General features: G+C 68.7%; 110 protein-coding genes, 1 tRNA gene and 1 pseudogene. 78 read left to right on the top strand and 34 right to left on the bottom strand.

Annotated elements, in window-relative coordinates; translation table 11 throughout:
- The 4 genes from MKK63_RS03195 to rpsL form a co-directional block, all read right to left on the bottom strand.
- Positions 1-141: GTP-binding protein (locus MKK63_RS03195; RefSeq protein WP_243958598.1), on the bottom strand; the 141-nt coding region annotated here is incomplete at its 3' end.
- Between the two features lie 58 nt (positions 142-199).
- Positions 200-2,275, bottom strand: coding sequence for an elongation factor G (gene fusA, locus MKK63_RS03190; protein WP_243998632.1), 2,076 nt, complete (start codon positions 2,273-2,275; stop codon positions 200-202).
- Between the two features lie 30 nt (positions 2,276-2,305).
- Positions 2,306-2,776: a 30S ribosomal protein S7 gene (gene rpsG, locus MKK63_RS03185; RefSeq protein ID WP_007557567.1), complete on the bottom strand. Its 471-nt coding sequence runs from the start codon at positions 2,774-2,776 to the stop codon at positions 2,306-2,308.
- A gap of 128 nt (positions 2,777-2,904) precedes the next feature.
- Positions 2,905-3,276 carry a 30S ribosomal protein S12 gene (rpsL, locus tag MKK63_RS03180; RefSeq protein ID WP_007557568.1) on the bottom strand — a complete coding sequence of 124 codons (372 nt, stop codon included), beginning with the start codon at positions 3,274-3,276 and terminating at the stop codon, positions 2,905-2,907.
- Positions 3,277-4,095: 819 nt separating this feature from the next.
- Between rpsL and MKK63_RS31625 the strand changes: the two genes are divergently transcribed.
- The 19 genes from MKK63_RS31625 (at position 4,096) to MKK63_RS03090 (ending at position 14,186) form a co-directional block, all read left to right on the top strand.
- Complete coding sequence (locus MKK63_RS31625) at positions 4,096-4,470, top strand: transporter substrate-binding domain-containing protein (protein WP_279574479.1); 375 nt, start codon at positions 4,096-4,098, stop codon at positions 4,468-4,470.
- On the top strand, positions 4,460-4,924 hold the full coding sequence (locus MKK63_RS31620) for a transporter substrate-binding domain-containing protein (protein WP_313901743.1): 465 nt from the start codon (positions 4,460-4,462) through the stop codon (positions 4,922-4,924). Before MKK63_RS31625 ends, MKK63_RS31620 begins: the two co-directional genes overlap by 11 nt.
- Before the next feature lie 39 nt (positions 4,925-4,963).
- Positions 4,964-5,533, top strand: a complete 570-nt coding sequence (locus MKK63_RS03170) for an ABC transporter permease subunit (protein ID WP_243998630.1) — start codon at positions 4,964-4,966, stop codon at positions 5,531-5,533.
- Positions 5,530-5,769, top strand: coding sequence for a hypothetical protein (locus MKK63_RS03165; protein WP_243998628.1), 240 nt, complete (start codon positions 5,530-5,532; stop codon positions 5,767-5,769). Before MKK63_RS03170 ends, MKK63_RS03165 begins: the two co-directional genes overlap by 4 nt.
- Before the next feature lie 30 nt (positions 5,770-5,799).
- Positions 5,800-6,039, top strand: a complete 240-nt coding sequence (locus MKK63_RS03160; protein ID WP_243998626.1) for an ABC transporter permease subunit — start codon at positions 5,800-5,802, stop codon at positions 6,037-6,039.
- Positions 6,040-6,358: 319 nt separating this feature from the next.
- Positions 6,359-6,736, top strand: coding sequence for a hypothetical protein (locus tag MKK63_RS03155; protein WP_243998624.1), 378 nt, complete (start codon positions 6,359-6,361; stop codon positions 6,734-6,736).
- Between the two features lie 468 nt (positions 6,737-7,204).
- On the top strand, positions 7,205-7,573 hold the full coding sequence (rplN, locus tag MKK63_RS03150) for a 50S ribosomal protein L14 (RefSeq protein WP_007557579.1): 369 nt from the start codon (positions 7,205-7,207) through the stop codon (positions 7,571-7,573).
- Complete coding sequence (gene rplX / locus MKK63_RS03145; protein ID WP_243920250.1) at positions 7,573-7,887, top strand: 50S ribosomal protein L24; 315 nt, start codon at positions 7,573-7,575, stop codon at positions 7,885-7,887. Before rplN ends, rplX begins: the two co-directional genes overlap by 1 nt.
- On the top strand, positions 7,880-8,446 hold the full coding sequence (gene rplE, locus MKK63_RS03140) for a 50S ribosomal protein L5 (protein WP_243920249.1): 567 nt from the start codon (positions 7,880-7,882) through the stop codon (positions 8,444-8,446). Before rplX ends, rplE begins: the two co-directional genes overlap by 8 nt.
- Positions 8,447-8,486: 40 nt before the next feature.
- Positions 8,487-8,792: a 30S ribosomal protein S14 gene (rpsN, locus tag MKK63_RS03135; protein WP_210034104.1), complete on the top strand. Its 306-nt coding sequence runs from the start codon at positions 8,487-8,489 to the stop codon at positions 8,790-8,792.
- 10 nt (positions 8,793-8,802) lie between these two features.
- Positions 8,803-9,198, top strand: coding sequence for a 30S ribosomal protein S8 (gene rpsH, locus MKK63_RS03130; RefSeq protein WP_007557585.1), 396 nt, complete (start codon positions 8,803-8,805; stop codon positions 9,196-9,198).
- A gap of 23 nt (positions 9,199-9,221) precedes the next feature.
- Positions 9,222-9,755: a 50S ribosomal protein L6 gene (gene rplF / locus MKK63_RS03125; protein WP_243920245.1), complete on the top strand. Its 534-nt coding sequence runs from the start codon at positions 9,222-9,224 to the stop codon at positions 9,753-9,755.
- Positions 9,756-9,765: 10 nt separating this feature from the next.
- On the top strand, positions 9,766-10,128 hold the full coding sequence (gene rplR / locus MKK63_RS03120; protein WP_010686176.1) for a 50S ribosomal protein L18: 363 nt from the start codon (positions 9,766-9,768) through the stop codon (positions 10,126-10,128).
- Between the two features lie 156 nt (positions 10,129-10,284).
- Positions 10,285-10,872: a 30S ribosomal protein S5 gene (rpsE, locus tag MKK63_RS03115; RefSeq protein ID WP_043355033.1), complete on the top strand. Its 588-nt coding sequence runs from the start codon at positions 10,285-10,287 to the stop codon at positions 10,870-10,872.
- A gap of 11 nt (positions 10,873-10,883) precedes the next feature.
- Positions 10,884-11,075 carry a 50S ribosomal protein L30 gene (rpmD, locus tag MKK63_RS03110; RefSeq protein WP_020096280.1) on the top strand — a complete coding sequence of 64 codons (192 nt, stop codon included), beginning with the start codon at positions 10,884-10,886 and terminating at the stop codon, positions 11,073-11,075.
- A gap of 10 nt (positions 11,076-11,085) precedes the next feature.
- On the top strand, positions 11,086-11,589 hold the full coding sequence (gene rplO, locus MKK63_RS03105; protein ID WP_243998621.1) for a 50S ribosomal protein L15: 504 nt from the start codon (positions 11,086-11,088) through the stop codon (positions 11,587-11,589).
- A gap of 154 nt (positions 11,590-11,743) precedes the next feature.
- Entirely contained in the window at positions 11,744-13,090 is a 1,347-nt protein-coding gene (gene secY, locus MKK63_RS03100) for a preprotein translocase subunit SecY (protein ID WP_243998619.1), read from the top strand.
- Between the two features lie 169 nt (positions 13,091-13,259).
- Positions 13,260-13,862 carry an adenylate kinase gene (locus tag MKK63_RS03095; protein WP_243998617.1) on the top strand — a complete coding sequence of 201 codons (603 nt, stop codon included), beginning with the start codon at positions 13,260-13,262 and terminating at the stop codon, positions 13,860-13,862.
- Between the two features lie 93 nt (positions 13,863-13,955).
- Positions 13,956-14,186, top strand: coding sequence for a hypothetical protein (locus tag MKK63_RS03090; protein ID WP_243998615.1), 231 nt, complete (start codon positions 13,956-13,958; stop codon positions 14,184-14,186).
- Positions 14,187-14,201: 15 nt separating this feature from the next.
- On the opposite strand, the gene MKK63_RS03085 is transcribed toward MKK63_RS03090, so the two are convergent.
- Positions 14,202-14,558 (bottom strand): hypothetical protein, encoded by a 357-nt coding sequence (locus tag MKK63_RS03085; RefSeq protein ID WP_243998613.1) that lies wholly within the window; start codon positions 14,556-14,558, stop codon positions 14,202-14,204.
- A gap of 253 nt (positions 14,559-14,811) precedes the next feature.
- Between MKK63_RS03085 and rpsM the strand changes: the two genes are divergently transcribed.
- From rpsM to rplQ, 5 genes are all read left to right on the top strand, one after another.
- A complete protein-coding gene (gene rpsM, locus MKK63_RS03080) occupies positions 14,812-15,180 on the top strand; it encodes a 30S ribosomal protein S13 (protein ID WP_012319166.1) in 369 nt (122 codons plus the stop codon).
- A 172-nt stretch (positions 15,181-15,352) separates the two neighbouring features.
- Positions 15,353-15,742 carry a 30S ribosomal protein S11 gene (gene rpsK, locus MKK63_RS03075; protein WP_007557606.1) on the top strand — a complete coding sequence of 130 codons (390 nt, stop codon included), beginning with the start codon at positions 15,353-15,355 and terminating at the stop codon, positions 15,740-15,742.
- Between the two features lie 25 nt (positions 15,743-15,767).
- Complete coding sequence (locus MKK63_RS03070) at positions 15,768-16,640, top strand: MBL fold metallo-hydrolase (protein ID WP_243998611.1); 873 nt, start codon at positions 15,768-15,770, stop codon at positions 16,638-16,640.
- A gap of 109 nt (positions 16,641-16,749) precedes the next feature.
- A complete protein-coding gene (locus MKK63_RS03065) occupies positions 16,750-17,769 on the top strand; it encodes a DNA-directed RNA polymerase subunit alpha (RefSeq protein ID WP_243920233.1) in 1,020 nt (339 codons plus the stop codon).
- A gap of 200 nt (positions 17,770-17,969) precedes the next feature.
- Positions 17,970-18,380, top strand: coding sequence for a 50S ribosomal protein L17 (gene rplQ / locus MKK63_RS03060; protein ID WP_243998645.1), 411 nt, complete (start codon positions 17,970-17,972; stop codon positions 18,378-18,380).
- 477 nt (positions 18,381-18,857) lie between these two features.
- Here rplQ and MKK63_RS03055 read toward each other — a convergent pair whose 3' ends face one another.
- The 8 genes from MKK63_RS03055 to MKK63_RS03020 all read right to left on the bottom strand — a co-directional run bounded on the left by MKK63_RS03055 (position 18,858) and on the right by MKK63_RS03020 (position 30,471).
- Positions 18,858-20,744, bottom strand: coding sequence for a response regulator (locus tag MKK63_RS03055; protein WP_243998609.1), 1,887 nt, complete (start codon positions 20,742-20,744; stop codon positions 18,858-18,860).
- Positions 20,741-22,462, bottom strand: a complete 1,722-nt coding sequence (locus MKK63_RS03050; protein WP_243998607.1) for a response regulator — start codon at positions 22,460-22,462, stop codon at positions 20,741-20,743. Before MKK63_RS03050 ends, MKK63_RS03055 begins: the two co-directional genes overlap by 4 nt.
- Positions 22,459-23,508 (bottom strand): chemotaxis-specific protein-glutamate methyltransferase CheB, encoded by a 1,050-nt coding sequence (cheB, locus tag MKK63_RS03045; RefSeq protein ID WP_243998643.1) that lies wholly within the window; start codon positions 23,506-23,508, stop codon positions 22,459-22,461. Before cheB ends, MKK63_RS03050 begins: the two co-directional genes overlap by 4 nt.
- A gap of 14 nt (positions 23,509-23,522) precedes the next feature.
- Positions 23,523-25,736 (bottom strand): response regulator, encoded by a 2,214-nt coding sequence (locus MKK63_RS03040; RefSeq protein WP_243998605.1) that lies wholly within the window; start codon positions 25,734-25,736, stop codon positions 23,523-23,525.
- A gap of 13 nt (positions 25,737-25,749) precedes the next feature.
- Positions 25,750-27,423 carry a methyl-accepting chemotaxis protein gene (locus MKK63_RS03035; protein WP_243998603.1) on the bottom strand — a complete coding sequence of 558 codons (1,674 nt, stop codon included), beginning with the start codon at positions 27,421-27,423 and terminating at the stop codon, positions 25,750-25,752.
- An 89-nt stretch (positions 27,424-27,512) separates the two neighbouring features.
- A complete protein-coding gene (locus MKK63_RS03030; RefSeq protein WP_243998601.1) occupies positions 27,513-28,067 on the bottom strand; it encodes a chemotaxis protein CheW in 555 nt (184 codons plus the stop codon).
- Between the two features lie 382 nt (positions 28,068-28,449).
- The gene (locus MKK63_RS03025; protein WP_243998600.1) at positions 28,450-29,970 is read right to left on the bottom strand and encodes a CheR family methyltransferase; all 1,521 of its coding nucleotides are present in this window, start codon (positions 29,968-29,970) and stop codon (positions 28,450-28,452) included.
- Positions 29,971-29,976: 6 nt separating this feature from the next.
- Positions 29,977-30,471 (bottom strand): chemotaxis protein CheW, encoded by a 495-nt coding sequence (locus MKK63_RS03020; protein ID WP_243998598.1) that lies wholly within the window; start codon positions 30,469-30,471, stop codon positions 29,977-29,979.
- Between the two features lie 211 nt (positions 30,472-30,682).
- Here MKK63_RS03020 and MKK63_RS03015 point away from each other — a divergent pair, with 211 nt between their 5' ends.
- From MKK63_RS03015 to MKK63_RS02980, 8 genes are all read left to right on the top strand, one after another.
- Positions 30,683-30,925 (top strand): hypothetical protein, encoded by a 243-nt coding sequence (locus tag MKK63_RS03015; RefSeq protein WP_243998596.1) that lies wholly within the window; start codon positions 30,683-30,685, stop codon positions 30,923-30,925.
- A 299-nt stretch (positions 30,926-31,224) separates the two neighbouring features.
- Positions 31,225-32,046 (top strand): DeoR/GlpR family DNA-binding transcription regulator, encoded by an 822-nt coding sequence (locus tag MKK63_RS03010; RefSeq protein WP_243998594.1) that lies wholly within the window; start codon positions 31,225-31,227, stop codon positions 32,044-32,046.
- Positions 32,047-32,130: 84 nt separating this feature from the next.
- Positions 32,131-33,663: a glycerol-3-phosphate dehydrogenase gene (gene glpD, locus MKK63_RS03005; protein ID WP_243998592.1), complete on the top strand. Its 1,533-nt coding sequence runs from the start codon at positions 32,131-32,133 to the stop codon at positions 33,661-33,663.
- 53 nt (positions 33,664-33,716) lie between these two features.
- Positions 33,717-35,222, top strand: a complete 1,506-nt coding sequence (gene glpK / locus MKK63_RS03000; protein WP_243998590.1) for a glycerol kinase GlpK — start codon at positions 33,717-33,719, stop codon at positions 35,220-35,222.
- A gap of 294 nt (positions 35,223-35,516) precedes the next feature.
- Positions 35,517-36,248, top strand: a complete 732-nt coding sequence (locus MKK63_RS02995; protein ID WP_243998588.1) for an MIP/aquaporin family protein — start codon at positions 35,517-35,519, stop codon at positions 36,246-36,248.
- A gap of 137 nt (positions 36,249-36,385) precedes the next feature.
- Positions 36,386-37,363, top strand: a complete 978-nt coding sequence (gene lipA / locus MKK63_RS02990; protein WP_243998586.1) for a lipoyl synthase — start codon at positions 36,386-36,388, stop codon at positions 37,361-37,363.
- Between the two features lie 15 nt (positions 37,364-37,378).
- Entirely contained in the window at positions 37,379-37,834 is a 456-nt protein-coding gene (locus MKK63_RS02985; protein WP_243998584.1) for a type II toxin-antitoxin system RatA family toxin, read from the top strand.
- 335 nt (positions 37,835-38,169) lie between these two features.
- A complete protein-coding gene (locus MKK63_RS02980) occupies positions 38,170-38,667 on the top strand; it encodes a hypothetical protein (protein WP_243998582.1) in 498 nt (165 codons plus the stop codon).
- A gap of 61 nt (positions 38,668-38,728) precedes the next feature.
- Here the strand turns inward: MKK63_RS02980 and MKK63_RS02975 are convergent, their stop codons facing one another.
- A complete protein-coding gene (locus MKK63_RS02975; protein WP_243998580.1) occupies positions 38,729-39,949 on the bottom strand; it encodes an FAD-dependent oxidoreductase in 1,221 nt (406 codons plus the stop codon).
- A 14-nt stretch (positions 39,950-39,963) separates the two neighbouring features.
- Complete coding sequence (locus MKK63_RS02970) at positions 39,964-40,461, bottom strand: CinA family protein (RefSeq protein WP_243998578.1); 498 nt, start codon at positions 40,459-40,461, stop codon at positions 39,964-39,966.
- A gap of 102 nt (positions 40,462-40,563) precedes the next feature.
- Here MKK63_RS02970 and MKK63_RS02965 point away from each other — a divergent pair, with 102 nt between their 5' ends.
- Positions 40,564-40,962: an MAPEG family protein gene (locus tag MKK63_RS02965; protein WP_243998641.1), complete on the top strand. Its 399-nt coding sequence runs from the start codon at positions 40,564-40,566 to the stop codon at positions 40,960-40,962.
- 3 nt (positions 40,963-40,965) lie between these two features.
- Here MKK63_RS02965 and MKK63_RS02960 read toward each other — a convergent pair whose 3' ends face one another.
- Positions 40,966-42,297 carry a bifunctional 2-C-methyl-D-erythritol 4-phosphate cytidylyltransferase/2-C-methyl-D-erythritol 2,4-cyclodiphosphate synthase gene (locus MKK63_RS02960; RefSeq protein WP_243998576.1) on the bottom strand — a complete coding sequence of 444 codons (1,332 nt, stop codon included), beginning with the start codon at positions 42,295-42,297 and terminating at the stop codon, positions 40,966-40,968.
- Between the two features lie 168 nt (positions 42,298-42,465).
- Here MKK63_RS02960 and dusB point away from each other — a divergent pair, with 168 nt between their 5' ends.
- The 3 genes from dusB to ntrC are packed head-to-tail and all read left to right on the top strand — an operon-like array spanning position 42,466 to position 46,144.
- Entirely contained in the window at positions 42,466-43,491 is a 1,026-nt protein-coding gene (gene dusB / locus MKK63_RS02955; RefSeq protein ID WP_243998574.1) for a tRNA dihydrouridine synthase DusB, read from the top strand.
- Positions 43,488-44,630, top strand: a complete 1,143-nt coding sequence (locus MKK63_RS02950; RefSeq protein ID WP_243998572.1) for a two-component system sensor histidine kinase NtrB — start codon at positions 43,488-43,490, stop codon at positions 44,628-44,630. The genes dusB and MKK63_RS02950 overlap by 4 nt, the downstream gene beginning before the upstream one ends.
- Positions 44,631-44,677: 47 nt before the next feature.
- Positions 44,678-46,144 (top strand): nitrogen regulation protein NR(I), encoded by a 1,467-nt coding sequence (ntrC, locus tag MKK63_RS02945; RefSeq protein WP_243998569.1) that lies wholly within the window; start codon positions 44,678-44,680, stop codon positions 46,142-46,144.
- Between the two features lie 237 nt (positions 46,145-46,381).
- Here ntrC and MKK63_RS02940 read toward each other — a convergent pair whose 3' ends face one another.
- The gene (locus tag MKK63_RS02940) at positions 46,382-46,651 is read right to left on the bottom strand and encodes a hypothetical protein (RefSeq protein ID WP_243998568.1); all 270 of its coding nucleotides are present in this window, start codon (positions 46,649-46,651) and stop codon (positions 46,382-46,384) included.
- Positions 46,652-46,753: 102 nt separating this feature from the next.
- Here MKK63_RS02940 and MKK63_RS02935 point away from each other — a divergent pair, with 102 nt between their 5' ends.
- From MKK63_RS02935 to MKK63_RS02880, 12 genes and pseudogenes are all read left to right on the top strand, one after another.
- On the top strand, positions 46,754-46,927 hold the full coding sequence (locus MKK63_RS02935; protein WP_243998565.1) for an Rmf/CrpP family protein: 174 nt from the start codon (positions 46,754-46,756) through the stop codon (positions 46,925-46,927).
- A gap of 107 nt (positions 46,928-47,034) precedes the next feature.
- Positions 47,035-48,219, top strand: coding sequence for a cystathionine beta-lyase (gene metC, locus MKK63_RS02930; RefSeq protein WP_243998564.1), 1,185 nt, complete (start codon positions 47,035-47,037; stop codon positions 48,217-48,219).
- Positions 48,216-49,649 (top strand): MmgE/PrpD family protein, encoded by a 1,434-nt coding sequence (locus MKK63_RS02925; RefSeq protein ID WP_243998562.1) that lies wholly within the window; start codon positions 48,216-48,218, stop codon positions 49,647-49,649. The genes metC and MKK63_RS02925 overlap by 4 nt, the downstream gene beginning before the upstream one ends.
- A gap of 100 nt (positions 49,650-49,749) precedes the next feature.
- The gene (locus tag MKK63_RS02920; protein ID WP_243998560.1) at positions 49,750-51,483 is read left to right on the top strand and encodes an ArnT family glycosyltransferase; all 1,734 of its coding nucleotides are present in this window, start codon (positions 49,750-49,752) and stop codon (positions 51,481-51,483) included.
- Positions 51,480-52,247, top strand: a complete 768-nt coding sequence (locus tag MKK63_RS02915) for a glycosyltransferase (RefSeq protein WP_243998558.1) — start codon at positions 51,480-51,482, stop codon at positions 52,245-52,247. The genes MKK63_RS02920 and MKK63_RS02915 overlap by 4 nt, the downstream gene beginning before the upstream one ends.
- Positions 52,241-52,573 (top strand): lipid-A-disaccharide synthase N-terminal domain-containing protein, encoded by a 333-nt coding sequence (locus tag MKK63_RS02910; protein WP_243998556.1) that lies wholly within the window; start codon positions 52,241-52,243, stop codon positions 52,571-52,573. The genes MKK63_RS02915 and MKK63_RS02910 overlap by 7 nt, the downstream gene beginning before the upstream one ends.
- Complete coding sequence (locus tag MKK63_RS02905) at positions 52,570-53,172, top strand: pyridoxamine 5'-phosphate oxidase family protein (protein WP_243998554.1); 603 nt, start codon at positions 52,570-52,572, stop codon at positions 53,170-53,172. The genes MKK63_RS02910 and MKK63_RS02905 overlap by 4 nt, the downstream gene beginning before the upstream one ends.
- A gap of 448 nt (positions 53,173-53,620) precedes the next feature.
- Positions 53,621-55,213: pseudogene (locus MKK63_RS02900) on the top strand (methyl-accepting chemotaxis protein).
- Positions 55,214-55,321: 108 nt separating this feature from the next.
- Entirely contained in the window at positions 55,322-56,218 is an 897-nt protein-coding gene (rarD, locus tag MKK63_RS02895; RefSeq protein ID WP_243998552.1) for an EamA family transporter RarD, read from the top strand.
- 50 nt (positions 56,219-56,268) lie between these two features.
- Complete coding sequence (locus MKK63_RS02890; protein WP_243998550.1) at positions 56,269-58,656, top strand: response regulator; 2,388 nt, start codon at positions 56,269-56,271, stop codon at positions 58,654-58,656.
- Positions 58,653-58,934, top strand: a complete 282-nt coding sequence (locus MKK63_RS02885) for a hypothetical protein (RefSeq protein WP_243998548.1) — start codon at positions 58,653-58,655, stop codon at positions 58,932-58,934. Before MKK63_RS02890 ends, MKK63_RS02885 begins: the two co-directional genes overlap by 4 nt.
- Before the next feature lie 272 nt (positions 58,935-59,206).
- Positions 59,207-59,545: a hypothetical protein gene (locus MKK63_RS02880; protein ID WP_243998546.1), complete on the top strand. Its 339-nt coding sequence runs from the start codon at positions 59,207-59,209 to the stop codon at positions 59,543-59,545.
- 25 nt (positions 59,546-59,570) lie between these two features.
- Here the strand turns inward: MKK63_RS02880 and MKK63_RS02875 are convergent, their stop codons facing one another.
- Complete coding sequence (locus MKK63_RS02875; RefSeq protein ID WP_243998544.1) at positions 59,571-60,596, bottom strand: P1 family peptidase; 1,026 nt, start codon at positions 60,594-60,596, stop codon at positions 59,571-59,573.
- Between the two features lie 109 nt (positions 60,597-60,705).
- On the opposite strand from MKK63_RS02875, the gene MKK63_RS02870 reads away from it, so the two are divergent.
- Positions 60,706-61,572, top strand: a complete 867-nt coding sequence (locus tag MKK63_RS02870) for an NAD(P)-dependent oxidoreductase (protein ID WP_243998541.1) — start codon at positions 60,706-60,708, stop codon at positions 61,570-61,572.
- A gap of 22 nt (positions 61,573-61,594) precedes the next feature.
- Here MKK63_RS02870 and MKK63_RS02865 read toward each other — a convergent pair whose 3' ends face one another.
- Positions 61,595-62,452 carry a S49 family peptidase gene (locus MKK63_RS02865; protein ID WP_243998539.1) on the bottom strand — a complete coding sequence of 286 codons (858 nt, stop codon included), beginning with the start codon at positions 62,450-62,452 and terminating at the stop codon, positions 61,595-61,597.
- Between the two features lie 215 nt (positions 62,453-62,667).
- Here MKK63_RS02865 and MKK63_RS02860 point away from each other — a divergent pair, with 215 nt between their 5' ends.
- From MKK63_RS02860 to MKK63_RS02835, 6 genes are all read left to right on the top strand, one after another.
- Complete coding sequence (locus MKK63_RS02860) at positions 62,668-62,988, top strand: hypothetical protein (RefSeq protein ID WP_243998537.1); 321 nt, start codon at positions 62,668-62,670, stop codon at positions 62,986-62,988.
- 563 nt (positions 62,989-63,551) lie between these two features.
- On the top strand, positions 63,552-66,284 hold the full coding sequence (gyrA, locus tag MKK63_RS02855; protein ID WP_243998535.1) for a DNA gyrase subunit A: 2,733 nt from the start codon (positions 63,552-63,554) through the stop codon (positions 66,282-66,284).
- 49 nt (positions 66,285-66,333) lie between these two features.
- The gene (coaD, locus tag MKK63_RS02850; RefSeq protein WP_243998533.1) at positions 66,334-66,837 is read left to right on the top strand and encodes a pantetheine-phosphate adenylyltransferase; all 504 of its coding nucleotides are present in this window, start codon (positions 66,334-66,336) and stop codon (positions 66,835-66,837) included.
- Positions 66,838-66,869: 32 nt separating this feature from the next.
- Entirely contained in the window at positions 66,870-67,418 is a 549-nt protein-coding gene (locus MKK63_RS02845; RefSeq protein ID WP_243918564.1) for a peptidylprolyl isomerase, read from the top strand.
- Positions 67,419-67,425: 7 nt separating this feature from the next.
- Positions 67,426-67,923, top strand: a complete 498-nt coding sequence (locus MKK63_RS02840) for a hypothetical protein (RefSeq protein ID WP_243998530.1) — start codon at positions 67,426-67,428, stop codon at positions 67,921-67,923.
- A gap of 77 nt (positions 67,924-68,000) precedes the next feature.
- Positions 68,001-68,462: a peptidylprolyl isomerase gene (locus MKK63_RS02835; protein ID WP_243998528.1), complete on the top strand. Its 462-nt coding sequence runs from the start codon at positions 68,001-68,003 to the stop codon at positions 68,460-68,462.
- Positions 68,463-68,627: 165 nt separating this feature from the next.
- Here MKK63_RS02835 and mobA read toward each other — a convergent pair whose 3' ends face one another.
- The 3 genes from mobA to MKK63_RS02820 form a co-directional block, all read right to left on the bottom strand.
- On the bottom strand, positions 68,628-69,221 hold the full coding sequence (mobA, locus tag MKK63_RS02830) for a molybdenum cofactor guanylyltransferase MobA (RefSeq protein WP_313901740.1): 594 nt from the start codon (positions 69,219-69,221) through the stop codon (positions 68,628-68,630).
- A 4-nt stretch (positions 69,222-69,225) separates the two neighbouring features.
- A complete protein-coding gene (gene apbC, locus MKK63_RS02825; RefSeq protein ID WP_243998526.1) occupies positions 69,226-70,374 on the bottom strand; it encodes an iron-sulfur cluster carrier protein ApbC in 1,149 nt (382 codons plus the stop codon).
- Between the two features lie 176 nt (positions 70,375-70,550).
- The gene (locus tag MKK63_RS02820) at positions 70,551-70,838 is read right to left on the bottom strand and encodes a hypothetical protein (RefSeq protein WP_243998525.1); all 288 of its coding nucleotides are present in this window, start codon (positions 70,836-70,838) and stop codon (positions 70,551-70,553) included.
- A gap of 144 nt (positions 70,839-70,982) precedes the next feature.
- Here MKK63_RS02820 and MKK63_RS02815 point away from each other — a divergent pair, with 144 nt between their 5' ends.
- The 8 genes from MKK63_RS02815 (at position 70,983) to MKK63_RS02780 (ending at position 81,447) form a co-directional block, all read left to right on the top strand.
- Complete coding sequence (locus MKK63_RS02815) at positions 70,983-71,486, top strand: pyridoxamine 5'-phosphate oxidase family protein (RefSeq protein WP_243918555.1); 504 nt, start codon at positions 70,983-70,985, stop codon at positions 71,484-71,486.
- Positions 71,487-71,608: 122 nt separating this feature from the next.
- Entirely contained in the window at positions 71,609-72,901 is a 1,293-nt protein-coding gene (gene pncB / locus MKK63_RS02810; protein WP_243998522.1) for a nicotinate phosphoribosyltransferase, read from the top strand.
- Positions 72,902-73,013: 112 nt separating this feature from the next.
- Entirely contained in the window at positions 73,014-74,468 is a 1,455-nt protein-coding gene (locus MKK63_RS02805) for an MmgE/PrpD family protein (RefSeq protein ID WP_243998520.1), read from the top strand.
- 112 nt (positions 74,469-74,580) lie between these two features.
- Positions 74,581-76,632 (top strand): AI-2E family transporter, encoded by a 2,052-nt coding sequence (locus MKK63_RS02800; protein ID WP_243998518.1) that lies wholly within the window; start codon positions 74,581-74,583, stop codon positions 76,630-76,632.
- A 105-nt stretch (positions 76,633-76,737) separates the two neighbouring features.
- Entirely contained in the window at positions 76,738-77,526 is a 789-nt protein-coding gene (gene hisN, locus MKK63_RS02795; RefSeq protein WP_243998516.1) for a histidinol-phosphatase, read from the top strand.
- A 205-nt stretch (positions 77,527-77,731) separates the two neighbouring features.
- Positions 77,732-78,859 (top strand): hypothetical protein, encoded by a 1,128-nt coding sequence (locus tag MKK63_RS02790; RefSeq protein ID WP_243998514.1) that lies wholly within the window; start codon positions 77,732-77,734, stop codon positions 78,857-78,859.
- A gap of 85 nt (positions 78,860-78,944) precedes the next feature.
- Entirely contained in the window at positions 78,945-80,390 is a 1,446-nt protein-coding gene (locus tag MKK63_RS02785) for a YcjX family protein (RefSeq protein WP_243998512.1), read from the top strand.
- Positions 80,391-80,421: 31 nt separating this feature from the next.
- On the top strand, positions 80,422-81,447 hold the full coding sequence (locus MKK63_RS02780; protein WP_243998510.1) for a YcjF family protein: 1,026 nt from the start codon (positions 80,422-80,424) through the stop codon (positions 81,445-81,447).
- A 14-nt stretch (positions 81,448-81,461) separates the two neighbouring features.
- On the opposite strand, the gene MKK63_RS02775 is transcribed toward MKK63_RS02780, so the two are convergent.
- The 5 genes from MKK63_RS02775 to MKK63_RS02755 form a co-directional block, all read right to left on the bottom strand.
- Positions 81,462-81,686 (bottom strand): hypothetical protein, encoded by a 225-nt coding sequence (locus tag MKK63_RS02775; RefSeq protein ID WP_243918539.1) that lies wholly within the window; start codon positions 81,684-81,686, stop codon positions 81,462-81,464.
- Positions 81,687-81,762: 76 nt separating this feature from the next.
- Complete coding sequence (locus tag MKK63_RS02770; RefSeq protein WP_243998637.1) at positions 81,763-82,020, bottom strand: type II toxin-antitoxin system RelE/ParE family toxin; 258 nt, start codon at positions 82,018-82,020, stop codon at positions 81,763-81,765.
- Positions 81,939-82,325, bottom strand: coding sequence for a hypothetical protein (locus MKK63_RS02765; protein ID WP_243998647.1), 387 nt, complete (start codon positions 82,323-82,325; stop codon positions 81,939-81,941). The genes MKK63_RS02770 and MKK63_RS02765 overlap by 82 nt, the downstream gene beginning before the upstream one ends.
- Before the next feature lie 32 nt (positions 82,326-82,357).
- A complete protein-coding gene (locus MKK63_RS02760) occupies positions 82,358-82,909 on the bottom strand; it encodes an RBBP9/YdeN family alpha/beta hydrolase (RefSeq protein WP_243998508.1) in 552 nt (183 codons plus the stop codon).
- 45 nt (positions 82,910-82,954) lie between these two features.
- On the bottom strand, positions 82,955-84,028 hold the full coding sequence (locus MKK63_RS02755; RefSeq protein WP_243998506.1) for a UV damage endonuclease UvsE: 1,074 nt from the start codon (positions 84,026-84,028) through the stop codon (positions 82,955-82,957).
- Between the two features lie 128 nt (positions 84,029-84,156).
- On the opposite strand from MKK63_RS02755, the gene MKK63_RS02750 reads away from it, so the two are divergent.
- The 3 genes from MKK63_RS02750 (at position 84,157) to MKK63_RS02740 (ending at position 87,156) form a co-directional block, all read left to right on the top strand.
- Positions 84,157-85,350: a YihY/virulence factor BrkB family protein gene (locus MKK63_RS02750; protein WP_243998504.1), complete on the top strand. Its 1,194-nt coding sequence runs from the start codon at positions 84,157-84,159 to the stop codon at positions 85,348-85,350.
- 68 nt (positions 85,351-85,418) lie between these two features.
- Positions 85,419-85,829, top strand: a complete 411-nt coding sequence (gene msrB, locus MKK63_RS02745; protein ID WP_243998502.1) for a peptide-methionine (R)-S-oxide reductase MsrB — start codon at positions 85,419-85,421, stop codon at positions 85,827-85,829.
- Positions 85,830-86,148: 319 nt separating this feature from the next.
- Entirely contained in the window at positions 86,149-87,156 is a 1,008-nt protein-coding gene (locus MKK63_RS02740; protein ID WP_243998500.1) for a hypothetical protein, read from the top strand.
- A gap of 100 nt (positions 87,157-87,256) precedes the next feature.
- Here MKK63_RS02740 and MKK63_RS02735 read toward each other — a convergent pair whose 3' ends face one another.
- Positions 87,257-87,685 carry a L,D-transpeptidase gene (locus tag MKK63_RS02735; protein ID WP_243998498.1) on the bottom strand — a complete coding sequence of 143 codons (429 nt, stop codon included), beginning with the start codon at positions 87,683-87,685 and terminating at the stop codon, positions 87,257-87,259.
- A gap of 247 nt (positions 87,686-87,932) precedes the next feature.
- Here MKK63_RS02735 and MKK63_RS02730 point away from each other — a divergent pair, with 247 nt between their 5' ends.
- From MKK63_RS02730 to metH, 8 genes are all read left to right on the top strand, one after another.
- Positions 87,933-89,306 (top strand): dicarboxylate/amino acid:cation symporter, encoded by a 1,374-nt coding sequence (locus MKK63_RS02730; protein WP_243998496.1) that lies wholly within the window; start codon positions 87,933-87,935, stop codon positions 89,304-89,306.
- Positions 89,306-90,232 (top strand): ROK family protein, encoded by a 927-nt coding sequence (locus tag MKK63_RS02725; protein WP_243998494.1) that lies wholly within the window; start codon positions 89,306-89,308, stop codon positions 90,230-90,232. Before MKK63_RS02730 ends, MKK63_RS02725 begins: the two co-directional genes overlap by 1 nt.
- Positions 90,233-90,559: 327 nt before the next feature.
- Positions 90,560-92,281, top strand: a complete 1,722-nt coding sequence (locus tag MKK63_RS02720; protein ID WP_243998492.1) for an enoyl-CoA hydratase-related protein — start codon at positions 90,560-90,562, stop codon at positions 92,279-92,281.
- A 130-nt stretch (positions 92,282-92,411) separates the two neighbouring features.
- Complete coding sequence (locus MKK63_RS02715; RefSeq protein ID WP_243998490.1) at positions 92,412-93,308, top strand: bestrophin family protein; 897 nt, start codon at positions 92,412-92,414, stop codon at positions 93,306-93,308.
- Positions 93,309-93,505: 197 nt separating this feature from the next.
- The gene (locus tag MKK63_RS02710; RefSeq protein ID WP_243998488.1) at positions 93,506-94,516 is read left to right on the top strand and encodes an ArsR/SmtB family transcription factor; all 1,011 of its coding nucleotides are present in this window, start codon (positions 93,506-93,508) and stop codon (positions 94,514-94,516) included.
- A gap of 47 nt (positions 94,517-94,563) precedes the next feature.
- Entirely contained in the window at positions 94,564-95,484 is a 921-nt protein-coding gene (metF, locus tag MKK63_RS02705; protein WP_243998486.1) for a methylenetetrahydrofolate reductase [NAD(P)H], read from the top strand.
- Positions 95,485-95,547: 63 nt separating this feature from the next.
- Positions 95,548-95,781 carry a hypothetical protein gene (locus tag MKK63_RS02700; RefSeq protein WP_243998484.1) on the top strand — a complete coding sequence of 78 codons (234 nt, stop codon included), beginning with the start codon at positions 95,548-95,550 and terminating at the stop codon, positions 95,779-95,781.
- A 169-nt stretch (positions 95,782-95,950) separates the two neighbouring features.
- A complete protein-coding gene (gene metH / locus MKK63_RS02695) occupies positions 95,951-99,703 on the top strand; it encodes a methionine synthase (RefSeq protein WP_243998635.1) in 3,753 nt (1,250 codons plus the stop codon).
- Between the two features lie 77 nt (positions 99,704-99,780).
- Here the strand turns inward: metH and MKK63_RS02690 are convergent, their stop codons facing one another.
- From MKK63_RS02690 to MKK63_RS02675, 4 genes are all read right to left on the bottom strand, one after another.
- Positions 99,781-100,785, bottom strand: a complete 1,005-nt coding sequence (locus MKK63_RS02690; RefSeq protein ID WP_243998482.1) for an SMP-30/gluconolactonase/LRE family protein — start codon at positions 100,783-100,785, stop codon at positions 99,781-99,783.
- A gap of 218 nt (positions 100,786-101,003) precedes the next feature.
- The gene (araD, locus tag MKK63_RS02685; protein WP_243998480.1) at positions 101,004-102,734 is read right to left on the bottom strand and encodes an L-arabinonate dehydratase; all 1,731 of its coding nucleotides are present in this window, start codon (positions 102,732-102,734) and stop codon (positions 101,004-101,006) included.
- A gap of 16 nt (positions 102,735-102,750) precedes the next feature.
- Complete coding sequence (locus tag MKK63_RS02680) at positions 102,751-104,094, bottom strand: MFS transporter (protein ID WP_243998478.1); 1,344 nt, start codon at positions 104,092-104,094, stop codon at positions 102,751-102,753.
- 54 nt (positions 104,095-104,148) lie between these two features.
- Entirely contained in the window at positions 104,149-104,868 is a 720-nt protein-coding gene (locus MKK63_RS02675) for a ribonuclease activity regulator RraA (RefSeq protein ID WP_243998477.1), read from the bottom strand.
- 179 nt (positions 104,869-105,047) lie between these two features.
- Here MKK63_RS02675 and MKK63_RS02670 point away from each other — a divergent pair, with 179 nt between their 5' ends.
- The 4 genes from MKK63_RS02670 to MKK63_RS02655 all read left to right on the top strand — a co-directional run bounded on the left by MKK63_RS02670 (position 105,048) and on the right by MKK63_RS02655 (position 109,286).
- On the top strand, positions 105,048-105,737 hold the full coding sequence (locus tag MKK63_RS02670) for a GntR family transcriptional regulator (RefSeq protein ID WP_243998475.1): 690 nt from the start codon (positions 105,048-105,050) through the stop codon (positions 105,735-105,737).
- Positions 105,738-105,854: 117 nt separating this feature from the next.
- Positions 105,855-107,525: a thiamine pyrophosphate-binding protein gene (locus MKK63_RS02665; protein WP_243998473.1), complete on the top strand. Its 1,671-nt coding sequence runs from the start codon at positions 105,855-105,857 to the stop codon at positions 107,523-107,525.
- A gap of 48 nt (positions 107,526-107,573) precedes the next feature.
- Complete coding sequence (locus tag MKK63_RS02660; protein WP_243998634.1) at positions 107,574-109,151, top strand: aldehyde dehydrogenase (NADP(+)); 1,578 nt, start codon at positions 107,574-107,576, stop codon at positions 109,149-109,151.
- Between the two features lie 60 nt (positions 109,152-109,211).
- Positions 109,212-109,286: transfer RNA gene (locus tag MKK63_RS02655), tRNA-Gln, on the top strand.
- Positions 109,287-109,689: 403 nt separating this feature from the next.
- On the opposite strand, the gene MKK63_RS02650 is transcribed toward MKK63_RS02655, so the two are convergent.
- Complete coding sequence (locus MKK63_RS02650) at positions 109,690-111,027, bottom strand: oligosaccharide flippase family protein (protein ID WP_243998471.1); 1,338 nt, start codon at positions 111,025-111,027, stop codon at positions 109,690-109,692.
- A 277-nt stretch (positions 111,028-111,304) separates the two neighbouring features.
- Positions 111,305-112,165, bottom strand: a complete 861-nt coding sequence (locus tag MKK63_RS02645; RefSeq protein WP_243998469.1) for a glycosyltransferase family 2 protein — start codon at positions 112,163-112,165, stop codon at positions 111,305-111,307.
- Positions 112,166-112,485 lie beyond the last annotated feature (320 nt).

Raw genomic sequence — 112,485 nt, 5'->3', positions numbered from 1 at the left:
GTAGGCCGTGAACGTCGCGCCGCCCGTCTCAGCCAGCACCTTCGTGATCGCCGCCGTCAACGACGTCTTGCCGTGATCCACGTGACCGATCGTGCCGATGTTGCAGTGCGGCTTGGTGCGGGAGAACTTTTCCTTGCCCATCAGAGCCTCCTAAATTCGAAATCGTGTTGCGGAAGAAGAGGTGGTTGAGGCGTGAGCCTTAGGCGTACTTGGCGATGACCTTGTCGGCCTCGCCGCGCGGCACCTCTTCGTAGTGATCGAACTGCATCGTGAAGTTGGCGCGGCCCTGCGAGAAGGAGCGCAGCTGGTTCACGTAGCCAAACATGTTGGCCAGCGGCACCATCGCGTTGATGACGTTGGCGTTGCCTCGCATGTCCTGGCCCTGGATCTGGCCGCGACGGGCGTTCAGATCGCCGATGACCGAACCGGTATACTCTTCCGGCGAGACGACCTCGACCTTCATCACCGGCTCGAGCAGAACCGATCCGCCCTTCTGAAGAGCCTCGCGAAGCGCCGCCCGAGAAGCGATCTCGAAGGCCAGCGCCGACGAGTCGACATCGTGGTAGGCGCCGTCGATCAGCTCGACCTTCACGTCGACCACCGGGAAGCCGGCCAGCACGCCCGCGCCCAGTACCGAGTTCAAGCCCTTCTCGACGCCCGGGATGTACTCCTTGGGCACCGAACCACCGACGACCTTCGACTCGAACGAGAAACCGGCGCCCGGCTCGTTCGGCTCGACGATGAACTTCACGCGGGCAAACTGGCCGGTACCGCCGGTCTGCTTCTTGTGCGTGTAGTCGATTTCCTGCCGACGGGTCAGCTTCTCACGGTAGGCGACCTGCGGCTGGCCGATATTCGCGTCGACCTTGTAGGTGCGGCGCAGGATGTCGACCTTGATGTCCAGGTGTAGCTCGCCCATCCCGCGCAGGATGGTCTGGCCGGATTCCTGGTCGGTGGAAACCCGGAAGGACGGATCCTCCGCGGCGAGCTTGGCCAGTGCGATGCCGAGCTTTTCCTGGTCGGCCTTCGACTTCGGCTCGACGGCGATCTCGATCACCGGCTCCGGGAATTCCATCTTCTCGAGGATGACGACCTTCTGCGGATCGCTGAGGGTGTCGCCCGTGCGGGTATCCTTGAGGCCGGCGAGCGCCACGATGTCGCCCGCGAAGGCCTCCTTGATGTCCTCACGGTTGTTGGCGTGCATCAGCAGCATGCGGCCAACGCGCTCTTTCTTGTCGCGCGAGGAGTTGAGCACGTTGGCGCCCGACTCGACCTTGCCCGAATACACGCGGCAGAAGGTGATCGTGCCGACGTGGGGATCGTCCATGATCTTGAAGGCGAGCATGGAGAAGGGATCCGAATCCGTCGGGTGACGGACGATCTCTTCCTCGGTCTTGAAGTCGATGCCCTTGATCTCGCCGCGGTCGGCCGGGGAGGGCAGGTAATCCACGACGGCGTCGAGGAGTGGTTGCACGCCCTTGTTCTTGAACGCTGAGCCGCAGAGCACCGGGTGGAAGGCGCGCAGCTGCACGGCCTTGCGCACCAGAGCGCGCATCGCCTCCTGGCTCGGCTCGGTGCCGTCGAGATAGGCGGCCATGGCTTCGTCGTCGAGCTCGACACAGGCCTCGACCAGCTTGGTGCGATACTCGACCGCCTGATCCAGCAAGTCGGCCGGGATCTCGGTCTCATCGAAGTTGGCGCCGAGCGCCTCACCCGACCAGACGATCGCCTTCATCTTTATGAGGTCGATGACGCCCTGGAAGTTGGACTCGGCACCGATCGGCAGCTGCAGGCACACCGGCTTTCCGGCAACGCGGCCGATGATATCGGCCACGCACTTGAAGAAGTCGGCGCCAATCTTGTCCATCTTGTTGACGAACACGACGCGCGGCACGTCGTACTTGTCGGCCTGACGCCACACGGTCTCGGTCTGCGGCTCGACGCCCTGGTTGCCGTCGAGCACGCACACTGCGCCGTCGAGCACGCGGAGCGAACGCTCCACCTCGATGGTGAAGTCCACGTGGCCGGGGGTGTCGATGATGTTCAGGCGCTTGTCGCGCCAGAAGCACGTCGTAGCGGCGGACGTGATCGTGATGCCGCGCTCCTGCTCCTGCTCCATCCAGTCCATCGTGGCGGCGCCCTCATGGACTTCGCCGATCTTATGAGACTTTCCGGTGTAGTAGAGGATCCGCTCCGTGGTCGTGGTCTTGCCGGCATCGATGTGGGCCATGATGCCGAAGTTGCGGTAGTCCTCGATCGCGTGCGTGCGGGGCATCGGATTGCTCCTGAGAGACGGCGGAACCGCTTACCAGCGGTAGTGCGAGAAGGCGCGGTTGGCTTCCGCCATCCGGTGCGTGTCTTCCCGCTTCTTGACGGCGTTGCCGCGGTTGTTGGCGGCGTCGAGCAGCTCCGCGGAGAGGCGCTCGATCATGGTCCGGTCGTTGCGCGAACGGGCGGCCTGGATCAGCCAGCGTATCGCCAGAGCCTGACGACGCTCAGTGCGCACCTCGACCGGGACCTGATAGGTCGCACCGCCGACGCGGCGGGAGCGGACCTCGATCATCGGGGCGACGTTGTCGAGCGCGGCGCGGAACACTTCGATCGGGTTCGCGCGGGCACGGTTCTCGACGATGTCGAAGGCACCGTAGACGATCCGCTCAGCGGTCGACTTCTTGCCCTCGTACATGATGGAGTTCATGAACTTCGTCAGAACCACATCCCCGTACTTCGGGTCCGGGATGATCTCGCGCTTCTCTGCTGAGTGACGACGGGACATTGGCTTCAGCTCTCGAACAATATGGTCTTAAGCGCCCCGCGCAGGCCACCTGAGCCCGAGGGCCGGCGGCATCCTTACGAAGCCGTGGAAATCGTGGCCCGAAGCGAAATTTGCTTCGGACTCGAACCTCACTTCGGCCGCTTGGCGCCGTACTTCGACCGGCGCTGCTTCCGGTTCTTCACGCCCTGCGTGTCGAGCACGCCGCGCAGAATGTGGTAGCGCACGCCCGGAAGATCCTTCACGCGACCACCGCGGATCATCACCACGGAGTGCTCCTGAAGGTTGTGGCCTTCACCCGGGATATAGCCGATCACCTCAAAGCCGTTGGTGAGACGCACCTTGGCGACCTTACGAAGCGCCGAGTTCGGCTTCTTCGGGGTCGTCGTGTAAACGCGGGTGCAGACGCCGCGCTTCTGCGGGCAAGCGTCAAGCGCCGGAACCTTATTGCGGCTCCGCTGGATCTTCCGCGGCTGGGCGATCAGCTGGTTGATCGTCGGCATCCTGTGCCCTCTTCCTCGGTCACCTAGGTCCGGACCGCGAAGAGCAGTCCGCAATACGAATATGCGCCGGAGGGCTGGTCAGAGCCCCTCGGCGCGGTGTGGGCAGAGGAGCACGCCCGAAAACGAACGCGCTCGTACCTACGGATCTGACTTAGAGCGTCAGGCGATTTGATTCCTCGGAGCGCGGAGCGATGACGGCGGCATCCGGAAGCAAATCCGAAGAGCCGGCGGCAGCCGATGGCCATCCGAAGTGGCGCGCTTCTAGCCGCGGTTGCGCGACAGGTCAATGCATCGGCGGGAGAAATCTGCGTCTCGCAGGAGGTTAAAGTTCGGTCAAGGCGTGGCCCCGCCCCGGCGAACGGATCGTCAGCTCGTATCGATCGTCGAGCGCGTCGCCGCGGGCAATCCCAACGGTTGGATCGGCCTGGTGTTTCGGTCAGGTACTGCGAAGCGTGTGTTTCAGCGGCGAAAAACATCAGCAGCATCGGTGGCTCACCACGTGACAATTCATTCTCTCCTGCCTCTGAAGAACGCAAAGCTCGTCCCTTGATTCCGGTGTGCGTCTTCGAGAATCATGCCGCCGTTCGCTTGGACGAGGTGTGGAGTTCTTCGATGGATCTTCGCGCGATCGTTTTCACGCGATCGAGGGTCACCGTTCCTCCCGTTCGAGGGAGGTGCAGCACCCCAAAATGTTCGGCATGGATCCGGCCCGAGGCCGAATCGGTTTGGGCGTTTTGTATGCGCCGCCTCTCCGTTCTCGCCCTAGCAACCCGGCTGTCGGTGGGCGCGGCCTAGGCCGATCGGCTTGATGACATCAACATGGCCGGTGTCCTGCGGGTCGCATCCTTCGACAGCAATCCGCCTTTCGGCTTCTTCGGCCCCGCCACCAAGGAGATCGTTGGGCTCGACGACGATTTCGCCCAGGCCGTCGCCGACAAGATCGGCGTGAAGCTCGACGTGCGCCCCACCAACCCGGCGAATCGGATCACACCGCTGACCTCCGGCAAGAGCGATCTCGTCCTGGCGAACTTCACCATCACCGACCAGCGGGCCAAGCAGCTTGATCTCAGTATCCCGTGCTTTGCCTCCGGCCAGCAGTTCCCAGCCAAGAAAGGCACGCTGTCGGCGCCCGATCAGCGCAACGGCCTGCGCATCGGCGCCGAGGGATTTCCCGTAGGCCACGGTGGTCACTGACGACGACACGCCCTTCGCGTTCACGGCCCTGCGCAATGGCGACGTCCATGCGATCACCCAGGACGGGCCGAAGCTTGTCGGGCTGCTGGCGAAGGTGCCGGATCGGCAGAATTACGAAATCCCGCCCTTTAGCATCTCGAACGACGATATCGGCGTTGGGAATCCGAAGGGAGAGACCCGGTTACGGGACCTCGTGAACGAGATCCTGCGGGATCTTGAGAAGAGTGGAGAGGCGGCGGCGATCTACGACCGCTGGTTCGGCCCGGACAGCGAGCAGCCGCTGCCGTGCCTGTTCCGAATCGGTGAGCACGACAGAGCGGATCGGCGCCGTGATCCTGTTCGGCCTTCTCTGGCGCCGCGCTACCTCGGCTGGCTGCTGCAGGGCTTCGAGGTCACCCTGACCGTGCCGGCGGCCGTGTGCGGTAGCGGCACGGTGCTGGGATTCGGGGCCTGAGGCCCGCAGTAGATAGGCGGCTCTGGATCGCGACGCGCGGTGGCGGGCTTCGTCGGCCTCGTGCGCAACACGCCGCTGCTGGTCCAGCTGTTCGTCTGGTGCTTCGCGGTCGCGGCCCTGCTGCCGGGCGGGATGACGGCGTGGCTCAACACCCCCCGCATTCTCGACATCGGGCCTGCCGCCCTCAGCTGGCCCGCCTACGAGACGCTTGCGGGCTTCGTCGGCCCGACCGTCTATGCGGGCGCCTATATCGCCGAGGAGGGACGCGCCGGAATCAACGGCGTGCGGTCAACTCAACGGGAGGCGGCCCTGGCCCTCGACCTCACGCCGGTCCAGGCCTTCCGCCACATCGTCCTGCCGCAGGCGCTACGGATCGCGTGGCTGCCGATCGTTGGCCAGAACCTCAATACGATCAAGAACACGTCGCTGACCATGACGACCGGCCTCGCCGAACTGTCCTACGCCTCTCATCAGGTGGAGACCGAGGCCTTCCAGGCCTTCCAGGCCTTCGGCATCGCGACGCTCCTCTATATCGGCGCCGTCGCGCTGGTGGAGGCGGCCGGGCAGGCCCGGGTCCGCCGCGCGCCGAGGCCGGACTCGCGCGCATGAACCTCGCGGTCATCACAGACAATCTCGGCTACCTGCTGGTCGGGGCTTGGCTCGACGGGCCGATCGGCGGTCTTGCGCTGACGTTGATTCTCTCCGGGCTGTCCGGTGTCGCCTCGGCAGCGCTCGGACTCTTGCTTGGCGTTGGGCTCGCGATGAGCGCGGGCGCAGGGCGGCGGGCACTGATCCTCGGTCTCGGCTTCTTCCGGGCCATTCCGATCCTGATGCTTGCCGACTGAAGCTACTTTCTGCTGCCGATCCAGTTCGACGTGTCGGTTCCGGAGATCGGCACCGTGGCGGCGGCGCTTTCGCTCGTCGGCGGTGCCTACCTCGCTTGCGGAGTCGCGGCCGGGATCGAGAGCATCGGCCAGTGGGCAGCCGGTCTCGCGCTCGGCTTCGGCCGCGGGCAAGTGCTGCGCGTCATCGTCCTGCCGCAGGCCCTGCGCGCCATGGCGCCGTCCTTCGTCAATCAATGGACCTCGCTGATCGAGGATACGTCGCTCGCCTGAGTGACCGGCGTGCCAGAACTGTCCTTCGTGGCCGCGCAGGTGAACACCCGCGCCATGGTCTACCCGACCGAGATCTTTCTGTTCGTCGGGGCCGTCTAAGGTGCGCTCTGCCTGGCCCTCGATCGGCTGGCGGCGGCGCTGCCCCAGGGGGCCCGGCGGCCCTCGTGGCTAAGCTGCGGCACGCCTGCATGACGTCCCGGCGTGCCGGATCGGGGCAGGGGCGCCGCGCGATGGTCTACGGAAGTTTAAAGCAAACCGTCGAAGTGTCGCGATCAACGGGTGGCCGGGCCGCCCCCAGTTCGCGTCGAGGGTCTTGCGTATGGGTTGCGTCGCGGTCAGCAACGTCGTTCCGTTCCGGCGGCCCCTTCCTGCCCAGGCACCGGGCGAGCGGGAGGCGCGCGATCGGCGCCGCAGCGAGCAGCGTTCCCTGTTGGACGCCGTCTACGCCACCGGCAGCATGGTTTTGGCCGCTGAGGATCGGGCGACCAAGCTCACGGCGTCCCGCCTTCAGGTCTACGGCTTCCTGGGGATCGAGGAGATGCGGGAGGACGGCACCATGCGCCGCCTGCGTCCCTCCGAGGCGATCCGCGCACGGGGCGAGCGGCCGTGGCGCCTGTCGAAGCCCGCCAGCGGGGCAGCGGTCACGATTCCCAGCCTGGACGGCTTCCTGTTCGAATCGGCCGGCCAGCCCGCCTGATCGGACTGCCTTTGTGAGATGTGGGCCGGTGCGCAGTTCTGCGCACCGGCCCTTCCTGTTGTGTCGCCGTGCTTCGGCGACCGAGCCCGGAGCTCAGACCTGACGCAGACTCGCTTGTCGCGTCGCCGGTCGGGCATAGAGTTCGTTGCAGAATTAACCGCAGCACCCTGTCCCGGGCGCATGGGCCGCCAGCGGAATGCGACTGGGGGAGGGGCGCGTTCTGACCCGTCACGCCGAAATTCTTGCCGCTCGGCTTGCCTTCCCGGGCCGCCCGTAGTATCCGCCCGGCCTTCGCGACAATTTCGATGGGTGCTCGCACCCTGTGAACGCGGTGACCGCGCCGGTGTCGTCAGACACCGCCAGCGCGGTCGAACACATGAGCCGGGGACATCAGATCCCCATCAGGCGTCGTCCGCCGGGCAATACCGTCCGCGTGCGGAAACCCGCCTGAAACAAGGAGTCACGCACGTGATCCAGATGCAGACGAATCTGGACGTTGCCGACAACTCGGGTGCACGCCGTGTGATGTGCATCAAGGTCCTCGGCGGGTCGAAGCGTAAATATGCCGGCGTGGGCGACGTCATCGTCGTCTCGGTCAAGGAGGCGATCCCGCGCGGTCGCGTCAAGAAGGGCGACGTCATGAAGGCGGTCGTCGTTCGGACGGCCAAGGCCGTGAAGCGCGTCGACGGATCGGTGATCCGCTTCGACAAGAATGCTGCGGTCCTGATCAACAATCAGAAGGAGCCGATCGGCACCCGTATCTTCGGACCGGTTCCGCGCGAGCTGCGCGCCCGCAACCACATGAAGATCATCTCCCTGGCTCCGGAGGTGCTGTAATGGCTGCCAAGATCAAGAAGGGCGACAAGGTCGTCGTGCTCACCGGCCGCGACTCGGGTCGCTCGGGCGAGGTGATCCAGGTTCTGCCGAAGGAAGGCCGGGCCTTCGTGCGCGGCATCAACCTGATCAAGAAGCACCAGAAGCAGACCCAGAACCAGGAAGGCGGCATCATCTCCAAGGAGGCCGCCATCCAGCTCTCGAACATCGCGGTCGCGGATGCCAACGGCAAGCCGACCCGCGTGGGTTTCCGCATCCTCGAAGACGGGCGCAAGGTCCGGTTCGCCAAGACCACGGGGGATCAGATCGATGGCTGAGGCCGACAAGAACGCCTACACTCCGCGTATGCGCAAGCACTACGACGAGGTGGTGCGCCAGAAGCTGATCGAGCAGTTCGGCTACAAGAACCCGATGGAAGTGCCGCAGATCACGAAAATCGTGATCAACATGGGCGTCGGCGAGTCCACCGCGGATTCCAAGAAGGCGTCCGTGGCTGCGGGCGACCTCGCCCTGATCGCCGGCCAGAAGCCGGTCATCACCAAGGCTCGCAAGGCCATCGCGACCTTCAAGGTTCGCGAGGGCATGCCGATCGGCTGCAAGGTGACCCTGCGCAAGCAGCGCATGTACGAGTTCATGGACCGGCTGATCACCATCGCGCTGCCGCGCGTGCGTGACTTCCGCGGCCTGAACCCGCGTTCGTTCGACGGCCGCGGCAACTACGCGCTCGGTCTCAAGGAACACCTCGTGTTTCCGGAGATCTCCTACGACAAGGCCGAGCAGACCTGGGGCATGGACATCGTCGTGGCGACCACCGCCAAGACCGATGCCGAGGCTAAGGCCCTGCTCGCCGCCTTCCAGTTCCCGTTCCGGCAGTGAAGCCCTCGGGCTTCAGACGCGGACACCGGAGATAGACCACATGTCGAAGAAAAGCTCAGTCGAGAAGAATGAGGCTCGCAAGGCGCTGGTGAAGCGCTTCGCAGCCAAGCGTAAGGCGCTCCTCGAGATCGCCAACAACGATGGCCTCGAAATGGAGGAGCGCTTCGAGGCGCGCCTCAAGCTCGCGGAACTGCCGCGCAATTCGTCGGCCACCCGCATCCGCAATCGCTGCGGCATGACCGGCCGCCCGCGCGCCTTTTATCGCAAGATGGGCATCTCGCGCGTGGCGCTGCGCGAGCTTGGCAACCGGGGCCTGATCCCCGGCCTGGTCAAGTCGAGCTGGTAAGGAGGTCCCCATGGTTAACGATCCCGTGGGCGACATGCTCACCCGCATCCGCAACGGTCAGCTGCGCCGTCGCAACGTCGTTCAGACACCCGGCTCGCGCCTGCGCGCCAACGTCCTGAACGTGCTGAAGTCCGAGGGCTACATCCGCGATTACGCGGCCACCGACCTTGGCAACGGCCGCACCGAGTTCGCCATCGAGCTCAAGTACTACGACGGGCGCCCGGTGATCCGTGAGATCAAGCGCGTCTCGAAGCCGGGCCGCCGGGTCTACTCGTCGGTTGGTGATCTGCCGCACGTGGCCGACGGCCTCGGCGTGACCATCGTCTCCACCCCGCAGGGCGTCATGGCCGACCACGAGGCGCGCGAGCGCAACGTCGGCGGTGAAGTGCTCTGCACCGTGTTCTGATCGGGACATAAGGAGGTTATCCCATGTCTCGCGTAGGCAAGAAGCCGGTCCCCGTGCCGGCCGGCGTTACCGCCACCGTCACCGGCCAGACCGTAAAGATGAAGGGTTCGAAGGGTGAACTCTCGTTCGTCGTTCCTTCGCTCGTCAACGTGGCGATGAAGGACGGCGCCATCGAGGTGCAGCCCGTCAACCAGTCCAAGCCGGCGCGCTCCCTGTGGGGCACGTCGCGGGCGCAGATCGCCAACATCGTCGAGGGTGTGTCGAAGGGCTTCGAGAAGAAGCTCGAGATCACCGGCGTCGGTTACCGCGCTGCGATGGCCGGCAAGGCCCTCAAGCTGTCGCTCGGCTACAGCCACGACATCGAGTATGAGATCCCCGCCGGGATCACGATCGTTACCCCGAAGCCCACCGAGATCACGATCACCGGGATCAACCGCCAGCAGGTCGGTCAGGTCGCCGCTGAGATCCGCGATTACCGCGGACCCGAGCCCTACAAGGGCAAGGGCGTGAGGTACGCGGGCGAGTTCATCTTCCGCAAGGAAGGCAAGAAGAAGTAAGGAGGGCATCATGTCTCGCAAGCTCGAAGCCCTCGATCGCCGCAAGGCGCGCGTTCGCCGCGCGCTGCGGGCGGCCGCCAATGGCCGTCCGCGGCTCTCGGTGTTCCGCTCGTCGAAGCAGATCTACGTGCAGGTCATCGACGACGTCGCCGGCAAGACGCTGGCCGCCGCCTCGTCGATCGACAAAGCACTCAAGGGCGAACTCAAGACCGGCGCCGACGTCGCCGCCGCCAAGGCGGTGGGCAAGCTGGTGGCCGAGCGCGCCAAGGCCGCGGGCGTCACGAAGGTAATCTTCGACCGCTCCGGCTACATCTATCACGGCCGTGTCGCGGCCGTGGCCGAGGCTGCCCGCGAGGGTGGCCTGGAGTTCTGATTTTATTGGACGTGCCCTCGGCGTTGATGCCGACGGCACGTCTATTCAGGACCGTTGAACGACGGCGGGCTGGACGTGCGCTGCGTGTCCGGCATTCGACAATCAATCGAGCGAGCGGCCCCGCCGGCCGCGCCAGTGAGATGAATAGGTAAAACCATGGCACGTGAACGGGAAGGCGGGGGCCGCGGCCGCCGCGATGATCGCGAGGAGCGCGACAGCGAGTTCGTGGACAAGCTCGTCCACATCAACCGCGTCGCCAAGGTGGTGAAGGGCGGCCGTCGCTTCGGCTTCGCAGCCCTCGTCGTCGTCGGCGACCAGAAGGGCCGCGTCGGCTTCGGCCACGGTAAGGCCCGTGAGGTGCCGGAGGCGATCCGCAAGGCGACGGAAGCCGCCAAGCGCGGTCTGATCCGCGTCTCGCTCCGCGAGGGCCGGACCCTGCACCACGACGTCAATGGTCGTCACGGCGCCGGCAAGGTGATCCTCCGCGCGGCTCCGCAGGGTACCGGCATCATCGCCGGCGGCCCGATGCGCGCCGTGTTCGAGACGCTCGGCATGCAGGACGTCGTCGCCAAGTCGCTGGGTTCGTCGAACCCCTACAACCTCGTGCGCGCCACCTTCGAGGCGCTCAAGAACGAGGATAGCCCGCGCTCCGTGGCGGCCCGCCGCGGCATCAAGGTGTCGACGCTCCAGTCGCGTCGCCGCGATGCCGATCCGGCCGACCAATCCGAAGCCGCGGTCGCGTAAGGGAGGGTCCGATGGCACAGAAGACCGTCCGTATCGAACAGATCGGCTCGCCGATCCGCCGTGAGGCCAGCCAGCGCCAGACGCTGATCGGCCTGAAGCTCAACAAGCTCCACCGCGTGTCCGAGCTGGAGGATACCCCCTCCGTGCGCGGCATGATCCGCAAGGTTGCGCACCTCGTGCGCGTCCACGGCGACGTGGCGTGAGGAGGTCCCGATGAAGCTCAACGAGATCAGCGACAATCCCGGCGCCACCAAGGACCGGATGCGTGTCGGCCGGGGCATCGGCTCCGGCAAGGGCAAGACCGCGGGTCGCGGCGTGAAGGGTCAGAAGGCCCGGACCGGCGTGTCCATCAAGGGCTTCGAGGGCGGTCAGATGCCGCTGCATCGTCGCCTGCCGAAGCGCGGCTTCAACAACCTCTATGCTCAGGACTTGAACGAGGTGAACCTCGGGCGGATCCAGGAGGCAGTTGACGCTGGCAAGCTCGACAAGGCCGCGACCGTTACGGTCGAGACCCTGGTCGCCGCCGGCATTATCGCCCGTCCCCGCGACGGCGTGAAGCTGCTCGGCGTCGGCGAGCTGACTGAGAAGCTCAGCTTCGAGGTCACCCGCGCCTCCAAGTCCGCCGTCGAGGCGGTCGAGAAAGCCGGCGGTTCGGTCACCACCGTCTACGCCCAGGGTGCCTCCACCCGCGGCAGCCGCGAGGCGGCCACGGCCTGACGGACGCGAAGGGGCGACGCCGGGACCCGTTGCACGGGCCCGGCGCACCCTTTAAGCCGATCCTTCGAGCGGCGGCCCTGCGACCACGCGGGCCGCCGTTTTTCGTTTCATCCGGGCATCCTCCGCCCGGCGACATGTCCAGGACGCGACGCTTATGGCCTCAGCCGCCGAGCAGCTTGCCGCCAACCTCAACTTCGGTGCGATCGCCAAGGCCGATGAGCTGAAGAAGCGCATCTGGTTCACGCTCGGCGCCCTCGTGGTGTTCCGGCTGGGCACGTACATCCCGATCCCCGGCATCGATCCGGAGCAGTTCGCCCGCAACTTCCAGCAGCAGGCGGGCGGCGTGCTGGGCCTGTTCAACATGTTCTCCGGCGGTGCCGTCGAGCGCATGGCGATCTTCGCCCTCAACATCATGCCGTACATCTCGGCCTCGATCATCGTGCAGCTCCTGACCTCGGTGATCCCGAGCCTGGAGGCGCTGAAGAAGGAGGGCGAGTCAGGCCGCAAGGTCATCAACCAGTACACCCGCTACCTGACGGTGGTGCTGGCGCTGGTTCAGTCCTGGGGCATCGCCATCGGCCTTCAGGGCTCCTCGGCTGCGATCGACCCCGGCCCGTTCTTCCTGGCCTCGACGGTGATCACGCTGACCGGCGGCACCCTGTTCCTGATGTGGCTCGGCGAGCAGATCACCTCGCGCGGCATCGGCAACGGCTCGTCGCTCATCATCTTCGCCGGCATCGTCGCCCATCTGCCGGTGGCGATCGCGGGCGCCCTCGAACTCGGCCGCACTGGCGCACTCTCTCCGATCATCATCCTGGGCGTCGGCGTGGCCGCGGTGGCGCTGGTTTACTTCATTGTGTTTATGGAGCGGGCCCAGCGCCGGCTGCTGATCAACTACCCGAAGCGTCAGGTCGGCAACCGGATGTACGAGGGCCAGACTTCGTTCCTGCCACTTAAGCTCAACACCGCCGGCGTGATCCCGCCGATCTTCGCCTCGTCTCTGCTGCTGCTGCCGGCCACGGCCGCAAGCTTCTCGGCGAACGGCGGCGCTGCCGGCTGGCTCGGCACAATCACGGCCTATCTCGGCCACGGAACGCCGCTGTTCCTAGTGCTCTATGCGGCCCTGATCATCTTCTTCACGTTCTTCTACACCGCGGTGGTTTTCAATCCGCAGGAGACGGCCGACAACCTGAAGAAGCACGGCGGCTTCATCCCCGGCATCCGCCCGGGTGAGCGCACCGCTGCCTTCATCGACAAGGTGCTGACCCGCATCACCGTGATCGGCGCGCTGTACCTGACCCTGGTGTGCCTCTGCCCTGAGATCCTGTCGTCCTACGCGGCGGCGAGCCTCGGATTCGGCGGCACCTCGCTGCTCATCGTGGTGTCGGTGACGATGGACACGGTGGCACAGATCCACGGGCACCTGATGGCGCATCAGTACGAGGGTCTGGTGAAGAAGGCCAAGCTGCGCGGCGCCTCGACCACGCAACGCCGGCGCTGAGGCTGATACAGAGACGCGCCGGAGCCAAGACTTCTCCCGCCTCTGGCCCAAAGGTCCGGGTGCCAGCGCACCCGCGACCCGTTAGACCATTCCCAAATCCGGCGATGCCAGGGAGGCTTCGCCACGGCGGATAGAGCTCACTGAGCGTGGGCCGAACGAGGACAACGCCATGCGCATCATTCTGCTCGGACCGCCCGGTGCGGGGAAGGGTACGCAATCCGAGCGAATCGTACAGCGCTTCGGCATTCCGCAGCTCTCGACGGGCGACATGCTCCGCGCGGCCGTCGCCGCTGAGACACCGGTTGGCCTGGAGGCCAAGGCGGTGATGGAATCGGGCGGTCTCGTCTCGGACAGGATCGTGGTCGGGATCGTCGCCGACCGGATCGAGGAGCCGGATGCCCGCCGCGGCTTCATCCTCGATGGTTTCCCCCGCACCGTCGCGCAGGCCGAGGCGCTGAGCGCCATGCTGGCCAGCAAGGGCTTGAACCTCTCCGCCGTCATCGAGCTGAAGGTGGACGAGAACGCGCTGGTCGGCCGGATCGAGCGACGTGCCGCCGAGACACTGGCTCGCGGCCAGGCCGTGCGGAAGGACGATACGCCGGAGGTGTTCAAGCAGCGCCTGGAGGCCTACCGCGCTCAGACGGCGCCACTCTCGGCTTATTACGCCGAGAAGGGCATGCTGGAGACGATCGACGGCATGCAGCCGATTGACAAGGTCACGGCTGACCTAATGGCGGTGCTTGAGCCGCACGAGGAGCCGGTGGCATCCTGAGCGCCGCCGATCGTTGAACGCGTGGTGATACGAAGATTCTGAAACCTCCGCTTTGACGGAGGGTTGGAAGGCGCATCCTCGATGGGAAACGCCATGACGCTCCGACACCTCGCCAGCGCGATCCTCCTGATCGCGGCGGCTGTTCCTCCCCGTTCGGCCCTGGCACAAAGCCCGGCCCAATCCTTCGTGTACGGCGAGAAGCGCTTCCGCCACGCTTGCAGGCCGCCGCTGAAATTCGCGGCGGGGGCGTGCGTCCGTCGCTGTCCGGCGGACTACCAGGATATGGGTGGCACTTGCCGGTTGCGGAACCAGGGCTTCCGCTGAGACCCCGGCGGCGCTTCAGATCCGCCCCTCCCGGCGCAGGCTGCCGAAGAAATTGACGATGTCCATTTGTAGCGCGCGGTGGCCGAACAGACGGTACGGGTTGCCCTCGGCGGTGTCTTCGCGCAGCTCGATCATCGCCGTCCTTGGATTGTAGCGGAATACAATGCGGCGACCAGCGAAGGTCCCCCAAAGCAGGGGCAGCCCGTCGTCTGCGTCCTGAAGCGCCACGGATCCGGGCTCCGCTTCGGCAAGCACACCCCCGATCACCGCGAGAGTCACGGGCAAGACCTCCTCCAGAACCTCCTCTGCGGCGCGCAGCACCGAATCGGCAAAGGCTCTCAGGGTCGCGCCGTCGCTGGTCAAAACCGCCATTGTCGCTCCTCAGAATTGATCAGTCTCAGGTGCTGCGTTCGACGCATGCGGGCGCATGGCTCGCCGACACCTCGTTGACATCCGATCGCCCGCGCGCTAGCAGGCCCTCCTTCGTCCAACCGACCGATGGTTCGAGGTACCCTGTCCAGGGTCGCCCGCGGGCCGCGTTGTCGTTTCACGTGCGCAGGGGCCGGCCTCCACCGGACGCGCATGACACCCGCCCGGCATGCCGGGCTCGACATGGAGTGCGATTGTGGCCCGTATTGCAGGCGTCAACATCCCGACCAACAAGCGCGTCGTCATCGCGCTTCAGTACATCCATGGCATCGGCGCCAAGAAGGCCGAAGAGATCACCCAAAAGGTGAATATCCCCGCCGAGCGTCGGGTCAACCAGCTGACCGACGCCGAAGTTCTCCAGATCCGCGAAACGATTGACCGCGACTACCTCGTCGAGGGCGACCTGCGCCGCGAAGTCTCGATGAATATCAAGCGCTTGATGGATCTCGGCGCCTATCGTGGCCTGCGTCACCGCAAGCAGCTGCCGGTCCGCGGCCAGCGCACGCACACCAACGCCCGTACCCGCAAGGGCAAGGCGAAGCCGATCGCCGGCAAGAAGAAGTAATTTTTGGGGTTCGGAGGCGGTTTTCGCGCGGCCTCTTTCCCGTCGCGCCGGGTGTCCCACAGGGGTGCCTGGCTTTGGCTCGACGGCCCTGCACGGGCGGATCGGCCAAGTCCCGAAAAGAATCCCGAGCGCCTGGCATTACGGGCGCGCTTGAAGGAAGAGTGAGACCAGAATGGCTAAAGAACCGCAACGCGTCCGTCGTCGCGAACGCAAGAACATCGTGTCGGGCGTCGCCCACGTGAACGCCTCGTTCAACAACACGATGATCACCATCACGGACGCGCAGGGCAACACCATCTCGTGGTCGTCCGCCGGTGCGATGGGCTTTAAGGGCTCGCGCAAGTCGACCCCGTACGCCGCCCAGGTTGCGGCCGAAGATGCCGCTCGCAAGGCGTCTGAACATGGCATGCGCACCCTCGAGGTCGAGGTGTCGGGTCCCGGTTCGGGCCGCGAGTCGGCGCTGCGCGCCCTTCAGGCCGCGGGCTTCACTGTGACCTCGATCCGTGACGTGACCTCGATCCCGCATAACGGCTGTCGGCCGCGCAAGCGCCGTCGCGTTTGATCGCAGCCGCGTGGTGGAGAAGCACATGACGGGATCGAAGCCGCTTCCGGGCGTGCTGCGTTGGACTCTCGGCGACCTCACGGTCACCGCGCTCAACGACGGCTGGTTTCAGGCCGGCCTCGATCTCGTCACGGGCATCTCCAAGGCGGAGGCCGGGCGGCTCCAGCTGGCAGGCTTCCGCACCGAGCAGCCCAAGATCACGCTGAACGCCTTCCTGATCACCGGTCCCGGCCTCAAGCCGACCCTGATCGACACGGGCTACGGCGATCTCGCACCGGCTCCGACCCTCGGGCGGGTTGGAGCGGCCTTGGCGCTCACCGGCGTCAAGCCGGAGGAGATCGGCACGGTGCTGGTCAGCCACCTGCACCCCGACCATGTCGGGGGGCTCTTGACGGGTGGCGCGGCGCGGTACCCGAATGCCGAGATCGTGCTGCATGCCGACGAAGCGGCCCATTGGCTGCCGGACGCGGCCTTGGCCAAGGCTCCGGACAAGGCGAAGCCTTATTTCGAGGGCGCCCGCAAGGCGCTGGCACCCTATGCCGGCCGGGTTCGCGAGCACCGGGGCGGCGAGGTTCTTCCGGGGATCACGGCGATCCATCTGCCCGGCCACACGCCGGGCCACTGCGGTTTTCGCATCGTCTCCGGTGGACAGTCGCTGCTGATGTGGACCGACGTGGTGCACTTGCCGGCGATCCAGTTCAAGAACCCGGAGGCCGGCGTCGGGTTCGATGTCGACGGCGATGAAGCGCGGGAGACGCGCAAGCGGATCCTGAACGAGGTGGCCGGCGAGCGCACGCTTATCGCCGGCGGCCATCTCGAATTCCCGGCGCTCGGCTACGTGGATCGGGACGGGGCTGGCTACAGCTTCGTGCCGGTTCTGTGGGTCGGCGGCGAGTAACGACGAATACAGATTTCAGGGACCGTTCGGGGCGCCAGGGGGCGGCGCCGGACGGCCGAAGCGCGGGGACGGGCGTCGCGATTCCCCGGCAAGGACGAAAGGTAGGATCGTGGTCATTCAGAAGAATTGGCAGGAACTGATCAAGCCGAACAAGCTGCAGGTCACGACCGGCGACGACCCCAAGCGGGTCGCCACGGTCGTCGCCGAGCCGCTCGAGCGCGGCTTCGGCACGACGCTGGGCAACGCCCTCCGCCGGGTGCTCCTGTCGTCGCTCCAGGGCGCGGCCGTGACCTCGGTGCAGATCGACGGCGTGCTGCACGAGTTCTCGTCGATCCCGGGCGTGCGCGAGGACGTCACCGACATCGTCCTCAACATCAAGACCATCGCGATCCGCTCGCAGACCGATGCGCCCAAGCGCATGACCCTGCGCAAGACCGGCCCGGGCCTCGTCACAGCGGGTGACATCGGCACGGTCGGCGACATCCAGATCCTGAACCCCGAGTTGGTGATCTGCACGCTCGACGACGGCGCCGAGATCCGGATGGAGTTCACGGTCGCCACCGGCAAGGGCTACGTCCCGGCCGAGCGCAACCGCCCCGAGGACGCCCCGATCGGCCTGATCCCGGTGGATGCGCTGTTCTCTCCGGTGACCAAGGTCAGCTACCGCGTCGAGACCACCCGCGAGGGCCAGGATCTCGACAAGGACAAGCTGACCATGACGGTCGAGACCAATGGTGCGGTTTCGCCGGAGGATTCGCTGGCCTACGCCGCGCGCATCATCCAGGACCAGCTGCAGGTCTTCGTGAACTTCGAGGATCCGCGCAAGGAAGAAGCTGCGCCGCTTGCGCCGCAGCTACCCTTCAACCCGGCGCTGCTCAAGAAGGTGGACGAGCTGGAGCTCTCGGTCCGTTCGGCGAACTGCCTGAAGAACGACAACATCGTCTATATTGGCGATCTGATCCAGAAGTCCGAGGGCGAAATGCTGCGGACCCCGAACTTCGGCCGCAAGTCGCTCAACGAGATCAAGGAAGTGCTGGCTGGCATGGGCTTGCACCTCGGGATGGACATCCCCGGCTGGCCGCCGGAGAACATCGAAGATCTCGCCAAGCGCTTCGAAGAGCACTACTGAGGCGAAGTCGCCTCGGGCTGAACGGGGTCGGCTCTCCACGGCGCTTCTTGTTTGGCCGATCCAATCCCGGGACTTCGCGGTGCTGACGCGAAGTCCCTAGAAATCCCGCCGCGGGGTCAAGCGGACAGCAACCAACAGCCTCAATGAGGCACCCGGCCGTACCGTGGCACGGCGGCCGAGATGAAAAGGAAGCCAGCACCATGCGTCACGGTTATCGCGGCCGTCGTTTCAACCGCACTGCCGAGCATCGTAAGGCGATGTTCGCCAACATGTCGGTCGCGCTGCTCAAGCACGAGCAGATCGTCACGACCCTGCCGAAGGCGAAGGACCTGCGTCCCGTCGTCGAGAAGCTCGTAACCCTCGGCCGCATCGACAGCGTGCACACCCGCCGTCTCGCCATGGCGCAGCTGCGCGACAACGACATGGTCAAGAAGCTCTTCACCGTGATCGGCCCGCGCTACCAGGGGCGTCCGGGCGGCTATCTCCGCATCATGAAGGCCGGCTTCCGCAAGGGTGACAACGCCCCGCTCGCAGTGATCGAGTTTGTGGATCGGGACGTCGAGGCCCGCGGCAAGGATTCCGGTCCGAGTCAGATTGCCGAGGCCGCCTGATCCGATCTGGAGCGTCCCCGACGCTCAGGCTTTTCAAGACGCCGTCCCGGAACCTCCGGGGCGGCGTCTTGCGTTTCAGCGCTTCGTCGTTGGAATCGGCATCAGGCAAGCCGCGGTGGCGCTCTGTTTCGCGACGTCGCGCGGTCGTCGGTCGCGGCACGTGCAACGACGCAGCCGAAAAAAAACCCGCCGGCTTGCGCCGATGGGCCTGAAGCAGGCTCCACGTTCTGGAAGGTCAGCGGGAGCTCACAAGGTCGGTCCCTTACAGCGGGGACCCGGAACTCGACCGCGCCGCGTTCCGAAAACTCCTATCCCTGCCGAATCTCGTCCGGTGGACCATCCCGGTCCGGGTCGTCATCACCCGGTAGGCGCGGGAAGATCCCTTGATTGCTCATGGTCCACCTCCTCTTCGGTACCCGGGAGCGTCCGGCTCCCACGAAGAACTATGGGCCTGCAGTCGACTGTTTCCCGGCCGTTTCAGCAGGATCCCGAATCCGCTGCATCGAGGAGCGTCGCGACCCTGCCGGCAAGGTCGGCCGAGCGGAACGGCTTCGACAGGACTGGCAGATCCTCGGGGATCTGCATCGCGTCGGCGTGACCGGTCAGGATCAGGACTGGCAGGCCGGGATACCGGTCGCGGATCGCAGCGGCGAGTTCGACGCCGCTCATGCCGGGCATCGCGAGGTCGGCCACGACGATATCGCAGCGGTCGCGCTGGAGGTGCTGCAAGGCCGAATCGCCGTCGCCCGCCTCCGTGGTGCTGTGGCCGAACCCGGTGAGGAACGAGGCCGTCACATGCCGCACCTGCGGGTCGTCGTCGACGATGAGGACACGGGCTCGCCGCCCGGCTACCGGCGCCGCCCCGGCCACTTCGGTAGCCTGCCGGGGCGCCGCGGCGGCGAAGGGGAGGGCCAGTTCGACCCGTGTCCCCCGGCCGACCTCGCTGTCGATCGCCAGGCGACCCTTCGATTGCTGCGCGAGGCCGAACACCATGGCGAGCCCGAGCCCCGTTCCCTGGCCCACCGCCTTGGTGGTGAAGAACGGCTCGCAGACCCGACGCAGAATCTCTTCCGGGATGCCGGTGCCCTCGTCGGTGACGCTGAGGCCAAGGTAGGCGCCATCTCCGATCTCGGGGTCTGCGGTGATGTCGAGCCGCCGGGTCGCCACCGTGATGGCACCGCCCTCGGGCATCGCGTCCCGGGCGTTGATGCACAGGTTCAGCACTGCCAGTTCGAGCTGCTCGGGATCGACCTGCACCGCCGGCAGACCGTCCTCCAGATCGGTCCGCACGGTGACGAGGCCCCCGAGACTGCGGCCGAACAGGTCGCTCATCCCGACGATCAGGGCGTTCACATCCACCGCCCGAGCTTGAAGGTCGTGGGCGCGGCTGAAGCTGAGGAGCCGCTTCGTGAGTGAAGCGCCGCGCTCGGCCGCCCCACGGGCATTCTCGATCAGCCGCTGGACCCGGGGCAGGTCGACGACCTTCGGGGCGGCGAGTTCCAGGCTGCCGAGGATCGCGGTCAAGAGGTTGTTGAAGTCGTGGGCGATTCCGCCCGCCAGGGTGCCGAGAGCCTGCATCTTGTCGGATTGGCGCAGCCGCGCCTCCAGGGTCCGCTGCTCCGTCACGTCCCGCTCGATCACCGCGAGGTGGCTGATCGAACCGCCCACGTCGCGGATCGGGACCCGGGTCACATGGCGCCACTGCTCGGCCCCGGTCGGTCCGTCGCTGACCAGCGTCTCGGCCACCGTGCCGGCCCGGATCGCCGCCGCGTCGGCCTCGATCACCGCCGCGCCCCGGGTCCCAGCAAGTTCCTCCTCGCGTCGGCCGAGGCAGGCCGCGATGTCATGGCCCAGGAGGGCTGCCTTGCGGGCATTGAGCCGAACGAAGCGGCGTTGGGCATCCTTGAAGCTGATCGCGTCCTGGGCATGGTCCAGCAGGCCGCGCAGCAGCGCCCGCTCGGTCGCGAGGCCCCGGCCGAGGTGGTGCCGCTCGAAGGCCTGCCGGACCGTGGAGCGCAGTAGGCTCGCATCCCAGGGCTTCGTCACGTAGCCGACGATGCCGCCGCGGTTAAGGGCGGCGATTACCGCCGTGATGTCGGCATAGCCGGTCAGCAGGATCGCCTGTGCATCGTGGAAGGTGCGGGCTTCAGCCAGCAGCGCGTCGCCGGTCAGCCCCGGCATGCGCTGGTCCGAGAGCACCACGGCGATGTCGGGCTCCGCGCGCAGAATCTCCAGCGCCTCGGCGGGACGCGCGGTCGTCAGCACCCGGTAGGAATCCTCGAACAGATCCTCCAGGGCGATCAGGATATCCGGCTCGTCATCGACGGCCAGGATCGTCCCCACACCTGCCGTACCGTCACTCATGCACCAGCCGCCTGCCGCGGGATCCCGATCACAAAGCAGGCTCCCCCACCCGGGGCCGTCTCTACGGTGAGCGAGCCGCTATGCGCTTGAACGACACTGTAAGCAATCGCAAGACCGAGCCCCGTACCGGAACCGACCGGCTTCGTCGTGAAGAAGGGCTCGAAGATTTTTTCACGCAAGGATTCTGGTATTCCCGGACCCGTATCGCTGATCCGGATCTCGTCGAGCTCCGGGGCCGAACGGGTATCGATCCGAACCGTGCCGCCCTCCGGCATGGCGTCGGCGGCGTTGCCGAGGATGTTCATCACGACCTGATTGAGCAGAGCCGGGGTGCAGTGGATCTCCGCCCGGCCACCAAAGGTCCGCTCAACCGTGATCCGGTCGCCGAGCTTGTGCTGGATCAGGGCCAGCACGGTCTCGATCGCCTCCGGCACATTGACGAGGGCCCGCTCGCCCTCGTCGAGGCGCGAGAATTTCCGTAGGTTCAGCACCAGATCCTGGATCCGAGTCAGCCCCATCCGCATCGAGCCGACCCGCTGGCGGGCCTTCTCGACCGCGCGGGCGGCGGCTTCCGGGCTGGCCTCCGGCAACTCGCCGAGGAGGCGCTCCACCGTACCCTGATGGGCCAGGATGAAGGCCAGCGGGTTGTTGATCTCATGGGCGATGCCGGCCACCAACTCGCCGAGCGAGGCCATCTTGGCGGCCTGAACCAGCTTGGCCTGCGCATCCGTGAGCTGCCGGTTGGCATTGGCAAGGTCGCGGTTGGCCCGCTCCAGGGCGTCGGCGAGGCGGGCCCGAGCTTCAGAGGCCTCGGCCTCGGCGCGGGCGCGCTCCACAGCCCGCTCGCGCTCGCCGAACTGGCCGGCGATGCGCCGGTCGTCCTCCTCGAGTAGGCGGCGGCGCACGAAGCCGCGCACCCGGAGCGCCAGCACCTCGGCATCGGTCTTTGCGATGACGTCGTCGGCGCCGGCCGCGAAGGCGTCGACCAGGAAATCCTTGGCCGGGTCGCTGCCCGCGATCCCGACGAGGTGGAAGCCGGCGCCGGCCGCCCGTCCTGCCCGGCGCTGGCTGATCGCCCGACATAAAGCGAGCCCGTCATAGGCGTGGCCGAGGAGATCGACCGTCACGCAGTCGAACGGCTCGCCCTCGGCGGCGTCCAGGGCAGCGAGCGCGGCTTCAGGCCCGTTGGCGCTCGCCACATGGTGCCCGTCCTGTGCCATCAGGCCGGCCAGGAAGGTCCGATAGGTGGCGCTGCCGTCGATCACGAGAATCCGCCCCCGCCGGAAGGCGGCAGCGCCGGGGCCCTCACTGTCGCCGGCCGGACGGCGCTCGCGCAGCAGAGCGCGGATACGCAGGATCATCAGGTCGCGGTCGGCGGATTTCGGCAGGTAGGCGTCGGCGCCGCTTTCGAGACCCTGGCGCTCGCCGCCGTTTCCACCGGTCAGCATCAGAACCGGCAATGCCCGGGTGCGCAGGGACAGGCGCATCTGCCGGATCAGCTCGTCGCCATTCATGCCCGGCAGGTGGTAATCCGCCACCACGAGGTCCGGCTGCTGGCGATTGAGATGGTCGAGGGCGGTCTCGGCCGAGGCACAGCGCTCCACCGCGAAGCCGTGCGTCTCCAGAAGCAGGCGGAACTCCAGAGCCTGCGTCTCCGAATCCTCCACCAGCAGAATCCGGGCGGGTCCCTCGGGCGGGCCGGTCTCAGGTCCGATCACGGCCGCGCCCCCGGCCCCACGATGCGCAGGACGTGGTCGCCGATGCGATCCAAGGGCAGGATCGAGCGGGCGGCCCCCAGGCGTACCGCCGTCGCCGGCATGCCGTACACGACCGCGGTGCTCTCGTGCTCGGCGATCGTCTGGGCGCCGGCCTTATGCATATCGGCGAGGCCGACCGCCCCATCCTCGCCCATGCCGGTGAGCAACACCCCGATCCCCGACGCCCCGGCCTGCTGGGCCATCGAGCGGAACAGCACGGTGGCGGCCGGGCGCTGGCCCGAGACCGGTGCCGCGTCGACCACCCGCAGAATCCGCCCGGACCCGAGTTCCAGGTGCCGGTCGCCAGGGGCGACGTAGACCCGCCCGGGCTCGGCGCGCTCCCCGTCCCGGGCGATGCCGACCGGAAGGGTCACGACGCTGTCGAGCCAGGTCGCGAACCCGTCCATGAAGGCGGGGCCCATATGCTGGACGACCAGCACGGGCAGCGAGAAGTCCCGCGGCAGCGCCCCGATGACCCGGGCGAGCGCCGGGGGGCCGCCCGTGGAGGCGGCGATTCCAAGCATGCTCGGCGCCAGGCCCGGCAGCTCGAACGGTGGTGCGTAGGAAGCCGCAGCCGTGCGGCCCGCCCATTCGGTACCGATCGGCCGACGGCGGATCACCGGCACCTGGGCCATGATCCGCAACTGCGTGCAGATCTCGCCCGCGACAGCCTCGTAGCCCGCATGGGTCGTGGCCACCGGCTTCTCGACCACCGACAGCGCGCCGGCGCGCAGCGCGTTCATCGAGATGCGCAAAGAGGAATCCTCGACCGAATCCGCCACCACGACGATCGGGGTCGGATGCTCGGCCATGATCCGGCGGGTGGTCTCCAGCCCGTCGATGCCGGGCAGGCGGATATCCATGGATATCACGTCCGGGCGCACGCTCTGGAGCCTGGCCAACGCCTCCTCGCCGGAGGCGACCGCGGCCACGATCTCGAGCCGGGGATCGCGGGACACGATGTGGCGCAACAGCTCGCGCACCACGAGGCTATCCTCCACCAGCATGACGCGGACCGGGGTCACAGGAACTGCCCGATCGTATCGAGCAGCTGACGCTGGTCGAATTTCTGCTTGGTGAGGTAGGCGTCGGCGCCGAGGTCGAGGCCCCGGGCCACGTCGGCTGCGTCGCCGCGGGAGGTCATCAGGATCGTCGGCAACCGGGCGAAGCGCGGGTCGGCCCGCAGGGCCTGGAGCAGGCCGAACCCGTCGAGGCGCGGCATCTCCACGTCGGCGAGGACGAGGTCCACGGGCTCGACCTCGGCGCGCAGCCGGTCGAGGGCGTCCTGACCGTCGACGCAGACGACCACACGGTAGCCGGCCGCTTCCAAGATGCCCTTCTCCAACGTCCGGGTGGTGATCGAATCATCGACGACCAGAATGGTCGCCCGCGCGGCGGCCCGCGGTGCGGGATCACGTGTCGTCGAACGTTGCGCCTGCCCCATCGTTCCGGACGGTGGTGCGACAGCCGCGCGCGCCGCGAGACCTTCGGGGTCCAGGACCAGCACCGGGATATCTCCTGGTAGAACCGCCGTGCCCGCGATCAGGCCCGGATCGGCTCCGAAGGCGGGGGCGGGCAGGACCAGAAGCGCGCGGACATCGTGCAGGCGGTCGACGGTGATCGCGAAGCGGCCGCCCTCTGCTCGAAGCACCACGGCGTGCAAGGCTTCGAGATCATCCGAATCGGTGGCCTCGCCCAGGATCGCGGCGAGGTCGGTCACCGGGTGGCTCGTGGCCACATCGCCGGTGCCGAGGCGCAGGATCGGTCGGCCCATTGCCACCGGCATCTCGGCCCGCTTCAGGCGCAACAGGCGTTCCACGGCATTGCCCGGCAGCGCGTAGGTGCGTTTGCCCGCCTCGACCAGCAGCAGGCTGCGGCGGGCCGCCGAGAGCGGCAGGCTGAAGATCAGAGCGGTGCCGAAGGGGGTGCGCGGCTCCAGCCGGACGCTGCCCAGAAGCTGGCGGGCCGCATCGGCCGCCACCGAGAGTCCGTAGCCGCGGCCCGATAGGGTATCGACCGCCTCCGCGGTGGAGAAGCCAGGCTCGAAGACGAGGCGCAGCAGGGTCTCGGGATCGGCGACCGCCTCCGGGGCGAGGAGACCGCGTGCCCGGGCTGTGGCCTCGATCCGGGCCAGATCCGGCCCCGGCCCATCGTCGAACACCGTGACGGAAAGTCGGGCGCCGCGCACCGCCACCTCCAGGCCGAGCCCCAGCGCCTCGGGCTTGCCGGCGGCGCGGCGCTGCTCCGGGCTCTGCCAGCCATGGCTCAGGGCATTGCGCAGGGCGTGGAGCAGCGGGTCCTTGAGCGCCTGGAGCGTACCGCGCTCGACCGGCAGGTCGAGGCCGCGCAGGTCGAGATCGACCTCGCGGCCCTGTTCCCGGGCGGTCTCGCGCAGGGAGCGCGCCAGCGGGCCCAAAACCGTCTCGGCGGGCACCAACGCGAGGCGCTCGGCGGCGGCGCGGACCTGAGCAGCGGCCCCGTCGATGGCGCTGCTCGCTACGGCGTGGCGCCGGGACAGGTCCGACGCCTCTCGGGCGAAGGCGCCGATCTCGGCCGCGAAGGCGCGCAACGCGGTCCCGTCGCTGTCCGCCCCGGCGGCGAGCGCTTCCGCGTTGGCGCGCAGGCCCCGGGCGAGTCTGGCCAGCCGGGCGAGGCTGTCGGCCGCCGAGGTGCGGCTGGCCAGCGTGCTCGTGAGATCGTGGCTCGCCCGAGCCATCGCCTCCACGGCCTCCACGGGAACCCGCAGCAGCGCGGCACCGGGATCGGCCGGCTCGGCCGCCGGCTTCGGGGCAGGCTCGGAAGTCGGAGCGGCGGACGGAGGCGGAGTGTCTCGCGATGCAGCGACCGGTTCGGCGGGAGCCGCTTCGCCCTGCCGCCCGAGAACCTGCCCAAGGGCCGAAAGGGCGTCCGCCGGCATGTCGGGCCCGACGCCGTCCTGCAGGCCGGCGACGTAACTCTCGATTCGGTCGAGGGCGAGGTGGACCGCGTTGGCCGCCTCCCGGTCTAGGGCGGCGCCGGTCCGGACCTTCTCGAACAGCGTCTCCAGACGGTGCGCGACCGCCTCGACAGCGGGCAGATCGACGGCGCGCGACGCCCCCTTCAGGCTGTGGGCCCGGCGAAACACGTCGTTCCAATCCGGCGTGGCGCTGCCGAGCGCCCCGCGGATCGCCGCGACGTGTTCCCGGTGCTCGACATCGAAGGCGGCGAGCAGGAGCTGGCGGATGTCCTGGGTCAAGGCGCGGCCGGCCTCAGTGCCGGTAGCGTTCGGCGAGCGCCATCAGCGCCTGGGCCAGCTCCGTGAGGTTGGCCGAGGCGGACTCGACCTGCCGCGTGCCGGCCGCGGTCTGCTGGCTCGCCTGCCGGATGTTCTGGAGCGCGCCCATCACCTGCTCGATGCCGAGCTGCTGCTGGTTCGTCGAGGCGACGATCTGCTGGAAGGTCTGGACGTTCTCCTCCACCCGGGCGGTGATCTCCTCGATGGTCCGCTGCGTCGTGTCCGAGCGGGCCTTGCCGGCGGCGGCGCGCTTGACCGCCTCCTCGGTGAGCATCACCGAGGTGTTGATGCCCCGCTGGATCTCGCCCAGGATCCCGCGCACCTGACCGGTCGCCGCCTTGGCCTGATCGGCGAGCAGCTTCATCTCGGAGGCGACCACCGCGAAGCTGCGTCCGCTCTCGCCGGCCGCGGCCGCCTCGATGGCGGCGTTGAGGGCGAGGAGATGCGTGCGCTCCGAGATGTCGTTGACCGTCTCGATGATGTCGCCGATCGTCTGGGTCTTCTCCGACAGGCTGACGATGTTGCCGGCCACCGCCTCGGCCTGCTCGCGGATCGCGTCCATGGCCTTGGCGGTGTCGGAGACGGCGCGCAGGCCCTGCCGGGAGGTCTGGGCGGTGGCCTGCGCGGTGGCGATCACCTCGGTGGCGCGCTTGCCGATCTGGGCGCCCGAATGCGTGATCTCGTCGACCGTGGCGGCGGTCTCCTGCACGGCGGCGAATTGCTGCTCGACCGAGGCCGCCTGCTCCTGGGCCGAGGCGCGGATCTCGGCCGCGGCGGCGTTGAGGTCGGCGGTTGCCGCGCGGTTGGTCTTGGCGAGGTCCGAGAGGCCGGCCACCATGGCGTTGAGCGTGGTGGCGAGCCGCCCGATCTCGTCACCCCCGCTCATCGGCAACTTGCCCGACAGGTCCCCGCCGCCGACCCGCTCCACGAAGGCCATGACGGTCTCGAGCGGGCGTACCACCGCGCGGCTGATCATCCACGTGACCAGGATCGCCAGCACAATCGCGGCGGCAAGCGTCAGGTAGATCGAGAGGCGGGAGCGATCGTAGACCTCCTGGGCGGCACGCTGGCCCAGTGCCATGCCACCGTCGAGCAGGGTCCTGAGGTTCCTGATCCCCTCCAGGAAAGGCGTCTGGAGCCGGGCGATCTCGTCGTTGCGGGCCTCGACGCCGGCGACATCCTGCTTGGCGATGGCCGCGAATTGCACCTCGCCGAGGCTCTTGACCTCGCGGAAGGTGCGCTGGACGTCGGCCGCCGCGGCGGCGATCCGGTCCCAGGCGGCCACACGCTCGGTTGAGGCCGAGTAGGCACGGTACTCGGTGGAGAGCTGGATCGTGGTGGCGAGCCGGTTCTCGATCTGGGTGGCGGTCTGGCGCCAGGCCGCCACGGTGTCGTCAGTGCGCGCCTGGCGGCCCTGCGTCGACGTCAGCATCGCGATCACGGCGGTCCGGCGCAGCAGGCCGAGATCGCGGGCCTCGTTGCCCAGGTCGTCGATCTGGCGCAGCACCGTCATATCGCGCCGCACGATCGCGTCGGTCGTGTCGCGCACCGCGCCGATCTGCTCGAGCGCATAGAGGCCGAGCGCCACGATCACGACCGTTACGGCGAAGAAGCCGAGGAGGATGCGTCTACCGATCGAGAGATTCACGGTCGGGCTGGCTCCGATTGGGGGCGTGGTGGGGCGCAGGTCTCGAGAAGACCAGCGGCTGTGTCTGCGGAACCTGCTTCGCGAGCCCGTCAGGGCAGGGCGCGACGCAGGAGGCGGGGAAGATCGATGATGACGAAATCCGGTCGGTCGGCACCTGCCACGCCGGGGGCATAGCCCGAAGCGACCTCGTTGCCCAACCCGCCGGGATTCGTTGCCGACGTCGCCGCCGCGGGGGCGATCCCAAGCACCCGATCGACCGCCAGGGCGAGGGGCTGATGGGCGGGGGTTCCGCGCAGCACCACGACGTGACCGGGCTCGCCCGCGGATTCCGGCCGGCCGAGCGCCCGGGCGAGGCCGAGCACGCCGACGATCCGCCCCGAAAGGGCGATGAGGCCGATGAGCGACGGCACCGCGCCCGGCATGGGCGTGAGGGGGCGCATCGGCAGGACCTGCGCGACGGCTTTCAGCGGCAGGCCGTAGCGTTCGCTCCCGCAGGCGCAGACAAGGTGGTCGAGGCCGGCATCGATGTTCGAAGCGCGGATACCGCGTCGGGCCAGCGCTGCGGTGCGCTCGGCCCGGAGTTCGTGTTCCGATCGGAGGCGCGAGGCCGCGCCCGGATCCTGTCTGGTGGCGCTCGGTTCCATTAGGGCGCCACGATGGTCGGGCATCGCGGGTTGAGAAGTGGAGCAGCGGTTGGAACGACGTGCGTCTCCCTCCCCCTTCTGCGGGGGAGGGCGGCCCCCGAAGGGGGTCGGGAGAGGGGAGCCACGGTGCAGGACAGAGCGCTGGCCTTCATGAAGGTCCCACCTATTCCGGAAACCGGGTTCCCCTCTCCCCCCCTGCTTCGCAGGGTACCCTCCCCCGCGGTGGGGGGAGGAAGTGCGCCGGTCAGATCTGGACCGCCAGATACGACAACCGAACGATGATCCCAAAACCCAATGTGTGAGTCCGCAAGCCCCCGCGGGGGGAGGGGAACGCGCGGCCGATCATCAGCGCTCTCCGACAACGACCTGTGACTCCGCACGATCAGGAACTCCTGCGGCCGAGCGCCGCGCGGGCCGCGGCAGCCCCAACAGCGACATCCCCGGCGGACACGCCGTCGCCCTCAGGCAGCACCGTGTCGGATCCCAGGGCTTCGGCGAGGGCTTGGCTCAGCGCGATCGCGTTGTCGAGGGCGCGGGCCGCCTCGCTGGGGCGATCGAGGGCGATCAGCAGCAGGCCGAGATGGTAGTGGGCCATCACGAAGCCCCGGTCGAGATAAAGGGCCGCCCGCAGCGCCCGCTCGGCTTCCGCATCGCGGCCCAGTGCCCGGGCGAGGAGACCCTCGTAGAATCGCAGGGCCGGATCGGTCGGATCGCGGTCGAGGGCAATGCGCAGCGCCCGCCATGCCGACCCGGTATCCCCGGCATCTGCGAGGACGCGGATGCGATCACGCTCGGACACGGCATGATCGGACACGTCGTGATATGAGACAGCCTGTGCGCGCAGCGCCGCGCCGGCCGATGGAACGGCGCGCGGCACCGCCTCGTCGGCAGACACGGCGGGCAGCCCCGGGGCGTCCGGAAGCGGCGCATCCGCGAGCGCGCCGCCGCGCACCACCGGTGGCACGATCGACCGGAGTTCCGGTTCAGCGAGCACGACGGGCGGCAACGCCGGCGTATCGGACAGGGTGCGATAGGCGACGGTCCCAGGCAGGCTGACCGCATCGAGGAATCCCGCGAAGGCGGGGCTCGGCTCGGCGTGGCCGAGGAGCAGCCAGCCGTCCGGCCGCAGCCTGCGGCCGAGGCCGCGAACCACCGCGGCGACCGTCCGGGCGTCGAAGTAGATCAGCACGTTCCGGCAGAGGATCAGGTCGAACCGCTCGCCGTCCTGCGCCTGCGGATCGGCGAGGGTGAGCAGGTTGCCGCGCTCGAACCGCACCAGACCCCGGAATTCCGGGCGCAGGGCATAGCCGCCCTCCCGCCGGATCCCGGGCGCCGGGGGCAGGCGGGTGAAGTAGCGCAGCCGCTCCGCCGGCGGCATCGTGCGCAGGGCCCAGCGGCCGTATTCGGCGGCGCGGGCGGTGGCGAGCGCCTCGGCGCTGATGTCGGTTGCGAGGATCGAGACCCGCCAGTTCGGCAGAGCGTCGCCCAGCAACTCCTGCACCAGGATCGACAGGGAATAGGGCTCGGCCCCGGTCGAGCAGCCCGCAGACCAGATCCGCAGCGTCCGCTCGGACGCGCGGGCCGCGATCAACGCCGGCAGGATCCGCTCGCGCAACGCCTGGAACTGCTCGGCGTAGCGGAAGAAGAACGTCTCGCCGACGGTGATCTCGGCCTCGAGGCGCGCCCATTCGGCCTCCCCCTGGGCGCCGTCCGACAGGAGGGCGGCATAGGCCGCGCAATCGGCCGCCGCCATCTCGCGGAAGCGCCGACGCAGACGCTCGATCAGGAGATCGTCCTTGTCGACGTAGTAGTGATGGCCGGTGCGCGCGATGATCCGCGCCTTCAGCGCCGCGTAGGCGGGATCGGCCCCCGGATCGGGGCAGGGCGGGCCCGGACGGGACATCGCGGGTCAGGCGGAAACGGGCAGGGCAGCGAGGCGCTCGGCGGCGGCCCGGGCGAGCGCAGCGACCCGGGCCCGCTCCTGCGCGGTCAGCAGGCGCGCTGGCGCCAGCGCGTGGATGAGGCACTCGCCGAGAACGAGTTCGGCCGCTACGCAGCCGTTGAGCGTCCCGTCCTCGCCGGCCGGGCGGATCGCGGAGTCGGGTACGGTGACGAGGTCGGCGGCCCGATCCACGCAATACGCGACGCCCTCGTCCCGGACGAGGACGAGGTGCGCGTAGAGGCCGGCCGGCGCCCCCGCCGGACGCAGGCCGAGAAGGGACGCGAGGTCGATCACCGGCACCGGCGCCCCACCGAGATTGAGGAAGCCCGTCAGCCAGCCTCCGGCCGCGGGCGGGGCGTGGAGATCCGGCAGCGGCAGCACCTCGGAAACCGCGTCGCGCGGCAAGGCGCAGGGCGTTCCCGCGACGTCGAGGAGGAGATAGGCCGTCCCGTTGCTGGCCAAGGTCGTCCGCTCCCCCCCCCTGATCGTCCGTCGGATCCCGGACGACACGAAGGGCGCAATAGGCTGTGTTCATGATCCCGGCAATCACGCCGCGGGCGCGGAGCGGCGACGGGAACCAAGTCTTGGCTTGGCCGCTTATTTTCCGACGCAGCAGCGCCGCATCTATGATGGTCGGCGCCTCGCCTGCGTCGGTCTATGCCAGGGATTGATGATGAGGAAACTTCTGTTGGCCGCCGCGTCGCTGACGCTCCTCGCAGGCTCCGCCTACGCCCAGGGGAATTCGCCCTACAACAGCTCTGGTTCGCAGGCCGGCGGCCCACGCGGCGGCATGGAGCGCGCTGGCGAGGCTGCGGCAATGGAGCAGGGCGCCGCTCCGGCCCGGCCGATGATGCGTCAGCGCATGATGAAGCACAAGCGGATGAAGCATCACCGCCGGATGCGCCACCACATGTGAGGCCGCGGCGCTCGCCGCCACAGGGCGGTCGAGCCCGCTCGATCAGGCCTGCCGCAGCCGCGGCAGGCCTTTTTCGTATCTGCACCTCCGCCGGGCACGGCGGCGAGCATCGGAATTATACCTCACCTGACCGTCTGCGCAGAACGCGCTCCTGTCGGCCCGCGTTGAGCCTTGCCGGATCGTCACACGCGGTTCACGCTCACGCGCAGACGGACATCACTGTAAAAATGTTCGAAACCGAACATCGCCCCGCGTCCGGGCGTACGCCATGGATTGGGCGGGACAAGACGGGAGGAACGATGACACGACCGCTCGACCGGAGGTCCGAGGACAGGATCGAGGCGACCGGCGTCGAGGGACGGCGCAGCGCCATCGTGGCGGCGGTACGCCAGCGGGGCTTCGTGACCATCGAGGCCCTGGCGGCGCAGTTCGGCGTCACCGTCCAGACGATCCGCCGCGATCTCAACGAGCTGAGCGCCGAGGGCCGGCTGGAGCGCTACCGCGGCGGCGGCGGCCTGCCCTCCAGCGTCGAGAACATCGACTACGCCGACCGCCGGGTGACCTTGCTGCCGGAAAAAACGCGGATCGGCCGGCTCGCAGCGAGCCGGATCCCGTCGCATTGCTCGGTCTTCATCAATATCGGCACGACGCCCGAAGCGGTCGCCCGGGAGCTGACCCGGCACGACGATCTCAGCGTGATCACCAACAATCTCAACGTCGCGCTCTCCCTGGGGGAGGCCACGGAGTTCCGCATCGTCGTGGCGGGCGGCACCGTGCGCAACCGGGACGGCGCGGTGCTCGGCCAACTCACCTGCGACACCCTCAGCCAGTTCCGGGTCGACGTGGCGGTCATCGGCATCAGCGGCATCGACGCCGATGGCGCGCTCCTCGACTACGATTACGAGGAGGTGCGGGCGACACAGACCATTCTGGCCCATGCGCGGAAAACCTTCCTCGTGGCGGACCGTACCAAATTCACCCGGCGCCCGATGGTACAGGTCGGGCGGCTCGATCAGATCGACACCTTATTCACCGATCAGCCGCCGCCGCCGGACATCGTCGCGTTGCTGGAGCGCCAGGGCGTGACCCTCGCGGTCGCCGACGGGACCGACGAACCGTAACGAACATCGAATTTTTCGCTTGCGAAAGCGTTCGGCGGCGTCAATATATCTCCAGCTCGCCATCGGGGCGGGGCAGGAGGAACCATGGCGGCAGCACCGCGCCAGCGCGAGCCGTCCGACGCCTACGAACTTCTGGTCGTCGGCGGCGGCATCAACGGCACCGGCATCGCCCGGGATGCGGCCGGCCGCGGCCTGTCGGTGCTGCTGGCCGAGCGCGGGGATCTGGCCGGGTTCACCTCCTCGTCCTCGACGAAGCTGATCCATGGCGGCCTGCGCTACCTCGAATATTACGAGTTCCGCCTCGTGCGAGAGGCGCTGGCCGAGCGCGAGCGGCTGCTGCGGCTCGCTCGCCACGTGATCTGGCCGCTGCGCTTCGTGCTGCCCCACGACGAGGGCCTGCGCCCGGCCTGGATGCTGCGGCTGGGCCTGTTCCTGTACGATCACCTCGCGCGCCTGCGCACGCTGCCCGGCTCGCACGGGGTCGATCTGCGCAACTCCGCCTACGGCGCGCCGCTGCAGAAGCGCCTGACGCGCGGCTTCGTGTATTCCGACTGCTGGGTCGAGGACAGCCGCCTCGTGGTGCTCAACGCCATGGATGCCCGCGAGCGCGGCGCCACGGTGCTCACCCGCACCGGCGTGGTCTCGGCAAGGCGCGACGGCGAGGGCTGGGTCGCCACGCTGCGCGACGAGCGCACTGGTTCCGAGCGGACTATCCGAGCGAAGGCCGTGATCAACGCCGCCGGCCCCTGGGTCAGCGCGACGCTCGGCGGCACGCTCGGCCTCAACAGCCGGGCGGCGGTGCGGCTGATCAAGGGCAGCCACATCGTGGTCAAGCGCCTGTTCGAGGGCGATCAGGCCTACATCCTGCAGCAGCCCGACAAGCGCATCATCTTCGCGATCCCCTACGAGCGCGACTTCACGCTGATCGGCACCACCGACGTGCCCTATGACGGGGAGCCCGGCCCGGTCTCGATCTCCGCGGAGGAGACCGACTACCTCTGCGGCTGCATCAACCGCTCGTTCGACACCCAGATCACCCCGTCCGACGTGGTCTGGAGCTATTCGGGCGTGCGCCCGCTCTACGACGACGCAGCTGAGAACGCCTCCGCGGTGACCCGCGACTACGTCCTCGACGTCGAGGACCAGGGCGGGAAGGCCGCCGTGCTGTCGGTGTTCGGCGGCAAGATCACCACCTACCGGCGGCTCGCAGAGCACGCGCTGGAGAAACTGAAGCCGTATTTCCCGCATCTCAAGAAGGCCTGGACCGGGGACGCGGTTCTGCCGGGCGGCGCCATGGCGGATGCCGACTTCGACCCGTTCCTGGCGAAGCTCCGGGCGGAAAAGCCGTTCCTGCCGGAGGAGACCGCCCGCCGCCTCGCCCGAGCCTACGGCACGCGGGCACGCGACATCGTCGGGACCGCCCGCTCGATGGCGGACCTCGGCGAGGCCTTCGATGGCGGGCTCACGGCGGCGGAGGTCGATTACCTGCGCACCGAGGAATGGGCGGTCACCGCCGAGGACATCCTGTGGCGGCGCTCGAAGCTCGGCCTGCGCACGAGCGCGGAGAGCGCGGCGCGGCTTGCCGCCTACCTCGACCGCAGGGCCGAGGCGGCCTGACGATTTCGGACCCGCTCCGGCGCAGACCGGTCGGGATAACAGGGGAGGGAACGATGAGCCGTTACGTCGGGGCCATCGATCAGGGCACCACCAGCAGCCGCTTCATGGTGTTCGACCGGGAGGGCAGCGTCATCACGCTGGCCCAGGCCGAGCACGCGCAGATCTACCCGGCCCCGGGCCATGTCGAGCACGACGCGTCCGAGATCTGGACGAAGACCCAAGGCGTGATGCGTGAGGCGCTGGAGAAAGGCGGCCTCCAGCCCTCCGACCTCGCGGCGATCGGCATCACCAACCAGCGCGAGACCACGGTCATCTGGGACCGGACGACCGGCAAGCCGCTGCACAACGCCCTGGTCTGGCAGGACACCCGCAACGACCGGCTGGTGGCCGAGTTCGCCCGCGACGGCGGCCGCGACCGGTTCCGCGACCTCACCGGCCTTCCGCTGGCGAGTTATTTTTCGGGCCTCAAGCTCCGCTGGCTCCTCAACCATGTGCCGGGCGCCCGCGAGAAGGCCGAGGCTGGCGACGTGCTGTTCGGCAACATCGACACGTGGCTCGTCTGGAACCTCACCGGCGGGACGGAGGGCGGCCTCCACGTCACCGACGTGACCAATGCCAGCCGCACGCAGCTGATGTCGCTGAAGACCCTCGAATGGGACGAGGGCATGCTCAAAACCTTCGGCATCCCGAAGGCGATGCTCCCTAAAATCGTCTCATCGAGCGAGGTCTACGGGCAGACGAAGGCGCCGTTCGCGGGCGTGCCGATCGCCGGTATCCTCGGCGACCAGCAGGCGGCCCTGTTCGGCCAGACCTGTTTCAGCCCCGGCGAGGCCAAGAACACCTACGGCACCGGCTGCTTCGCGCTGATGAACACCGGCACTGAGCCGGTCCCCTCGAAGGCTGGCCTCGTCACCACGCTCGCCTACCGCCTCGACGGCCAAAAACCCGCTTACGCGCTCGAAGGCTCGATCGCCATCACGGGCGCCCTGGTGCAGTGGCTGCGCGACAACCTGCACATGATCAAGGATTCCGCCGAGGTCGAGACGCTCGCCACCACGGTCGAGGACAATGGCGGCGTCTATTTCGTGCCGGCCTTCTCGGGGCTCTACGCGCCGCACTGGAACGAGGGCGCCCGCGGGCTGATCATCGGGCTCACCCGCTACGTCAACCGCGGCCACATCGCCCGCTCGGTGCTGGAGGCGACCGCCTTCCAGACCCACGAGGTGCTGGACGCGATGGCCAAGGATTCCGGCATCCCCGTCAAGGAGTTGCGGGCCGATGGCGGCATGGTCGCCAACAACACGCTGATGCAGTTCCAGGCCGACATGCTCGACGTGCCGGTGGTCCGCCCGAAGGTAGCCGAGACCACCGCCCTCGGTGCCGCCTACGCGGCGGGTCTGGCGGTCGGCTACTGGAAAGGGCTCGACGACCTCAAGCGCAACTGGGGCGTCGACAAGCGCTGGACGCCGAAGATGGATGCCGGCCAACGCGAAAAGATCGCCGCCGCCTGGGGCCGGGCGGTGCAGCGGTCGTTCGACTGGAAGACCAACGAAGCGTGAGAGGGCGGACGGCGCCGCGCGTCTCCCTCCCCCCTCTGCGGGGGAGGGTGGCCCGCGAAGCGGGTCGGGAGAGGGGAGCGACGGTGCAGAACAAGGCTGCGCCCGTCAGGAAGCCTGTCCCAGATCCTGAACCCGGGTTCCCCTCTCCCGACCCCTGCTGACGCAGGGGCCACCCTCCCCCGCAGAGGGGGGAGGGAGAGCGCGTAACAGGTTGCCGGAGCGCGCCTCATCGGCGTCATGTCCTGCGCGGCGCCTGAACTGTCAAAAACAACAACAAACGGGGGAGACATCACCATGCTATCACCATTCCTGGGTGAATTTCTGGGCACGATGGCGCTGATCGTCCTGGGCGACGGGATCGTTGCCGGCGCCCTGCTCAAGAAATCCAAGGCCGAGAACGCGGGCTGGATTTCGATCACGGCCGGCTGGGCCTTCGCGGTGCTCGCCGGCATCTTCGTCGCCAGCGCCACCGGCAGCCCTGACGCGCATCTCAACCCCGCCGTCACAGTGGCGGGCGCAGTCAGTTCAGGGGATTTCAGCAAGCTCGCCGTCTACGTCCCGGCTCAGATGCTGGGCGCCTTCGTGGGTGCGGTCATCGTCTGGCTCCACTACCTGCCGCACTGGGCCGCGACGCCGGAGCAGGATCTCAAGCTCGCCTGCTTCTGCACCGGCCCGGCGATCCGCGATGCGAAATCCAACTGGATCTCCGAGATCATCGCGACCTTCTTCCTGATCCTGACCATCTCGGCCCTCGTGACCAATACCCTGGGCGCCACCGGCGCGATCCCGAGGGGCGTGGCGCCCTACATGGTCGGCATGCTGGTCTGGGGTATCGGCCTGTCGCTCGGCGGTACCACCGGCTACGCCATCAACCCCGCCCGCGACCTCGGCCCACGCATCGCCCACGCGGTGCTGCCGATCGCCGGAAAGGGAACTTCGGACTGGAGCTATGCTCTGATCCCGGTGGGTGGTCCGGTCATCGGCGCGGCGCTGGCCGGGCTGTTCGTGCGCGCCCTCGGGATCTGACGGAACTGCCATACCCTCAACCGCCGCGGGGCGTCCCTGCGTCGCGGCGGTTTGCGGTGCGGGGCCTTGGAGCTTAAGTCAGGGCGATCCCGACCGCGCCTCCGGGCGCCTCCACGCGGTGTGGTAGCCCCCGACCCATGGCCGTCGTCCTCGACATCCTGAAGAACGATCCGCGGCCGGTCCGCCATCCCGAGAAGGCGCACCGGCCCGATCAGCCCGTCCAGGCCAAGAAGCCGGATTGGATCCGCGTGAAGGCGCCGGGCTCGAAGGCCTGGACCGAGACGCAGAAGATCGTCCGCGAGCACGGCCTCGTCACGGTCTGCGAGGAGGCGGGCTGCCCGAATATCGGCGAGTGCTGGGAGAAGCGGCACGCCACCTTCATGATCATGGGCGACACCTGCACGCGGGCCTGCGCCTTCTGCAACGTGCGCACCGGCCTGCCCGAGTCCCTCGACGCGGCGGAACCCGAAAAAATCGGCGATTCGGTCGCCAAGCTCGGCCTGCACCACGTGGTCATCACTTCGGTCGACCGCGACGATCTGAGGGACGGCGGCGCCGAGCATTTTTCCCGCACCATCGCGGCGATCCGCCGGGCAAGCCCCGGCACCACGGTGGAGATCCTGACCCCCGACTTCCTGCGCAAGGATGGCGCGCTCGAAACCGTGGTCGCCGCCAAGCCCGACGTGTTCAACCACAACCTGGAGACCGTGCCGGCCAAGTACCTCACGGTGCGGCCCGGCGCCCGCTACTTCCACTCGGTGCGCCTGTTGCAGCGGGTCAAGGAGCTCGACCCGTCGATCTTCACCAAATCCGGCATCATGGTCGGGCTCGGCGAGGAGCGGAACGAGGTGCTCCAGCTGATGGACGACTTGCGCTCGGCCGATGTCGATTTCCTGACCATCGGCCAGTACCTGCAGCCGTCGAAGAAGCACCACGAGGTCGTGCGCTTCGTCCCCCCCGACGAGTTCAAGGCCTACGAGACCACCGCCTACGCCAAGGGCTTCCTGCTGGTCTCGGCCACGCCCCTGACGCGTTCGTCGCACCATGCGGGTGAAGATTTCGCGCGTTTGCAGGCTGCGCGTCTGGCGAAACTGTCGCCCGCGCTCTCGGCCTGAGGAAACCCGAACACGATGCCATCCTTCCGGGTCACCCGCACGGTGAAGCATTCGCCGCAGCAGATGTACGACCTCGTCGCCGACGTGGAGCGTTACCCTGAGTTCCTGCCGCTCTGCGACTCCCTGCGGGTGATCCGTCGGCAGGATATGACGGAGGGCGGGCAGGTGCTGATCGCCGAGATGGGCGTGGGCTACAAGGCGATTCGCGAGCGCTTCACCACCCGGGTCAGCCTCGAACCGGCGCATCTCAAGATCGTGGCCGAGTATATCGACGGTCCGTTCCGGCATTTGGAGAACCGCTGGCTGTTCAAGGACGCTCCGAACGGCGGCTGCGCGATCGACTTCTTCATCACCTACGAGTTCAAGAGCCGCACCCTGGGGCTTTTGATGGGTACGATGTTCGACCGGGCTTTTCGCAAGTTCACCGACGCGTTCGAGGGGCGGGCGGACCGGATGTACGATGCCGCGTGAGCAGGCTTAGCCGTCATGCCCCATCGGGGGCAGGTGCCGACGACATAGTCCCGATGACCGACTTGACGTGAATGATCATCTCGCATGCAGCGATGTGCGTTATTTCAATGTCTTTGATCCCGACGACAATACATTCGTTTCTTCTTCAGCTAACAGCTAATGTCTAAATTTTTCCGCGCAATTACATTATAATTCGGCAATCTTTCTGATATAGAACGCCAAACGGATTATGTTTACAACTTATTCAACCCGTGCAATCAAAGCCCGGCAGGGCCCTATGGAGTCCGCCACCTCGAAAACTTGAGCGCCTGGTCTTGAGATACAGACAGGTCCTATTGGCCATCATCGTGGCTCTGACAGCCGCGCACACTCTGTCGTCCTGCAACGACGGGTACGATATCCGCCGTGCGCATGAGCGCTTCAAGAAATCGATCGCGGAAAGTCCAGCCGGCAAAGTCTCTTACAACGACCGGTTCAGCGAATCGTATATCAACACCCACTTCTCGATTGGACAAACGACGATCGACTGGATTTGGGCTTTCTATGGTATTCCTGGGTACCGAGATAATTTCATGAACGGAGATGTATTGATCGAAACCTACCTCCGGTCCAAACCGACGCCAAGCGAGTTCAGTCGCGCAGTCGGTGGTCTTGGGTCGGAGCAAACGCTCGCTCCGCAGGCTGGCGATGCGCCCCGTCGCACGGAGCACGGCGCCGTCGACGGCAAACCGATGGAGTCGTCCTCCGCCCCGGCAGCCAATGCCAAAGGGAATGGGGACATGCTGCAGATGGTATTCAAGCACCGCATTCTCATCGGCTGGCGCCTCTATTGATGACAGCCCAATCCACAACGTCGGGAGCTTTCGAAGATTGTGAGGCCCATCAGGCGACCGATCAGGCCCGCGCCGCCGGAACGCGCATGTGCTCCGGCCGCACGCCCATCCCGATCATCCGCGCCGGCAGGACCTGAAGCGGCGGCACGGCATCGAGAAGCCGCAGCGCCAGCGGCGCGCGGAACGGCGCATCGGCCCTGAGCGAGGCCGCGATCACCCGCGACTGGATTATCCGCTGCAGCGCCTGCGTGGCCCGTACCGGAAGCATCCGCCGGGCCTGGACCCGGGCGAGATCGACCTCGGCGACGCGTCCCGCCTGCAACGGCCCGGCCAGCAGGTTGGCTGCCGCCACCGCATCCTGGATCGCGAGGTTGATCCCGACCCCGCCCACCGGCGACATGGCGTGGGCCGCATCGCCGATGCAGAGCAGCCCCGGCCGGTGCCAGCGCTCCAGCCGATCGACCGTGACGGTCAGGAGTTTGACGTCGTCCCAGTCGGCGATCTCCGCTGAGCGGTCGGCCAGGAACGGCGCGATCTCCGCCACCGCGGCCCGGAAGGCCGGCAGTCCTTTCGCCCGCAGTGCCGCATCGCCACCCTTCGGCACCACGTAGGCGCATTGCCACGCATCGCCCCGGTCGAGGGTGATGAGGATGCGGCCCGGCCCGAAGCGCCCGGCCGCCGCCTCGGGATCGCCGTCCCGGCGGGGCAGGCGGAACCACAGCACGTCGATCGGCGCGCCGAAGGCCCGGGGCGTGAAGCCGGCGCAGTCCCGCATGCGCGAGTGGCGGCCATCCGCGCACAGCACGAGGTCCGAGCGGATCTCGACCGGACCGTCAGGGCCCTCGGCGCGCACGCCCGCGACTCGGCCATCCGCCTCGATCAGGTGCCGGGCCTCGGTACGGCGGATCAGGCGAAAGGATGGGTAGCGCCCCGCCTCGCCGGCCAGAAAGTCCAAGAAATCCCATTGCGGCATGAAGGACAGGAAACGGTTGCGGGTCGGCAGCCGGCTGAAATCCGCCACGCGGTAGCTGCGTCCGGCCACCACCCCGGAAAAATGTTCGACGCGCCGCTGGGGCAGGGCGCGGAAACGCTCCGTGAAGCCAAGCTCGTCCATCAGGTCGAGGGTGGACGGGTGGATCGTATCCCCGCGGAAGTCGCGCAGGAAATCCGCGTGCTTCTCCAGCACGACCGTATCGATCCCGGCCCGGGCGTAGAGCAGCCCGGCCATCATCCCGGCGGGGCCGCCGCCGACGATGCAGAGGCGGGTCGTCACCCTGTCCATGGAGCGTCCCTCCTTCAGTCGCGAACAACGTCCTCCAGAAGGCCCAGCGCATCAGCGACTGCAGCCCGGCGGATTTCCGCGCGCCCGAGATCGCCGTAGCGCCGTTCGAGGTGGCGCACGGCGCCCTCTCGCACGGCGAGGCCGAAATGCACGAGGCCGACCGGCTTCTCGGCGCTGCCGCCGCCGGGGCCGGCGATTCCGGTGATCGCCACCGCCACATCGGCCCGGGAGGCCGCGAGCGCCCCCGCGGCCATCGCCCGCGCCACCGGCTCGCTGACGGCGCCGTGCTGGCGGATCAGCGCCATGGGCACGCCGATCGCCTCGGCCTTGGCGTCGTTCGAGTAGGTGACGAATCCGCGCTCGACCGCCGCCGAGGAGCCCGACACCGCGGTGAGCAGGCCAGCCACGAGGCCGCCCGTGCAGGATTCAGCCGTGGCGATGGTGCGCTTCGCCGCCGTGTAGGCCGCCACCAGCGCCTCGGCGCGGGCGAGGAGTTCCGTGTCGTCGATCATCGCCAACGGGCTCCCATGGGGCGGCCGCGCCCTATCTCGAAGGTGACGTGAAGCCTGTCCCAACCGGAAGACAGGCCGGCACGATCCGGAGACCCAATGCCGATGACCTTCCCCGCGACCACGGCCGTCTACGCCGGGCTGCTCGCCCTTCTCTATTTAGGCCTCTCGGGATGGGTGATGGCAAGCCGTGTGTCCGACAACGTCCTCGTCGGCGACGGCGGTGACGAAGCCATGCTCAAGCGCATCCGATCGCACGCGAATTTCTCCGAATACGTGCCGCTGGCGCTGATCGTCATCGGCCTGCTGGAGGCGAGCGGCGGCGGCCACGGGCTGGTTCAGGCTCTGCTGATCGCCCTGCTGGTCGGCCGGATCCTGCACCCGATCGGGATGTTCGCGGCCCCGAACTCCCCGCGTCAGTTCGCCTGCCGGGGCGGCGGCATCCTGCTCACGATGGCGGCGCTCGCCATCGCGGCGATCGCGCTGCTGCTTCGGATCGGCTGAGCCTCAGCCCTGGCGCATCGCGGTCTCGGCCTGCGCGTCGAGGCCCGGGCCATCCTCTTCGGGCAGCCGCACCGTCGCGGCCGCCTGGGCGGCCAGGCCCTCGGCCCGGCCGACGAAGCCGAGTTTTTCCGTCGTCGTCGCCTTGATGGAGACCGCCGACAGCGGCACGCCGGCGATCGCGGCGATGCGCGCCCGGATCTCCTCGCGGTGCTGGGCGATGCGCGGCGCCTCCGCCAGCACCGTGATGTCGAGGTGGTCGATCCGGCCGCCCCGGGCGCGGACCAGTTCACAGGCATGGGCCAGGAACTGATCGGAGGACGCGCCGCGCCAGCGCTCCTCGGAGGGCGGGAAATGGGTGCCGATATCGCCGTCCGCGATGGCGCCGAGCAGGGCATCGGTCAGCGCGTGGAGCGCCACGTCACCGTCGGAATGGGCCAGCACCCCGCGATCGGCCGGGATCTTCACGCCGCCGAGCCAGACATGGTCGCCGGTGGTGAAGGCGTGGACGTCGAAGCCGGTGCCGAGACGGGTGACGTAGCTGGTCATGGTGCGGGCTCCCGGCGCAGGGTTTTCGGCAGAACCGGCCGCGAAGGTGCGGTCGGCCTCGATCAGGTCGGCAGGCTGGGTGATCTTGCGGTTGGCGATGTCGCCCGCAAACACCACCACGGGCAAGCCCGCCCATTCGGCGAGCGCGCCGTCGTCGGTGAAGCCGTCGAGGGCCTGCGCGGCGGCGTCCCGATGGGCGTTCAGCAGCGGGCCGAATACGAAGGCCTGGGGGGTCTGGACGGCGCGCAGATGCTCGCGCGGCGGCGTCTCGTGCACCCGGCCGATGCCCGGGGCGATGTCGACGACCCGCTTGACCGTGTCGGTCACCGGAACGCCCGGCACGGCCGCGCCATGGTCGCGCCCGGCCGCGATCGCCCGAGCGATCAGCGGCGCGTCGACGTAGGGGCGGGCGGCGTCGTGGACCAGCACGATCTCGGGCGCCGCGCCGGACGCCAGGGCTTCGAGACCGGCCCGGACGGAGCGTTGGCGCGTCGCGCCGCCCTCGACCGGCTCGGCGATCTTGCGGCGGAGCCCGGAATCGAGCTCCTCCAGGCAGGTCTGAAAAAAATCGGCCGCGTCGGCGGCGATCACCGGCTGGATCCGGTCGATGGCGTCCTGGGCGGCCAGTGCCGCGAGCGTCCGCGTGAGGACCGCCTGACCGCCGACACGACGATACTGCTTGGGCGTGCCGCCGCCGATGCGGATGCCACGCCCGGCCGCCACCACCACCGCGGCGACGCCGGACCCCGCGGGTGCGGATCCGGTGGCAGGCGTGCCGGTGGCGGACATGGGCGATGGACTCGTGGACGCTGGGGCGGGATCGCGGGCCGGACGCGGACCTGCCGTGACGCGGCTGCCCTGCCGATGAGCAAGCCCGTCGTTTAAGCGGGGGAGGCTTCGAAATCAACGCGCGGCCCCGCTTGCCAGCGGAACGGCCTTGCCTCATTGTTGGGCAGAATGGCGACTGATCATTATTTGAGCGCACTGCGCGGGGGACGGCCGGTGGAGGACGGGGCACAGCCTGCGCCGCTCTGCCTGCTGGCACCGCTCTCCGGCGTCACCGACCTGCACATGCGCCGGATCGCTCGGCGCTGCGGCGCCGACGCCGTCGTCTCCGAGATGGTTGCGGCGCGCGAGCTGGCCCGCGGCGCCGGCGAGGCGACCCTGCGCGCGGACGGGTCCGGTGTCGACCTCCACGTGGTGCAGCTGGCGGGCTGCGAGGCGGAGCCGATGGCACAGGCTGCGCGGCTCGCGGCCGCCAATGGGGCCGATGTCATCGATGTGAACATGGGCTGCCCGGCCAAGATCGTGACCGGTATCGCCTCGGGCTCGGCCCTGATGCGCGACCTCGACCACGCAGAGCGGCTTCTCGCCGCGGTGCGCGGGGCGGTATCCGTGCCTGTGACCGTCAAGATGCGCCTCGGCTGGGACGACACGACCCGCAACGCCGCCGACCTCGCGGCCCGGGCGGAGCGGCTGGGGCTCAACGCCGTCACGGTCCACGGGCGGACCCGGCAGCAATTCTACACCGGCAAGGCCGATTGGGCGGCGATCCGGCCGGTGGTGGAGGCGGTCGCGATTCCCGTGATCGCCAACGGCGATGTCACCGACCTTGCGAGCGCTCGGATCTGCCTCGCGGCCTCAGGCGCTGCCGGAGTCATGATCGGCCGGGCGGCCACCGGCCGGCCCTGGCTCGTCGGGCAGGTCGCGGCGGCGCTGGCCGGCCAGCCGGTCCCCGAACCGTCGCGCGCCGAGCAAGCCGCGCTGGCCGCCGAGCATTATGCCGGCCTTCTGTCGCTCTACGGCCACGCCATGGGCGTGCGCCACGCGCGAAAACACCTCGCCGCCTATGCCGAGACCGGCGGGGCGCTGGAGCCGGCCGAGCGGTCGGCGCTCCTGACCACGACCGATCCGGAAACCGCGTTGGCCCTGCTGGCCCGGGCCTTCGCGGGTCCGGCGATCACGGTGCGAGAGGCTGCATGAGCGACGAACGCCCCCCGCAGGCGATCGGCGGCCAGCGCGACACCGCCGCCGAGGCCGTGCTCAACGCCCTGCCGCTGCCGGTCCTGACCATCGGCGCCGACGAGCAGATCCTCCATTGCAACCACGCCGCCGAGGCGTTCTTCGATTACTCTGCGCGCCTGATGCAGCGCCGCCGCCTGCGCGACATCATCCCCTTCGCCTCGCCGATCATCGCCCTGGTGGCCGAGGTGCGGCGCCGGGGCGCCAGCGTCAGTGAGTACCGGGTCGAGCTGACCCAGCCCCGCCTCGGGCTGGAGCGCAGCGTCGACGTGTTCGCCACCCCGCTCGGCGACGACGGCGATGCCGTGGTGATGATGCTCCAAGAACGCACCATCGCCGACAAGATGAACCGGCAGCTCACCCATCGCGGCGCCGCGCGCTCGATGGTGGCGCTCGGTGCGATGCTGGCCCACGAGATCAAGAACCCGCTCGCCGGCATCCGCGGCGCCGCGCAGCTCCTGGAGAGCACCGGCGCCGAAGAGGACCGGCTGCTCACCCGGCTGATCTGTGACGAATCCGACCGGATCGTACGCATCGTCGAGCGGATGGAGCTGTTCGGCGACGAGCGCCCGGCCGATCGCGGCGCGGTCAACGTCCATGGGGTGCTCGATCAGGTGAAGCGCTCGGCCCAGTCGGGCTTCGCGCGTCACATTCGCTTCGTCGAGACCTACGATCCGTCGCTTCCGCCGGTGCTCGGCAGCCGCGATCAGCTGATCCAGGTGATCCTCAACCTCGTGAAGAACGCCGCCGAGGCGATCGGCCCGGACGCGGTCGAGGGTGAGATCACCCTGTCGACCGCCTTCCGCACTGGCCTGCGCCTGCAGGTGCCGGGCTCGCGCGAGCGGGTCAGCCTGCCGATCGAGGTGGCGGTGCGCGACAACGGCCCCGGCATCTCGGCGGAGCTAATGCAGGACCTGTTCGACCCGTTCGTTACCACCAAGGCGCAGGGGTCCGGCCTCGGTCTTGCATTGGTGGCCAAGATCGTCGGCGATCACGGAGGGATCGTCGAGTGCGATCCCGCCCCCCGCCGCACGACGTTCCGCATCCTCCTGCCGATGTCGAGCGCCCGCGACGGTCGCGAATCGGCGGTCGATCCGTGACGTCGCATCCCCCGTCCGGCCCCCGTCGGAGCTCTGAGTAGAGAGTCATGCCCAACGGCCACATCATCGTCGCTGACGACGACGCCGCGATCCGCACCGTCCTCAATCAAGCGCTGTCCCGGGCGGGCTACGAGGTCCGCTCGACCGGCAATTGCGCGACCCTCTGGCGCTGGGTCGCGCAGGGGGAGGGCGATCTCGTCATCACCGACGTGGTGATGCCCGACGAGAACGTGTTCGACCTGCTGCCGCGCATCAAGCGGGTGCGGCCGGAGCTGCCGATCATCGTGATGAGCGCGCAGAACACGTTCATGACGGCGATCCGGGCCTCGGAGCGGGGCGCCTACGAATACCTTCCCAAGCCCTTCGACCTGAAGGAGCTGATCGCGATCGTGGGCCGGGCGCTGTCGCGGCCCCGCGGCGCGGCGCCGTCCGGCGCGCCTCCGGACAACGAGGACATTCCGCTGGTCGGCCGCTCGCCCGCCATGCAGGAGATCTACCGGGCGCTCGCCCGATTGATGCCAACCGACCTCACCGTAATGATCACCGGCGAATCCGGCACCGGCAAGGAGCTGGTCGCCCGGGCGCTGCACGATTACGGCCGCCGTCGCACCGGTCCGTTCGTGCCGGTCAACATGGCGGCGATCCCCCGCGACCTGATCGAGTCCGAGCTGTTCGGCCACGAGAAGGGCGCGTTCACGGGCGCGCTCCAGCGCTCGGCCGGCCGGTTCGAGCAGGCCGAGGGCGGCACGCTGTTCCTCGACGAGATCGGCGACATGCCCATGGAGGCGCAGACGCGCCTTCTACGCGTGCTCCAGCAGGGCGAGTACACCACGGTCGGCGGCCGGGTGCCGATCAAGACCAACGTTCGGATCATCGCGGCGACCAACAAGGATCTGCGGATCTCGATCCAGCAGGGCATCTTCCGCGAGGACCTGTTCTTCCGGCTCAACGTCGTGCCGCTGCGGCTGCCGGCTTTGCGTGAGCGGTCCGAAGACGTGCCGGACCTCGTCCGCCACTTCTTCGTGATGGTCGAGCGCGAGGGCCTGACCCGGAAGTCCCTCGATGGCGACGCCATGGAACGGTTGAAGCGCTACCGCTGGCCCGGCAACGTCCGCGAATTGGAGAACCTCGTCCGGCGGCTCGCCGCCCTCTATCCGCAGGACACGATCACCGGCCCGGTGATCGAGGCCGAGCTCGACACGCTGCCGCTGGCCGCGCCCGCGTCGTCGTCCGCCAACGGAGCCGGCCGCAAGGCCGGCGGCGAATCGGAGAGCCTGTCGAGCGCAGTGGAGCGGCACCTTTCGGATTATTTTTCGGGTTACCGCGATACGCTGCCGCCGCCCGGCCTCTATCACCGGATCCTGCGGGAGATCGAAGGCCCGCTGATCGGCGCGGCGCTCGCTGCCACCCGCGGCAACCAGATCCGCGCGGCGGAGCTGCTCGGGGTCAACCGCAACACCCTGCGCAAGAAGGTGCGGGATCTCGACCTGCAGGTGTTTCGGACGGCGCGGTAGGGGCGCGGCGCGAACCGAATCGGGCAGTACGGACGATAAGGTGGAGGCTCGCAGGCGATTGCGGAGCGCGACAGGCCCCCTCTCCCGTGCGGGAGAGGGACCCGCGCCCTTCCGAGCTAAGGGAGCGCCAACCGTGATCTTAACTCCGTATAGCCGGTAGCGACCTGACACATCCCAAGGGCCGGCTGCCGGGATGGCGTCGCTGGCTGCTCGTCGCCTTCGAGGACCCTGCTTCGATCACCGCCCCGGCAGGATCGGATCGCCGCGCATCAGCGCGTGTAGCCGTTCGGTGTCGAACCCGTTCGGGATGCCGGGCGCAGCCGGCTTCGGCGCCGGCGCAGCCTTGATGGGCGCGGGCAGGGACCCGGTGGCCGAGGGCTCGGCCTGGACGGCGCGGACCACTGGCGCCGGCGCCAGGTGCGCGAGCCGGTCGGCGCTGACGAACACGACCGTCGCCGTGGAGGCGAGGACGAGAATGCCGCCGATGAGGGAACGCAGGATACGCAATCGACGATCCGATACGCGACTTGAGACGGCAACAGAATAGCGCCGCGGCCGTTAACGAAGCCCCACTCAAGGGCTTCCACCGCCAATCTTCGGGAGGCGATATTGACGAACGTCCAAGCCACCGCGAGCGACAGCCCGTTCATCCAAGGCCGCAACGCGCGCCTCTACGGCAAGCCCGTCAGCGATTGCCCTTATCCGGAGGGATCCGAGGAGCGCGCCGGCTGGATGGAGGCCTACGAGGAGGCCGCGAATACGGATCCGCCCGAGAAGCCGTGAACGCGAAATTCTGTCCTTACGGACGAAGCCGGATGACGCCTCCGGCTTGACCTCACCGGATGCCGGGGGCTTCGTGCATCGCAGAGCAACGCGATCACCGGTCCCCGATGTCCCTGACGCCCAAGCCCGAAAAGAATTTCGCGCCCGCGACGCGCCTCGTCCATGCGGGCCGCGATCCGGGCGCGCAGCACGGCTTCGTCAATACGCCGATCTACCGCGGGTCCACGGTCCTCTATCCGACCTACGATGCCATCAAGCACCGGCGCGGGCGCTACAATTACGGCACCTCGGCCACGCCCACGATGGACGCGCTCACCGAGGCCTGGACCGAACTCGCGGGCGCCGCCGGCACGGTCGTGACGCCCTCGGGGCTGGCGGCGCTGACGGTCGCGCTGATGGCCGCGGTCTCGGCGGGCGACCACCTCCTCGTCACCGATTCCGCCTACCGTCCGACCCGCCAGTTCTGCGACGGCGTGCTGTCCCGGTTCGGCGTGGAGGTTGCCTACTACGACCCCACGGTCGGCGCCGGCATCGCCGCGCTGATGCGGCCGAATACCAAGGCGGTGCTGGTCGAGGCGCCCGGCTCCCAGAGCTTCGAGATGCAGGACATCCCGGCCATCGCCGAGGTCGCGCATGCCCGCGACGCCTGCGTGATCATGGACAACACCTGGGCGACGCCGCTGCTGTTCCCGCCCCATGAGCGGGGCGTCGACATCGCGGTCGAGGCCGGCACGAAATACCTGAGCGGCGGTTCGGACCTGCTGATCGGCCTGACCTCCGCCAACGCCCGGTATTACCCGGCGGTGCGGCGCACCTTCGACCATTTCGCCATGTGCGCCGGCGCCGAGGACATCTTCCTGGCCCTGCGTGGCATGCGCACCATGAACCTCCGGCTGCGCGAGCACGGCCGCGCCGGGCTGGAGATGGCCCGGTGGTTCCAGGCGCGGCCCGAGGTGCTGCGCGTGCTTCATCCCGGCCTGCCGGAAGATCCCGGCCACGCGATCTGGAAGCGCGACTTCTCCGGCGCGTCCGGGCTGTTCGGGGTGATCCTCAAGCCCGTGCCGGAGGCGGCCGTGGCCGCCCTGCTGGACGGGCTGGAACTCTTCGGGATGGGCTTCTCCTGGGGCGGCTTCGAGAGCCTCGTGATCCCGTTCGACTGCGCCGGCTACCGCACCGCCACGCAATGGGCGCCGGGCGGCCCGGCCCTGCGATTCCATATCGGTCTGGAGGATGTCGAAGACCTCAAGGCCGATCTCGACGCCGGTTTCGTGCGCCTGCGGGCGCACGCATGAGCGCACCGACCCGGCGGCGACTGATCCAGGGTGCCGGCGCCCTGGCCCTCGCACAAACCTATGCGGCCATCGCTGCCGATGCGGAGGTGACCGGGCGGCTCGCCCGCTACATGGCGGCAGCTCGGGATCAGACCCTGCCGCCGGAGGTGCTGATCGCCTGCAAGCACCGGATCCTGGACACCCTGGCCGCCATGGTTTCGGGTGCCCGGATGCGGCCCGGCGCGATGGCGCTCGCCTATGTTCGCACTCTCGGCGGCACCGAGCAGGCGGGGATCGTCGCCTCGGATTTCCGGACCACGACGGTGAACGCGGCGCTGGCCAACGCCATGTGCGCCCATGCCGACGAGACCGACGATTTCGAGCCTGTGACCAAGGCCCATCCCGGCTGCGCCACCGTGCCGGCGGCCCTGGCGCTGGCCGAACGGCACGGCAATTCCGGCGCCGAATTCGTCCGGGCAGTCGCGCTCGGCTACGATCTCTGCTGCCGTTTGCTCCTGGCGCTCGGGCCCGATCACGTGCGCGGCACGCACCGGAGCGCGGAGGGCACCAGTTCCACCTTCGGGGCCCTGGGTGCCGCCGCCGCGTTGGCCCGCCTCGACGAGCGCGGCATGCGCTTCGCGCTCTCCTACGCGGCCCAGCAGGTTTCCGGCCTGTGGAGCTGGGTGCGCGATCACGACCATGTCGAGAAGGCGTTCGACTTCGCCGGCATGGGCGCGCGCAACGGCGTCACGGCGGTCGGCATGGTCGAGGCGGGGCTGACCGGGGTGTCGGACGTGCTCGACGGTCGCCACAACCTGCTGAACGCGCTCTCGACCGCGCCGAAGCCCGACGCGATGCTGGAGGGGCTGGGCCAGCGCTTCTTCGTCACCGAGACCGCGATCAAGACCTATTCGGTGGGCTACCCGATTCAGTCGCCGCTGGACGCGACGCTGACGCTGCGCCGACAATACGGCCTGACGCCGGATTCCGTGCGCCACATCTTGGTGAAGCTGCCGACCGACGCCGTCGGCATCGTCGGGTCGAGCGCCATGCCGGATGTCAGCTGCCAGCACCTCGTGGCTTTGGCGCTGGTGAAGGGAGCTGTCTCCTTCGCCGACAGCCACGATGCCGGGCTGATGCACGATCCCGCGATCGCCGCGGAGCGCGCAAAGGTGGACGTCGCGGGCGATCCGGCCCTGATGGATCCGGCCGCCCCGCGCGGCGCCATCGTGACGATCACGCTGGCGGACGGCCGGATCGTCGAGCACCACACACGGCATCCGCCCGGCACGAAGGAGAACCCACTGAGCACGGAGGCGGTGAACGCCAAGGCCCGGGACTTGATGGTGCCGGTGCTCGGGCCCGACAAAACCGATCGGCTGATCGCACGGGTCAACGCGCTGGAGTCGGTGGCCGATATGCGCGAATTGCGACCGCTGCTGGTCGCTTGAGGTGGCAAGTCGCACGGCGCCCCTCCCGATACGGATATCCGCCGCATCGAGCCTCCGGTGCATTTGACGTTCCCGCGCGATCCTGATTGACCGGCCCGGCATGACCACGAGCCTCTCCGCCGGCGGCACCGCGCGCCTCGCACCCGCCGATCGGATCGGCCGCGGGCTCGACACGCTGAGCCTGACCCACGCCCGCGCCGTCGCCGCCCTGCTGGCGCTGTGCTGCATCCTGTTCCTGCCGGGCCAGATTTCGCTGCAGCCGATGGACCGGGATGAGCCGCGCTTCGCCCAGGCGTCGAAGCAGATGCTGGAGACCGGCGATCTCGTGAACATCCGCTTCCAGGGAGAGGCGCGCAACAAGAAACCGGTGGGGATCTACTGGGCCCAGGCCGCCGCGGTGGCGGCCGGCGAGGCCCTCGGCGTGCCGGATGCCCGCACGCAGATCGCCCTCTACCGCATTCCCTCGCTGATCGGTGCCGCCGCCTCGGTGCTGCTCGCCTACTGGGCCGGGCTCGCCTTCCTGCCGCGTCGCGCTGCACTGCTCGCCGCCGCCCTCTATGGCGCCTGCCTGATGCTCAACGCCGAGGCGCACCTCGCCAAGACCGACGCGCTGCTCGCGGCCTGCGCCACGGCGAGCCTCGGCGGGCTGGCCCGGACGTGGCTGGCGGCGCGCGCGGGCCGGTTACCGTCCGGTCCGGTCTTCGCGGCGTTCTGGCTCGGGATGGCTTTGGGCATCCTCGTGAAGGGCCCGATGGTGCCGCTGTTCGTCGCCCTGCCGGCGCTCGGATTGTCGGTCGTGGCGCGCTCCGGGCGCTGGCTGCTGCCCCTGCGGCCGCTGCCGGGCCTCGCCCTGACCCTGGCCGTGGTCGCCCCCTGGTTCGCCGCCATCGCGTGGAAGAGCGGCAGCGCCTTCTACGCCGAGGCGATCGGGCACGACATGCTCGGCAAGGTCGGCGGCGCGGCCGAGCGACACTGGGGACCGCCCGGGGCCTACACGCTCGCGTTCTTCGCGACCTTCTGGCCCGGTGCCGCCTTCGCCGCCATGAGCCTGCCCTTCGCGTGGCGGGCGCGGCGCGAGCCCGCCATCGCCTTCCTGATTGCCGCTGTGCTGCCCGCGTGGCTGATCTTCGAGGCGGTGCCGACCAAGCTGCCCCACTACGTCCTGCCGCTGATGCCCTGGCTGGCGATCCTCACCGTACTGGCGCTGTCCCGGGGGGCGCTGGATCCACGGTTGCGCGGCGCCCGCCTGACCGCGCTGCTGGCGCCGGCGATCCCCGTGGCGCTGACCATCGGCCTGTGCATCGTCGGCTGGCGCCTCGACAGCCACACGATCCCCTGGCCGGCGCTGCCCCTGCTCGCCGCCGCCTGCGCGGTGGCGGGCCTCGCCTGGCTGGCCTTCGCGCGAGGCCCGGTCGCGGGATCCGCCGAGCGCGCCCTGGTGCTCGGGGTGCTCGCCTCGTGCCTCCTCGGACCGGCGGTGCTGGGGGTGGCGCAGCGTTCGCTGCCGGCCCTCAAGGTCTCGTCGCGTCTCGCCGCCCTGCGCGACCGGATGCCCTGCGCCGCTCCGCAGGTCGCCAGCCTCGGCTACCGGGAGCCGAGTCTCGTGTTCCTGATCGGCACCGGGCTCGCCCTGCCGCCGGACGGGTCGGCGGCGCGGGACTTCCTAAAGGCCGGTGGTTGCCGGCTGCTGTTCGTCGAGGCCCGGGACCGCGACGACTTCAACGCCGCCTGGCCGGTGGGCGATGGGGCGCCCGCACCGATGGCCGAGGTCGAGGGCTTCAACCTCAACACCGGCCGGCGGGTGTTCGTGACGGCCTACGGGGTGGCACCGTGAGCGAGTTCCCCCGTCTCAGCGTCGTCGTGCCGATGCGCAACGAGGCCGGCAACGTCGCGCCACTGGTGGCCGAGATCGAGGCTGCCTGCGTGGGCCTCGCCTTCGAGTTGATCTGCGTCGATGACGGCTCCACCGATGCCACCCCGGCGGCGCTGGCGACGGCGCGGGCAGGGCGACCCTGGTTCCGGGTGCTGCGCCATACAAGGGGCGGCGGTCAGTCCGCTGCCGTCCGCAGCGGCGTCCTGGCGGCGCGCGGCGAGACCGTCGCGACCCTCGACGGCGACGGCCAGAACGATCCGGCCTTCATCCCGATCCTGCTCGAAGCCCTCGATGCGGCCGGTCCCGGAACCGGGCTCGCCCAGGGCCAGCGGCGCGGGCGCAAGGACGGGCCGTTCAAGATGCTCCAATCGCGGATCGCCAACGGCGTGCGTGGGCGCATCCTGAAGGATTCCACCCGCGATACCGGCTGCGGCCTCAAGGTCTTTCGCCGCGCCGTCTATCTGCGGCTGCCCTATTTCGACGCCCTGCACCGGTTCATGCCGGCGCTCGTGGCCCGGGAAGGCTTTGCCGTGGTCCACCGCGACGTGGTCGACCGGCCGCGGCTGACGGGAGTCTCGAATTACGGGCTGTTCGACCGCCTCTGGGTCGGGCTGCTCGATCTGGCGGGCGTCTGGTGGCTGATCCGGCGCAAGCGCGCCGACCCGCACCCGGAAGAAATCGCCGCGCCCGCCGGGACGCCGGCAGACCAGGACGTCGGATGCTGATCCAGCTCGCCCACGATCTGCCGGACTATTTCTACGACGTGTTCGTCACCCGGATGGATTTCTGGCTGGTGTTCGGCATCGTCGCCCAGGTGGTGTTCGGCTCGCGCTTCATCCTGCAATGGATCGCCAGCGAGCGGGCAGGGCGGAGCGTGATGCCGCTGTCGTTCTGGTTCCTGTCGATCCTCGGCGGGCTGATGACCCTGGTCTACGGCTTCGTCCGGCGCGAACCGGTGATCATCATCGGCCAGAGCCTGTCCACCGGCATCTATCTGCGAAACCTCGCTTTGATTTTCCGCGAGCGGCAGCGAAAACGGGGCGCGGCATGACCCGCCCGCCGCTGCCGGCGTTCTACGACGACCGTGATGCCAGCTTCGCCGAACTCTGGCGGCTCCTCGCCGAGGGCGCCGCTTTGGGGCGCAGCGGGTTCCACCTGCCGGCGCTGGCGACGCTCGGCCCGGATGGCGCGCCGCGGCTGCGCACCGTGGTGCTGCGCGAAGCCGATCCGGAGACCGGCACCCTCCGGTTCCACTGCGATCGCCGGTCCGACAAGGCAGCCGAGATCGCCGTGAACCCCGCCTGCGCGCTCATGGCGTACGATGTGGCGGCCAAGACCCAGATCCGCGTGGAGGGGCATGCCACCCTCCACACCGACGATGCCGTGGCGGAGGCGGCCTGGACCGGATCGCGGGCGATGAGCCGGGTCTGCTACGGGGCCGAGCCCGGACCCGGGACCACACTGCCGGCGGGGGACGCCTACACGATGCCGGACGAGACCGCCGCCGCTACGGTCGGCCGGCCGCATTTCGCCGCCGTGCTGCTTCGGGCCGAGCGGCTGGAGTTCCTCTACCTCGACCGCCGCGGCCATCGCCGGGCGGCGTGGAGCAGAAACGAATCCAGCTGGTGCGGGACGTGGCTCGCGCCCTGACTGGACCACACGCTCCGGTAGATCGCACGAAGCCCGCGCCCCGATCGTAGCCTCGTCCAGCGGCACCCGATTCGCGAGGGCATCGTCGCGTGGGCGAGCGCGATCCGCGCATCGATCAGCGTGTCGGCAAAAGCAGATCGCGCGGTGGTCAGATGTGGTGTTTCGCACGACTTTCGCGAAACCAGATCCATGACTAAAAATTGTACGAATTGATCTTTCTGCATCGCTGAATAGAGATCCCATCGAGACTGTCCCGCTTTCGATCCAACGCCTATCAAGGCGCAGAATTGTTATCGACTTCTTTAATGTGCGGGATATAAGCATAGACTTTCTCGGAGACTTGGCCGTGAATCGTTTGCTTAGAAATTATATATCACTGAAGATTGCATTCGCCTTCGCCTTCATCGCCGCGAATTCATTCGATTATTTGTATTATATTTCAAAGCGGATGGTCGCTGCCGACGCGACCTACAGCACCTATCTCGGCCGCGATGCCACCGCCGCCACGATGGCGGCGCGCCTCGGCCGCACTGTCTATCAGATGAGCTACGTGGCCTTCCGCGCCCTCGGCGAGGCCGATCCGGACGAGTCCGACCGGATTGGCGCGGCCTTCGAGTCGCTTCCGGGTGAGGCCGGCAAGCTCACTGACGGCGTGCGCCGAAACGCGCCGGCGGCCTTCCACGACCGGACCGAACGGATCGCCGAGCTGCTCGATACCTACGCCAAGTTCACCGGCGAGATGTGCGCCATGGTCAAGAAGGGCATGAGCGCCCAGGCGCTGACCCTCGCCCACAAGAAGGTTGATCCTCTGCAGACGACATTGTTCGCTGAACTCGACGCCTTCACGAACGATCTGGGAGCCGCGATCGAGACGGGCTCGGCGACGCTCAGCTCCGACATCCGGTCGACCCTGCTCTGGGTAATCGGCCTGTCGGCGGCCGGCATTGCGGTCAGCATTCTGGTCGGCTTGATGGTGACGAATCTCGGCGTCACGCGTCCGCTCGGCCGTCTGACGGCTGCCCTGCAGGCCATGTCGGAGGGGGAGCTGAGCACGGAGGTTCCGGAGGCCCGGCGCGGGGACGAGATCGGCGCCATCGGCAAAGCCGTGGAAGGCATCAAGGCCCTGGTCTCCCACAAGGCGGCCGAGCAGGCGGAGACCAAGCGGGTGACCGACGCGGCGGCCGCCGCCGATCGCAGCCGGACGCTGCTGACCTTCGCCGACGGCTTCGAGGCGACGGTCGGCCGGATCATCGGCCTTGTCTCGGCCTCGGTCGCCACCCTGCAGGCCACCGCCCGGACCATGACCGACACCGCCGCGCGGACCGCCGATCGCTCGACCCATGTGGCGGCCGCCGCCGAGGAGGCCGCCGCCAACGTCAACACGGTGGCGAGCGCGGCCGAGGAGCTGGGCTCCTCGGTGCTGGAGATCGGGCGGCAGGTCAGCGGCTCCGCCGCGCTCGCCCAGAACGCCGTCGCGGAGGCCGATCGGACCGCAGCCCTGGTGCAGGACCTCAGCACCGCCGCCGGCAAAGTCGGCGCCGTGGTCGAGCTGATCGCCGCCATCGCGAGCCAGACCAACCTGCTGGCGCTCAACGCCACGATCGAGGCGGCCCGCGCCGGCGAGGCGGGACGCGGCTTCGCCGTCGTGGCGGGCGAGGTCAAGGAACTCGCCGCCCAGGCGGCCCGGGCGACGGGGGAGATCTCGGAGTAGATCGGCCAGATCCAGGGGGCGACCGGACAGGCGGTCTCGGTCATCGCCACGATAACGGCGCGGATCCGCGAGATCGACGCGGTGGCCACCTCGATCGCGGCCGCGGTCGAGCAGCAGGGGGCGGCCACGCAGGAGATCGTGCGCAACGTCACCCAGGCCGCCACCGGCACCAGCGAAGTCACCAGCAACATGGCGGGCGTCGCCGAGGCCTCGGAGGCGACCGGTGCGGCGGCCCATCAGGTTCTCGCGGCCACGTCCGCGCTGGCGCGCCAGTCGGAGGATCTCGGCGACGAGGTCCGGCGCTTCCTCGCCACGATCCGGGCGGCGTGACGCCACCTCCCTGATGGCAGCCCTGCATCCGTCCCACTGACGCCGTCCCCCCACCCGGGTTAAAGCCCCGACATCCGGCCCCTCGACCGGGTCGCCCGGGAGAACACCGTGGGCCTCGTCTACGCGCTCGCCGCTTATCTGAGCTGGGGCCTGGTGGTCCCCATCCACTTCCGGTTGCTCGGGGCCTACAGCCCGAACCACATCCTGGCCGAGCGCATCGTCTGGTCGAGCCTGTTCGCCGGCACCCTGGCCCTGATCCTGGCGGCGCGCCACCGCCTCATCCTGCCGCTGCCCCTGCGCCCGCGCCACGCCCTGCTTCTGCTCTCGGCCGCGATGATCGGCGTGAACTGGTTGATCTACCTCTACGCGGTCAGCAGCGGGCATCTGCTCGACGCGAGCCTCGGCTACTACATCAACCCGCTGGTCAGCGTGGCGCTCGCGCGCGTGGTGCTCGGCGAGCGCCTGCGGCCGATGCAGGCGGCAGCCGTCGCGGTCGCGGCAGCCGGCGTCGGGGTCGCAGTGATCTGGGCGGGCGAGCTGCCGCTCATGTCCCTGTCGCTGGCGGTGTCCTTCGCGCTCTACGGGCTCGTCCGGAAGATCGTCGGGGTCGACGCGTTGGTCGGCTTCCTGGTCGAGACCCTGCTGCTCCTGCCGGCGGCGGTCGTGTGGCTCGTCCTCACGCCCGAGCCGTTCCTGCCTGCGGAGTCCGCAGGCCGCGCGCTCCTGATGCTGACGGGGCTCACAACCGCCCTGCCGCTGATCTGGTTCGCCGCCGCGGCGGTGCGGCTGCGCCTCACCACCCTCGGCCTGCTGCAATACGTCACCCCGACCTGCCTCCTCGGCCTCAGCGTGTTAGCCTACGGCGAGCGCGTGGAGCCGCACCGCGCCCTGATGCTGGCCCTGATCTGGGTGGCACTCGTCCTCTACACGATCGATGCCCTCCGGGGCCGGCGCAATCCAGTCTCCGCGCCAGTGCGGTCGGATCCGGACGCGATGCGTGTATAAGGCATACCGGTACGGGCCCTTCGGGGCGGATGAGGGATGATGCGCAGCCGATGAGCGAAAGAGAGGGCGGCGCCGAGGCCGTCACGGATGCCGATTACCGGATCCTCGCCGAGACGCTGCCGCAGCTCGCCTGGATCGCCGAGGCCGACGGCACGATCATCTGGTACAATCAGCGCTGGTACGACTATACCGGCACTTCGCTTGAGGAGATGCGCGGCTGGGGCTGGCGGTCCGTCCACCACCCCGATCACGAGGCCGCGGTGACGGAGCGCTATCAGGCCGCGATCGCCCTCGGCGGCGTATGGGAAGACACCTTCCCCCTGCGGGGCCAGGACGGGATCTACCGCTGGTTCCTGTCGAAGGCCCGGCCTCATTGCGACGCATCCGGGCGGGTCCTGCGCTGGTACGGGACCAACACCGACATCTCCGGCCGCCGCGCCATCGAGGAGCGCCTGCGCCATTCGGAGCAACGCTTCCGCGCGCTGGTGGACGCCTCCGCGGCCGTGATCTGGAACACCAACGCCGCAGGCGAGCTGATTCCGCCGCAGGTCCGCTGGAGCATCTACACCGGGCAGACCGAGGAGGCCTACCAGGGCTGGGGCTGGCTCGATGCGGTCCATCCCGACGACCGCGGCCACGCCGCGGATACCTGGGCGGCCTGCGTGGAGGCCCGCGCGACCTACGAGGTCGAGTACCGCCTGCGCCGTCACGACGGCATCTGGCGGACCATGGAGGTGCGCGGCGTCCCGGTGCTCGCCGAGGACGGCTCGTTGCGGGAATGGGTCGGCACCTGCATCGACGTCACCGAACGTAAGGAAGCCGAGGAGGCGGTGGAGCGCGCGCGCCAAGCCGCTGAGGCCGCCAACCTCGCCAAGAGCCAGTTCATCGCCAACATGAGCCATGAACTGCGCACGCCGCTCTCGGCGGTGATCGGCTATTCCGAGATGCTCGGCGAGGAACTGGAGGATATCGGCCAAGCTGCCCTCCTGCCGGACCTGCGCAAGATCGAGGCGGCGGCCCGCCACCTGCTGTCGTTGATCAACGACGTACTTGACATCTCGAAGATCGAGGCCGGCCGCATGACCGCCTCGGCCGAGACCTTCGCGGTCGCGGATCTGCTCCAGGACGTCACTGATTCCACCGGCTCCCTGGTGGAGAAGAAGGGCAACCGCTTCGTTCTGGATGCGGGCGCGGGGGCGGGGGCCGAACTCGGCTCGATGCACCAGGACCAGACCAAGATCCGCCAGTGCCTGCTGAACCTGATCGGCAACGCGGCCAAGTTCACCGAGCAGGGAACCATCACCCTCACGGTGCGCCGTCACATTGAGGACGGGGCCGACTGGCTGTCCTTCGCGATCGCCGATACCGGTATCGGCATGAGCGAGGAGCAGATCGGGCGCCTGTTCGAGCGCTTCGTGCAGGCCGATGAATCGACCACCCGCCAGTTCGGCGGCACCGGCCTGGGGCTCAGCATCACCCGCGCCTTCTGCCGGACGATGGGCGGCGATATCGCCGTCACCAGCAACCCGGGCGCGGGCTCGACCTTCACGATCCGCCTGCCCGCGACGCTCGCCCCCGAGGACGCGCCGCTCGCCGAGGCCGAGGCCCACGCGATCGAACCGCACGAGCAGCACGAGACGGTCCTGCTGGTCGACGACGACCCGGCCGCCCGGGAACTCCTCCAGCGCTTTCTGGAACGCGAGGGCTTCCATGTCCGCAGCGCCAACGATGGCCGCGCCGGCCTGACGCTGGCGCGGGCCCTGAAGCCCCGGGCGATCCTGCTCGATGTCGAGATGCCGCGCATGGACGGCTGGGCGGTTCTGCACGCGGTGCGCAACGACCCCGACCTCGCCGGCACGCCGGTCATCATGACCTCGGTGGTGGCCGAGCAGGGCCTCGGCCAAGCGCTCGGCGCCACCGACTACTTCGTCAAACCGATCAACTGGGACAGGCTCAAGGGCCTGATGGAGCGCTACCGGCCCGCGGCGCCGGACGAGGCCCGTATCCTCGTGGTCGACGACGACGCGGATGCCCGCGAACGCCTGCGCCGGTCGCTCGGTCGCGAGGGCTGGACCGTCGACGAGGCGGAGAACGGCCGGATCGCCCTGGAGCGGTTCAGCCAGGCACGGCCGAGCCTGATCCTGCTCGATCTGATGATGCCCGAGATGGACGGGTTCGGCTTCCTGCGGGCTTTGCGCACCCGGCCCGACGGCGACGTGCCGGTGGTGGTGCTCACGGCCAAGGAGATCACCCATGCCGAGAAGGAGAGCCTGACCCGGCAGGCCGACCGGGTGATCGCCAAGGGCTCCATGAGTCTCGCCGAGATCGGCCGGCAACTGCGGGTGCTCTACGCGCGTTCGGCGAACGAGCCGGTGCCGGGACAACTCCAGGGACTGATCGCGCGGCTCGCCGAGCAGGAGACGGGGGACAGGCCATGAGCGATGCAGGTATCGATGCCGACAAGGCGGTGGCGATCCGCCTGCGGGCGCGGCTGGCGGTGGTGGAACGGGCGGCGTGGTTCGGCATGGTCCACGCCATGAAGACGCGCCCCGCCGAGACCGAGGCCTACATCGCCTCCGAGCGGGCGCGCTGCGCGGAGGGTTTTGGCGGCACCACCTGGGCGAAGGATCTGACCGACGCGGAGCGGAAGATGCTGGCGGATGAGGTCGATGCCGGGCTGGCGCAGCTGATCGAGGATGCGCGGGGGGAGATTTAGGCGCCGTCTTTGCGAGCGGAGCGAAGCAATCCCGTGGCGCGCCACGTCCTCCGAGGTTGCGCAGCCCTGGGTCACTTCGCTCCGCTCGTGATAACGGGGCGGGCGGTGTCAGTCGACGAAGGCAAACAGGAGCCGTATCCCCAAGCGAGCGAAGCCCGCATGCGGCCGCGAGATCGCGCTCACGCCGGTCAAGCGTACGACATCATGGACACGGCCAAGATCTTCCGGGAAGCTTGCCAATTCTCGATGGCGATTCGGAACGGTGCGAGCCCATGTCGGATGAGCCGATCCTCCCCGTCAACTTCACGATTTCTCCGGCAGCCTGGGACGAGATCGAGCGCATACGACAGTTCTGGGATAGCCAATTCGACGACAAAGCCGATGTCCCCGTGATCAGCTGGGGCAGAACGATCTTGAACGACGGACGATCCTGGAGCCACGTCGTCGTGAGTTTCTTCAGTGTCTCCGAACGGCAAAGAATCGCACACGGCATCCAGATACTCTTGGGCCGCGAAATTGTGTTCAACACGGTGCCGGAGTTCTACGAAAAATTCGCGGGCAAGGTGATCCGATTCGAGCCGGAGAAATGGTTCTTCCTGGCGTCGAACTGAAAATGCCCGCGCGCTGCCGCCGAGTCTAACTCGAGCGAAACACATCGCCCCAAGCCGGCGGCAAGCCCGTCCAGACCAGCGGCGCCGCCACCGCCTGACCCGGCAAACGCGTGGCGGAAAACACCCCCCGCGCCACGGCCCGGGCCAACACCCGCGCGGCGGCATCGCCCAAACGCGCCAACGCCACCACCGGATCGGCGAGCGGCACGGCGCCGGTGGCCACGGCGAAGACCAGATCGCCGTCGAGGGGCGTATGCGCCGGCACGAGGGCCCGGGCGAGGCCGTCCTGAGCCGCCACCGCGAGGCGGCGGCATTGCGCCTTGGTCAGCGCCGCGTCGGTCGCCACCACGGCGAGCGTCGTGGCGGCGCCCGGCAGCGCCCGGGCCGGGAAGGCGAGGGCGTCAGCCAGTACCTGGGCCGGGGAGCCGAGACCGCCGAACTCGGCCCTTTCCTCGAAGGGCGCGGCCCAGAAATGCGGCCCGTCGCCGATCGTCGCGTTGCCGAAGGCGTTCACCGCCACGAGCGCACCGACCCGAAAACCCGTGCCGGCCACCAGCGCGGAGGCCGAGCCGATCCCGCCCTTCAGGCGCCCGGTGCGTGCGCCGGTCCCGGCCCCGACGGAGCCCAGATCGAAAGCCTTGGCGGCCGCCGCGGCGGCGGCGAAACCCAGCTCGCGATAGGGCGGGTAGCGGCCCCACTCCTTGTCGCCGCCGTTGAGCAGGTCGAACAGGATCGCCCCGGGCACGATCGGCACCCGCATTCCGCCGACCGGGAAGCCGCGCCCGGCCTCGGCAAGCCACGCCGTCACGCCCGCCGCCGCGTCGAGCCCGAAGGCCGAGCCGCCGGACAGGACCAGAGCGTCGATCCGCTCCACGGTGCGTTCGGGATCGAGCAGATCGGTCTCGCGGGTGCCGGGCCCGCCGCCACGCACATCGACCGAGGCGACCACCGGGGCATCGAACAGGATCGCGGTGACGCCGCTGGCGATGCGCAGATCGCTCGCGTGGCCGACCCGCAGGCCGGGGATGTCGGTGATGCGATTCTGCAGCATGGCGCGAGCTTGCCACGCCTGGGGATCGCGGCAAATCCGTTTGGTGCCGTTGACCGCCGATTGGGGTTTCCCAGGTGGGCGGGTGGCAGACGGAAGCGAGGAGCACGCCATGGACGTCGGATTCATCGGGATGGGACGGATGGGCCGGGGCATGGCCGCCAGCCTCGCGCGGGCCGGGCACACGGTTCGCGCCTGGAACCGCTCGCCGGACTCTGCCCAGGGCATCGCGGGCGTCACGCCGGTGGGCAGCGCCGCGGAGGCCTTCGCGGGCGAGGCCGTCATCACCATGCTGGCCGACGACGCGGCCCTCGAAGCCGTGATCGTGGCCGGTGGCCTGCTCGACCGGCCGGAGCGGCCGGGCGTGCATATCGGCATGAGCACGATCTCGGTGGCCCTGGCGAAGCAACTTGCGGCCGTACACGAGCGGGCGGGTGTCCCCTATGTCTCGGCGCCAGTCTTCGGCCGGCCGGACGTGGCGGAGGCCGGCAACCTCAACATCGTGGCGGCCGGCGCGGCGGAGCAGATCGACCGCGCGGGCCCGCTCCTCGACGCCATGGGCGCCAGGACCTGGCGGTTCGGCGACGACCCGGTGCGGGCGAACGCCGTGAAGCTCGCCGGCAACTTCATGCTGATCTCGGCCATCGAGGCCATGGGCGAGGCCTGCACCCTGACCGAAGGGCACGGGGTCGCGGGCGCCGACTTCCTCGACCTGATGACCAGCACCCTGTTCGCCTCGCCGGTCTATAAGGGCTACGGTGCCTCGATCGCCCAGAACCGCTACGAGCCGCCGGGCTTCATCCTCAAGCTCGGCGCCAAGGACGTGCGGCTGGCCCTTCAGGCCGCCGAGGGCGCGGGCGTACCGATGCCCTTCGCCAGCGTCCTGCGCGACGGCCTGATCGAGGCGATCAGCCACGGCGACGGCGACAAGGATCTTGCGGCGCTCGCCCGCGTCTCGTCCCGGCGCGCCGGGCGGTAGCGGCGCCCCGAAGGGCCCCGTCTCAGAGCCCGAACCGAGCGAAGGCCGCGCGTTCCTCGACGGCGGCCATCGCGCCCTCGGCCAGCGCGATCCCGCCCGGTGCGCCGCCCCGGCGCAGCAGGCGGGATAGGAACCCGCCCCGGGCCTCAGCGACGAGCCGGAGATCCACCTTCTCTCCGAAGCGGGCGCGCATCACCGTACGCACGTCGCCCAGCGCATCGACGAGGCCGAGCGGCAGCGCCTGCCGGCCGGTCCAGACCGCGCCGGTGAACAGGTTTTCGCCCTTCGACAGGGTCGGGCGCCGGGCCGTGACGAGGCTCGTGAACAGATCCTGCACGTCGGCCTGGATCCGCTTCAGCCGCTCCACATCCGCAGGGTCCTCGGGGCGGAACGGGTCGAGCATCGACTTGGCTTCGCCCTGGGTGTGGACCCGGCGCTCGACGCCGAGCTTCTCCAAGAGGTTATGGAAGCCGAACCCCGCCGAGACCACGCCGATCGAGCCGACGATCGAGGTCGGGTCGGCGACGATCTCATCGGCCGCGCAGGCGATCATGTAACCGCCGGACGCCGCGACATCCTCCACGAAAGCGATCACCGGCAGGCTTTTTTCCTCGGCCAGCGCCCGGATCCGGCGGTGGATCAAGTGCGATTGCGCGGGGGATCCGCCGGGCGAGTTGATCACCAGCGCCACCGCCTTGACCCCGGGCATCCCGAAGGCCCGCTCCAGGCTGCCGGCCACGCCGCCGATCGAGAGACCCGGGCGGAGCGGCGAGACCGCCCCGATCGTCCCCGAGAGCCGAACCACGGCGACCCGCGGGCGGCGGTCCCGGAAGCGGCGCGGAAGGAAGGCGCGGACGGAATCGGACAACGCGAACGCCATGGGGATCTTACGCGGCTCACTGGAGATGCGGGCCGGAACGGCCCGGATGGATCTAACGGAAACTGGGCGTTCCTTAACCTCAAGCAAGGGTGGTGCGTCTGCGCAGCTACGCGGACCGAACCGTTTGCCGACCTTGGCCGTTCCTGCCGTCGGTGCGGTTGTCGCGCCGGTCCGGATCCGCAGGCTCGTCCGGGCGCCAACACGGGAGAGAAACGATGCGACCCTGGCCTATCCTGGTCCTCCTGGCCGCGCTGATCGGCGGCTTGGCAGGCGCGCCCGCCCGCGCGGCGCCCCTTCCGGTTCCGGCGACCGCCGAGGCTGCGGCGCCCGCCCCGGCAATCCAGCTCGCCCGGTGGCACTACCGGCGTCATCACTGGCGGCGCCACTGGCATCACCGCCGCCACCAGTGGCACCGGCGTCACCACTGGCATCGGCACTACGGGCACCGTCGCCACTACGGGTACCGCCATCACGGCTACCGGCACCACGCCTTCCGCGGGCGTGCGGTGGGTCACCGCCACCTGACGTTCTACTAGCGCGCTCTCCGCCGAAGTGGACCCCGGTTCGGCGTAAGAGAGCGGGCCAAAACAAGGGCTTAGAGCCGTACCCGATCGCAACGCGAACGGTACACGACAGCGACGCCACCATCGCGGAATGAGGCGCGGGTCCCCTCTCCCGTGCGGGAGAGGTCTGCTTTCGCAGAAAGCCGGGTGAGGGACGTGCGGCTTCCGGAAGAGACGCACCCTGTCGGCGCCTTGAAGGTGCGTTCGATCCTGAACCTTCTCGACCCTCACCCCAACCCTCTCCCGCACGGGAGAGGGGGCCTGTCGCGCTTGCCGACCCAGGCGGCAGACAAGTGTCGTGTACCGTGCGCAACGCGATCGGGTACGGCTCTAAGCGACCCGGTTTGCGGCACGGCCCCAACCGGCCGGGCCGCAGCATCCTGGGACCCCCCGCCTGCGCGCTTGCGGGCGGCCTCGGAAAACCTTATTTAACCGTCTGATATCACTGCTCTTCCGAGAGGACGTTCCGGCGCATCGCGCGCCATCCGGGAGCGGCCGAGAGCATCGCCCATCCGGGCTTCAGAACGGAAACCGACTTGGCCGAGAACGATCCGACTGGCGCAGCCCCGCCCGCCAGCGACATCCGCCCCGTCTCCATCACCGACGAGATGCGCCGCTCCTACCTCGATTACGCGATGAGCGTGATCGTGAGCCGGGCGCTTCCCGACGCGCGCGACGGCCTGAAGCCGGTGCATCGGCGCATCCTCTACTCCGCCTTCGAATCCGGGCACCTGCCCGAGCGGAAATACGTGAAGTCGGCGCGCATCGTCGGCGACGTGATCGGTCTCTACCACCCGCACGGCGACCAATCGATCTACGACGCCTTGGTACGGATGGCGCAGGACTTCTCCATGCGCCTGATGCTCATCGACGGGCAGGGCAATTTCGGCTCGGTGGACGGCGATCCGCCGGCTGCCATGCGCTACACCGAATCGCGGCTGGCCAAGCCCGCCACGGCGCTGCTCGCCGACATCGACAAGAACACCGTCGACTTCCAGCCGAACTACGACGAATCACGCGAGGAGCCGAAGGTCCTTCCGGCCCGTTTCCCGAACCTGCTGGCCAACGGCGCCGGCGGCATCGCGGTCGGCATGGCGACCAACATCCCGCCGCACAATCTGGGCGAGCTGATCGACGCCTGCGTGGCGCTGATCGACGATCCGGGGCTGACCATCGAGCAGCTCACCGAGATCGTCCCCGGCCCGGACTTCCCGACCGGTGGCCGGATCCTCGGCCGCGCCGGCACCCGGCAGGCCTACGCGACCGGGCGCGGCTCGGTGATCATGCGCGCAAAGTCGCATGTCGAGGAGCTGCGCAAGGAGCGCGAGGCGCTGATCTTCACCGAGATCCCGTATCAGGTGAACAAGGCGACGCTGGTCGAGAAGATCGCCGAGCTGGTCAAGGAGAAGCGCGTCGAGGGCATCTCGGACCTGCGCGACGAATCCGACCGGACCGGCATGCGCATCGTCGTCGAGATCAAGCGCGACGCCATGGCCGACGTGGTGCTGAACCAGCTCTACCGGTTCACGCCGCTGCAATCCTCGTTCGGCTGCAACATGGTGGCGCTGAACGGCGGCCGCCCCGAACTGATGAACCTGAAGGACCTGCTTGAGGCCTTCGTGGATTTCCGCGAGGAGGTCGTCTCCCGCCGGACCAAGTTCCTCCTCGGCAAGGCCCGCGAGCGCGCCCACGTCTTGTGCGGCCTCGCCATAGCGGTGGCCAATATCGACGAGGTGATCCGCCTGATCCGGACCTCGCCGGACCCGAACACGGCTCGCGAGGCCCTGATGGGCCGCGACTGGCCGGCCCACGACATCGCGCCGCTGATCGCGCTCGTCGACGACCCGCGCCACCGGGTCGCCGAGGACGGGACCTATCGCCTGTCCGAGACCCAGGCCCGCGCCATCCTCGACCTGCGCCTGCAGCGCCTCACGGCTCTGGGCCGCGACGAGGTCGGCGACGAGTTGAAGACGCTTGCCGACGAGATCGCCGATTACCTCGATATCCTGCGCTCGCGGGTGCGCATCCAGACCATCGTGAAGCAGGAGCTGATCGAGGTCCGCGAGCAATTCGCCACCCCGCGCCGGACCGAGATCGTCGACTTCGACGGCAGCGTCGAGGACGAGGATCTGATCGCCCGCGAGGACATGGTGGTGACCGTGTCGCATGCCGGCTACGTGAAGCGCGTGCCGCTCTCGACCTACCGGGCTCAGCGCCGCGGCGGCAAGGGCCGCTCCGGCATGGCGACCCGCGACGAGGATTTCGTCACCCGCCTGTTCGTGGCCAACACCCACACGCCGGTGCTGTTCTTCTCGAGCCAGGGCCAGGCCTACAAGGAGAAGGTCTGGCGCCTGCCGATGGCCGCCCCGAACGCCCGCGGCAAGGCGCTGGTCAACATCCTGCAATTGCAGGATACCTCCGAGCGCATCACCACGATCATGCCGCTGCCGGAGGACGAGGCCTCCTGGGAGACGCTCGACGTGATGTTCGCGACCGCGAGCGGCAATGTCCGGCGCAACAAGCTGTCGGACTTCACCACGGTGAACCGCAACGGCAAGATCGCCATGAAGCTCGATCCGGGCGACCACATCGTCCATGTCGAGATCTGCCGTCCGGACCAGAACGTGCTGCTCACCACCGCCAAGGGCCAGTGCATCCGCTTCCCCGTGGAGGATGTGCGCGTGTTCAAGGGCCGCGATTCGACCGGCGTGCGCGGCATCCTCCTCGCCCCGGACGACCGCGTCATCTCGATGACGATCCTCAACGCCTTCGACGCCACGGCGGAGGAGCGGACCGGCTACCTGAAGATGCGCCGTGCCGTCACTGGCGAGGCTGAGGACGGCGTTGAGATCGAGGCCGAGGACGGTGCCGAGGCCGCCGCGATTTCGCAGGAGCGCTACGCCGAAATGGGGGGCGCCGAGCAATACGTGCTCACCCTGTCGGAGCGGGGCTTCGGCAAGCGCTCGTCGTCGTTCGAGTACCGGACCTCGGGCCGCGGCGGCAAGGGCATCACGGCGATGCGGGTCAACGAGCGCAACGGCAACCTCATCGGCTCCTTCCCGGTGGAGGCCTCGGACCAGATCATGCTGGTCACCGATGGCGGCCAGTTGATCCGCGTGCCGGTGGACGACATCCGCATCGTCGGCCGCGCCTCGCAGGGCGTCACGGTGTTCAACACCGCCAAGGATGAGAAGGTCGTCTCGGTCGAGCATATCGAGGGCGAGGACGAGGACGCCGAAGCCGGCGTCGAGGGCGGCGAGGAGGCGTAAGCCGCCGCCCGGTTCCGTCCGGGGCGAAAATGCTCTAGGTCGGGTCGCAATGACCCGCACTGCCCTCTACGCCGGCTCGTTCGATCCGGTAACGAACGGCCATCTCGACGTGGTCCGCCAAGCCTGCCGGCTGGTGGACCGCCTCGTGATCGCCATCGGCGTGCATCCCGGGAAGGCGCCGCTCTTCTCTGCCGAGGAGCGAGCGGCGCTCCTCACCGAGACCTGCGGGCCGGTGGCCCAGGCTGAGGGCGCGACGCTGGAGATCGTCACCTTCAACGACCTCGCGGTCTCGGCCGCCCGGCGCTGCGCCGCCGCGATCTTCATCCGCGGCCTGCGGGACGGCACCGATCTCGATTACGAGATGCAGCTCGCCGGCATGAACGGCGCCATGGCGCCGGAGGTGCAGACCGTGTTCCTGCCCGCCTCGATCCAGGCGCGCCCGATCACCGCGACGCTGGTGCGCCAGATCGCGGGCATGGGCGGGGATGTCGCGCCCTTCGTGCCCGCGCCCGTGGCGGAGCGCCTCCGGCAGCGCTTCGCCGCCCATTCCTGAGACTCGCAATTCCTGACCCCGGAAGGACTCCGATGAACCGACGCCACGCACTCCTCGCGCTCGCCCTCACGCTTGGTACCGCCAACGCGGCCTGGGCCGCGGATGCCAACACGGTCTATCTCCAAACCAAGGATGGCCGCATCACCATCGAGCTGCGTCCGGATCTGGCGCCCAAGCACGTCAAGCAGATCAAGACACTCGTGGGGCAGGGCTTCTACAACGGCCTGAAGTTCCACCGGGTCATCGACGGCTTCATGGCACAGACCGGCGATCCGAAGGGCAACGGCACCGGCGGCTCCAGCCTGCCCAACATCCCGGCGGAGTTCTCGCAGTCGGCACAGTTCCGCCGGGGCACGGTGGGCATGGCCCGCTCGCAGGATCCGAACTCGGCCAACTCCCAGTTCTTCATCTGCCTCGCCGACGCGCCGAACCTGAACGGCCAGTACACGATCGTCGGCAATGTCACCGATGGACTCGACGTGCTCGACAAGATCAAGCGTGCATCCCCCGGTTCGCCCGGCGGCACCGTGCAGGATCCCGACAAGATCGTGAGCATGACGCTCGCCGAGAAGGCCAAGTAGCGGCCGCATGCCGGGCTGGCGCGCCGCCGCAATCCTCGTGCTGAGCTTGGGTCCGGCAGCCGCCGCGACCTATGAGGGCAGCCCGTTCTACGGCTATGCCTTCGAGCCCGGCGGCCGCTATCCCTTGAGCCTGCCGCAGACGCTGCGGGCCACGATCGCGGTGCCGGTCTCGCGGATGGCGACGAAGCCCGCCAATACTTTGGCGGAGCTGTACCCGGCGCTCGCCGCCTGCTGGCAGGTGCCGGCGGAACTCGGGGCGCCGAGCGCGGGAGCGGACGACATCGAAATCACCCTGCGGCTGTCGCTGCGCCGCGACGGCAGCCTGCTTGGGCCGCCGCGCGTGACTTACGCGGCTGGAGTCTCGGGTTCGCAGCGGAACACCCTGGTGCGCGGAACCCTCGACGCCCTGGCGCGCTGCATCCCCGTCCACATCACGGCCGGCCTCGGCAGCGCCATTGCAGGCCGCCCGGTGGCGCTCCGCTTCGTCTACCGCCCGCCGGCCTGAACGGCGGCGATACCATCACGGGCGCTGGCCGGATCCGGCAGGCGCCGATACAATTCCCCCAACCGGAAGGATGAAACATGGCCGACAACGAAACCATCGTGCTTGAGACCACCAAGGGTCGCGTCGTGATCGCGCTGCGCCCTGACCTCGCCCCGGGCCACGTCGAGCGCATCAAGACGCTGGCGGGGCAGGGCTTCTACGACGGCGTGCCGTTCCACCGGGTGATCGACGGGTTCATGGCCCAGACCGGCGACCCGACCGGCACCGGCTCGGGCGGTTCGGACCTGCCGGACCTGAAGGCCGAGTTCAACGCCGAGCCGCACACGCGCGGCACCTGCTCCATGGCGCGGACCAACTTCCCGCACTCGGCGAACTCGCAGTTCTTCATCTGCTTCGACGACGCCCGCTTCCTCGACAAGCAGTACACCGTATGGGGCAAGGTCGTGGAAGGCATGGACGTGGTCGACACGATCAACAAGGGCGAGCCGCCGCGCTCCCCGGACAAGATCGTGAAAGCGACCGTCAGCGAAGCGGCCTGAGGCCGGACTGAAACTTCGCGTGCCGCGACTGCTCTCGGTTGAGGGCACCGCGGCTCGCCGTCTTTGCGAGCGGAGCAAAACACCCGGCCAGCGCGACGATTTCCGATGTCGCGGTGGCCTGGGTCATTGCGCTTCGTTCGTGATGACGGCGGAACCGTTTCAGCCTCAGTCGAGCGCTTCGGCCGCCGCCAGATCCGCCGGCGTGTTGACGTTGAGAAACGGATCCACCGGCGCGACCGGCCAGGATGCCACTGCCGCCCCGTGAAGCGCGATGAAGGCGCCGACCCGCCGCTCTCCGCGTACAAGATAATTCCCAAGTGCATTGCGCAGGGCCGTCGGCCAGAGCGCGATCGTGTAGTGCTGGCGCTCGCCGGAGGCTGCGAGCGCGATGACGGTCTCGGAGGCCGCCGCGCGCAGACGCGCCACCAGATCTTCCGGCAGGAACGGCGCATCGCCCGAGACGCTGACGACCTGCTCGATGCCCTGCGCGGCAGCGTGCTCCAGCCCCGCGAGGATGCCAGCCAGCGGTCCCGGCTGACCCGGCAGCGGATCCGGCAGGATCGGCCCCGGAAACCCGGGAAACCGCGCCGGGTCGCCGTTGGCGCTGAGCGCCAGCCCGGCCTCGCATTGCGGCCCGAGCCGTTCGACCACCCGCTCCAGCAACGTCCGGCCGCCGAGGCGGAGCAGCGGCTTGTCGCCGCCGCCCATCCGGCGCGCCTGCCCGCCGGCCAGGATCAGGCCGAGAACGGGCGGCGCCACGGGCTTACTCGAACACGATCTTGGGCGCCGTCCGCCCGGCCGGCGCGCTGGACAGGTTCGCCCAGAGCTGGGCGGCGATGTCCCGATAGATCTTGGCGTGCGGCCCCTCGGGATCCGTCGCCACCACGGGTTGACCGGAATCCGAGGTCTCGCGGATGGTCATGTCGAGCGGCACCTCGCCGAGGAACGGTACGCCGAGGCGCTGCGCCTCGATCCGCGCACCGCCATGGCCGAAGATGTGCGAGGCGTGGCCGCAATTCGGGCAGACGAAGGTCGCCATGTTCTCGATCACGCCGAGGATCGGCACCGCGACCTTCTTGAACATGGTCACGCCGCGACGCGCGTCGATCAGCGCGAGATCCTGCGGCGTCGAGACGATCACGGCGCCCGAAAGCGGCGTCGCCTGCGCCATGGTGAGCTGCGCGTCGCCGGTGCCGGGCGGCATGTCGACCAGCAGCACGTCGAGTTCGCCCCAGAGGACATCGCGCAGCATTTGGGTGATGGCGGACTGCACCATCGGGCCACGCCAGATCATGGCGGTCTCAGGCTCGATCAGGAAGCCGATCGACATGACCTTGAGGCCGTAGCCGACCATCGGCTCCATGGCCTTGTTGTCGACGACATTGGGCTTGCCCGAAAGGCCGAACAGTTTTGGCACCGACGGGCCGTAGATGTCGGCATCGAGCAGCCCGACCTTCAGCCCCTGGGCCTGGAGCGCCAGGGCGAGGTTGCAGGCCGTGGTGGACTTGCCGACGCCGCCCTTGCCGGAGGCGACCGCCACGATGTGGCGCACGCCCGCGATCTGCGGGCCCTGGTTCGGCGGCGCGCCGGGTCGTGGCGGCGCCACCGGCGGCGGCGTCACGGGGCGCGGAGCGGCGCTGCTCTGGGCCGGATGGCTCTGGCTCCGCTCCGACGTGAGGCTCGCGAACACGCCCGAGACGCCCGGCATTTGCAGGACCCGACCCTCTGCTTTCTGCCGCACCGGCTCGAACCGGTCGGCCTCGCTGGGATCGACCAGGATCGAAAACATCACGCGGCTGTTCGGATCGACCACGACCTGTGAGAGCCGCCCCGAGCCGGGCAGGGTGGTGCCGGCAGCATCGACGGTGACGTCGGCGAGCGCCTTCAGCACGTCGTCGCGGGTGATCGCCAAAATCGTTCTCCACCGGGGCAAGTCAGGTATGCCAGAGCATGTAACCAAGCGCGCCCAGAACACCAGACCCCGGATCTGCAATTGCCAGCCGCGCGGGAAGCCTGCGTCCCTGTGCCGGTCCCGACCCCTTGAGCAGCCTCAAGCAGCCGCAGCATGGAGACCCGCCGTGTCGTCTTCTATCGTGGCCGCGCGATCAGATTGCATTCCTGCATCGGCCCGCGCACCACGGTCCCGTCGCCACGCCAGTAGACGCCGTTGTGGACGTATCGGCAGCCGAGGGGGCCACGCAGCCGCCTCACGCGCTCGATATGGACGCTTCCGGCGCGCCGGTTGGAGAAATCGTGCCCGCCGATAGACACGCCCGGGCCGAACCGGACCTCGGCAGCCGCCGGAGGGACCGGAAGGGCGAGAGCGCCTACGGCCAGCAGCACGGCGACCGGCCGCCTCACCCATGGCTGCGTCATCCGAACCTCCGTCTACGCTCATGCAAGCTGAACCAACGGAAGATTGATCCGTTGTCGGGGCACCCTTCCGGCGGGGACCCCTCCGGCGCACCTCCGCGCGCCTCTGGAATCACCGCCTGAACCGACGATCAGGAGAACGAGTTCATGCATCAGGGCAATCACCGCGACCACGAGGGCGCGAAGAAGCTGTTCGAGCTCATCAAGGATGTAAAAATCGCCATGATGACGACCGTCGATTCGGACGGTACGCTCAACAGTCGCCCGATGTGGAACAACGACGTCGACGAGAACGGCGACCTGTGGTTCTTCACCAAGCTGCACTCGCCCAAGACCGCTGAGATCAGCAAGGACAACCAGATCAACCTCGCCTATTCCGACCCGTCGAGCCAGAACTACGTCTCGGTGGCCGGCAAGGCCGAGATCGTCCGCGACCAGTCGATCATCGACGCGAAGTGGAATGAGAGCCTGAAGACCTGGTTCCCCAACGGCAAGGACGATCCGGAGGTCGCGCTGATCCGGGTCCACCCTGAGAAGGGCGAGTACTGGGACAGCCCGAACAGCACGATGCTGCACCTCTACGGGTACGTGAAGGCTTCGCTCACCGGCGAGAGTCCGAAGACCGAGACCAAGAAGGTCGATCTGGCCTGAGTCTCCCCTTTCAGAACGCTGTACGTCCGCGGGCGGCCTTCATCGGGGGCCGCCCGTCTTCTTGACGGGGCCGGGCCCGGCATGCGCTCTGCGTCGGCGAAGCGCAGCAGAGTCCCGGAAGAATGCTCGATCTGGCGAAGCGGGTTTACGATCACAGCTTCCGCATCGACCCGGTCGTGCGGTCGCTGCTCGACACGGATTTCTACAAGCTGCTGATGGCGCAATCGATCCTGCGCCGGCACCCGGACATCCGTGCCACCTTCGGCATCACCAACCGGACGCACCGGATCCGCATCGCCGACGAGGTCGATGCCGGGCAGCTGCGCGAGCAGCTCGACCACGCCCGCACGCTGCGCCTCAGCAAGGGCGAGGTCACGTGGCTGCGCGGCAACGTCTTCCGCGGCCAGGGGCGGATCCTCGGGCCCGAATTCGTCGATTGGCTGGAGAACTTCCGGCTCCCGGACTACGAACTCGCCGTCCATGACGGGCAGTACGAGCTGACCTTCCACGGCCCCTGGGTCGAGACCACGATGTGGGAGGTTCCCGCACTCGCGATCCTCAACGAACTGCGGGCGCGGGCGGTGCTGCGGGGCATGGGCAAGCTCGAGCTTCAGGTGCTCTACGCCCGGGCGATGACCCGGGTCTGGGAGAAGATCGAGCGGCTGCAGAAGCTGCCGGACCTGTCGGTGGCGGATTTCGGCACCCGGCGGCGCCACGGCTTCCTGTGGCAGGATTGGTGCGTGCAGGCGATGGCCGAGGGCCTGGGCGGCGCGTTCCTCGGCACCTCGAACTGCCTCATCGCCGCCCGGCAGGAGGTCGAGCCCGTGGGCACGAACGCCCATGAACTGCCGATGGTCTACGCGGCTCTGGCCGAGGACGACGCGGCGCTCGCCGCCGCGCCCTACGGCGTGCTGGCGGATTGGCAGGAGGATTACCAGGGGAACCTGCTGGTGATTCTGCCCGACACCTACGGCACCACCGGCTTCCTGGCGAAGGCCCCCGACTGGGTCAGCGACTGGACCGGCATCCGCATCGATTCCAAGGACCCGATCGAGGGCGGCGAGGAGGCGATCCGGTTCTGGCAGGAACGCGGACGCGACCCGCGGGACAAGCTCGCGATCTTCTCCGATGGGCTCGACATCGACGAGATCGAGCGGATCCACGCCCAGTTCCACGGGCGGATGCGCATCGGCTACGGCTGGGGTACGCTGCTCACCAACGATTTCCGCGGGCTCCTGCCGGACGGGAAGCTCGATCCGGTCTCGATCGTCTGCAAGGTCACGGAAGCCAATGGCTGGCCGACCGTGAAGCTGTCCGACAATCCCACCAAGGCGCAGGGGCCGGCCGCGGAGGTCGCCCGCTATCGGCGGGTCTTCGCCGTGGGCGAGCAGGAGGCGCTGCCGGTTGTGGTGTGACCGGGTGTCAGACCCGGCAGGGTGAAACACGAAGGCTGACGGCCCCCGACTGAATTCATTATCATGTCGTCCAACCGGAGCCGCCAGGGGCGGCCCTGTCTGGGAGAACGCCATGTCGATGAATCGCCGCTCGCTGATCGGGGCCGCGGGGCTCGCCCTCACGACGCCAGCCCTGCACGGCGCCCAAGCCGCCGAGGCGTCTAAACCGGCCGCCAAGCCTGCGCCGCCGCCCGTCACCAAAATCCTCGCGCAGTGGATCCTGGGATCCTCCTACGACAGCCTGCCGGAGAACGTCCGCCGCGAGGGCGTGCGCAGCTTCCTGAACTGGGTCGGCGTGGCGATCGGCGGCTCGCACCACGAGACCGTGGACGTTGCGGTCTCGGCGCTGCAGCCCTTCTCGGGGCCGCCCCAGGCCGGGCTGTTCGGCCGGACCGAGCGGTTCGACATCATGAACGCCGCCTTCCTCAACGGCGTGGCGAGCCACATCTTCGACTTCGACGATACCCATCTGAAGACGATCATCCACCCGGCCGGACCGGTCGCCTCGGCGATCCTGGCCTACGCGTCGATGAAGCCGGTCTCCGGCAAGGATTTCCTCGACGCGCTGGTGGTGGGGATCGAGGCCGAGTGCCGGATCGGCAATTCCGTCTACCCGAACCATTACGATGCCGGCTGGCACATCACCGGCACCTGCGGGCCGTTCGGCGCGTCCGCCGCCGTCGGCAAGCTGATGGGGCTGACCGAACAGCAGATGGTCTACGCGCTGGGGCTCGCCGCCTCGCAGCCGGTGGGCCTGCGCGAGTCGTTCGGCTCCATGAACAAGAGCTTCAATCCCGGCCGCGCGGCCGCGAACGGCCTGTTCGCGGCGATCCTGGCCGCGAAGGGCTACACCTCGTCGGACGGCATGATCGAGGCCAAGCGCGGCTGGGCCAACACGATCTCCACCAAGCAGGACTGGTCCGAGATCACCGACGGCCTCGGCACCCGCTACGAGTCCCTGCTCAACACCTACAAGCCCTTCGCCTGCGGCATCGTCATGCATCCGACGATCGACGCTGCCATCCAGATCCGCGATGAGGATCACGTCAAGCCGGAGGATATCAAGCGCGTCGATCTCAAGGTCCACCCGCTGGTGCTGGAGCTGACCGGTAAAACCGCGCCGAAGACCGGCCTGGAAGGCAAGTTCAGCATCTACCACGCCGCCGCGGTCGCCTTCGTGGAGGGCGCGGGCGGTGAGAAGCAGTTCAGCGATCGGGCTGTGAACGATCCGCGGGTGGTGGCGCTCCGCCAGAAGGTCCTGCCGGTGGTCACCCCCGGCATCGACGCCGCGCAGGTCGACATGACCGTGACCCTGAACGACGGCCGGACCTTCCACCGATTCATCGAACACGCGATCGGCAGCGTGGAGAAGCCGATGTCGGACGCGCAGCTTGAGGCGAAGTTTACGGACCTCGCGTCGGGCGTGCTGCCGGACGCGCAAACCAAGCGGGTGATGCAGCTGTGCTGGTCGCTGCCGGAGCTGAAGGATGCGGGTGAGGTGATGCGGGCCGGCGTGCAGGGGGCGTGATCCCCACACGCTGTGCGGGATCGTTTTCCGGTCCCATGCCGTTCCCCGAGCGCGCGGCCTCGTTCGACCCCGACGGGAGCCCGCCTGTAGCGTTCGGGGCGCGGATCGCGGCATGGCAACGAGAACCCCGGTCGGGGGTGAACCGGCGGCGCGACAGGGCGCGCCCCTGATCCCGCCGCGCCCCACGCGCGTCACCGCCGCCGAGACCCCACGGGCCGCCATGGCCTCGCCCGTGGTGGTCGGCGCCACCATCATCGCGGCACTGTATTTCGGCCGCGAGATCTTCATCCCGATCGCGATCGCGCTGCTCCTGTCCTTCGTGCTCACGCCGCTGGTCAACCGCCTGCGGCGGCTTCGGCTGCCACGGCTGGTGGCGGTGGGCGTCAGCGTCTTCCTGACCCTCGGCATCGTGGCGGCGATGGCCACCCTGATCGGCATCCAGGCGGCCGACCTCGCGGGGGACGTCCCGCGCTATCGGTCCACGATCGAGCAAAAGATCAACGGCCTGCGCGACTCGCCCGTGGGGCACGCCACCGAATACGTGGCCAGTATCGGGCGCGCCCTGCACACCGGTGGCAAGGAGGCGGGCAAGGAAGTGGGCGCCGCGGAGGGGCCAGCCGCCGCGCCGCCGCAACCGGCACCGGACCAGACGGCGTCGCAGCCCAAACCCATGGTGGTGGAGGTGGCCTCGACACCGCCGGGCTCGCTGGAAATGCTGTCCACGGTGCTGACGCCGGTCCTGCATCCGCTGGCCACCGTCGGTATCGTGTTCGTGGTCCTGCTGTTCGTGCTGATGCAGCGCGAGGACCTGCGGGACCGCATGATCCGGCTCGCGGGATCGAGCGACCTGCACCGCACCACCGTGGCGATGGACGACGCGGCCAAGCGCCTGAGCCGCTACTTCGTGGTCCAACTTGCGCTCAACGCCGCCTTCGGCGTCGTGGTCGGCATCGGGCTCTACGTGATCGGCGTGCCGAACCCGGTACTCTGGGCGATCTTCTCGGCCCTGATGCGCTTCGTGCCGTATCTCGGTGCGGTCCTTTCGGCGATCCTGCCGATGGCGCTCGCCGCCGCGGTCGATCCCGGCTGGAACATGATGATCGCGGTGGCGATCCTGTTCGTCATCCTTGAGCCGCTCACCGGGCAGGTGTTCGAGCCGATCGTCTACGGCCAATCCACCGGGCTCTCGCCCTTCGCGGTGCTGGTTTCGGCCCTGTTCTGGACCTGGCTGTGGGGACCGGTCGGCCTGCTGCTGTCGACGCCGCTCACCGTCTGCCTCGTGGTGCTCGGCCGCCACGTGGAGCACCTCGAATTCCTCGACGTGCTGTTCGGCGACCGGCCCGCGCTGACGCCGGTGCAGAACTTCTATCAGCGGATCCTCGCCGGGGATGCCGAGGAGGTGCTGGGCCATGCCGAGCTGATCCTGCAGCAATGCGCACTCTCGTCCTACTACGACGAGGTGGTCCTCAAGGCGCTCGAACTCGCCGCCCGGGACGCGGCACGGGGCGTGCTGACCGCCCGGCAGAAGGCCGCGATGCGCACCGCTTTGGGCGAGCTGATCGCGGATCTGGCCGACCGGAGCGACATAGTCTCGGAGGCGGCGGGGCAGGGCGGTGGCGGCTCCGGGGAGGGCGCATGCAGCCCGCTGCCGATGGGGCCGGCGCCGGACGGGCTCGCGGCGGCCTGGAGGCGGCAGGGCGCTGTGCTCTGCATCTCCGGACGCGGCTTCCTCGACGAGGCCGCCGCCGCGATCCTCACCCAGATCCTGGAGAAGCGCGGGATCGGGGCGCGCACCGTACCCTTCGCCGAGGCGTCGGCAGCGCGGATCGGGCGGTTCGAGCCTGGCCCGGCGCAGATGATCTGCGTCATCTCCCTCGCGCTCGACGGCGAACCGACGCATCTGCGCCGACTGATCCGGCGCTTGAATGAGCGGATGCCGGGTGTGCCGGTACTGCTCGGGCTCTGGCTCGTTCGGAACGATGACAGGGCCATGGCCGCCGCGGAGCGGTCGGCGGGGGCCGACGCGCAGGCCGGCTCGCTGCGGGCGGTCGTCGAGGCGGTCCTGGCTGCCGCGCAGGAGCCGGACACGAGAGACGCCGGAGCGGTGCAGGACCCGGAGAGCAGTCACGACGCCCTGCCTGCTCCCGCGGCAGCCAGCGCATGACTCCGCCGTGCCAACCTCGGGGGTTGACGGCCGGGGGGACGCCCCGGTTTCGTCGGGTGCCGGCCATTCGCGCCGGCCAGCCGCAGATGGACAGGGAGTGATCCGATGAGCATCGTCGAACTCGGGCAGTTTCTGGACGATCTGGCGGATGCGTCCGGGAAGGCGATCCTGCCGTTCTTCCGCGCCCAGTTCGGACTCGACGACAAGGCCCGCGGCGGAGCGCCGTTCGATCCGGTTACCGAGGCTGACCGGGCCGCCGAAATCGTGCTGCGCAAGCTGATCGGCCAGACCTTCCCGAGCCACGGCATCCTGGGCGAGGAGTTCGGCTCCGAGCGGACCGATGCCGAGTGCGTCTGGGTGCTCGACCCGATCGACGGCACCCGGGCCTTCATCGCGGGGCTGCCGACCTGGGGCACGCTGATCGGGCTGACCCGCAACGGCGTCCCGGTCCGCGGGATGATGCATCAGCCCTATCTCGGCGAGCGCTTCACCGGCGACGGGAAGAGCGCCCGCCTGCGCGGGCCCGCGGGCGAGCGCCCCCTGCTCACCCGCCGATGCGGGGACCTCGCCCAAGCGGTCCTGGCCTCGACGGACCCGCGGCTGTTCGCGGCCGGGGAGGAGGCGGAGCGCTTCCGGGCGCTGGAGAGACAGGTGCGGATGTCGCGCTATGGCGCCGATTGCTACGCCTATTGCATGCTGGCGGCCGGCCAGATCGATCTGGTGGTGGAGGCGGGGCTGAAGCCCTACGACATCGTGGCCCTGATCCCGATCATCGAGGGCGCGGGCGGGCGGGTCACCGCCTGGGACGGCGGCCCGGCAGCCGGAGGCGGGCGGATCGTGGCGGCGGGCGATCCGCGGCTGCACGCGGCCGCGCTCAAGGTGCTGAACCCGTGAGGGCAGGGCGGGGGATCCCAGGGCGAGCCGGCATTGCGACCGATAGCGTGAACGCCCTTGCGGATGCCGCGCGCCCTCTCTGCGACCTTTGCGAGCTAGCAGATTCACATTTCGCCTGCAGCGCCGGGGCTCATCACGGCGCCTCCTCGCTCCGCGCGTGGGGAGAGGGAGGCGCCGCGGACACGAATCGCCAGGGCCGATCCGCGTGCTGTTGAACGCACTCGTCCTGCTCACCACCCTGATGCCTTTCACAGCGGAGCGCGTGGATGCCGTCCTGCGCGCGCCGCCGGCGGCCCCGGTGACCGCCACACCCATCGAACCGGCCCCGCGCTTCGATCCCGCCACCCGCTCCGTCTCGAACTGGCACACCGAAACCGGCGCGCAACTTATGCCCCGGGCGCTCGCCCTCACAGCTGCGCTGGCGGCGGATCCGCCCTACGTCGCCCGATGCGTGCGGCTGAACAACGGCTGGTGCATCAAGTCGGCGCGCTGGCCGGGCGAGATCGGCGCCGACGCCGAGGGGCATACCGCCTTCGCCACCCTCAGTGACGGGGCCGACGCGGCGGCAAGCCTGCTGCGGCGCTACTATCGTGATTATGACCGGCACACGGCGCTCGCCATCGTGCGCCGCTGGGCGCCGGCCGAGTGCCGGGTCGCATCGGCGCAAGCGGGCGGGGGGGTGAAGGCGTCCGCGGTCGCGACGGCGCTGGCGCCCCGAGGCCTGGGACGGACCCTGCGCGCTCGCTTCCTCGCGAAGCACCGCCCCGGCGGGGCGCCCCGGGGTCGGACGGTTCTGCGCGTGCAGCCCTGGTCGCCCCTCGCGCGCATGGCCGGCCGGCCCACCCATCGCCCTGACCATCGCCCCACCCTTCCGCGCGTGGCGGCGCTCCGGCCCGTACCCGACATCGCGTTCGACATCTCCCCGTCCGCGCGCGCCACCCGGAGCGTCGCCGATCCATCGGCGCTCCTCGATCGGAAGGCGGACGGCCGGGTCCCGAACCTTGACCGGATGGTGGCCGAATCCGCGCTCCTGCCTGCCATCGCGGCTGGCCTGCCGGTCCTCGACCTGCGCCTGCCGGCCCCGCTCTGCACGGGCGACGAGACCCGGATCCAGGCCTACGCCGCCCGGATCAGCGGAAGCGTCGGCCTGAAGCCCGGCGACGATCTCAACCTGTTCGAGCCGGACGGAACCCCGCGCGCCAACCTCGCGCCGGTGATGCTGGCGATGTCGGCGGTGGAACTCGGCACCCTCCGGGCCGGTCCCGACCTCGTCGCCGGGGCGATCGCCCGGCTGCGCCCGCTCGCACCGGCCGCTGGGGGCACCCCGCCGTAACGACAAGCCTTGCGGTTCGGCCCGCGCCGCGCCACCTCTGCGGCGCGACCTCCACCCGTCCGTTCCCCTCACGACGAGCCAGCCCGTGCCCCTGACCGACCTTGCCGCGCGCGCCGGCTCGGCCGTCAAAGCCTTCGCCGAGGCCTCGCACGACCTGTTGATCCAGCCGACCCTTCGGCTTGGGGTCACCGGGCTCGCGCGCTCGGGCAAGACCGTGTTCACCACGGCACTGATCCACCATCTCGTGGAGACCCATGCCCTGCCGGCCTTTGCGCCAGCGCAGGAGGGCCGCCTGCGCCGCGCCAAGCTGGTGCCGCAGCCCGACGACGACGTGCCGCGCTTTCCCTTCGAGGAGCATTTCGGGACATTGACCGAGGCGCGGCGCTGGCCGCGCTCGACCGACCGGATCAGCCAGTTCCGCCTGGAGATCGCCTACGAGCGCGCCGCCGGCTGGCGCACCGGACCGGCGACCCTGATGCTCGACGTGGTCGATTATCCCGGCGAATGGCTCCTCGACCTTGCGCTGATCGAGACGAGCTACACGGCGTGGTCGCGGGCGACGATCAACGGCACCCGGCGGCCGGGCCGCGCGGCGGTGGCGGCCCCCTGGCTCGACGCACTCAACGGGTTCGACCCGAACGGCCCCCTCGACGAGATCGCGGCCGAGCGGGCGAGCGATGCGTTCAAGATCTACCTCGAAGGTCTGCGCGCCGGACCGGAATCGGTAGCGACCACGCCTCCGGGACGCTTCCTGATGCCCGGCGATCTCGCGGGCTCCCCCGCGCTGACCTTCGCGCCGCTCGACCGCCTGAGCGAGACGATCGCCCCCGACAGCCTCGCCGGGCTGATGGAGCGGCGTTTCGAGGCCTACAAGAGCAAGGTCGTAACGCCGTTCTTCCGCGATCACTTCCAGCGGGTCGATCGGCAGATCGTGCTGGTGGACGTGCTCTCGGCGGTCGATGCCGGGCCAACCGCCCTGGCGGAGCTGGAAGAGGCGCTGGATGCGGTGCTGCTCAGCCTCAACATCGGCCGCAACACGGTGCTGTCGCGCCTGTTCGCGCCGCGGGCCGACCGGGTCCTGTTCGCCGCCACCAAGGCCGACCATCTCCACCAGACGAGCCACGACCGGCTCGATGCCCTGCTGCGGCTCCTCGTGTCGCGGGCCATGCGGCGGACGGAAGCCGCGGGCGCCCGGGTCGGCACGGTGGCGCTGGCCTCCGTGCGGGCCACCCGCGAAACCACCGTCCACGATGGCGCCGAGACCCTGCGGGCGGTCGCCGGCACCCCGGAGGCCGGCGAGGTGGTGGGCGACGAGGTGTTCGACGGCAACAGCGAGGCCGCGATTTTCCCGGGTGAATTGCCCGCCCGGGCCGAGGCCGTGCTGGAGGGGGCGGTGGAGCCGGGCTCCCTGCGGTTTCCGCGCTTCCGGCCACCGCTGGTCCGCCCCGACGGTCTCGGCCGGCCGGGACACCTGCCGCAGATCCGGCTGGACCGGGCGATGCAGTTCCTGATCGGGGACAAGCTGGCGTGACGATGTCTGTGTGTCTGCGGAGCTCTCAGCCATGACCTCGGGCCAGAAACCCCGCGCCTTCCGGATAACGCCGGAGCCGCCGTCGAACGCGAGCGTGACCACCACGCCCCTCTCGGCGGGGCCGCAGACGCGGATCGTCGAAGAGCCCTTCGAGATCGTCGATGCCGCCGACGGCGTCGCGGTGCCGGTGGCGCCCAAGCGGCGCTCGCCCTGGGGGGCACTGTTCCTGTCGGCGGTCGGCGGCCTCGTCTCCCTCGGGGTCGGGCTCTCGGTCGAGCGGATGATCGCCGACCTGTTCCAGGCCGCGCCGTGGCTCGGCTGGGTGGCGCTCGCGCTGCTGGGCCTCGCCGGGCTGGCGCTGCTCGCCATCGTCGTGCGGGAACTCGCCGGCCTGCGGCGCGAGCGGAAGATCGAGCGCCTGCGCCAATCCGCCCTCGATGCCGTGAGCACCCGCGACCACACTGGAGCGCAGGCGGTGGTGCAGGCGCTCTCGGCCTTCTACGCCGACCGCGCCCCCCTCTCGGCGGCCCGCGCCCGGATCGACGCCGCCGCAGACGCGATCCTCGACGTGGACGACCGGATCGGCCTCGCCGAGCACGAATTGCTGTCGGGCCTCGACCGGCAGGCCTGCAACGCCATCGCGGCTTCGGCCAAGCAGGTCTCGGCGGTGACGGCTTTGAGTCCCCGGGCGATCGTGGACGTGGCCTTCGTCGTCTTCGCTGCCGTGCGGCTGCTGCGCCGGATCGCGGCGATCTACGGCGGGCGACCGGGTTTCCTCGGCTTCCTGCGGCTGGGGCGTGCCGCGCTTGCGCACCTCACCGTCACCGGCGGGATGGCGGTCGGCGAGAGCGTGATGCAGCAGGTGCTGGGTCTTGGGATCGCGGCCCGCATCTCCGCCAAGCTGGGGGAGGGGGTGCTCAACGGGCTGATGACCGCCCGCTTCGGGCTCGCCGCCCTCAATGTCTGCCGGCCGCTCCCCTTCGTGCGGGAAGCGCCGCCGCGGCTCGCCGACGTCGCCGGGGAGCTGCTGCGCGCGGTCCAAGCGGAACCGAAATAACGTTCCGGGGCGGGCTACTTGGCGCCCGCGGCGCGGCGGTTGGCGATGCGGGTGAACATGTTGCCGGTGTAGTCGGCAACTTTCGGCTTTTCGGCCTCACCGACCTTCGCCTCGAAGGCTTCGATGCGCTTGAGCAGCGCCACGTCGTTGAACAGCGAGCTGTTGAAGTTGGCCTGGGCCCGCTGCCCGAGGGCGGTCTGGACCACCTCGAGTCGTTCCAGAAGCTCTTTGCGCGTCACGATTCTCTCCCGGGGCGGCCTCGGGCCGAAGCACCGCCCGCGGCCCCCACTGAAGGGGGCGGTGGTAAATGGCGCGTTAACGCGGCCCGCGTCTACCGCTGGATCTAGGCCAGAGGCGTGCGCCGTGCAGCACGGCCAGAATTCCGATTGAGGCACCGACGACACGATAGGCAACGATGCAGGGCGTGCGCGGGACGACGCGTTCCCGGGTACCGAGAATTCGCTCCGGACGACCCCGTTGCGGATGCACCGTCATGCCTTCGATCGATTCACCGAAGCGGGCAATGACGCGGTTGCCAGCACGCGGGTCATACTGATCGATATAGGCGTACACCGCTTCCAGATGCTGTAATGAGCGGCGCGTGAAGTTGAGCTCCATCGAGGGCGAAAAGCGGCGGCCGCCTCGTCCGCGCTGGAGATAGCGCCAGCTTCGGCTTCCAGCAAACCAGCTTCGATTCCCGCCCGCTGCCGGAAGTCCAACTCAAGGAACGCATCCACCGCATCGTTAAGCAGATCGGCGGGCTGCCTGCGCCGCGCGGGCTCAAGCTTGAGAAACGCCGTTCGGCGGTCGGGATCGCGCTGCACGAATGCAGAAGGATCGAAATCCGATAAAGCAATGGCTCGAGAGTAAGCGCGCATCGGAAAAACCGCATCTCCGAGCACAAATCCACTTACAACCCCTTCAAGAACCCCGCGAGCCGCATCAACCCCTCGGGCCACGGCCCGTGTCCGCTCGCGACGTTGATGTGGCCGGATTCGCCCGCATCGACCGTCAGCGCACCCCAGGCATGGGCAAAATCGTCGGCCCGGTCGTAGCGGCAATAGGGGTCCGTCCGGCTGGCAACCAGCAGGGAGGGGAAGGGCAGGGGGTCCCGGGGCACCGGCGCAAAGGCGCGCGCCGCAGCGGGCAGGTCCGGCGCCTCCTCCACGTCGGGGACGGAGACCAGCAGGGCGCCGCGCACCACGCCCGCGGGGAACAGCGGCACCGCCTCGACGCTCGCCACCACCCCGAGGCTGTGGGCGATCAGGATCACCGGCCGGGTCGCGGCCGCGACCGCCTCGGCGATCCGCCCGCACCACGCGTCTGGCGTCGGCGCGTGCCAGTCGTCTTGCGCGACCACGCGCGCCGTGGTGAGCCGGCTAGCCCAGCGGGCCTGCCAGTGGTCCTCCTCGGAGCCCCCCAGGCCCGGGACGATGAGGATGTCGCAATCGGCGGTCTTCATGCCGGATTGCCTAAAGCGGTCCGGCGGAGGCGTCGAGACCGGGCGTCATTCGGCGGCGATCGGGGCGGCCTGCTCCAGCGCGGCGATGTGGGCGGCGATCTGCATCGAGGCGCGGTTCTTCGCCTTGGCCTCGATCTCGAAATCCGCCCAGACCAAGTGGCGGGCCACGAGGTCGTTCACCGCCCGGTTCCACATCAGATCGGAATGGGCGGCGAGGTCCCGGACCGCGTGGCCAGCTTCGCGCAGGGCCGGGAAGTCGGGCAAAGCCTCAGGATCCGAATCCGCGATCACGGCCTCGCGCGATACGCTGATATGGGCGATCGGCCGGACCCCGCGCCAGGACTCTTTCACCCGGGCGATGCGCGGATCGTCGGGTTCGAGATATTCACCGCCGCTCTGGACCCAATGGTGGTGGAGATCGAGCACCACCGGCACGATGTCGGCGAGCTGGAGCACGGCCTCGAGGCCGAACACGTTCTCGTCGTTCTCCACGGTGATGAGGTCGCGGGCGACCTGGCTCGCCTTGGGCAGCGTCTCTCGGAACCCCGCGACGCCGGGGTCGCCGGCCCCGACATGGATGTTGATGTGGGCGCCGTGCGGATGCCAGCCACCGCCGTAGCCCATCCGGTCGAAGATCTCGGCGTGATAATCGAGTTCCGACAGGCCGTTGGCGATGGCCGCCGGGTTCCGGCTCGCCAGCAGGCAGAACGGGCCCGGGTGGAAGCTCAACCGCACCCCGAGCTGACGCGCCAGCGCCCCGGCTTCCGCAAGCCCGCGATCCACCAGTGTCACCATCTCGGGCTCGGCGTAGATCGGCTGCGCGATCGGGTGGGTGTAGCCCGGCAGGACGTTGCTCGCCATGCGCAGCAGGCGCTCCAGCGGCGGCCGGGCGCCGACCCAGGCGATCTGACGGGCCAGCGCGTCGAGGTTGTGGGCGACCAAGCCGGAGAGCTTCGACCGCCGCGCCGCAGGCTCCAGCTTGGCGAGATGGGCCATCGTCACGCTGGTCAGGTTCATGTGGAGCGTGGCCTCCCGCTCCGCCTTGAGGGTGGCGTGCGTGCCGGGCGGCTCGTCCAGAATGAACTTGCAGCAGAAACCGAGGCGGGGCTGATCGACCATAAGACGCACAACGCGCGGAAAGCGCTCGCGTCCCCGCCGGAAGGGCGAAGATCGGCGGAACGGCGGCAGCGCGCCGACGTTTGGCCCCGTGAGCGCGGCAGTTCCGCGCGCACGGCCCGTTCCGACCCATGACCCCGCCGCCCTCACGCTCGACCGGACCCTCTGAGACCGGCTCGATCCTGTGGATCCTGATGCTCGGATCGGCGCTGGTGACCCTGGCGGCGGCCCGGCGGGGTGAGCCGGTGCCCCGTGCAACCGCTGAACCGCCGGCCGATCCCGAGCCCGCCCGCGCGGTGCCCGGGGACAAGGATCCCCGCAGGAACGTGGCCCCCGGCGCGCGCTCGATCTCGGGCCGCGCCGCGCAGCTCACCGTGGCGACCCAGCCCGAGCGCGGCCGCACCGCCGAGACTCCCGCCGAGATGACGCGGGCCGGTTGGAAGGACATCGCGGTCCGGGTCTACCTGGAATTCAACAAGGACCGGGTCCTGGCGGTCGCTGCGGGCGTCACCTTCTACACCTTGCTGTCGCTGTTCCCGGCGATCGCCGCGCTGGTCACCTGCTACGGGCTGTTCGCCGACGTCAACGTCATCAACGACCACCTCGCCCAGCTCCACGCGATGCTGCCCTCGGGGGCCGTCGAGCTGATCGGCGATCAGGTCAAGCGCATCGCCGCCAAGGGCAGCGGCTCGCTCAGCATCACGTTCTTCTCCAGCCTGCTGCTGTCGCTCTGGAGCGCCAACGCCGCCATGAAGGCGATGTTCGACGCGCTGAACGTCGTCTACGAGGAGGAGGAGAAGCGGAACTTCTTCTGGCTGAACCTCCGATCGCTGACCTTCACGATCGGGGCCCTCCTGTTCATCATCATCGCGCTCAACGTGATCGTGGTTGTGCCGGTGGCGCTGAACTTTTTGGGCCTCGGCTCGACGGCGTGGCTGCTCGCGGCCCTGCGCTGGCCGGCGATCCTGATCGTGCTGCTGGGTGGCCTCTCCGTGCTCTACCGCTTCGGCCCGAGCCGGGAGCACGCCCGCTGGCGCTGGGTCGGCGTAGGAAGCGTCGTGGCGGGCCTGCTCTGGCTCGTCGCCTCGCTGATGTTCTCCTGGTACGTCGCCAATTTCGGGACCTACAACGAGACCTACGGCTCGCTCGGTGCGGTGATCGGCTTCATGACCTGGATCTGGATCTCCTCGACGATCGTGCTGCTCGGCGGCGAGATCAATGCCGAGCTGGAGCATCAGACCGGGCGGGATACCACCACGGGGGCGCCGCTCCCGATCGGCCAGCGGCGGGCCCGGATGGCCGACACCGTGGGTGCGGCGGCCTGACTGTACGGCGCGGGACTGCCGAATACCCCGGTTTGCACCTATATGACGGTGCGACAAGGGAGATCACCATGGCGGACACGTCGACCACCAGCCCGGACACCCGCAGCGACACCGAGTGGCGCGAGTCCCTCACGCCCGAGCAGTACCGGGTTCTGCGCGAGCACGGCACGGAGCGGGCCGGCACGAGTTGCCTGCTCGCCGAGAAGCGCCCCGGCACCTTCACCTGCGCCGGCTGCGGCCAGCCGCTGTTCGAGCAGGGCACCAAGTTCGAGTCCGGCACCGGCTGGCCGAGCTTCTTCGAGCCGATCGACGGAGCCGTGGAGACCACGGTGGATCGCAGCCATTGGATGGTCCGCACCGAGGTGCATTGCGCCCGCTGCGAGGGCCATCTCGGCCACGTCTTCGACGACGGCCCCGCCCCCACCGGCCTGCGCTACTGCATGAACGGCGCCGCCATGAACTTCGAGCCGGCGGACTGAGGCTCCGAGCTTCCTTTAACCTGGGTTGCGAAAGCTGGGCGTAAAATCGGGATAGCGGGGACAGGACGGTCGGCGACCGAGTCTTGTCCACGGATCGGTCTTGATTTCGGCACGTTTTTGCTTAGCGATTTATTCTCTCATGTTGTCGCCACCCGGAGTTTGGCGACGGAAGCGATCGGGTACGGGTGAATACGGCGTTGCAGCACAGCTTAAACGCCGCACGCCGCCGTTCCATTTGCTTCCGCGTGTCCGGGCCGGCGATCCGAAGGGTGTCCGCCGGATCGGCGCGCCGCCGACCACGCGGAGGGGTATTGAGTTCATGAGCACCGTTCGCCGATTTCTGGTCGCTCCATCGCTGGTCCGTCTGATCCGCAAGGAGCGCGGTGGCGCCCGCATCACCGAGGGGCACTTCGCGGCGCAGGGAGGCCGGTCCTCCTTCGTGCGGGTCGACGGGCAGCAGTGCCAGCTGGTGCTCCTGAACAAGGGGCCCGACGGCGTCCCGGTCGAGGAGCGCACCGACGTGCCGCGCGCCCACGGCGATGCCCTGCTCGACGTGTGCCCCGGTAAGGCCGCCTACGACCGCACCACGCTGACGATCGGCGGGCGCGAGATCGCCATCGACCGCTACGTCACCCCCGGCAGCCTCGATCTGGTCAGCGTCACCTTCGACAACGACGGCGACGCGGCGGGCTTCCAGACGCCGACGTGGTTCGGGCGGGAGGTCAGCAGCGATGCGGCGTTCGAACGCCAGGCGCTGGCGATCCAGGGCGTGCCGGCCCAGGAGGAAGTTCCCCTGAACAATGCGGCGCTCGACGCCGTGCTCGACCTGATCGAACCCCGGTTCGGCTTCGGACGCTACGGCAGCAGCCCCCGATCCTCCGAATCGGACGAAGGCGCGCTCGGCGCGATCCGCCGTATCGTGGCGCCGCCCCCGGCACCGCAAGCCGCCCCCGTTCCCGTTCCGGCCGCCCCCGTCGCGCCACCGCCTGCGTCGGAGCCCGTCGAGGCCCTGCCGGTCGCAGCGGATCACAGCGCGCCGGAGCCCGAGCATCACGCCGAGCCGGAAGCTCCGCCGCCCGCCCCGGAGCCCGTCGTCCATCAGCCGGTCCACCAGGAAGCCCCCGCGGCACAGGCCAGTGCTTCGGACGCGCTGCACGGCGACACCCGCATCGACGATGTGATCGAGAGCCTGTCGCAGGCGCTCGGCGCGGCGATCCACCAGCAGCCGGAGCATGGCGGCGAGGCCAAGGACGGAAAGAGCGAGGATCCGGGTTCGATGTTCGAGCGCTGGACCGTGCGCCCCCGCCGCACCCAGCAGCAGACCTGAGACGCCGTCCGGCCAAGCCGGAACGACGCGTGATATCCGGGCCGCGGTGCATGATGTGCCGCGGCCCTCTTTGTATGCGGGGCGCCCGGCCCGCCCGGCCTCAGTTGCGGATCACCACCGCCGCCCCACCCCGGTTGCGAGCCAGTTGAAACAGAGCGGCCGCGTGACCTGGCGACAGGCGGATGCAGCCGTGGCTGGCCCGGCGCCCGAGCGAGCCCGTCGCGTAAGTGCCATGGATCGCGTAGCCGCCGCGGAAGAACATGGCGTGCGGCATCGGCGAGCCGTGATACTTGCGCGAGCGCCACATCGGGGCCATCAGCCCGACCTGGAACCGGCCGTTGGGCGTGACGTAGCCGGTCCGGGCGGTGGACACGGGCCAGTCATAGGCGGGATAGCCATCGACGAAGACGCGCATCCGCTGGCGCCCCTGGTCGATCTGGGCGACGATTCCGGCCGAGGCCGGAGCGGACAGGACGCAGGACAAGAGTCCGCCGAGCAACGCGGCCCCGGCCCAATGACGCACAGCCACGGAAAACCTCCGGAATGTCTCTGAACGCCGTTGGACGGAGGGCGAAATCCGGCGGCAGTCGAAAAATAGCCGCGCTTCATGGGATGAGCGCGAATGTCGGTCGGGAGAAGTACTTTACGGGTGGGATCGACAGGTTTTTGTCACGGTTGGTTCCCGGTAGATTACCGACCTGCCGTTGAGGCGCGGGACGAGAGTCGCTAGCGTGCCACCAAATCGGGAGGGTGCGCGGCAGTCGCACGGGATGGACATGGCACAGGCAATCCACGCGACAGGTCCGGCCGCCGCGCCGCGCGAACCCTGGTACAAGGTGCTCTACATCCAGGTTCTGATTGCCATCGCGCTCGGCGTCCTGCTCGGCTGGTACGACCCGGCCACCGGCAAGGCGATGAAATGGCTCGGCGACGCCTTCATCGGCCTGATCAAGATGATGATCGCGCCGATCATCTTCTGCACCATCGTGCACGGCATCGCGTCGGTCGGCGACCTCAAGAAGGTCGGCCGGGTCGGCGTGAAGGCGCTGTTCTATTTCGAGGTGGTCTCCACCCTGGCGCTGCTGGTCGGCGTGCTGGTCGGCGAGGTGATCAAGCCCGGCGCCGGCTTCAACGCCGACCCGTCGAAGCTGGATGCCAGCAAGGTCGCGAGCTACGCCAACAAGGCGGCGGCCGATTCCACCGTGGCCCACATCCTGGCGATCATCCCCAAGAGCTTCTTCGACCCCTTCGCCACCGGCGACCTGCTGCAGGTTCTGCTGATCTCGATCCTCACGGGTGTCGTGGTGACGAGCCTGGGCGAGCGGGCGGCTGCGGTGAACCACGCGATCGACACCGCCGGGCAGATCTTCTTCAAGATCATCGGCATCGTGGTGAAGCTCGCCCCCGTGGGCGCCTTCGGCGCCATGGCGTTCACCATCGGCGAGTACGGCATCCAGAAGGTCTACGACCTCGCGTGGCTGGTCGGCACCTTCTACGTCACCGCGATCCTGTTCGTCCTCGTGGTGCTCGGCTCGATCGCCCGGGTGGCGGGCTTCTCGATCCTGCGCTTCCTCGCCTACATCAAGGACGAATTGCTGATCGTGGTCGGCACCTCCTCGTCCGAGACGGTGCTGCCGCAGCTCATGACCAAGATGCGCCGGCTCGGCGCCTCGGATTCGGTCGTCGGGCTGGTGGTGCCCACGGGTTACTCGTTCAACCTCGACGGCACCAACATCTACATGACGCTGGCCACCCTGTTCCTGGCGCAGGCGGTGGGCGCGGATCTGACCGTCTCGCAATACGCGACCATCATCCTGGTGGCGATGCTGACCTCGAAGGGCGCCTCGGGCGTGACCGGCGCGGGCTTCATCACCCTGGCGGCGACGCTCTCGGCGATCCCCAACAGCCCGGTCCCGGTGGCCGCCATGACCCTGGTGCTCGGCATCGACAAGTTCATGTCCGAGTGCCGTGCGCTCACCAACCTCGTGGGCAACGGCGTCGCTTGCGTGGTGATCAGCCGCTGGGAGGGCGAGCTCGACATGGCCAAGCTCAACGAGGTCATGGCCCATCCGGTCGCCATCGGCACGCACATCACCGACGAGACGCCGCAGCCGATGGGGACGGACGGCAAGGTCGCCGCCGCCGAGTGATGGCGGCCTCTTCCGGCCGGGCGCGCCTCGGCATCGATCTAGGCGGCACCAAGATCGCCGGGATCGTCCTCGACCGGGACGGCGCGACGCTGGCCGAGGCCCGGATGGCCGCCCCGCGCGGCGACTACCGGGCGACGATCGAAGCGTTGGCAAGCCTCGTCCTGAAGCTCGAGGCCGCGGCGGGCACGCCCTGCACCGTCGGCATCGGCATGCCGGGGAGCCTGTCCCCCGCCACCGGCCTCGTGCGCAACGCCAATTCATACTGGCTCAACGGACATCCCTTCGCGGCGGATCTCGCCCGACGGCTCGAGCGGCCGCTACGGATCGAGAACGACGCCAACTGCCTCGCCGTCTCGGAGGCGATCGACGGCGCGGGCGCGGGCGCACGGGTCGTCTGGGCGGTGATCCTCGGCACCGGCGTCGGCTCGGGCATCGCCATCGACGGACGGGTGCTCACGGGCCGCAACGCGATCGCTGGCGAATGGGGCCACGGCCCGCTTCCGGGGGCCCGGGACGACGAGCGGCCGGGTGCCTCCTGCTATTGCGGTCGGCGCGGCTGCGTCGAGACCTGGCTGGCCGGGCCCGGTCTCGCGGCCGACCACGCGCGGCGGCACGGCGGGGACATGTCCGCCGAGGCGATCGTAGCCGCCGCCCGCGCCGGCGACCCCGAGGCGCAGGCGACGCTGGCCAACCACCTCGACCGGCTCGGACGAGCGGCCGCCCAGGTGGTGAACCTACTGGATCCGGACGTGATCGTGATCGGCGGCGGCCTGTCGCGGATCCCCGAACTGATCGCCGGGCTGCCCGCGGCGATCGCCCCACACGTCTTCTCCGACGCCTTCGACACCCCGGTGCGGGCGAGCCTGCACGGCGACGCCTCGGGCGTGCGCGGGGCGGCGTGGCTGTGGGACGCCGAGCCGGTCTGACGTCTGCGTCCCGGCGGAGCACATCGTCCCGAGCTATCTGCGCACGCCCGAAGCGGCCCCTGGGGCGCCCTGAGCGCGACCGCCCGTTCGGAAGACCGCCACGCGGCAAAGCTTGATCGAAGTCGTTTCATAGAATAGATCGCATCGACGCTGATGTCCTGATCGATTCGACGCGCTTTTTTGATCGTCAAATCCGTTTTATAGATTCAGGACGTTTTCGAAAGACAATAAAATACAGGGAATAAACCCGAGATTGGTTTGGTTCCAGCCGAATTGATATCGGGTATTCTCATGCGCGTGCTTCTCGTCTCTTCCGCGTTCAACAGCATGACGCAGAGGTTTTTCGTCGAGCTGTCCGATGCCGGGCATGAGGTCGCGGTCGAGGTCTATGCCGGCGACGAGGACCGCCTCGCCGACGCGTTCGCGGCGTTCCGACCGGATCTGACGATCGCTCCGTTCCTCACCCGCGCCATCCCGGAACGGCTCTGGCGCGCCTATCTCACGCTGATCGTCCACCCGGGGATCGAGGGCGACCGCGGTCCCTCGGCCCTCGACTGGGCCATCCAGGAGCGCTGGGACATCTGGGGCGTCACCCTGCTGCAGGCCGAGGCCGAGATGGATGCCGGCCCGATCTGGGCGACGCGGACCTTCCCGCTGCGCCAAGCGCCCAAGAGCAGCATCTACCGCCGAGAGGCGATCGACGGCGCGGTGTCCTGCCTGTGGGAGGCGCTGGCCAATCTCGAACGGCCCGACTTCCGCCCGCGGCCGCTCGACTATGCCGCCCCGACCGCCCTCGGCCGCCTGCGCCCGTCGATGAAGCAGGCGGACCGCCGCATCGACTGGAGCCGGCATGAGACGGCCGAGATCCTCGCGCGCATCCACGCGGCCGACGGGGTGCCGGGCGTCCTCGACGAGCTCTACGGCCGGCCGGTCTACCTGCACGCCGCCAGCGCCGAGGCGCGCCTGCGGGGCGAGCCGGGCGCGGTGATCGCCCGGTCGGAGAGCGGCGCGATCTGCCGGGCGACGGTGGACGGCGCGGTCTGGATCGGCCGCCTGAAGCCGAAGCAGGAGGGCGGCATCAAGCTCGACGCCGTTCAGGTACTCGGCGATGCGCTTCCCGCGGACCTGCCGGTGGTCGGCCCCTCGGAGGAGCTCGCCTATCCGAACCCGGTCGAGGCGGTGCGCAGCGAGCGTCAGGGCGACGTCATCCACCTGCGCTTCGACTTCCATAACGGCGCGATGAGCACGGCCCAGTGCCGCCAGCTCCAGGCCGCGTTCGAACAGGCGCGGGCCCAGGCACCCAAGGTGATCGTGCTCGCGGGCGGCGAAGATCTCTGGTCGAACGGCATCCACCTCAACGCGATCGAGGCCAGCGCGGATGCCGCCGCCGAATCCTGGGCCAACATCGTGGCCATGGACGACCTGATCCGCGCGATCATCCTGGCGACCGACACGGTCGTGGTGGCTGCGGTTGGCCGCAATGTCGGCGCCGGCGGGGCGATCCTGCCGCTGGCTGCAGATTTCGTGCTGGTCCGCGAGGGCGTGGTGCTCAACCCGCATTACCGCAACATGGGCTGGCTCTACGGCTCGGAGTACTGGACCTACCTGCTGCCCCGTCGGGTCGGGTGGGAGCGCGCGGTCGAACTGACCGAATCTTGCCTGCCCATCAGCGCCCGCCGGGCCACGGACATCGGCCTCGCCGACCGGGCGGTTGCCGGTGAGGCGTTCGCGCTGTCCGTGCAGGCCTTCGCGGCCGCGAAGGTGGAGGATCACGCCGCGATCACCGCGCGCAAGCAGGCGGCGCGGGCCGCCGACGAGGCGCATCGCCCGCTGGCGCAGTATCGGCGCGCCGAGCTGACACAGATGTACCGGAACTTCTTCCAGCCGGATTCGCCCTACCACCGGGCGCGCAACGCCTTCGTGTTCAAGCGTCCCGCCTGCTGGTCGCCGGCCTCCGTCCGCCTGCTCACCAGCACGGCGGAGGCAGAGGGGGCCGCGCTGCCGGCGCTGTCCGAAACCTGCCTCGTGCGGGAGGCCGTCGGCTTCTGAAGCCCGACGTCCGCGACGATGGGGCAAAGGCACCCGGCTCGCACGTCTGACGCAGACGTGTTGAGCCGGATGCCTTGCGGGCCTGGGTCAAGCGGGGCACGAGGGCCGCGCCCTCCACTCCGATGCCCGCATGATCGTCCGCCCCCGGCCCAACCTTCTGACCCTGCTGTTCACCCTGCACGGCTCGATCCTGCCGCGGGTGGCGCCGAAGCTCGTCGGCATCGTCGCGGTGTCCTGCGCGATGGTGTGGACGGAGGCGCGCTGGCCCGCCTTCTTCCCGGTCAGCGCGGGGGTGACGCCGTTCACGGTGGTGGGCCTCGCGCTGTCGATCTTCCTGAGCTTCCGCAACAACGCCTGCTACGAGCGCTGGTGGGAGGCCCGGAAGCACTGGGGCAGCCTGATCGGCGAGGTGCGCAACCTCGCCCGCGCCCTGCCGGCTCTGCTCCCGGACCGGGAGGCGGCGCCACAGCTCCGGCGCCTGTCGGCCTTCGCGCACGGCTTGCGGGCTCGCCTGCGGGCCCTCGACGAGGCCGCGGCCGTGGACGGCAGGGTCCCCGGGTCGGACCTGTCCGGCCCGAACCCCACGGATGCGGTGCTCGCCGCCATGACCCGTGATCTGGCCGTCCTCCTGCGCGCGGGTCGGCTCACCGACATCCAGTTCGGCCTCCTGGAGGCACGGATCGAGGCACTGTCGGGCGTCCACACCGCCTGCGAACGGCTGGCCAACACGCCGCTCCCCTTCGCCTACACGCTCCTCGTCTACCGGACCGCATGGCTCTACTGCCTGCTCCTGCCGGTGGGGCTCGCGGGCTCCCTGGGCTGGGGGACGCCGATCGTGGTGGCGCTCGTCGGCTACACGTTCTTCGGCCTCGACGCCCTCGGCGACGAGCTGGAGGAACCCTTCGGCACCGAGCCGAACGATCTGCCCCTCGACGCGATGGTCCGCACCGTGGACCGGATCGTCCACCACGCGCTCGGCGAGCCGATGCCGGAGCCGCTGCGCCCGGACGGGTACTGGCTGCGCTGAAGCGATCCCGGGTTTCCAAAGGGCTCAGCCCTTTGGCGGGGGTACCGGGGGGGAGCCCCGGTGGATCGGGCTTCGCCCAACGATCGGGCGCAGCCCGACAGCAGGGCGCTGCCCTGCACCCGCGAAAGGTCGGGACCTTTCGAATCCATGACGTTTCGCGCTTGCGCCCAACGCGAAACGCACATAAACATATCTTTATGTCTATCGAAGCGGTGCGAGAGGCGGGAGCGATTCCCTTTCCGGAAGCCCTGGGCGTCCTGCGCGCGGCTGCCGAGGAGACACGCCTGCGCATCCTGGCGCTGCTCGTCGAGGGGGAGCTTTCGGTCTCGGACCTCACCGACATCCTCGGCCAGTCGCAGCCGCGGATCTCGCGCCATCTCAAGCTTTTGGTCGAGGCCGGGCTGGTCGAGCGCCACCGGGAGGGTGCGTGGGCGTTCTTCCGCCTGTCCGAAGCCCGCGCCGGGCTGGCCGATCCGCTTCTGTCCGGGCTGGACCGAACCACGCCGCCCCTCTCCGAGGACCGCGCCCGTCTCGATGCCGTGCGCGCGCAGCGGGCCGATACGGCCCAGACCTTCTTCGCCCGGCTGGCGCCCAAATGGGACGAGCTGCGCTCCCTGCACATCTGCGAAACCGTCGTCGAGGCAGCGGTGCTCAATGCGCTGGGCGACCGTCCGATCGGCAGCCTGATCGATCTCGGTACCGGCACCGGCCGGATGCTCGGCCTGTTGGCGCCCCTCGCCGGGCGGGCCACCGGGCTTGATTCGAGCCACGCCATGCTGTCGGTCGCCCGGGCCAACCTGGAGCGTCAGGGCCTGTCGCGGGTGGACCTGCGGCAGGGCGACATCCATGCCCCACCCTTCGCCCGGGCGAGCTTCGATCTCGTGGTGGTGCATCAGGTGCTGCATTATCTGGACGACCCGGCCCGGGCCCTGCGCGGGGCCGCACGGCTCGTGGCGCCGGGCGGTCGGTTGCTGGTGGTGGATTTCGCCACCCACGAGCTGGAATTCCTGCGCACGGGTCAGGCCCATCGGCGGCTCGGCTTCTCGGCCGAGCAGGTGTCCGGCTGGCTCGCGGAGGCCGGGCTTGCGACAATCACCACCCGCGATCTGGCGCCGCGCGAGTCGGGCCAGCTCACCGTCACACTTTGGCTGGCTCAGGACGGGCTCGCCGACGACATCACCGAACAGCCCCAGCGCGCCGTCGCCTGAGGCTCAGATCCATCGTCTGAACCGACCGACATAGAGGACGAGACCCGATGCGCCGTTCCACCCACCGCGCCAGCCGCGACGGCTACCACCCGATCCGCGTCTCCATCGAGTTCTTCCCGCCGAAGACCGACGAGATGGAGAAGATCCTCTGGGCCTCGATCGAGCGCCTCGCGCCGCTCCAGCCGAGCTTCGTCTCGGTGACCTACGGCGCCGGTGGCTCGACCCGCGAGCGAACCCACAACACGGTGGCGCGGATGGTCCACGAAACCAGCCTCAAGCCCGCCGCCCACCTCACCTGCGTGGACGCGAGCCGCGAGGAGATCGACGCGGTGGTCCAGTCCTACTGGGATGCGGGCGTGCGCCACATCGTGGCTTTACGCGGCGATCCAGCCGAAGGCGTCGGCCATGCCTACCGGCCGCATCCGGAGGGCTACGCCTCGACCGCGGAGCTGGTGGAGGGAATCAAGCGGATCGGCGACTTCAAGGTCTCGGTCTCGGCCTACCCCGAGAAGCATCCCGAGGCGGCCTCCCTCGACGCCGACATCGACGCGCTGAAGGCCAAGGTCGATGCCGGCGCCGACCAGGCGATCACCCAGTTCTTCTTCGAGAACGAGATCTATCTGCGCTACCTGGAGAAGGTCCGGGCCGCCGGGATCACGATCCCGATCATCCCGGGCATCCTGCCGGTGCAGAACTTCAAGCAGGCGGCGAACTTCGCCCGCCGCACCGGCGCCTCGGTGCCGTACTGGCTGGCCGCCCGATTTGAAGGGCTGGAGAGCGATGTCGAGACCCGCCGCCTTGTGGCCGGCGCGGTGGCGGCCGAGCAGGTGCTCGACCTTGTGGACGAGGGCGTGAACGACTTCCACTTCTACTCGATGAACCGCTCGGATCTCGTCTACGCGATCTGCCACCTGCTCGGTCTGCGAGCCCAAGCGCCGAAGCTGGCGGCGGCGAAGGCGGCGGCTTAGATTTCAGCTGCGCCCCGTGCGGGCGCGGCAGGGGGGTTCATCGCGATGGCTGAGCCACAGGATATGATCGTTCCGCTCCTCCGGGAGCTGCGGACGGAGATGCAGACGAGCTTCGCTGACGTCCGTCAGCAGTTCGGAGCGGTCAATGCGCGATTCGACAGATTGGAAAGTCGGTTCGACAATCTCCGCGAAGCCGTGAACGGCGAATCGGTCCTTGGCCGCTACGCCGCCGCGGAGGTCGAGGACCGGCTCGACGCGATCGAGAAGCGCCTCGCAGCCCTGGAAAAGACGGGTTGACCGCGCCCGGCCCGAAACGCCGATCGATCCCACCCTCCACCTCATCCTGAGGTGCCGCGAAAGCGGCCTCGAAGGAGGGTTAAAGAGAACACCGAGACATCTGGAGGCCTCCTGCGAGGCCTCCGCTTCGCTCCGGCACCTCGGATGAGGTGATCTGACAGGACGCATGATGACCGCTTTTGCCCCCGTCGACGGCACCGAGATCGCCAAGGCCCTGCGCCAGCGCGCGGCGGAGAAGATCCTCGTCCTCGACGGGGCGATGGGCACGGTGATCCAGCGGCTCAAGTACTCGGAAGAGGACTTTCGCGGGGACCGGTTCAAGGATCACAGCCACGATCAGAAGGGCAACAACGACCTCCTGATCCTGACCCAGCCTGACGCGATCCGGCAGATCCACCTCGACTACTTCCTGGCCGGCGCCGACGTCTGCGAGACCAACACCTTCTCGGGCACCACCATCGCCCAGGCCGATTACGGCATGGAATCCATCATCCACGAGCTGAACGCCCAAGGCGCGCGGCTCGCCCGGGAGGCCGCCAGGCTCGCTGAAGAGAAGGATGGCCGCCGCCGCTTCGTGGCCGGCGCCATCGGCCCGACGAACCGCACCCTGTCGATCTCGCCGGACGTGAACGATCCAGGCTTCCGGGCGGTCACCTTCGATCAGGTCAAACAGGCCTATGTCGAGCAGATCCACGGCCTGATCGACGGCGGCGCCGAGCTGATCCTGATCGAGACGATCTTCGACACGCTCAACGCCAAGGCGGCGGTGGCGGCGGCGTGGCAGGTCTTCGACGAGACCGGCATCCGGCTGCCGATCCAGATCTCCGGCACGATCACGGATCTCTCGGGCCGCACCCTGTCGGGCCAGACCCCGGCGGCCTTCTGGCACTCCCTGCGCCATTCCGAGCCGCTGACCTTCGGCCTCAACTGCGCGCTCGGCGCCCGCGAGATGCGCGGCCACATCGCCGAGCTGTCGCGGATCTGCGACACGCTGGTCTGCGCCTACCCGAATGCCGGCCTGCCGAACGAGTTCGGCCTCTACGACGAGAGCCCGGAGGCGATGGGCAAGCTGGTCGGCGAATTCGCCGAATCCGGCCTCGTCAACATGGTCGGCGGCTGCTGCGGCACCACACCGGACCATATCCGGGCCATCGCGGAGGCGGTCGCCGGCAAGGCGCCGCGGCCGATCCCCGAGGTGCCCCGCCTGATGCGGCTGTCGGGCCTCGAGCCCTTCGTGCTCACGAAGGAGATCCCCTTCGTGAATGTCGGTGAGCGCACGAACGTCACCGGCTCGGCCAAATTCCGCAAACTGATCACCAACGGCGACTACGCGGCGGCGCTCGACGTCGCGCGCGATCAGGTCGCGGCCGGCGCCCAGGTGATCGACGTCAACATGGATGAGGGCCTGCTCGACTCGCAGAAGGCGATGGTCGAGTTCCTCAACCTCGTCGCCGCCGAGCCCGACATCGCCCGGGTGCCCGTGATGGTCGATTCCTCGAAGTTCGAGGTGATCGAGGCTGGCTTGAAGTGCATCCAGGGCAAGCCGATCGTGAACTCGATCTCCATGAAGGAGGGCGCGGACAAGTTCATCGAGGCCGCAAAGGTCTGCCGCTCCTACGGCGCCGCCGTGGTGGTGATGGCCTTCGACGAGCAGGGGCAGGCGGACAGCTACGAGCGCAAGGTCGAGATCTGCACCAAGGCCTACCGGATCCTGACCGAGCAGGTCGGCTTCCCGCCCGAGGACATCATCTTCGATCCGAATATTTTTGCGGTTGCCACGGGTATTGAAGAACACAATCCGTATGGTGTCGCCTTCATCGACGCGACCCGCACGATCCGCGAGACCCTGCCGCACGCCCATATCTCGGGGGGCGTCTCGAACCTCAGCTTCGCGTTCCGCGGCAACGAGCCGGTGCGCGAGGCGATGCACGCGGTGTTCCTGTTCCACTGCATCCAGGCGGGCATGGATATGGGCATCGTCAATGCCGGCCAGCTTGCCGTCTACGACGAGATCCCGGCCGAGCTGCGCGAGCTGTGCGAGGACGTGGTCCTCAACCGCCGCGACGATTCCACCGAGCGCCTGCTGGAGGCGGCGGAGCGGTTCAAGACCGGCGCCTCGGCGCAGGCCAAGACCGCAGATCTGACCTGGCGCGAGGCGCCGGTCGCCAAGCGCATCGAGCACGCCCTGGTCAACGGCATCACCGAGTACATCGTGGCCGACACCGAAGAGGCCCGCCAGGGTGTCGAGCGCCCGCTCCACGTCATCGAGGGCCCGCTGATGTCGGGCATGAACGTGGTCGGCGACCTGTTTGGGGCGGGCAAGATGTTCCTGCCGCAGGTGGTGAAATCCGCCCGGGTGATGAAGCAGGCGGTCGCCTATCTCGAGCCCTACATGGAGGCCGAGAAGCTCGCCAATGGCGGCGACGGCAAGCGGCAGGCCGCCGGCAAGGTGCTGATGGCCACCGTGAAGGGCGACGTCCACGATATCGGCAAGAACATCGTCGGCGTCGTGCTGGCCTGCAACAACTACGAGATCATCGATCTCGGCGTGATGGTGCCGGCTGCCAAGATCCTGGAGACCGCCAAGCGCGAGCAGGTCGACATCGTCGGGCTGTCGGGCCTGATCACCCCGTCGCTGGACGAGATGGTCCATGTGGCCGGCGAGATGGAGCGCGAGGGGTTCGACGTGCCGCTGCTGATCGGCGGCGCCACCACCAGCCGCGTCCACACGGCGGTGAAGATCCACCCGGCCTACGCCAAGGGTCAGGCGATCTACGTCACCGATGCGAGCCGCGCGGTCGGTGTGGTGTCGAGCCTGATCTCCAAGGAGACCCGCGGCGCCACGATCGAGAAGGTCCGGGCCGAGTACGCCAAGGTCGCCGACGCCCACAAGCGCTCGGAACTCGACAAGCAGCGGCTGCCGCTGGCCAAGGCCCGCGCCAACCCGTTCAAGATCGACTGGTCGGTCTACAAGCCGGCCAAGCCGAGCTTCACCGGCGCCCGGGTCTACGGCTCCTACGAGGTCGCCGACCTCGTGCCCTACATCGACTGGACGCCGTTCCTGCAGACCTACGAGTTCAAGGGCCGCTTCCCGGCGATCCTGGACGACCCCGATCAGGGCCCGGCCGCCCGCGCCCTCTACGAGGATGCGCAGGAGATGCTGAAGCAGATCGTGGCGGAGCGCTGGTTCAATCCGAAGGCGGTGATCGGCTTCTGGCCGGCCAACAGCATCGGCGACGACATCGCGCTCTACACGGGCGAGAGCCGGTCGGATCGGCTGGCGACCTTCCACGGCCTGCGCCAGCAGCTCTCGAAGCGGGACGGGCGTTCGAACACCTGCCTGTCGGACTTCGTGGCGCCGGCCGAGACCGGCATCGCCGACTATATCGGCGGCTTCGTCGTGACGGCCGGCCTGGAGGAGGTTCGGATCGCCGAGCGGTTCGAGCGGGCCAACGACGATTACCGGGCAATCCTCGTGAAGGCCCTGGCCGACCGCATCGCCGAGGCCTTCGCCGAGCGCATGCACGAGCGGGTGCGCAAGGAGTTCTGGGGCTACGCGGCCACGGAGACCTACGCCCCCGAAGAGCTGATGAAGGAGGAGTACGCCGGGATCCGCCCCGCCCCCGGTTACCCGTCCCAGCCCGACCACACCGAGAAGACCACGCTGTTCGATCTGCTCAAGGCCGAGAGCCGGATCGGCGTGAAGCTCACCGAATCCTACGCGATGTGGCCGGGCTCCTCGGTGTCTGGGGTCTACATCGCCCATCCGGAGGCGCATTACTTCGGCGTCGCCAAGGTGGAGCGCGATCAGGTCGAGGATTACGCGGTCCGCAAGGGCATGGATGTCCGCGAGGTCGAGCGCTGGCTCGGGCCGATCCTGAATTACGACCCGGCGCGATATCTGGCGGAAGCCGCGGAGTAGGGCGGGCGGGGGCTCACGCCCCCGTCCTTGCAAGCGGAGCCGGATAGGAAAGAACCATCGGATTCCGCGAAGCGGTTTCAGCAGGTCCCGGCACCCCGCGTGTTCACGTACAGCGCGTAGATCGCGTGCACCGCCGTCATCAGCAACAGATTGCGGTTGAGGCCGCCGAAGCACAGGTTGGCGCAGCGTTCCGGCAGGCGGATCCGGCCGATCGGCTTGGCCTGCGGCGACAGCACCAGAACCCCGTCTTCGGCCTCGCTCATCCCCCAGCCGCACCACAGGTTGCCATCGACATCGACCCGGAACCCGTCCGGCGTACCGGTGCCGGCATCGTAGAACACCCGCCCGTTGGCGGTCCTGGTGCCATTCTCGACCACGTCGTAGACGCGGATCAGGCGGTTGGGCTTGGCCCGGGCCTCGATGACGTAGAGCTTCGACTCGTCCGGCGAGAAGCACAGGCCGTTCGGCCCCGCCACACCTTCGACCGCGACGTTGGCCTGTCCCGTCTTCGGATCGATCCGGTAGACGTTGCCCGGAAGCTCCGGCGCCGCCATCGACTCGTGCGGGTTCGGCCCGAAGGCCGGATCGGTGAACCAGATCGCCCCGTCGGAATGGCACACCACGTCGTTGGGCGAATTCAGCGGCTTGCCGTCGAACCGGTCGAGCAGCGTGGTGAGGCTGCCGTCGTGCTCGGTGCGGGTGACGCTGCGGCTCTTGTGCTGGCAGGTGATCAGCCGGCCCAGCCGGTCGCGGGTGTTGCCGTTGGCGTAGTTCGACGGATTGCGGAACACCGAGAGCGTGCCCGAAGACTCGTCCCACTTCATGATCCGGTCGTTGACGACGTCGCTGAACAGCAGCGAACCCATATCGCCGAACCAGACCGGCCCCTCCGCCCAGCGAAAGCCCGTGGCGACCCGCTCCACCGTCGCCGAGGCGAGACGGTACTTGGCGAAGGCCTGATCGAGGATCTCCACGGCCGGGTCGGGCACGCGCTGCGACGGTTCCCAGCCCGCCCCCGCCGCCCGTGCGGCCCCGATGAGGGCCGCCCCGGCGAGCAGCCCCCTGCGCGCGATCATCGCCATGCGTCCTCCCTGTGTAATACTCGGCTTGGGACACGCGCCCTCCTCCCCCTTGCGGGGAGGAGTCGGAGGTGGGGGTGGGTGCAGGAGGCACCGGACCGCTCGATCCTGCGGCCACCCCTGACCCTTCCCCGCAAGGGGTAGGGAACCCGCGCTTCGTTCCAGATCGTTTCCCCCGGCCGCGCTGTGTGAATTCAGAAGCCGGGCGACCCGAGGAAGGGTCAGTGGATCTCGGGTTCCGGGATTCCGCCCGCGCCCTCCAGGAAATCGAAGTCGCAGCCCTCGTGGGCCTGCCGCACGTGCTGGGCGAACAGGCGGTTGTAGCCCCGCGGGTAGGCCCGGTCCGGCGGCCGGAACGCCTTCACGCGCTCGGCGATCGCGGCGTCATCGAGATGCAGGTGGATCCGTCGTCCCGGCACGTCCACGGTGATCAGATCGCCGTTGCGGACCGCCGCGAGCGGCCCGCCGGCCGCCGATTCCGGCGCGACGTGCAGGATGCAGGCGCCGTAGCTGGTGCCGCTCATCCGCGCGTCCGAGATCCGGACCATGTCGCGCACGCCCTGCCGCAGCAGCACCTTCGGGATCGGCAGCATGCCCCATTCCGGCATGCCGGGGCCGCCGATCGGTCCGGCATTGCGCAGGATCATCACGTGGTCGGGCGTCACGTCGAGGTCGAGGTCGTTCACCGCCGCGTTCATCGCGTCGTAATTGTCGAAGACCAGCGCCGGGCCGGTATGCTGAAGGAAGCGCGGGTCGGCAGCCGGCGGCTTGATCACGCAGCCATCCGGGGCGAGGTTGCCGTAGAGGATCGCGGTGCCGCCCATGGCGACGATCGGCTGGTCCAGCGGCCGGATCACGTCGTCGTTGAAGACCCGGATGCCAGCGAGCCCGTCGCCGATCGTGCCGCCGCTGACCGCGCGGGCGTCGAGGTGGAGGAGGGGGGTGAGTCGGGCCATCAGCGCCCGGATCCCGCCCGCGATGTGGAAATCCTCCATCAGCCACTGACCGGAGGGGCGCAAGTTGGCGATCACCGGCACACGCTGGGCGAAGTCGTCGAACTCGGTGAGCTTGACCGGAATGCCGGCGCGCCCCGCCATGGCGACGAGGTGGATCATCGCGTTGGTCGAGCCGGCGAGCGCGTTGTGGACGACCAGCGCGTTGTCGACGGAGCGCCGGTCGAGGATGTCGGAGGGCTTCAGATCCTCCCAGATCATCTCGACGATCCGCCGGCCGCAGGCGCCGGCCATGCGGGGATGGTCGGCATCCGCCGCCGGGATCGAGGCCGCGCCCGGCAGGGTGAGCCCCAAAGCCTCGGTGATCGACGTCATGGTCGAGGCCGTGCCCATGGTCATGCAGGTGCCGGCCGAGCGGGCGATGCCCGCCTCCATGTCGTTCCACTCCTGTGTGGTGATGTTCCCGGCCTCCTTCTCCGCCCAGTACTTCCACACGTCGGAGCCCGAACCGAGGATCGTGCCGCCGGAATGCCCGCGCATCATCGGGCCGGCCGGCAGGAAGATCATCGGCAGGTTCATGGAGATGCCGCCCATCACGGTGCCGGGCGTGGTCTTGTCGCAACCGCCCATCAGCACCGCGCCGTCTACGGGATGCTGGCGCAGCAGCTCCTCGACCTCCATGGCGAGGAGGTTGCGGTAGAGCATCGTGGTGGGCTTCACGAAGTTCTCTGACAGCGAGAGCGCCGGCAGCTCGATCGGAAAGCCCCCCGCCTGCCAGACGCCGCGCTTCACGTGCTCGACCCGGGCCTTGAAGTGCTGGTGGCAGGGGTTGATGTCGCTCCACGTGTTGATGATGCCGATCACCGGCTTGTCGCTGAAGTCGGCGCGCTCGTAGCCCATCTGGAGCATGCGCGAGCGGTGGCCGAAGCTGCGCAGGTCGGTGGCGCCGAACCAGCGCTGGCTGCGCAGCTCGCCCAGGGTCTTCTTGCGTGCGCTCATTGCGATGCCCTTCGTCTCACGCGTTGGGACGGACCGCGCCGGCCGCGCCCGCCTCCGTGGCCGGCGCCTGCGGGCGGATCGACACGAAGGCAAGCGCAGCCGAGGCCAGGGCGCAGCCCGCCAGGAAGTAGAGCCCGGCCTCGTAGGTGCCGGTCGTATCCTTCAGCCAGCCCAGGACATAGGGGCCGACGAAGCCGCCGAGATTGCCGATCGCGTTGATCAGCGCGATGCCGCCGGCCGCCGCGGACCCCGACAGGAACTCAGCCGGCAGGGGCCAGAAAGCCGGCTTGGTGCCGTAGAGGCCCACCGTCGCCACCGACATCGCCGCCAGCGCCCAGAGGCTGCCGAGCAGCGGGCCCGACGCGATCAGGCCGATGGCGGCGATGACCGCCGCGACGACGAAGTGCCAGCGCCGCTCGTTGCGCCGGTCCGACGACCAGCTCCACGAGACCATGCCGATGGTGCCCACGACGTACGGGACCGCGGTCGCAAGCCCGGTCTGCCAATCGGTGAGCTTCAGGCTCTTGAGGATCGGCGGCAGGAAGAAGGTGATGCCGTAGGTCGCCGTGACGATGGTGAAGTAGATCCCCGCCAGGGTCAGGACCCGGGTATCGGTCAACGCCTGCCGGAGCGTGAAGTGGCCATGCGCCTTCACGGTGCTGCGGCGCTCCGCCTCCAGCGTGTCCTCCAGCCAGCGGCGCTCATCCGCGGCGAGCCAGGTCGCCTTGGCGGGCCGGTCGGTCATCAACGCGAGCACCACGAAGGCCAGGATGATGGCGGGCACCGCCTCGACCATGAACAGCCATTGCCAGCCGTGGAAGCCGAGCACCCCGTCGAGCTGGAGCAGCGCGCCCGAGATCACCGCCGTCAGGGCGTTCGAGCCCGGCACCGCCAGGAACAGGGCCGCCACCACCCGGGCCCGGTATTTCCGCGGGAACCAATAGGTGAAGTAAAGGATCATGCCGGGGAAGAATCCGGCCTCGGCGACGCCGAGCAGGAAGCGCATCACCAGAAAGCTGATCGGCCCGGCGATGAACGCCATGCCGCCCGCGATCAGCCCCCAGGTGATCATGATCCGGGCGATCCAGATCCGCGCGCCGGTGCGCTCCAGGAGGACGTTGCTCGGCACCTCGAAGAAGAAGTAGCCGAGGAAGAAGATCCCCGCGCCCCAGCCGTAGAGCGTCGCCGAGAAGCCGAATTCCCGGTTCAGCCCGAAGGAGGCAAATCCGACATTCGTCCGGTCCATGTAGGCGACGAAGTAGATCACCACGATCAGCGGCAGGAGTCGCCACGAGACCTTGGAAACCGTCCGCCGCTCGATCTCGGGCGCCGCCGTGACCGTTGGAATGCCAGACGCCATGGCGTCCTCCCTGTTCTGATCGTGCTTGGTGGCGCCCGCGAACGGGGCCGGCTTTCAGCGGCCGGTCTGCTTCCGCCAGGCTGCGAAATCGGCGAGGCTCTGCTCGTCGGTCGCCGGGTAGAGGCCAAGGATCGAGCGGCCCTTGCGGACCTCTTCGGTGACGAAATCCTCGTAGGCGGTCATCTCGACCGCCTCGTCGGCGACCGCGTCGGCGATGTGGACCGGGATCACCGCGACGCCGTCGCCATCACCCACGATCACGTCGCCGGGGAAGACCGGGGCATCGCCGCAGCCGATCGGCACGTTGATGTCGATTGCCTGATGGATGGTGAGGTTCGTCGGCGCGGACGGGCGCACGTGGTAGCTCGGCATGTCGAGGGCGGCGATCTCGTCGGCATCGCGGAACCCGCCATCGGTCACGAGGCCGGCGCAGCCGCGTACCATTAGCCGGGTCGCCAGGATCGAGCCCGCGGAGGCGGCCCGCGCATCCTTGCGGCTGTCGATCACGAACACGGCGCCGGGCGGGCATTCCTCCACGGCCTTGCGCTGCGGATGCGCCCGGTCACGGAACACCGTGATCGGGTTCAGGTCCTCGCGGGCCGGCATGTAGCGGAGCGTGAAGGCCTCGCCGACCATCGTGGCGCCGCCTTTCTTCAGGGGCAGGACGCCCTGGATCATCTGGTTGCGGAAGCCGCGCTTGTAGAGGGCGGTCATCAGCGTCGCCGTGCTGACAGTCTTCAGCTTGGCGCGCGTCCCCTCGGACAGCCCAGACATCGGTTTCCTCCCTGGATGGTCGTGTCGCTCCGCCGCACGGTTCTTGTGGAACCGCCGTGAGTGCCGACTGATATCTCAGAGGTTGAGTAGCACGCCGTGCGTCGCCATTGTCAATGCCGCGACATGGCGTCAGACAAATCCTGAAACCCATGCAGCATGACTTGGCTGGAGAGAAACTTGTGTCGGCAGGATCGGGCCTGAACGGCCTCGCAGTGACGGGACGGTCGCGCTCCCTCGCGGAGACCGCCTACGACGCCATCGAACAGATGATCATCAGCCGCCGCCTCGCCCCCGGGGCGATGGTGTCGGAGGGCGAGTTGGGCGAGGAACTGGCGCTCGGCCGCACCCCGGTCCGAGAGGCGCTGGCGCGGCTGAAGACCATCGGCTTCGTCGAAGTCCATCCGCGCCGGGGCGTGCTGGTCACGCCCGTCGACATCATCACGCATCTCGAACTGCTCGAAGTCCGGCGCCCCCTCGACGAGACGGTGGCGCGCTGCGTGATCGCGCGCGGATCGGACCAGGAACTCGCCGCCCTCGCAGGCGGTGTCGCCGGGCTGCTCACTGCCGCCGGGGCCCGGGATCGGGAGACCTATTTCCGCAGCAAGCGGACGCTGCACGAGGCGATGGTGAAAGCCGCCCACAACGCCACCCTGACCAGCACCATGGCGGCGCTCCACGCCCAGTCCCGGCGCTTCTGGTACACCTACGAGCCGACCGCGAGTTTTCTCGATTGTGCCCGGATCCATGCGGGGATCGTGGCCGGCGTTGTGGCCCGCGATGCCGAGAGGGCGGTTGCCGGTATCGGCACCCTGTTCGACTTTCTCGACCAGATGACACGCAGCGCCCTCGACCGTAGGCCGCTCGTCTGACAGGTTGACGGCCACCATCGGGCCTCTATCCTCAGCTGAGATATCACCGGCATCTCAGACCGGATCATGGGCCTTCTCGGCCAAGGGCCGCACGGCGGGATCGCCAGGGAGGACGGCTTGAGCGGATTGCCCCCACGCACCGGCGCGCGGATTCTCGTCGACCAGCTGCTCGCGCAGGGCGTCGAGCGCGTCACCTGCGTCCCCGGCGAGAGCTACCTCGCGGTGCTGGACGCCCTGCGCGACAGCGGTATCGACATCCTCGTCTGCCGTCAGGAAGGGGGTGCCGCCATCATGGCGGAGGCCGCCGGCAAGCTCACGGGACGCCCAGGCATCTGCATGGTCACTCGCGGCCCCGGGGCGACCAACGCCTCGGCGGGGGTCCATATCGCCCGGCAGGATTCCACGCCGATGATCCTGTTCGTCGGGCAGATCGCCAGGAGGATGCGCGACCGGGAGGCGTTCCAGGAGATCGACTACCGGCAGATGTTCGGCGGCGTCGCCAAATGGGCGGTGGAGATCGACGACGCCGCCCGCATCCCGGAGATCCTCGCCCGGGCCTTCCGGGTGGCGATGCAGGGCCGGCCAGGCCCGGTGGTGATCGCCCTGCCGGAGGACATGCTGGACGACGTCGCTTCGGTCGGCGACGCCCCGCGCGTGGAGCCGGCCGAGCCTGCCCCGTCTCAAGCGGACGTGGAGCGCCTGCGGGCGATGCTGGCGGAAGCGCGGCGCCCGGTGGCGCTGCTCGGCGGCTCGCGCTGGAGCGCGGAGACCTGCGCGGCCTTCGCCGCCTGGGCGGAGCGCCACGACGTGCCGGTGGCGGTCTCGTTCCGCCGGGCGCAGCTCTTCCCCGCCGACCATCCGAACTTTGCGGGCGAATTGGGTATCGGCCCGAACCCGGCGCTCCTCGCCCGGATCAGGGAAGCCGATCTCCTGCTGATGATCGGCGGGCGCCTGTCCGAAATGCCGGCGCAATCCTACGGCCTGCTCGGCATCCCCGATCCCGGCCTGCCGCTGGTCCATGTCCACCCCGATCCGGCGGAACTCGGCCGGGTCTACCAGCCCACCCTGGCGATCCAGGCGAGCCCGGCGGCGTTCTGCGCCGGGCTGCCGGATTTCGCGCCGACCGGCAGCGGGCGCGCCGCCGAGGCCCACGCATCCTATCGCGCCTGGTCCGAGACGCCGGAGCCGAAGCCAGGGGCGTTCCAGTACGGTCAGGCGATCACCTGGCTGCGGGAGCGGCTGCCGCCCGACGCGGTGATCTGCAACGGCGCCGGCAACTTCGCCACCTGGATCCACCGCTACTACCGGTTCCGCGCCTTCGGCACGCAGCTCGCACCGACCTCGGGTTCCATGGGCTACGGCCTTCCGGCCGCCGTGATGGCCAAGCGCAGCAACCCTGAGCGGATTGTCGTGGCACTCGCGGGCGACGGCGACGTGATGATGACCGTGCAGGAATTCGCCACCGCGGTGCAGTACGCCGTGCCCATCGTGGTCGTCGTCCTCGACAATGGCATGTACGGCACGATCCGGATGCATCAGGAGCGTGAGTATCCCGGCCGGGTCTCGGCGACCGAGCTGCGCAACCCCGACTTCGCGGCCCTCGCCGGGGCCTGCGGCGGCCACGGCGAGACCGTCGAACGCACCGAGGATTTCGCCCCGGCCTTCGAGCGGAGCCTCGGCTCGGGCCTGCCGGCTTTGATCCACTGCCGCGTCGATCCCGAGGCGCTCACCCCGACCATGACCCTCGCGGCGATCCGCGAGAAGGCCCTGGCGGCGCAGCGGAGCTGATCCGTCGGCCCGCATCGAGACGAAGAGGACCAGCCGATGGACCACGCTATGACCCTGCGCGGCGAGAACCTGATCGGCGCCGAGGCCCGGCGCGGCGCGGACGCGTCCTTCCGGGCCGTGGAGGCGGCCACGGGCGCGGCTCTGGAGCCCGATTTCCCGGGCGCCAGCCCCGCCGACCTCGACCGGGCCTGCGCCCTGGCTGAGGCCGCCTTCGACACCTACCGCGAGACCGACCCGGAGACCCGGGCGGCCTTCCTCGAAGCGATCGCGACGAACATTCTCGAGATCGGCGATGAGCTCGTCACCCGCTGCATGGCGGAGACCGGGCTGCCGCGCCCGCGGATTGAGGGTGAGCGCGCCCGCACCGCCGGGCAGCTCCGCCTGTTCGCCGGCGTGGTGCGCGAGGGCAGCGCCGTGGAGGCCCGCATCGACCCGGCTTTGCCGGACCGCAAGCCCCTGCCGCGACCGGACCTACGCCTGCGGCGGATCGCGGTCGGGCCGGTGGCGGTGTTCGGCGCCTCGAACTTCCCGCTGGCCTTCTCGGTGGCGGGCGGCGACACCGCCTCGGCGCTCGCGGCCGGCTGCCCGGTGGTGGTGAAGGCGCATCCGGCCCATCCGGGCACCTCCGAGCTGATCGGGCGCGCCGTCCAGAAGGCGGTCGGGACCTGCGGGTTGCCGGAGGGCGTCTTTTCCCTGCTGTTCGATGCCGGCCAGTCGATCGGGCAGGCGCTGGTGGCCGATCCCCGGATCGCCGCGGTGGGCTTCACCGGATCGCGCCGGGGCGGAACGGCCCTGATGGCGATCGCAGCAAAGCGCCCGCACCCGATCCCGGTCTATGCGGAAATGAGCAGCATCAACCCGGTCCTGCTGTTCCCCGGCGCCCTGGCGGAGCGCGGCGCGGCGATCGGCAAGGCCTTCGCGGCCTCGCTGACGCTCGGCGCCGGCCAGTTCTGCACCAATCCCGGCCTGATCCTGGCCCAGCCCGGGCCCGGCCTCGACGCCTTCCTGGAGGCCGCCGCCGCGGCCCTGCGGGAGAGCCCGGCCGCCACCATGCTGACCCCGGGCATCCAGCGGGCCTATCGCGAGGGCGTTGGCCGCGTGGCGGGCCACGCCGCCGTTACCCTGCTGGCGGAGGGGCCGGAGGGCACGGCGACGCAGGGGCGCGCCGCCCTGTTCGCCGCGGAGGCGGATGCCTTCCTGGCGGACCCCGCCCTGCAGGAGGAGATGTTCGGCGCTTCGGCGCTGGTCGTCCGGTGCCCGGACCTTGCGGCGATGCGCAAGGTGCTGGAGCATCTGGAGGGTCAGCTCACCGCCTCGCTCCACCTCGCCCCGGCGGATCACGCAGAGGCGCGCGCGCTGCTGCCGCTCCTGGAGCGGCGGGTCGGCCGCATCCTCGTGGACGGATTCGGCACAGGCGTCGAGGTGGCGCACGCCATGGTGCATGGCGGCCCCTATCCGGCGACCTCGGACGGGCGCACGACCTCGGTGGGCAGCCTGGCGATCGATCGGTTCCTGCGCCCGGTGAGCTATCAGGACGTCCCGGACGCCCTGCTGCCGCCCGCGCTCCAGGCCGCCAATCCGCTGGGCCTGCCGCGCCGGATCGACGGCGTCCCCGAACGCCGCTGAGGCCCCCGGCGAAACGCTTGCCAGGCGGGGCCGCGCCGTCTAGACAGCGACCGCCTGCCTTGGGGCGTCGCCAAGTGGTAAGGCAGCGGTTTTTGGTACCGCCATTCCCAGGTTCGAATCCTGGCGCCCCAGCCAAATTCCCGACGGGACGCAGGTCCTTTCGGGGCCGGGTCACGACGGCCGACCCGGACCGGACGGTGATCTCGGCGTACCGGAGCCGGCACAGCCTTCGAGAACCACCGCCCTACGCCGGACATCGCCCGCGCTTCTGCTCGCAGCGTGACCGCCCCCGGGAAGCGACTCTCTGCTCCTTAAAATCCCTTCGGCGCTGATCGGCAGACTCGCCCGGACATGCCATGGCGGTGGCCGACAGCCGCGCCGATCGGCGGCACCGATCCGCGCCCGGTGCCATCTGCGCCATCGGCAGACGCGATGGTGCGTACTCGTCAGAAGCAGGCCCGGTTCCTGCGTCGTCGGGCCATCGCCGCGATGACAGGAGCCAAGCCGGGCAACCCGGCCGCTCCGATCCCGATCCTCATCAGAGTCCGGATCTGAACGTCATCGGGATCCGCGGGAACCGTTTCCTCAAACTCTGAAACCGCCCGGACAGATTCACGGACGCGGGTACGGAGCCGCTCGCGCGCCACACGTCGCGCCAGAGCCCGCTTCTGATCGTCACATAGAAGGTCAGGATCGTGATGGCGACTTCCGCAATCACGCGGCTGATCGCCATGCCCATGGCTCCGCTCTGCGGTGTCAGGACGATTGCGCACAGAAGGTTGAGCGCACCGCCCACGATTGCGATGACCGTGACCGCCTTATCTTTCCGTGCGGGAAGAAGCAGAAGCATACTCAAGCAGTAGCTGATGGTCCCGAGCGGCAGGGTCAGGCTCAGGACGGAAAAGATGTTGCCCGCCTCCGCGTAGGCATGGCCCAGGAAGATCTTCATGATGAAGGGCCCCAGGAACAGGATCACAATCGATGCCAACGTTGAGCAGAGCGTCAGCACGAAGGTCGTACGCTTGAGCAGCACGTAGGCCTCGACCGGGTTACTCCGTAACTCGCGGGTCATGTGGGGAAGCAGAAGCGTCGAGAGTGGGTTCAACAGTTGCAGACCCGCATTGATCAGCTTGTCGGCCGGACCGAAGAAGCCGACCTGATCCGGCGTCGAAAGCCAACCCAACACGAGGCCGGAGGCCGCCGTATAGGCAGCGACGGCGCCCGTCAGGACAAAGATGGCTCCTCCGCCGCGAAGCGCGTCGCGCGCCGCCGTCCAGGATGCGAGCCTGACCGTGACCTCTTTCACGAGGATCACACCCGTGACGAGCAGAGTCAGCGACGAGGCCAGAATATAAAACAGGATGACATAAGCATACGAACTCTCACCGCCGACAAACGTCACGATCAGCAGCATATTCAACAGCTGTGCGGCCAGCTCAATCTTGACGACGAGGGCCATCCGCCCCCTGGCCCGGAAGTACCAGAGGAGGTTGGTTCCCTGGAGAATGCCATAGATGATCGACAGGACGCCGACGCCGGGCGCATCCCTGAGAACGGACGAGCTGGAAATCACGAAGATGCCGAACGTGATGGCCGGAACCATCAGGATCAGCTTGGCCGTCAGAATCGCGGAAACGACGCCGTCGAGCTGAGATGCGTCCCGCGTGGCCAGATCCCGGGTCCCAGACACATTGAAACCGAACTCGACAATCAGGCTGACGAGGGTTGCCAGGGATAGCCCGACGAGGACGATGCCGTAATGCTCGGCTCCGAGCTTGCGCGCCAGCAGCGGGATGATGACGATTGGGAATACGTATCTAAAGATATGTGCAAAATATAAAAGCGCGCCGTCCGTAAAGAGCTTGTGCTTATGCATGTCCGGCCCTCATTCGCACAGCAGCTCCAAAATTTATACCCCTCCCGCGCCCTTTGATCGAGCATGCCGTGGATTGGCATTCCATCATGACCGACCGCATCCCGGCGCCGATCCTGGATCCTCGATCACTTACAGAGCGATCGAATCCCCCGCCGTTCCAGTGCCACGACGCCTAGACTTGAGCCCGCTGCGCAGCCGGTTCAGGCTTCGATAACTCCGCTTTCCGACACGGGCGATTGCGCGATGACGCGTTCGCCATCGGCTTTCCGGCAACCCATCAGGTTCGGAAAAGTCGCAGATTCAGCAGGCGAACCTTATTTTGCACCTGCATGGAGAGCGCAACCGTGCTGATCCGCGCCATCCAATAAAAGACGCGCATCAGCCTGACGAGCAACACGGAGCGCGGAAAGCTCTTGGTCCGATAAAGCGCTTTTTGCAGGTTCAGTTGATGCAGAAACCACCGCGTCACGCTCCGTTCCTGGATGCTCCCGCTGTGCCCACGATAGAGGACGAGTTCGCGGTCGATGCCGTAACCCGGCGCGATCTCCAAGAACCGCGCGAAAAACTCATAATCTTCGCCCTGCCGCAACTTCGGTGATTCATCGAAAAGCTTGATGCTCGCGAGCTTCCTGCGCCTCAACATGATCGTCGATGGGTAGATGTTGTCCCCGAGGGACATCAGGAACCAAGCAAGCGAGATCTTCCGGCGGTAACCGATCTGTGGTTGTTCAATTTTATTGCCGTCCGCATCGATGACACCAGCCGCTGTGAAACAGAAATCGATCCCACGCTGCTCCATGAACTCGACCTGCGTCATGAGCTTGTCGGCGAGCCAGAGATCGTCATCGTCACAGAAGGCAATAAACTCGCCTGTGGCAAGCCGGATGCCAAAATTCCGCGCGACCGATGGTCTTCCTGCAAACTGACAAGCCGCATATGAGACGCGTGCGTCTTGCAAAGACTGTATATAATCGCATACATCTTGTTGATGACCGTCGGCCACGACAATCAATTCGAAATTCGGATACGTTTGTGCTCGGATCGCGTCCACGGTCAACCGCAGAAAGTCGATCCGCTTCCTGGTCGGTATGACGATGGATACAAGCGGCAGCTGTGAATTATGACTTACATGTGTCATGTAATTCGCGCCGAAAAGCTATAAAAACGGACTTGATTTTGCTAAATGGTTTCGCACCGTTTCGCAACCGCGCACCTAAGATGTCCTCCTGTGTCGGCGGGTGCGCCACTACTTAGCGTCCGCGCTCGCACACGCAATACGTCGAGAGCAAGCCTGCCTCCCTGATCCCGAAAGCCCGTCTCGGTGGCAGGCCCGGTCCTAGTGGTTGAGCTCTGACGGTTGAGTCCGTGTGGGGTTTCGGTTTGAGGCCCATCCTGCGAGTCTGGCCGGATGCGCAGTGGCATCTCTTTCACGCTCTCCACCTCGGATCGCCTTCGGCT

It is taken from the genome of Methylobacterium sp. J-088 (assembly GCF_022829295.1).
In the GTDB taxonomy this organism is placed as follows: domain Bacteria; phylum Pseudomonadota; class Alphaproteobacteria; order Rhizobiales; family Beijerinckiaceae; genus Methylobacterium.
This window is presented reverse-complemented; position numbering and strand designations above follow the sequence as displayed.

What these genes read in the sequence shown, in the direction of transcription:
- MKK63_RS02880 (WP_243998546.1), top strand. Translation starts at nt 59,207, where the DNA reads ATGTCGGATGAGCCGATCCTCCCCGTCAACTTCACGATTTCTCCGGCA.
- metH (WP_243998635.1), top strand. Translation starts at nt 95,951, where the DNA reads ATGACCGCTTTTGCCCCCGTCGACGGCACCGAGATCGCCAAGGCCCTG.
- MKK63_RS02975 (WP_243998580.1), bottom strand. Translation starts at nt 39,949, where the DNA reads ATGGACAGGGTGACGACCCGCCTCTGCATCGTCGGCGGCGGCCCCGCC.
- MKK63_RS02885 (WP_243998548.1), top strand. Translation starts at nt 58,653, where the DNA reads ATGAGCGATGCAGGTATCGATGCCGACAAGGCGGTGGCGATCCGCCTG.
- MKK63_RS02675 (WP_243998477.1), bottom strand. Translation starts at nt 104,868, where the DNA reads ATGTCTGGGCTGTCCGAGGGGACGCGCGCCAAGCTGAAGACTGTCAGC.
- MKK63_RS02660 (WP_243998634.1), top strand. Translation starts at nt 107,574, where the DNA reads ATGACCCTGCGCGGCGAGAACCTGATCGGCGCCGAGGCCCGGCGCGGC.
- glpK (WP_243998590.1), top strand. Translation starts at nt 33,717, where the DNA reads ATGAGCCGTTACGTCGGGGCCATCGATCAGGGCACCACCAGCAGCCGC.
- MKK63_RS02690 (WP_243998482.1), bottom strand. Translation starts at nt 100,785, where the DNA reads ATGGCGATGATCGCGCGCAGGGGGCTGCTCGCCGGGGCGGCCCTCATC.
- MKK63_RS03015 (WP_243998596.1), top strand. Translation starts at nt 30,683, where the DNA reads ATGAGGAAACTTCTGTTGGCCGCCGCGTCGCTGACGCTCCTCGCAGGC.
- MKK63_RS02725 (WP_243998494.1), top strand. Translation starts at nt 89,306, where the DNA reads ATGGCGGCCTCTTCCGGCCGGGCGCGCCTCGGCATCGATCTAGGCGGC.
- MKK63_RS02720 (WP_243998492.1), top strand. Translation starts at nt 90,560, where the DNA reads ATGACGCAGAGGTTTTTCGTCGAGCTGTCCGATGCCGGGCATGAGGTC.
- MKK63_RS02750 (WP_243998504.1), top strand. Translation starts at nt 84,157, where the DNA reads ATGACCCCGCCGCCCTCACGCTCGACCGGACCCTCTGAGACCGGCTCG.
- MKK63_RS02995 (WP_243998588.1), top strand. Translation starts at nt 35,517, where the DNA reads ATGCTATCACCATTCCTGGGTGAATTTCTGGGCACGATGGCGCTGATC.
- MKK63_RS02925 (WP_243998562.1), top strand. Translation starts at nt 48,216, where the DNA reads ATGAGCGCACCGACCCGGCGGCGACTGATCCAGGGTGCCGGCGCCCTG.
- MKK63_RS02805 (WP_243998520.1), top strand. Translation starts at nt 73,014, where the DNA reads ATGTCGATGAATCGCCGCTCGCTGATCGGGGCCGCGGGGCTCGCCCTC.
- rplR (WP_010686176.1), top strand. Translation starts at nt 9,766, where the DNA reads ATGTCTCGCAAGCTCGAAGCCCTCGATCGCCGCAAGGCGCGCGTTCGC.
- MKK63_RS02710 (WP_243998488.1), top strand. Translation starts at nt 93,506, where the DNA reads ATGTCTATCGAAGCGGTGCGAGAGGCGGGAGCGATTCCCTTTCCGGAA.
- MKK63_RS02870 (WP_243998541.1), top strand. Translation starts at nt 60,706, where the DNA reads ATGGACGTCGGATTCATCGGGATGGGACGGATGGGCCGGGGCATGGCC.
- MKK63_RS02730 (WP_243998496.1), top strand. Translation starts at nt 87,933, where the DNA reads ATGGCACAGGCAATCCACGCGACAGGTCCGGCCGCCGCGCCGCGCGAA.
- rpsG (WP_007557567.1), bottom strand. Translation starts at nt 2,776, where the DNA reads ATGTCCCGTCGTCACTCAGCAGAGAAGCGCGAGATCATCCCGGACCCG.
- rplO (WP_243998621.1), top strand. Translation starts at nt 11,086, where the DNA reads ATGAAGCTCAACGAGATCAGCGACAATCCCGGCGCCACCAAGGACCGG.
- MKK63_RS02920 (WP_243998560.1), top strand. Translation starts at nt 49,750, where the DNA reads ATGACCACGAGCCTCTCCGCCGGCGGCACCGCGCGCCTCGCACCCGCC.
- MKK63_RS02780 (WP_243998510.1), top strand. Translation starts at nt 80,422, where the DNA reads ATGACCTCGGGCCAGAAACCCCGCGCCTTCCGGATAACGCCGGAGCCG.
- araD (WP_243998480.1), bottom strand. Translation starts at nt 102,734, where the DNA reads ATGAGCGCACGCAAGAAGACCCTGGGCGAGCTGCGCAGCCAGCGCTGG.
- MKK63_RS03070 (WP_243998611.1), top strand. Translation starts at nt 15,768, where the DNA reads ATGACGGGATCGAAGCCGCTTCCGGGCGTGCTGCGTTGGACTCTCGGC.
- MKK63_RS02845 (WP_243918564.1), top strand. Translation starts at nt 66,870, where the DNA reads ATGAACCGACGCCACGCACTCCTCGCGCTCGCCCTCACGCTTGGTACC.
- rpmD (WP_020096280.1), top strand. Translation starts at nt 10,884, where the DNA reads ATGGCACAGAAGACCGTCCGTATCGAACAGATCGGCTCGCCGATCCGC.
- MKK63_RS02905 (WP_243998554.1), top strand. Translation starts at nt 52,570, where the DNA reads ATGACCCGCCCGCCGCTGCCGGCGTTCTACGACGACCGTGATGCCAGC.
- glpD (WP_243998592.1), top strand. Translation starts at nt 32,131, where the DNA reads ATGGCGGCAGCACCGCGCCAGCGCGAGCCGTCCGACGCCTACGAACTT.
- MKK63_RS02700 (WP_243998484.1), top strand. Translation starts at nt 95,548, where the DNA reads ATGATCGTTCCGCTCCTCCGGGAGCTGCGGACGGAGATGCAGACGAGC.
- MKK63_RS02910 (WP_243998556.1), top strand. Translation starts at nt 52,241, where the DNA reads ATGCTGATCCAGCTCGCCCACGATCTGCCGGACTATTTCTACGACGTG.
- MKK63_RS02765 (WP_243998647.1), bottom strand. Translation starts at nt 82,325, where the DNA reads ATGCGCGCTTACTCTCGAGCCATTGCTTTATCGGATTTCGATCCTTCT.
- metF (WP_243998486.1), top strand. Translation starts at nt 94,564, where the DNA reads ATGCGCCGTTCCACCCACCGCGCCAGCCGCGACGGCTACCACCCGATC.
- MKK63_RS03085 (WP_243998613.1), bottom strand. Translation starts at nt 14,558, where the DNA reads ATGGCGGTTTTGACCAGCGACGGCGCGACCCTGAGAGCCTTTGCCGAT.
- rpsH (WP_007557585.1), top strand. Translation starts at nt 8,803, where the DNA reads ATGGTTAACGATCCCGTGGGCGACATGCTCACCCGCATCCGCAACGGT.
- MKK63_RS03095 (WP_243998617.1), top strand. Translation starts at nt 13,260, where the DNA reads ATGCGCATCATTCTGCTCGGACCGCCCGGTGCGGGGAAGGGTACGCAA.
- MKK63_RS02815 (WP_243918555.1), top strand. Translation starts at nt 70,983, where the DNA reads ATGCATCAGGGCAATCACCGCGACCACGAGGGCGCGAAGAAGCTGTTC.
- MKK63_RS02875 (WP_243998544.1), bottom strand. Translation starts at nt 60,596, where the DNA reads ATGCTGCAGAATCGCATCACCGACATCCCCGGCCTGCGGGTCGGCCAC.
- MKK63_RS02680 (WP_243998478.1), bottom strand. Translation starts at nt 104,094, where the DNA reads ATGGCGTCTGGCATTCCAACGGTCACGGCGGCGCCCGAGATCGAGCGG.
- MKK63_RS03010 (WP_243998594.1), top strand. Translation starts at nt 31,225, where the DNA reads ATGACACGACCGCTCGACCGGAGGTCCGAGGACAGGATCGAGGCGACC.
- MKK63_RS02755 (WP_243998506.1), bottom strand. Translation starts at nt 84,028, where the DNA reads ATGGTCGATCAGCCCCGCCTCGGTTTCTGCTGCAAGTTCATTCTGGAC.
- rpsK (WP_007557606.1), top strand. Translation starts at nt 15,353, where the DNA reads ATGGCTAAAGAACCGCAACGCGTCCGTCGTCGCGAACGCAAGAACATC.
- coaD (WP_243998533.1), top strand. Translation starts at nt 66,334, where the DNA reads ATGACCCGCACTGCCCTCTACGCCGGCTCGTTCGATCCGGTAACGAAC.
- fusA (WP_243998632.1), bottom strand. Translation starts at nt 2,275, where the DNA reads ATGCCCCGCACGCACGCGATCGAGGACTACCGCAACTTCGGCATCATG.
- MKK63_RS02890 (WP_243998550.1), top strand. Translation starts at nt 56,269, where the DNA reads ATGAGCGAAAGAGAGGGCGGCGCCGAGGCCGTCACGGATGCCGATTAC.
- MKK63_RS02650 (WP_243998471.1), bottom strand. Translation starts at nt 111,027, where the DNA reads ATGCATAAGCACAAGCTCTTTACGGACGGCGCGCTTTTATATTTTGCA.
- rpsN (WP_210034104.1), top strand. Translation starts at nt 8,487, where the DNA reads ATGTCGAAGAAAAGCTCAGTCGAGAAGAATGAGGCTCGCAAGGCGCTG.
- rpsL (WP_007557568.1), bottom strand. Translation starts at nt 3,276, where the DNA reads ATGCCGACGATCAACCAGCTGATCGCCCAGCCGCGGAAGATCCAGCGG.
- cheB (WP_243998643.1), bottom strand. Translation starts at nt 23,508, where the DNA reads ATGCTGGTGGAGGATAGCCTCGTGGTGCGCGAGCTGTTGCGCCACATC.
- MKK63_RS02950 (WP_243998572.1), top strand. Translation starts at nt 43,488, where the DNA reads ATGAGCGACGAACGCCCCCCGCAGGCGATCGGCGGCCAGCGCGACACC.
- MKK63_RS02740 (WP_243998500.1), top strand. Translation starts at nt 86,149, where the DNA reads ATGAGCACCGTTCGCCGATTTCTGGTCGCTCCATCGCTGGTCCGTCTG.
- ntrC (WP_243998569.1), top strand. Translation starts at nt 44,678, where the DNA reads ATGCCCAACGGCCACATCATCGTCGCTGACGACGACGCCGCGATCCGC.
- MKK63_RS02835 (WP_243998528.1), top strand. Translation starts at nt 68,001, where the DNA reads ATGGCCGACAACGAAACCATCGTGCTTGAGACCACCAAGGGTCGCGTC.
- MKK63_RS02865 (WP_243998539.1), bottom strand. Translation starts at nt 62,452, where the DNA reads ATGGCGTTCGCGTTGTCCGATTCCGTCCGCGCCTTCCTTCCGCGCCGC.
- dusB (WP_243998574.1), top strand. Translation starts at nt 42,466, where the DNA reads ATGGCGACTGATCATTATTTGAGCGCACTGCGCGGGGGACGGCCGGTG.
- MKK63_RS03090 (WP_243998615.1), top strand. Translation starts at nt 13,956, where the DNA reads ATGACGCTCCGACACCTCGCCAGCGCGATCCTCCTGATCGCGGCGGCT.
- pncB (WP_243998522.1), top strand. Translation starts at nt 71,609, where the DNA reads ATGCTCGATCTGGCGAAGCGGGTTTACGATCACAGCTTCCGCATCGAC.
- msrB (WP_243998502.1), top strand. Translation starts at nt 85,419, where the DNA reads ATGGCGGACACGTCGACCACCAGCCCGGACACCCGCAGCGACACCGAG.
- MKK63_RS02800 (WP_243998518.1), top strand. Translation starts at nt 74,581, where the DNA reads ATGGCAACGAGAACCCCGGTCGGGGGTGAACCGGCGGCGCGACAGGGC.
- MKK63_RS02820 (WP_243998525.1), bottom strand. Translation starts at nt 70,838, where the DNA reads ATGACGCAGCCATGGGTGAGGCGGCCGGTCGCCGTGCTGCTGGCCGTA.
- MKK63_RS31625 (WP_279574479.1), top strand. Translation starts at nt 4,096, where the DNA reads ATGGCCGGTGTCCTGCGGGTCGCATCCTTCGACAGCAATCCGCCTTTC.
- MKK63_RS03165 (WP_243998628.1), top strand. Translation starts at nt 5,530, where the DNA reads ATGAACCTCGCGGTCATCACAGACAATCTCGGCTACCTGCTGGTCGGG.
- MKK63_RS02840 (WP_243998530.1), top strand. Translation starts at nt 67,426, where the DNA reads ATGCCGGGCTGGCGCGCCGCCGCAATCCTCGTGCTGAGCTTGGGTCCG.
- metC (WP_243998564.1), top strand. Translation starts at nt 47,035, where the DNA reads ATGTCCCTGACGCCCAAGCCCGAAAAGAATTTCGCGCCCGCGACGCGC.
- MKK63_RS02860 (WP_243998537.1), top strand. Translation starts at nt 62,668, where the DNA reads ATGCGACCCTGGCCTATCCTGGTCCTCCTGGCCGCGCTGATCGGCGGC.
- secY (WP_243998619.1), top strand. Translation starts at nt 11,744, where the DNA reads ATGGCCTCAGCCGCCGAGCAGCTTGCCGCCAACCTCAACTTCGGTGCG.
- rplF (WP_243920245.1), top strand. Translation starts at nt 9,222, where the DNA reads ATGTCTCGCGTAGGCAAGAAGCCGGTCCCCGTGCCGGCCGGCGTTACC.
- MKK63_RS02760 (WP_243998508.1), bottom strand. Translation starts at nt 82,909, where the DNA reads ATGAAGACCGCCGATTGCGACATCCTCATCGTCCCGGGCCTGGGGGGC.
- rplX (WP_243920250.1), top strand. Translation starts at nt 7,573, where the DNA reads ATGGCTGCCAAGATCAAGAAGGGCGACAAGGTCGTCGTGCTCACCGGC.
- MKK63_RS03030 (WP_243998601.1), bottom strand. Translation starts at nt 28,067, where the DNA reads ATGGAACCGAGCGCCACCAGACAGGATCCGGGCGCGGCCTCGCGCCTC.
- MKK63_RS02960 (WP_243998576.1), bottom strand. Translation starts at nt 42,297, where the DNA reads ATGTCCGCCACCGGCACGCCTGCCACCGGATCCGCACCCGCGGGGTCC.
- MKK63_RS02970 (WP_243998578.1), bottom strand. Translation starts at nt 40,461, where the DNA reads ATGATCGACGACACGGAACTCCTCGCCCGCGCCGAGGCGCTGGTGGCG.
- MKK63_RS02985 (WP_243998584.1), top strand. Translation starts at nt 37,379, where the DNA reads ATGCCATCCTTCCGGGTCACCCGCACGGTGAAGCATTCGCCGCAGCAG.
- hisN (WP_243998516.1), top strand. Translation starts at nt 76,738, where the DNA reads ATGAGCATCGTCGAACTCGGGCAGTTTCTGGACGATCTGGCGGATGCG.
- MKK63_RS03155 (WP_243998624.1), top strand. Translation starts at nt 6,359, where the DNA reads ATGGGTTGCGTCGCGGTCAGCAACGTCGTTCCGTTCCGGCGGCCCCTT.
- MKK63_RS02645 (WP_243998469.1), bottom strand. Translation starts at nt 112,165, where the DNA reads ATGACACATGTAAGTCATAATTCACAGCTGCCGCTTGTATCCATCGTC.
- MKK63_RS02715 (WP_243998490.1), top strand. Translation starts at nt 92,412, where the DNA reads ATGATCGTCCGCCCCCGGCCCAACCTTCTGACCCTGCTGTTCACCCTG.
- rplE (WP_243920249.1), top strand. Translation starts at nt 7,880, where the DNA reads ATGGCTGAGGCCGACAAGAACGCCTACACTCCGCGTATGCGCAAGCAC.
- lipA (WP_243998586.1), top strand. Translation starts at nt 36,386, where the DNA reads ATGGCCGTCGTCCTCGACATCCTGAAGAACGATCCGCGGCCGGTCCGC.
- MKK63_RS03055 (WP_243998609.1), bottom strand. Translation starts at nt 20,744, where the DNA reads ATGAGTGACGGTACGGCAGGTGTGGGGACGATCCTGGCCGTCGATGAC.
- MKK63_RS03025 (WP_243998600.1), bottom strand. Translation starts at nt 29,970, where the DNA reads ATGTCCCGTCCGGGCCCGCCCTGCCCCGATCCGGGGGCCGATCCCGCC.
- rplQ (WP_243998645.1), top strand. Translation starts at nt 17,970, where the DNA reads ATGCGTCACGGTTATCGCGGCCGTCGTTTCAACCGCACTGCCGAGCAT.
- rpsE (WP_043355033.1), top strand. Translation starts at nt 10,285, where the DNA reads ATGGCACGTGAACGGGAAGGCGGGGGCCGCGGCCGCCGCGATGATCGC.
- MKK63_RS02965 (WP_243998641.1), top strand. Translation starts at nt 40,564, where the DNA reads ATGACCTTCCCCGCGACCACGGCCGTCTACGCCGGGCTGCTCGCCCTT.